The 81894-nt window shown below is 67.4% G+C and carries 83 protein-coding genes and 1 riboswitch (1 of these 84 running past the window's edge); of the genes, 48 read left to right on the top strand and 35 right to left on the bottom strand.

What is annotated here, in order from left to right; translation table 11 throughout:
• From H7J86_RS27855 to H7J86_RS27835, 5 genes are all read left to right on the top strand, one after another.
• Positions 1-132, top strand: a 132-nt coding sequence (locus H7J86_RS27855; protein WP_267294927.1) for an aldehyde dehydrogenase family protein, incomplete at its 5' end; no start/stop codon positions are given.
• A gap of 230 nt (positions 133-362) precedes the next feature.
• Entirely contained in the window at positions 363-1784 is a 1422-nt protein-coding gene (gene eat, locus H7J86_RS27850) for an ethanolamine permease (protein ID WP_090363380.1), read from the top strand.
• Positions 1781-3196 (top strand): ethanolamine ammonia-lyase subunit EutB, encoded by a 1416-nt coding sequence (locus H7J86_RS27845; RefSeq protein WP_267294899.1) that lies wholly within the window; start codon positions 1781-1783, stop codon positions 3194-3196. Before eat ends, H7J86_RS27845 begins: the two co-directional genes overlap by 4 nt.
• Positions 3193-3966, top strand: coding sequence for an ethanolamine ammonia-lyase subunit EutC (eutC, locus tag H7J86_RS27840; RefSeq protein ID WP_267294897.1), 774 nt, complete (start codon positions 3193-3195; stop codon positions 3964-3966). Before H7J86_RS27845 ends, eutC begins: the two co-directional genes overlap by 4 nt.
• 34 nt (positions 3967-4000) lie before the next feature.
• Entirely contained in the window at positions 4001-4411 is a 411-nt protein-coding gene (locus tag H7J86_RS27835) for a VOC family protein (RefSeq protein ID WP_187096672.1), read from the top strand.
• Here the strand turns inward: H7J86_RS27835 and H7J86_RS27830 are convergent.
• The 5 genes from H7J86_RS27830 to H7J86_RS27810 all read right to left on the bottom strand — a co-directional run bounded on the left by H7J86_RS27830 (position 4395) and on the right by H7J86_RS27810 (position 7786).
• Complete coding sequence (locus tag H7J86_RS27830) at positions 4395-4982, bottom strand: DUF4232 domain-containing protein (RefSeq protein WP_267294895.1); 588 nt, start codon at positions 4980-4982, stop codon at positions 4395-4397. The genes H7J86_RS27835 and H7J86_RS27830 overlap by 17 nt on opposite strands.
• Positions 4983-5051: 69 nt before the next feature.
• On the bottom strand, positions 5052-5435 hold the full coding sequence (locus H7J86_RS27825; protein WP_267294893.1) for a hypothetical protein: 384 nt from the start codon (positions 5433-5435) through the stop codon (positions 5052-5054).
• Positions 5436-5538: 103 nt separating this feature from the next.
• Positions 5539-5952, bottom strand: a complete 414-nt coding sequence (locus H7J86_RS27820) for a hypothetical protein (protein ID WP_090363392.1) — start codon at positions 5950-5952, stop codon at positions 5539-5541.
• Between the two features lie 87 nt (positions 5953-6039).
• Complete coding sequence (locus tag H7J86_RS27815; RefSeq protein ID WP_267294891.1) at positions 6040-6966, bottom strand: Vgb family protein; 927 nt, start codon at positions 6964-6966, stop codon at positions 6040-6042.
• Between the two features lie 115 nt (positions 6967-7081).
• A complete protein-coding gene (locus H7J86_RS27810; RefSeq protein ID WP_235633080.1) occupies positions 7082-7786 on the bottom strand; it encodes a guanylate cyclase in 705 nt (234 codons plus the stop codon).
• 26 nt (positions 7787-7812) lie between these two features.
• Between H7J86_RS27810 and H7J86_RS27805 the strand changes: the two genes are divergently transcribed.
• On the top strand, positions 7813-7968 hold the full coding sequence (locus H7J86_RS27805; RefSeq protein WP_090363617.1) for a hypothetical protein: 156 nt from the start codon (positions 7813-7815) through the stop codon (positions 7966-7968).
• A 3-nt stretch (positions 7969-7971) separates the two neighbouring features.
• On the opposite strand, the gene H7J86_RS27800 is transcribed toward H7J86_RS27805, so the two are convergent.
• Together H7J86_RS27800 and H7J86_RS27795 are read right to left on the bottom strand one after the other, a co-directional pair.
• Positions 7972-10917 (bottom strand): aminotransferase, encoded by a 2946-nt coding sequence (locus H7J86_RS27800; protein WP_372517343.1) that lies wholly within the window; start codon positions 10915-10917, stop codon positions 7972-7974.
• Positions 10874-11731, bottom strand: coding sequence for an alpha/beta fold hydrolase (locus H7J86_RS27795; RefSeq protein WP_090363398.1), 858 nt, complete (start codon positions 11729-11731; stop codon positions 10874-10876). The genes H7J86_RS27800 and H7J86_RS27795 overlap by 44 nt, the downstream gene beginning before the upstream one ends.
• A gap of 97 nt (positions 11732-11828) precedes the next feature.
• On the opposite strand from H7J86_RS27795, the gene H7J86_RS27790 reads away from it, so the two are divergent.
• From H7J86_RS27790 to H7J86_RS27735, 12 genes are all read left to right on the top strand, one after another.
• On the top strand, positions 11829-12428 hold the full coding sequence (locus H7J86_RS27790) for a TetR/AcrR family transcriptional regulator (RefSeq protein ID WP_235633081.1): 600 nt from the start codon (positions 11829-11831) through the stop codon (positions 12426-12428).
• Positions 12429-12702: 274 nt separating this feature from the next.
• The gene (locus H7J86_RS27785; RefSeq protein WP_090363622.1) at positions 12703-13413 is read left to right on the top strand and encodes an MlaE family ABC transporter permease; all 711 of its coding nucleotides are present in this window, start codon (positions 12703-12705) and stop codon (positions 13411-13413) included.
• A 10-nt stretch (positions 13414-13423) separates the two neighbouring features.
• Entirely contained in the window at positions 13424-14266 is an 843-nt protein-coding gene (locus H7J86_RS27780) for an ABC transporter permease (protein WP_090363399.1), read from the top strand.
• Between the two features lie 5 nt (positions 14267-14271).
• A complete protein-coding gene (locus tag H7J86_RS27775; protein WP_090363401.1) occupies positions 14272-15738 on the top strand; it encodes an MCE family protein in 1467 nt (488 codons plus the stop codon).
• A 57-nt stretch (positions 15739-15795) separates the two neighbouring features.
• Positions 15796-16827 (top strand): MCE family protein, encoded by a 1032-nt coding sequence (locus H7J86_RS27770; RefSeq protein ID WP_090363403.1) that lies wholly within the window; start codon positions 15796-15798, stop codon positions 16825-16827.
• Positions 16824-18209 (top strand): MCE family protein, encoded by a 1386-nt coding sequence (locus tag H7J86_RS27765; protein WP_090363623.1) that lies wholly within the window; start codon positions 16824-16826, stop codon positions 18207-18209. Before H7J86_RS27770 ends, H7J86_RS27765 begins: the two co-directional genes overlap by 4 nt.
• Positions 18206-19531, top strand: a complete 1326-nt coding sequence (locus H7J86_RS27760; protein ID WP_090363405.1) for an MCE family protein — start codon at positions 18206-18208, stop codon at positions 19529-19531. The genes H7J86_RS27765 and H7J86_RS27760 overlap by 4 nt, the downstream gene beginning before the upstream one ends.
• Complete coding sequence (locus tag H7J86_RS27755) at positions 19528-20715, top strand: MCE family protein (protein ID WP_372517339.1); 1188 nt, start codon at positions 19528-19530, stop codon at positions 20713-20715. Before H7J86_RS27760 ends, H7J86_RS27755 begins: the two co-directional genes overlap by 4 nt.
• A gap of 2 nt (positions 20716-20717) precedes the next feature.
• Positions 20718-22193, top strand: coding sequence for an MCE family protein (locus tag H7J86_RS27750; protein ID WP_187096667.1), 1476 nt, complete (start codon positions 20718-20720; stop codon positions 22191-22193).
• Positions 22157-22822: an Rv1363c family protein gene (locus tag H7J86_RS27745; protein WP_267294887.1), complete on the top strand. Its 666-nt coding sequence runs from the start codon at positions 22157-22159 to the stop codon at positions 22820-22822. The genes H7J86_RS27750 and H7J86_RS27745 overlap by 37 nt, the downstream gene beginning before the upstream one ends.
• The gene (locus H7J86_RS27740; protein WP_267294885.1) at positions 22819-23451 is read left to right on the top strand and encodes an Rv1363c family protein; all 633 of its coding nucleotides are present in this window, start codon (positions 22819-22821) and stop codon (positions 23449-23451) included. Before H7J86_RS27745 ends, H7J86_RS27740 begins: the two co-directional genes overlap by 4 nt.
• 16 nt (positions 23452-23467) lie before the next feature.
• Positions 23468-24733, top strand: a complete 1266-nt coding sequence (locus H7J86_RS27735; RefSeq protein ID WP_267294883.1) for a WS/DGAT domain-containing protein — start codon at positions 23468-23470, stop codon at positions 24731-24733.
• Positions 24734-24781: 48 nt separating this feature from the next.
• Here H7J86_RS27735 and H7J86_RS27730 read toward each other — a convergent pair whose 3' ends face one another.
• From H7J86_RS27730 to H7J86_RS27720, 3 genes are read right to left on the bottom strand one after another with little or no spacing between them, the layout of a single operon-like run.
• Complete coding sequence (locus H7J86_RS27730) at positions 24782-25195, bottom strand: RidA family protein (RefSeq protein ID WP_187096664.1); 414 nt, start codon at positions 25193-25195, stop codon at positions 24782-24784.
• Complete coding sequence (locus H7J86_RS27725; RefSeq protein WP_267294881.1) at positions 25192-26697, bottom strand: APC family permease; 1506 nt, start codon at positions 26695-26697, stop codon at positions 25192-25194. The genes H7J86_RS27730 and H7J86_RS27725 overlap by 4 nt, the downstream gene beginning before the upstream one ends.
• Positions 26694-27605, bottom strand: coding sequence for a phytanoyl-CoA dioxygenase family protein (locus tag H7J86_RS27720; RefSeq protein ID WP_267294879.1), 912 nt, complete (start codon positions 27603-27605; stop codon positions 26694-26696). The genes H7J86_RS27725 and H7J86_RS27720 overlap by 4 nt, the downstream gene beginning before the upstream one ends.
• Positions 27606-27717: 112 nt before the next feature.
• Here H7J86_RS27720 and H7J86_RS27715 point away from each other — a divergent pair, with 112 nt between their 5' ends.
• Positions 27718-28326 (top strand): TetR/AcrR family transcriptional regulator, encoded by a 609-nt coding sequence (locus H7J86_RS27715; protein ID WP_267294877.1) that lies wholly within the window; start codon positions 27718-27720, stop codon positions 28324-28326.
• A 26-nt stretch (positions 28327-28352) separates the two neighbouring features.
• Here the strand turns inward: H7J86_RS27715 and H7J86_RS27710 are convergent, their stop codons facing one another.
• Complete coding sequence (locus tag H7J86_RS27710) at positions 28353-28970, bottom strand: TetR/AcrR family transcriptional regulator (RefSeq protein WP_267294875.1); 618 nt, start codon at positions 28968-28970, stop codon at positions 28353-28355.
• A 24-nt stretch (positions 28971-28994) separates the two neighbouring features.
• Between H7J86_RS27710 and H7J86_RS27705 the strand changes: the two genes are divergently transcribed.
• The 5 genes from H7J86_RS27705 (at position 28995) to H7J86_RS27685 (ending at position 35359) form a co-directional block, all read left to right on the top strand.
• Positions 28995-29744: an SDR family NAD(P)-dependent oxidoreductase gene (locus tag H7J86_RS27705; RefSeq protein WP_267294874.1), complete on the top strand. Its 750-nt coding sequence runs from the start codon at positions 28995-28997 to the stop codon at positions 29742-29744.
• A 22-nt stretch (positions 29745-29766) separates the two neighbouring features.
• Positions 29767-30291 carry a DoxX family protein gene (locus H7J86_RS27700; protein WP_267294872.1) on the top strand — a complete coding sequence of 175 codons (525 nt, stop codon included), beginning with the start codon at positions 29767-29769 and terminating at the stop codon, positions 30289-30291.
• A gap of 182 nt (positions 30292-30473) precedes the next feature.
• A complete protein-coding gene (locus H7J86_RS27695) occupies positions 30474-32285 on the top strand; it encodes a fatty acyl-AMP ligase (RefSeq protein ID WP_267294870.1) in 1812 nt (603 codons plus the stop codon).
• 82 nt (positions 32286-32367) lie between these two features.
• Complete coding sequence (locus tag H7J86_RS27690) at positions 32368-34101, top strand: DUF3556 domain-containing protein (RefSeq protein ID WP_267294868.1); 1734 nt, start codon at positions 32368-32370, stop codon at positions 34099-34101.
• A 10-nt stretch (positions 34102-34111) separates the two neighbouring features.
• A complete protein-coding gene (locus H7J86_RS27685) occupies positions 34112-35359 on the top strand; it encodes an amidohydrolase (protein WP_187096659.1) in 1248 nt (415 codons plus the stop codon).
• Here H7J86_RS27685 and H7J86_RS27680 read toward each other — a convergent pair.
• Positions 35349-36146 carry a FadR/GntR family transcriptional regulator gene (locus H7J86_RS27680; RefSeq protein ID WP_090363433.1) on the bottom strand — a complete coding sequence of 266 codons (798 nt, stop codon included), beginning with the start codon at positions 36144-36146 and terminating at the stop codon, positions 35349-35351. The two genes, H7J86_RS27685 and H7J86_RS27680, sit on opposite strands and share 11 nt — an antisense overlap.
• A 197-nt stretch (positions 36147-36343) precedes the next feature.
• Here H7J86_RS27680 and H7J86_RS27675 point away from each other — a divergent pair, with 197 nt between their 5' ends.
• Genes H7J86_RS27675 through H7J86_RS27665 form a run of 3 tightly spaced genes read left to right on the top strand, consistent with a single transcriptional unit; the run spans position 36344 to position 39428 of the window.
• Entirely contained in the window at positions 36344-37492 is a 1149-nt protein-coding gene (locus tag H7J86_RS27675; RefSeq protein WP_267294866.1) for a thiolase family protein, read from the top strand.
• Positions 37489-38286, top strand: coding sequence for a crotonase/enoyl-CoA hydratase family protein (locus H7J86_RS27670; RefSeq protein WP_267294864.1), 798 nt, complete (start codon positions 37489-37491; stop codon positions 38284-38286). The genes H7J86_RS27675 and H7J86_RS27670 overlap by 4 nt, the downstream gene beginning before the upstream one ends.
• Entirely contained in the window at positions 38286-39428 is a 1143-nt protein-coding gene (locus H7J86_RS27665; protein ID WP_090363436.1) for an acyl-CoA dehydrogenase family protein, read from the top strand. The genes H7J86_RS27670 and H7J86_RS27665 overlap by 1 nt, the downstream gene beginning before the upstream one ends.
• Positions 39429-39500: 72 nt before the next feature.
• On the opposite strand, the gene H7J86_RS27660 is transcribed toward H7J86_RS27665, so the two are convergent.
• Together H7J86_RS27660 and H7J86_RS27655 are read right to left on the bottom strand one after the other, a co-directional pair.
• Positions 39501-40253: a fasciclin domain-containing protein gene (locus tag H7J86_RS27660; protein ID WP_267294862.1), complete on the bottom strand. Its 753-nt coding sequence runs from the start codon at positions 40251-40253 to the stop codon at positions 39501-39503.
• A gap of 182 nt (positions 40254-40435) precedes the next feature.
• Positions 40436-41707, bottom strand: a complete 1272-nt coding sequence (locus tag H7J86_RS27655; protein ID WP_267294860.1) for an MFS transporter — start codon at positions 41705-41707, stop codon at positions 40436-40438.
• Positions 41708-41788: 81 nt separating this feature from the next.
• On the opposite strand from H7J86_RS27655, the gene H7J86_RS27650 reads away from it, so the two are divergent.
• Positions 41789-42745 carry a GlxA family transcriptional regulator gene (locus H7J86_RS27650; RefSeq protein WP_267294858.1) on the top strand — a complete coding sequence of 319 codons (957 nt, stop codon included), beginning with the start codon at positions 41789-41791 and terminating at the stop codon, positions 42743-42745.
• A gap of 10 nt (positions 42746-42755) precedes the next feature.
• Here H7J86_RS27650 and H7J86_RS27645 read toward each other — a convergent pair whose 3' ends face one another.
• Positions 42756-44141 (bottom strand): L-serine ammonia-lyase, encoded by a 1386-nt coding sequence (locus H7J86_RS27645; protein WP_267294857.1) that lies wholly within the window; start codon positions 44139-44141, stop codon positions 42756-42758.
• Positions 44142-44342: 201 nt separating this feature from the next.
• Positions 44343-44433, bottom strand: a riboswitch (glycine riboswitch).
• 111 nt (positions 44434-44544) lie between these two features.
• Here H7J86_RS27645 and H7J86_RS27640 point away from each other — a divergent pair.
• From H7J86_RS27640 to H7J86_RS27625, 4 genes are all read left to right on the top strand, one after another.
• Positions 44545-45066, top strand: a complete 522-nt coding sequence (locus H7J86_RS27640; protein WP_090363442.1) for a gamma carbonic anhydrase family protein — start codon at positions 44545-44547, stop codon at positions 45064-45066.
• 152 nt (positions 45067-45218) lie between these two features.
• Positions 45219-45626, top strand: a complete 408-nt coding sequence (locus tag H7J86_RS27635) for a hypothetical protein (RefSeq protein ID WP_267294856.1) — start codon at positions 45219-45221, stop codon at positions 45624-45626.
• 153 nt (positions 45627-45779) lie between these two features.
• Positions 45780-46913: an NAD(P)H-binding protein gene (locus tag H7J86_RS27630; RefSeq protein ID WP_267294855.1), complete on the top strand. Its 1134-nt coding sequence runs from the start codon at positions 45780-45782 to the stop codon at positions 46911-46913.
• Entirely contained in the window at positions 46910-47584 is a 675-nt protein-coding gene (locus tag H7J86_RS27625) for a CPBP family intramembrane glutamic endopeptidase (protein ID WP_267294854.1), read from the top strand. Before H7J86_RS27630 ends, H7J86_RS27625 begins: the two co-directional genes overlap by 4 nt.
• Before the next feature lie 14 nt (positions 47585-47598).
• Here the strand turns inward: H7J86_RS27625 and tet(V) are convergent, their stop codons facing one another.
• Together tet(V) and H7J86_RS27615 are read right to left on the bottom strand one after the other, a co-directional pair.
• On the bottom strand, positions 47599-48861 hold the full coding sequence (gene tet(V) / locus H7J86_RS27620; protein WP_267294853.1) for a tetracycline efflux MFS transporter Tet(V): 1263 nt from the start codon (positions 48859-48861) through the stop codon (positions 47599-47601).
• A 59-nt stretch (positions 48862-48920) separates the two neighbouring features.
• On the bottom strand, positions 48921-49715 hold the full coding sequence (locus tag H7J86_RS27615; RefSeq protein ID WP_187096651.1) for an enoyl-CoA hydratase: 795 nt from the start codon (positions 49713-49715) through the stop codon (positions 48921-48923).
• Between the two features lie 122 nt (positions 49716-49837).
• On the opposite strand from H7J86_RS27615, the gene H7J86_RS27610 reads away from it, so the two are divergent.
• The 3 genes from H7J86_RS27610 to H7J86_RS27600 are packed head-to-tail and all read left to right on the top strand — an operon-like array spanning position 49838 to position 52730.
• Positions 49838-50920: a CaiB/BaiF CoA transferase family protein gene (locus H7J86_RS27610; RefSeq protein WP_267294852.1), complete on the top strand. Its 1083-nt coding sequence runs from the start codon at positions 49838-49840 to the stop codon at positions 50918-50920.
• 38 nt (positions 50921-50958) lie between these two features.
• Complete coding sequence (locus tag H7J86_RS27605) at positions 50959-51714, top strand: 3-hydroxyacyl-CoA dehydrogenase (protein ID WP_090363449.1); 756 nt, start codon at positions 50959-50961, stop codon at positions 51712-51714.
• A 14-nt stretch (positions 51715-51728) separates the two neighbouring features.
• A complete protein-coding gene (locus tag H7J86_RS27600; protein ID WP_187096649.1) occupies positions 51729-52730 on the top strand; it encodes an NAD(P)H-dependent flavin oxidoreductase in 1002 nt (333 codons plus the stop codon).
• A 139-nt stretch (positions 52731-52869) separates the two neighbouring features.
• Here H7J86_RS27600 and H7J86_RS27595 read toward each other — a convergent pair whose 3' ends face one another.
• Positions 52870-52992 (bottom strand): hypothetical protein, encoded by a 123-nt coding sequence (locus H7J86_RS27595; protein ID WP_090363461.1) that lies wholly within the window; start codon positions 52990-52992, stop codon positions 52870-52872.
• Positions 52993-53370: 378 nt separating this feature from the next.
• Here H7J86_RS27595 and H7J86_RS27590 point away from each other — a divergent pair, with 378 nt between their 5' ends.
• Genes H7J86_RS27590 through H7J86_RS27580 form a run of 3 tightly spaced genes read left to right on the top strand, consistent with a single transcriptional unit; the run spans position 53371 to position 57000 of the window.
• A complete protein-coding gene (locus H7J86_RS27590) occupies positions 53371-55677 on the top strand; it encodes an MMPL family transporter (protein WP_267294851.1) in 2307 nt (768 codons plus the stop codon).
• A complete protein-coding gene (locus H7J86_RS27585) occupies positions 55670-56344 on the top strand; it encodes a TetR/AcrR family transcriptional regulator (protein WP_170847472.1) in 675 nt (224 codons plus the stop codon). The genes H7J86_RS27590 and H7J86_RS27585 overlap by 8 nt, the downstream gene beginning before the upstream one ends.
• Positions 56341-57000, top strand: a complete 660-nt coding sequence (locus tag H7J86_RS27580) for a class I SAM-dependent methyltransferase (protein ID WP_267294850.1) — start codon at positions 56341-56343, stop codon at positions 56998-57000. Before H7J86_RS27585 ends, H7J86_RS27580 begins: the two co-directional genes overlap by 4 nt.
• Here the strand turns inward: H7J86_RS27580 and H7J86_RS27575 are convergent.
• Entirely contained in the window at positions 56997-57710 is a 714-nt protein-coding gene (locus tag H7J86_RS27575; protein WP_090363634.1) for an NAD-dependent deacylase, read from the bottom strand. The genes H7J86_RS27580 and H7J86_RS27575 overlap by 4 nt on opposite strands.
• Positions 57711-57746: 36 nt before the next feature.
• On the opposite strand from H7J86_RS27575, the gene H7J86_RS27570 reads away from it, so the two are divergent.
• Positions 57747-58112, top strand: a complete 366-nt coding sequence (locus H7J86_RS27570; protein ID WP_090363467.1) for an Rv1152 family transcriptional regulator — start codon at positions 57747-57749, stop codon at positions 58110-58112.
• On the opposite strand, the gene H7J86_RS27565 is transcribed toward H7J86_RS27570, so the two are convergent.
• Entirely contained in the window at positions 58088-59314 is a 1227-nt protein-coding gene (locus H7J86_RS27565; RefSeq protein WP_267294849.1) for an Rv1453 family transcriptional regulator, read from the bottom strand. The genes H7J86_RS27570 and H7J86_RS27565 overlap by 25 nt on opposite strands.
• A 100-nt stretch (positions 59315-59414) precedes the next feature.
• On the opposite strand from H7J86_RS27565, the gene H7J86_RS27560 reads away from it, so the two are divergent.
• Together H7J86_RS27560 and H7J86_RS27555 are read left to right on the top strand one after the other, a co-directional pair.
• Entirely contained in the window at positions 59415-60899 is a 1485-nt protein-coding gene (locus tag H7J86_RS27560; protein WP_267294848.1) for a flavin-containing monooxygenase, read from the top strand.
• Positions 60896-61864: an alpha/beta fold hydrolase gene (locus H7J86_RS27555; RefSeq protein ID WP_267294847.1), complete on the top strand. Its 969-nt coding sequence runs from the start codon at positions 60896-60898 to the stop codon at positions 61862-61864. Before H7J86_RS27560 ends, H7J86_RS27555 begins: the two co-directional genes overlap by 4 nt.
• Here H7J86_RS27555 and H7J86_RS27550 read toward each other — a convergent pair.
• Both H7J86_RS27550 and H7J86_RS27545 read right to left on the bottom strand, forming a co-directional pair.
• Entirely contained in the window at positions 61817-62650 is an 834-nt protein-coding gene (locus tag H7J86_RS27550) for a class I SAM-dependent methyltransferase (RefSeq protein WP_167164063.1), read from the bottom strand. The genes H7J86_RS27555 and H7J86_RS27550 overlap by 48 nt on opposite strands.
• Positions 62651-62673: 23 nt before the next feature.
• A complete protein-coding gene (locus tag H7J86_RS27545) occupies positions 62674-63189 on the bottom strand; it encodes a DUF1697 domain-containing protein (protein ID WP_267294846.1) in 516 nt (171 codons plus the stop codon).
• A 99-nt stretch (positions 63190-63288) separates the two neighbouring features.
• Between H7J86_RS27545 and H7J86_RS27540 the strand changes: the two genes are divergently transcribed.
• Positions 63289-63732, top strand: coding sequence for a PPOX class F420-dependent oxidoreductase (locus H7J86_RS27540; RefSeq protein WP_187096643.1), 444 nt, complete (start codon positions 63289-63291; stop codon positions 63730-63732).
• A gap of 29 nt (positions 63733-63761) precedes the next feature.
• On the top strand, positions 63762-63932 hold the full coding sequence (locus tag H7J86_RS27535; protein WP_090363476.1) for a DUF5302 domain-containing protein: 171 nt from the start codon (positions 63762-63764) through the stop codon (positions 63930-63932).
• On the opposite strand, the gene H7J86_RS27530 is transcribed toward H7J86_RS27535, so the two are convergent.
• Genes H7J86_RS27530 through H7J86_RS27515 form a run of 4 tightly spaced genes read right to left on the bottom strand, consistent with a single transcriptional unit; the run spans position 63929 to position 68481 of the window.
• Positions 63929-65218, bottom strand: a complete 1290-nt coding sequence (locus H7J86_RS27530) for an acyltransferase family protein (RefSeq protein ID WP_267294845.1) — start codon at positions 65216-65218, stop codon at positions 63929-63931. The genes H7J86_RS27535 and H7J86_RS27530 overlap by 4 nt on opposite strands.
• A 52-nt stretch (positions 65219-65270) precedes the next feature.
• Positions 65271-66482, bottom strand: coding sequence for an MFS transporter (locus H7J86_RS27525; RefSeq protein WP_267294844.1), 1212 nt, complete (start codon positions 66480-66482; stop codon positions 65271-65273).
• Positions 66483-66511: 29 nt separating this feature from the next.
• On the bottom strand, positions 66512-68143 hold the full coding sequence (locus H7J86_RS27520) for a monocarboxylic acid transporter (protein WP_090363481.1): 1632 nt from the start codon (positions 68141-68143) through the stop codon (positions 66512-66514).
• A complete protein-coding gene (locus tag H7J86_RS27515) occupies positions 68140-68481 on the bottom strand; it encodes a DUF485 domain-containing protein (protein ID WP_090363483.1) in 342 nt (113 codons plus the stop codon). The genes H7J86_RS27520 and H7J86_RS27515 overlap by 4 nt, the downstream gene beginning before the upstream one ends.
• A 309-nt stretch (positions 68482-68790) precedes the next feature.
• On the opposite strand from H7J86_RS27515, the gene H7J86_RS27510 reads away from it, so the two are divergent.
• Positions 68791-72222 carry a metallopeptidase domain-containing protein gene (locus tag H7J86_RS27510; RefSeq protein WP_267294843.1) on the top strand — a complete coding sequence of 1144 codons (3432 nt, stop codon included), beginning with the start codon at positions 68791-68793 and terminating at the stop codon, positions 72220-72222.
• Between the two features lie 32 nt (positions 72223-72254).
• On the opposite strand, the gene H7J86_RS27505 is transcribed toward H7J86_RS27510, so the two are convergent.
• The 5 genes from H7J86_RS27505 to H7J86_RS27485 are packed head-to-tail and all read right to left on the bottom strand — an operon-like array spanning position 72255 to position 76638.
• Positions 72255-73985, bottom strand: a complete 1731-nt coding sequence (locus tag H7J86_RS27505; protein ID WP_267294842.1) for a sodium/solute symporter — start codon at positions 73983-73985, stop codon at positions 72255-72257.
• Entirely contained in the window at positions 73982-74368 is a 387-nt protein-coding gene (locus tag H7J86_RS27500; RefSeq protein ID WP_090363487.1) for a hypothetical protein, read from the bottom strand. Before H7J86_RS27500 ends, H7J86_RS27505 begins: the two co-directional genes overlap by 4 nt.
• Positions 74361-75134 (bottom strand): LytR/AlgR family response regulator transcription factor, encoded by a 774-nt coding sequence (locus H7J86_RS27495; RefSeq protein ID WP_090363489.1) that lies wholly within the window; start codon positions 75132-75134, stop codon positions 74361-74363. The genes H7J86_RS27500 and H7J86_RS27495 overlap by 8 nt, the downstream gene beginning before the upstream one ends.
• Entirely contained in the window at positions 75131-76306 is a 1176-nt protein-coding gene (locus H7J86_RS27490; RefSeq protein WP_267294841.1) for a sensor histidine kinase, read from the bottom strand. The genes H7J86_RS27495 and H7J86_RS27490 overlap by 4 nt, the downstream gene beginning before the upstream one ends.
• Positions 76307-76332: 26 nt before the next feature.
• Complete coding sequence (locus tag H7J86_RS27485) at positions 76333-76638, bottom strand: DUF732 domain-containing protein (protein ID WP_267294840.1); 306 nt, start codon at positions 76636-76638, stop codon at positions 76333-76335.
• Between the two features lie 105 nt (positions 76639-76743).
• Here H7J86_RS27485 and H7J86_RS27480 point away from each other — a divergent pair, with 105 nt between their 5' ends.
• Together H7J86_RS27480 and H7J86_RS27475 are read left to right on the top strand one after the other, a co-directional pair.
• Positions 76744-77325: an HhH-GPD-type base excision DNA repair protein gene (locus H7J86_RS27480; RefSeq protein ID WP_267294839.1), complete on the top strand. Its 582-nt coding sequence runs from the start codon at positions 76744-76746 to the stop codon at positions 77323-77325.
• A 43-nt stretch (positions 77326-77368) separates the two neighbouring features.
• Entirely contained in the window at positions 77369-77518 is a 150-nt protein-coding gene (locus H7J86_RS27475; protein ID WP_090363493.1) for a DUF1059 domain-containing protein, read from the top strand.
• A gap of 94 nt (positions 77519-77612) precedes the next feature.
• Here the strand turns inward: H7J86_RS27475 and H7J86_RS27470 are convergent, their stop codons facing one another.
• On the bottom strand, positions 77613-78551 hold the full coding sequence (locus tag H7J86_RS27470) for an Rv1157c family protein (protein ID WP_267294838.1): 939 nt from the start codon (positions 78549-78551) through the stop codon (positions 77613-77615).
• Positions 78552-78595: 44 nt separating this feature from the next.
• Positions 78596-79213 carry a hypothetical protein gene (locus tag H7J86_RS27465; protein WP_308204875.1) on the bottom strand — a complete coding sequence of 206 codons (618 nt, stop codon included), beginning with the start codon at positions 79211-79213 and terminating at the stop codon, positions 78596-78598.
• 143 nt (positions 79214-79356) lie between these two features.
• On the opposite strand from H7J86_RS27465, the gene H7J86_RS27460 reads away from it, so the two are divergent.
• Positions 79357-80622, top strand: a complete 1266-nt coding sequence (locus tag H7J86_RS27460) for a mannosyltransferase (RefSeq protein WP_267294837.1) — start codon at positions 79357-79359, stop codon at positions 80620-80622.
• Here the strand turns inward: H7J86_RS27460 and H7J86_RS27455 are convergent.
• On the bottom strand, positions 80567-80851 hold the full coding sequence (locus tag H7J86_RS27455) for a 4a-hydroxytetrahydrobiopterin dehydratase (RefSeq protein WP_090363499.1): 285 nt from the start codon (positions 80849-80851) through the stop codon (positions 80567-80569). The genes H7J86_RS27460 and H7J86_RS27455 overlap by 56 nt on opposite strands.
• 27 nt (positions 80852-80878) lie before the next feature.
• Between H7J86_RS27455 and H7J86_RS27450 the strand changes: the two genes are divergently transcribed.
• Positions 80879-81286 carry a (deoxy)nucleoside triphosphate pyrophosphohydrolase gene (locus H7J86_RS27450; RefSeq protein ID WP_267294836.1) on the top strand — a complete coding sequence of 136 codons (408 nt, stop codon included), beginning with the start codon at positions 80879-80881 and terminating at the stop codon, positions 81284-81286.
• A 7-nt stretch (positions 81287-81293) separates the two neighbouring features.
• Here the strand turns inward: H7J86_RS27450 and H7J86_RS27445 are convergent, their stop codons facing one another.
• Positions 81294-81894, bottom strand: partial view of a PrpF domain-containing protein gene (locus H7J86_RS27445; RefSeq protein WP_276065820.1) — the 3' portion only. Its footprint extends 530 nt past the window's final position; the window shows 601 of its 1131 coding nt (coding positions 531-1131); its start codon lies beyond the right edge, outside the window — the gene reads right to left on this strand; the stop codon is at positions 81294-81296.

Here is an 81894-nt window from a genome sequence, read left to right as displayed (position 1 = left end):
GCGCATGCGGCGTTCGGTGGGTACAAGCAGTCCGGTATCGGCCGGGAGAACCACAAGATGATGCTCGATCATTACCAGCAGACCAAGAACCTGCTGGTCAGCTACAGCGAAAACGCCGCCGGGTTCTTCTGATCGCTGTACTCGCGCGAGGATCCTGACGAGGCACTGAAGGTTCGCACCCCGAGTCCCCCGGGCTCGGGGTGCAAACCGCGGCTCCGCTAGACAAGAACCGGGGCATCCGTCATTTTTATTTTAAAGGTTGGAAAAACTACCTTTCTGGGCGCGAAGTGGCGCCCGTCGGCCCGTCGGCGGTGTATCGGCTGAAATGTGGCCTCCGAGAGAGAAAACCAAGGGAGTGGGAAGTGACGACAAGTCACGGCGCGGTGGAAGAGCACCTTGAGAGCGCCAGTTATCTGCAGAAGCGGCAGCTCAAATCGGGTAGCGCCGGCTGGGTTCTGTTGGCCGGCCTGGGCGTCAGCTATGTCGTCTCGGGCGACTACTCGGGCTGGAATTTCGGTCTGGCCCAAGGGGGATTCGGCGGATTGGCCATCGCCGCAGTGGTGATCGCCGCGATGTACCTGGCGCTGGTGCTCGGCATGGCCGAGCTGTCCTCGGCGTTGCCGGCCGCCGGCGGCGGATATACCTTCGCTCGCCGCGCACTCGGACCGTGGGGCGGATTCGCCACCGGCACAGCCATTCTCATCGAATACGCGATCGCGCCCGCGGCCATCGCCACGTTCATCGGCGCCTATGTCGAATCGCTCGGGCTGTTCGGCATCACCGACGGTTGGTGGGTTTATCTGGCCGCCTATGTGCTTTTCATCGGTATCCACCTGTCCGGTGTCGGTGAGGCGCTGAAGGTGATGTTCGTCATCACCGCCATCGCGCTGGTAGGACTGGTCATCTTCGCCGTCTTCGCCGCCGGGCAGTTCGACGCCGCCAACCTGACCGATATCGCACCCTCGGATGCGGTGGGATCCTCGGCATTCCTGCCACACGGATACATGGGCATCTGGGCCGCGATCCCCTTCGCCATCTGGTTTTTCCTTGCCGTAGAAGGTGTGCCGCTGGCCGCCGAGGAGACCGCCGATCCCGAGCGCAACGTCCCGCGCGGCATCATCGCCGCGATCACGGTGCTGCTGGTCAGCTGTGCGGTGGTGCTGGTCCTGACCACCGGCGCCGGCGGCGCCGAGCAGATGTCGTCCTCGGGTAACCCGCTGGTCGAGGCACTCGGCGACGGTGCGGCCGCGAAGGTGGTCAACTACATCGGTCTGGCCGGGTTGATCGCCAGCTTCTTCTCCATCATCTACGCGTACTCCCGGCAGCTGTTCGCCCTGTCGCGCGCCGGTTATCTGCCAACTCGTTTGTCTGTCACCAACTCTCGCAAGGCGCCGACGCTGGCGCTGATCGTTCCCGGTGTCATCGGGTTCGCGCTGTCGCTGACGGGTAAGGGTGCGCTGCTGCTCAACATGGCGGTCTTCGGCGCGGCGCTGAGCTACGTGCTGATGATGGTCAGCCATATCGTGCTGCGGTGGCGCGAACCGGAGATGCGCCGGCCGTACCGCACGCCCGGTGGAGCTGTCACCACCGGATTCGCACTCGTCGTCGCGGTACTCGCGGTCATCGCGACCTTCCTGGTCGACAGTATCGCCGCCCTCTCTTGCCTCGGCGTCTTCGCCGCATTCATGGGATACTTCGCGGTGTACAGCCGGCATCGACTGGTGGCGAACTCTCCCGACGAAGAGTTCGCGATGCTGGCCAAAGCGGAGAGTGAACTCAAATGATCTACCGGCAGCAAGTTTCCGGGACCAGCTATACCTTCGACGGCCTCGTCGAGGTCATGGCGAAGGCGACGCCGCTGCGCTCCGGGGACCAGCTCGCCGGGTGCGCGGCCGAGTCCGATGCTGAGAGAGCCGCTGCCGCATGGACTTTGGCTGATCTCCCGTTGCAGACCTTCCTCGACGAGGAGGTGGTGGCCTACGACACCGACGAGGTGACCCGGCTGATCATCGACACCCACGACCGCGAGGCTTTCTCCGCCATTTCGCATCTGACCGTGGGTGGATTCCGGGACTGGCTGCTGGACAACGCCTCTCGTGACGACGGTCCGCAGCGGATTGCTTCCGTCACGGCCGGGGTCACGCCCGAGATGGCCGCAGCGGTCAGCAAGATCATGCGCAATCAGGATCTGATCGCGGTGGCCGCCGCCACGGAGGTCACCGCGGCGTTCCGGACGACCGTCGGCGCGCCCGGCACCCTGGCCACCCGGTTGCAGCCGAACCATCCGACCGACGATCCGCGTGGAATCGCCGCGGCGGTGCTCGACGGGCTGCTGCTGGGATGCGGCGACGCCGTCATCGGCATCAACCCCGCAACCGATTCACCGCATGCCACAGCGGATCTGCTGTACCTGCTGGACTCGATCCGGGCCCGCTACGACATTCCGGCGCAGTCGTGCGTGCTGTCGCACATCACCACAACCATCGGGCTGATCGAAGAGGGCGTCCCCGTCGATCTGGTGTTCCAGTCCATCGCCGGCACCGAGGGCGCCAACTCGGCATTCGGGGTGGACATCAAGCTGCTGCGGGAAGGCAATGAGGCGGCGCGGTCGCTGCATCGCGGCACTGTGGGCGACAACGTGATGTACCTGGAGACCGGGCAGGGCTCGGCGTTGAGTTCGCACACGCATCTCGGGGTGGGCGGCAAGCCCGTCGACCAGCAGACGCTGGAGGTGCGGGCCTACGCCGTCGCCCGTGACCTGCAGCCGCTGCTGGTCAATACGGTGGTCGGGTTCATCGGCCCGGAGTACCTGTACGACGGCAGGCAGATCATCCGCGCCGGTTTGGAAGATCACTTCTGCGGCAAGCTGCTCGGCCTGCCCATGGGCGTCGACGTCTGCTACACCAACCACGCCGAGGCCGATCAGAACGATATGGACAACCTGCTGACGCTGCTGGCCGCGGCCGGGTGCGCGTTCGTCATCACCGTTCCCGGAGCCGATGACGTCATGCTGGGCTACCAGAGCCTGTCATTCCACGATGTGCTGTCCACCCGGCGCACGCTCGGGCTGCGACCGGCCCGGGAATTCGAGGACTGGCTGCGCCGCATCGGCATGATCGACAGCGCGGGCCGGTTGACGTCGTTCGACGTGACCCAGTCACCCCTGCGGTCGTTGACCTCGGCGGGTGCGTCATGAGTTCCGAGGAACTGGCCCGCCAGCGATTCTGGGACGAACTGCGCACCACCACCCAGGCGCGGATCGGCCTCGGCCGGGCCGGCAATGGCCTGCCCACGCGGGAAGTGTTGGAACTGAACGCGGCTCATGCCGCGGCCCGCGATGCCGTGCATCTGCCGCTCGATGTCGAGCGGCTGGCTGCCGACGTCACCGAGATCGGCATCGGGACGCCGGCCGTGGTGACCAGCCAGGCGACATCGCGGGGCGAGTACCTGCGTCGGCCCGACCTCGGCCGCAGCCCCGCGGATCTCGCAGCCGTGCCGGCCCAGCCGGCCGATATCGGCTTCGTACTGGCCGACGGGCTGTCGCCGACGGCCCTGATGCATCACGGCGCCCCGCTGCTCAAGGAGTTGGTGGCTGTGCTGGGACAGGGCTATTCGCTGGCGCCGCCGGTGATCGCGACGCAGGCTCGGGTGGCGCTGGGCGACCATATCGCCGGCCGCGGTGGATACGGGACGCTGCTGGTCATCATCGGCGAGCGGCCCGGTCTCAGCGTCGCCGACAGTCTGGGCATCTACTTGACGCATCGGCCGCGTCCCGGCTGCACCGACGCGGATCGAAACTGCATCTCCAACATTCACCCGCCGGACGGCCTGGGCTACCAGGAAGCGGCCCGCGTGGCTGCCGGACTGGTCGCCGGGGCGCGCGAGCTGGGCCGGTCCGGGGTGGCGCTCAAGGACACGTCACGGGGTGTGGCGGTGGGTTCTGGAGCCGGCGGGGAACTGCTCTGACCGACTTGTCGGTGCCGCGGCATACCCTCGCGCCATGAGGTTTGTGTCGACGCGCATCATCACCGCAGACGTGACCCGGCTGGTGGCCTTCTACGAGGAGGTCACCGGGATCGCCGCGGTATGGGGCAACGAGTTGTTCGCCGAGATCCCGACCCCGGCCGGAACACTTGCCATCGGCAGCGAGAAGACCGTGCCCCTGTTCGGCGCGGGATCCGCCGAGCCGGCCGCCAACCGGAGCGCGATCATCGAGTTCATCGTCGATGACGTCGACGCCGAGTACGCGCGGCTGCAGCCGTATGTCGGTGAGGTCGTCACCGAACCCACCACGATGCCGTGGGGCAACCGGGCGCTGCTGTTCCGCGACCCGGACGGAAACCTGGTGAACCTGTTCACCCCGGTGACGGAGCAGGCGCGTGCCAAGTTCGGGCTCAGCCCAACGCGCTGACGCTCGCGCCGCAGATCGGCAGATCGATCGGCAACGCGTGCGCGACGAAGTGATTCGGCGGGGTGACCACCAGCTGACCCCAGCGGGCGCACGAGTTGCCGGTCTCCGTATCGATCGCGTAGGTCAGCACATCGGCGGTGCCCACCTCACCGGGCTGCAAGGTGAGCCGCGGCGCCGCATTGGCGGGGCGGCGCGGGACGTTGATGAGCACTTCGCCGGCCGGAGTCACCAGATCGGCGCCCGGGTAGCCGACCATCGTGCAGGCGTGCGACGACGAGTTCCGGAATGACACGAGGACCCGGCGCTGTGTGTCGGCGGACTCCATCGCCCCGTTGGTGACCACCAGGTCGTCGTCGGAGCACGGCCCGACCTCGACCGGTGTGGCGGGTACCGCACTCGGCGGCGGTGTCACCGTAACCGTCGCCGGCGACAGCGACGGCGCCGGCGATGCCGTGGGGGTGGGTGCCGCGGTGACCGTCACCGTCGGCGCGGGAGCAGGCGAGTGTTGCGCCGTACACCCGGCGAGCAGGGCGACGGCCAGCACGGGCAGTGATCGTGCGACGACCTTCATGCTCAGTCCTTTCGTGGTGGGGCCCGCCGCCGGCGGTTGCCTGCGGCGGGCCGAAGCGCGGTGCGGGGCTCAGTGTCCGGCGCTGGGAACGGCCACGCGGACCGAGCCGTCACCGGTCTTGGTCACACCCGGGCCCGGGTTGACCCGGACCGAGCCGTCGCCGGGCTTGGCGACCTGGCAGGCGTTGCAGGTGACCAAGGGGCCCACGTCGGAGTAGTCGACGCCGACACCCGGGCCCTGCGGTTGCGCGGCGGCGGTGCCGGCGGTCAGAGCGAATCCGGCGGTGGCGACGGCACCCGAGAGCAGGGTTCCGAGGACGATCTTCTTGAGGTGGTGGGTGGTGTTCATGGTGTGCTCCTTGTGGTGGTTGCGGTCCGGATGGGCCGCTGATGTTGTGGTGACCTCACCGTAGGACCGCGAACTTGAGAGATTCTTGGCGTCGAAGGCGATCACGCAGTCACCGAGAAATGCTGAGCCGGAACACTATTCATGAAGCGCGGGACGCCACGGCGAAGAGTGTCGGCACTCTTCGCCGTGGCGTCACGACAAGCCGGATCTACAGCCCGCCGCACCTCGACGGGGCCAGGAACGGCGACCACGGCGGGCAATCGGCGGGCAGGGGCTGTGGCGGAGCCGGCGGTGCCGGTGGCGGGGCGGGCGGGACCGGCGCCGCCTGGTGCGGCGTCCCGCGCCACGGGTAGATGGTGTTGGTGGCGATGTCCACCGTGCCCTCGGAATTCCAGTACCAGTCGTGGCAGATGTTCCAGTCCCAGCTGATGACGCCGAACTCGGCGCCGGGGATCAGCGGGTCGCCCGGGCACCAGTGCGTGCAGGTCAGCCCACCCGGACAGTTGCCGCCCTGGTAACTGGGTCCGTCGGCGTATGCGGTACCGGTGGACAGGGCGAATCCCGCCAGCCCCAGCCCGCCGGATACGGCCAGTGTGGCCGCCATCCGTGCGATTCGGTTCATCTCGGTCCCTCCGTCAGGCGCCGGCGTCCGGACGCGTTCTCGCGCCCAGCACACGCCCCGGGAATCGCTACCGATCCCAAGAACGCGTCACGCACCGTCTATCGGCGGGCGGGTGGGCAGCGTTATCCGGCCCAGCGTGTTACCCGCCTTGTTGGTGAACCACAGTGCGCCGTCGGCGGCCTCTTTGATGTCGAACGGTCCATCCACCTGCGGTGGCGCGCCGGTGAACGACCATTGGTCCGACGCGGGAAGGTAGCGGCCGATCGCGTTGGCCCCGGTATCGGCGAACCACACCGCGCCGTCGCGGCCCACCCAGACGCCGTCGGGTTCCACCACGCGGGAATCAGTGCGATGTTCCGCGCTGTTGAACGGGTCGGCGGGATCGAAGGACAACAGGCCGGCGGGCTCACGGGTGGTCAGCCACAACCGGCCATCAGTGCTCTGGGCCCAGGCTCGCGGACTGCCGATGACCGTGATGGCGGTGACCTCGCCGGTCGACGGATCGAGTGCGCCGACGGTGTTCGACGACGAGTTCACCCACCACACCCGGCCGTCGCCCGTGACCAACAACGCAGCGGGGCCGGCGATGGTGGGGGAGTCGAAAACTTGCAGGGAATCCTCGGGTGAAGACGGTTCCAGCGAGCCGATCGCGTCGATCCCGCGCAGCGAAAACCAAAGGCGGCCATCGGGGCCGGACTTCAGCGCCACCGGTCGGCTTCCGGAGGGCAGTGTCACCGTAGTGATGGTCGCGGCGGGATCCGGTGCGTCGGGGTCGATGGCACCCAGTGCATCCGACCCCAGGATGGTGAACCAGACCCTGCCATCCGAGCCGGGAAAGATGTTGGCGGGCAACCGGATGACGCCCGGAGGTCCGGCGAAGGTCTGCACCACGCCGTCGCGAACACGGCCGACAAGGTGGTTGCCGATACTGGTGAACCAGATATCGCCGAACGCCCCGATGACTCCGGAGGGTGCGTCCAGATCGGGGCTGCTGAACAGGGTGATCGAGGTCACCCCGACAGCCTACTCAAAAACACTGCCATGCAATCAGTTTCAGAGACCGAACCGTCGACCTCGGGGGTAGTATCGACGGTTCGGTCTGCCGGGTATAACGCATCGGTGGCCGCGATTATGCCTGGGGTGCACCGACATCGACGGCGATCTCTGCGCCCAGGGCATATCCCGCGGTCAGGGACAAGGTGTCGCCGCTCCAGAACTTGCCCGGATCGAAGTAGTTCTCCCGCTTCTCGGTGTGCAGCAGGCCCATCTCCTCGTAGGTGATCGCCACGGTCTCGGCGCAGTACGCGGTCTCCAGGCCGGCGCGACGTTGTGCCTTGCTCCGCTCGGCCGATTCGCGCACCCGCTTGTGCACCACCGGCAACCCGCGCGTGAAATCGCTGACGACGGGCAGCCGGCCACGCAACCACCGTCCGGTCAGGCGGGCCGTCGTCGGGAACGCCGTGCCGTTCATCCTGGCGATCACCTGCAGCAGGCGATCCTCTTGTTCCCGGGTCGCATACGGCGACAGCTGGCGCAACCAGCAGCGCTGTCCGTAGCCGTGCGCCCATTGCTCGACGACCTCACGCGCATCGTTGAGCTGCACCCCGCGGTGATGGGTGCCGGTCCAGAGATCCAGCAGCTTCTGTCCGAGTTCGGCATGCCAGATCAGCGGCGGAAGATCGTCGATCGCCACCGTCATCCCGACGTGGTTGACCGGTGCGTTGGTCAGCGCCTGGATGGCCCGATCGGGTCCGGAGCCGCCCCGGAACAGCCAGATATCGCCGGTGCGGGTTTCCTGCAGCGCCTGGTTCAGTGACACCGTGTGTGCGTTCACTCGGGCAGCTTATGCACAATCGCTACATGCGAAGCATCTGGAAGTGGGTCGGGTTGGCCGGTGTCGCCGGGGTGGTGGCCGGTGGCGTGCTGGTCGCCCGGGATCAGCGCAAGCGCGCCGCCTACACGCCCGACGACATCCGGGCCCGGCTGCACCAGCGGCTGGCGGAGGCGCAGAAGTAGCGCTCAACGCCCGCCGGTGGGGAACAGTTCGGTGAGCGCCCGATCGAGGGTGTCGACGTAGAAGTCGGCCCCCTCGATATCGATGCACAACGGCGGCTTGGTCTTGAGGATGTTCTGATGGTCGCCGGTCGGCTGGATGACCACGCCGAGGTCGAGCATCCGCTCGCAGATCGCCGTCGTCTCGGCGGTCGCCGGTTCCAGCGTCTCGAGATCGCGGATCATCTCCACCCCGAGGTACAAGCCCATCCCGTGCACCGTGCCGACGAGTGGGTGCTTGTCCCGCAGTCCGAGCAACCTGGTCTTGAGGTGCGTGCCCACCCGCAGCGCATTGTCCTGCAGGCCCTCGTCGCGCAGCACGTCGAGCACGGTGATGCCGATGGTGCTCGACAGCGGGCTTCCGCCGGTCGAGGAGAAGAAATACCCCTGGGACCGGAACGCGTCGGCGACGGCGCGGCTGGTGATCACCACACCCAGCGGATACCCGTTGCCGGTGGCCTTGGCCACCGACACGATATCGGGCACCACCTGCTGTTCGTGGAAACCCCAGAACCACCGGCCCAGCCGGCCGTATCCGACCTGCACCTCATCGGCGATGGCCAACCCGCCCGCGGCACGCACCGCGGCGTACACCTGACGCAGATAGCCCTCGGGCAGGGCCATACCGCCTGCGTTGCCGTACACCGGTTCGCAGATGAACCCGGCAGGCGGCCGGCCCGCCGCGGTCATCTGCTCGATCTGTGCGACGGCGTCGGTGGCATACCGGGACGCCTCGGCGCCGCGGTACTTTCCGCGGAAACTGTTGGGGGACTCCACGGTGTGCACCCAGTCCGGCCGGGTGGACAGCGCGTTCGGGTTGTCGGCCGTCGATGTCGACACCGCGTCGGTGGCGTAGGTCCAGCCGTGGTACGCCTCGCGGACAGCCACCATATCTCGGCGCCCCGTCGCGGCCATGGCCAGCCGGATGGCCAGATCGCTTGCCTCCGAACCTGAATTGACCATGAACACGGTATCCAGCGGGTCCGGTAGCGTGGCGGCGATCCGCTCGCTGAACTCGACGACCGCCGCGTAGTTGAACCGCGAGTTGGTGTTGAGCCGGCTCAGCTGGCGGGCCGCTGCCTCGGCCACCCGCGGATGCGCATGTCCCAGCACGGTGACGTTGTTGACCATGTCGAGATACACCCGGCCGGCCGTCGACATCAGGTAATGGCGTTGTCCGCGTTCGATATGCGGCGGGCGGCGGTAATAGTGCTCCTGGACCTTGGCGAAGCTGTCATCGCGACGAGCCAGCAGCGCCTGCGCGGACTCCGCGGCCGGCAGCGGATCCAGGCCCAGCACCGCTCGCGGATCGCGGTTCAGGGCCAGCCAGCCCGGCGCCAATTCGGCGCGGACGAATCGGGGCGCCACCGGCGCGCCGGTGGGCCGGACCGACAACGTGGCCCACTGCTGGGCCCCCAGCACACCGAGATGCTCGCCGGCATGCACATGTCCCGGAGCTGCACCGGCTTCGACACCGGTGAGGGTGAGTTCGAAATCCAGGCCGCGCACCGTGATGCGGTCGTCGGAGCGGTCGGTGACCTCGGCGTCCCAGGGGGCGAGCACGCGGGTGGTCGTTGCCGGCCACAGGCTGATCCCCGTCTCGACGACGTCGGGGCTGTCGTGGCTGAGCAGGGGAGCGCGGTTCAGCTGCGGCTGCCCGAAGCGGGTGAGCACCAGGGCTGCGCCCTCGCGCACGGCTTCTTCGGCGAGTGTGTCCGACGAGTCGCGGGTATCCGAGAGGTCCAGGGCCACCACTGAATCCGGGTCCAGCCCGGAGATCAGCCGATTCTCGACCTGTACCTCGGGCCGATCGGTCGCCAACCCCAGCTCCGTTGCGATCAGCGCCGTCATCACCTCCGGTGGGACCGAGGTGGCCTGCTCGAACATCCGCCACTCCGCCTCGGACTGTTCGGTGACGTAGGCGTTCTCGGGATCGAGCGCCGCCTGCTGCGCCCCGCTGACCAGCAGCACCGCCGTACGCAGCACCAGCAGCGGCCACAGCGCCTGCGCCTCGGCCGTCGACAGCGGTCGGATCGCGTGAAAAGCCTTGATGCCGGGCAGGATCGAGGTCGGATCGGTACCTGGATGGCCCAGGACCGACGACAGCGCGATGGCCAGTTCGGACACCGCCCAGGTGTTCGAGAGATCACCGAAATCGATGACACCGTCGGGCAGTCCGGATTCGCCGGCCACCACGTTGGCGTCGGTGAGGTCCAGGTGCACGGCCTGGCGGGGTAGATCGGCGGCGAGGGGTTCGATGCGCGCCCACGCGTCGTCGGCGGCCGCCGAGATCCGGTCGGCTTGCTCCGAGACGTGGGAGATGAGCTCTCCGACCACGGCGTGGCCGAAGCGCAGATCCCACTGCAAGGCGCGATCCAGCCCGGGATGATCGAATCCGGCCAGCGCCAGGCTCACGCGCGCGGCCAGCTCACCCATGGCGGCCACCACCGGTGGCGACAGGTAACCGGCGTCGGTCAGTGCGCCGCCGGCCAGGAATGGCAGCAGGCGCACGTATGTCGGCGCATCGCCGAGTTCCGTTGTGGTGGCGTACTTCTCACCGGCCGACGTGGCCATGGGGGTGGCAACCCGCAGCGTCGGGTACGTCGCTGCGATGCGGTCGGCCGCGGCGTCTTGGGCTTCCAGTTCGGTGGCCGAGAACGCCGGATTCGCGATCTTGAGCACCGCAACGGGTTCCCCCGCCTCGTGGACCAGGAAGTTGCAGTCCTGCTGACTGCCGAGAAGGGTCAGCGCACCGCGCATGCCGTAATGGGCGTGCAACAGCTCCTCGGCTTGGCTCGCGGAAACCTGCGGCCCGGGCAGCGCCGGTTGGTCAAGGAAATTAAAGCCCACGGATTCAGTCACTTTCGGTTCACCGGCTGACGAAGTCGACGACCACTTCGGTGAAGGCGTCATTGTCATCGCCGGCGGCGGTGTGCCCGGCGTCGGACAACTCGACGAACTCGGCCGCCGGCACCTTCTCCAGGAAATCCCGCACGCCCGCTTCGGACACCACGTCGGAGAGGCGTCCGCGGATCAGCAGGATCGGCACCGCCAGGTTCATGGCCGCCTGCTCCAACTTGTCCACCCGGGTGAAGGGGTCATCGCCGGGCTTGGTCAGGAAGGCCGGATCCCAATGCCAGTACCAGCGTCCGTTGCGCAGTCGCAGATTTTTCTTCAACCCCTCCGGGCTCCGCGGTTTCGGGCGGTGCGGCAGGTATTCGGCCACCGCCTCGGCGGCTTGCTCCAGCGAGTCGAACCCGTGCACGTGGTTGAACATGAAATCGCGGATGCGGGCGCTGCCGTCCTTCTCGAACCGCGGCACCACATCGACGAGGACCAGCTTGGAGACCAGGTCCGGTCCGGCCTCGTGGGCGGCCAGAATGCCGGTGAGACCGCCCATGCTGGCGCCGATCAGTGCCACCGGCCGGCCGATCTGATAGAGCACCTGCAGGGTGTCCGCGCACAGCGTCTCGACGGCGTAGTTGGCGGTGAGGGACCGATCGCTGTCCCCGTGACCCCGGCTGTCGAGTGCGATGACGTGCATTCCCCGGTCGGCCAGGATCTGCCCGGTGTTCTTCCACGAGTGGCGGTTCTGCCCGCCACCGTGCAGCAGCAGCACGCTGGGCAGATCGGTCTCGACGCCGCGATTCCACTCGTCGCCGACGAGGGCCAGGTCGTCGACGCCGCGGAAAGTCACCGTCTGTGGTGCGTTGTCTGCAGTGCTCACGCGCGTCCTCTCGCCGACCCCGTCGATCACGTTACCCAGCGCCCGGATTCCGCCATTCGGCGGTCCAGTGGTGTCGCGGTCCCTAGAATCTCGCGTTGTGCCGCGTGATCGTCCCGATGTCGACGAACGCGACCGCATCATCGACGCCACTTACCACTGCCTGCTGGAGCCTCACGAGGGCCCCGTTCCGGTGGCGGCGATCCTGGCCCGTGCCGGGGTCTCCAGCCGTGCTTTCTACCGACATTTCGAGTCCAAGGACGACTTGTTCCTGGCAATGCTGCAGAACTTGACCGCAACGCTGTCCGGCTGGCTCGACGAGATCGCCCGCGGGCCCGGCACGCCGGCGGAGCAGGTGCGCGCGTGGATCGAGCAAATGTTTGCGCTGGCGACCGAGCCGCTGGTGTCCAGCTACCTCGCAGTCATGGAATCGGACGAGATGCGGGCGGCCAGAGGCTACCCGCACGCCCGTGAGCTCGCGCGTGCCAACCGTGAGCGTTCGCTGGTCGATATCCTGCGCCGCGGTGTCGAGGACGGTTCATTTCCGCTGGCCGAGCCCGAGAGTGACGCCGTAGCGATCAGTGCGCTGGTGAGCCGTGAGCTCAGCGTGCCGTCCCTCATCGACCCGGTTCTCATCGAGGTTGCCAAGCATCGGGTGGTCAGCTTTGCCATGAGGGCTCTCGGCGCCGGCAAATATTGAAACCTACCGATCAGTAATTTATTTGCAGGGTGGTGATCCGGTCGTCCGCCGGCAGATGTTGCTGACGGGAAAATCGTTATGTACGTTCTCCCCCGTCCATGGTGGTGCCTGTGGTCAGATTCGTGTGACAGCGGCATCGTCGGGGCGTGGTGGAAGGGAACAAGCAGGTAATGCGAAAGAGGTGCATGTCGGGGCGGTGTCATTAGTGGCATCGACCGACGCAGTTCCCGCCGTCATTGCCAAGCCAGTCCGAGCCTTCGGTGGCTTCTTCTCGATGACACTGGACGTCTTCATCCTGATGTGGCGGCCCCCGTTCGCGTGGCGCGAGTTCATCCTGCAGTCCTGGTTCGTCGCACGGGTGTCGATCCTGCCGACGCTGATGCTCACCGTGCCCTACACGGTGCTGCTGACCTTCACGTTCAACATCCTGCTCACCGAATTCGGCGCGGCCGACTTCTCCGGCACCGGTGCTGCGCTGGGCACCGTGAGCCAGATCGGGCCCATCGTGACGGTCCTGGTGATCGCCGGCGCCGGCGCCACCGCGATGTGCGCCGACCTCGGTGCGCGGACCATCCGCGACGAACTCGACGCTTTGCGTGTCATGGGTATCAATCCCATTCAGGCCCTGGTCATTCCGCGTGTGCTGGCCGCCACCACGGTGTCGCTTGCGCTCTCGGCCACCGTGGTCCTGGTGGGTCTGACGGGCGCGTACCTGTTCTGCGTGTACGTCCAGCACGTGTCACCGGGCGCATTCGTCGCCGGCCTGACGCTGATCACCGGGCCCGCCGATGTGGTGGTCGCGCTGGCCAAGGCCGCACTCTTCGGGCTCGCAGCCGGTCTGATCGCTTGCTACAAGGGTATTTCCGTCGGTGGTGGACCGGCGGGCGTCGGCAACGCCGTGAACGAGACGGTGGTGTTCACGTTCATGACGCTGTTCGCCATCAACGTCGTGGCAACTGCCGTCGGCGTGAAGGCCACGATGTGATGGGCGCCCGATGAGTGGGGCTCTGGGCCACCGTGTCCGCCGGTCTGTGGGCGGTCTGGTCGACGGCTGGAACCAGGTCGGCGTGCAGACCAAGTTCTTCGGTCGCACGCTGCGCTCGATTCCCGATGTCTTCGTCAACTACCCCAAGGAGCTGATCCGGCTCATCGCCCAAATGGGCCTGGGCACGGGCGCGTTGGCGATCATCGGCGGCACCGTGGCCATCGTCGGATTCCTGACGGTCAGTACCGGCGCGTTGGTCGCGGTGCAGGGCTACAACCAGTTCGCCGAAATCGGTGTGGAGGCACTCACCGGCTTCGCCTCCGCCTTCTTCAACGTCCGGCTCATCGCGCCCGCGACCACCGCGGTGGCGCTGTCGGCCACCATCGGCGCCGGCGCCACCGCACAGCTGGGCGCCATGCGCATCAACGAGGAGATCGACGCGCTGGAGGTCATCGGCATTCGCAGCGTCGCCTATCTGGCGTCCACCCGCGTGATCGCCGGTGTGGTGGTGGTGATCCCGCTGTACTGCGTCGGCGTGCTGATGTCGTTCTGGGCGGCCAAACTGGGCACCACCACCATCTACGGTCAGTCCGTCGGTGTGTACGACCACTACTTCGACACGTTCCTCAATCCGATCGACCTGATTTGGTCGTTCGTGCAGTCGATCGTGATGGCCGTCGTGATCATGCTGGTGCACACCTATTACGGTTTCACCGCCAGCGGTGGCCCGGCCGGGGTCGGGGAGGCCGTTGGCCGCGCGGTGCGCACCTCGCTGGTCATCTCGGCATTCGTCGTGGTGCTGATCTCGCTCGCCGTGTACGGGCAATCGGGCAACTTCAATCTGGCCGGTTGACGCATATGGATCATTTCTCTCGCGACAAGGGTTTGGCGCCCGGCTGGTGGACGCTGATCCTGGCGGCGTTCGTGGTCGCCGCGGTGTGGCTGTCGTATGCGTTGTTCACCGGAGACCTGAAGTCCTCCGTACCGGTGACGCTCACCTCGGACCGCTCCGGTCTGGTGATGGAAACCAACGCCAAGGTGAAGATGCGCGGCGTGCAAGTGGGCAAGGTGACCGCCATCTCCGGTGGCAACACCGAGAGTTCGGCACCGGTGTCGTTGCGCCTGGACATCGATCCCGACCAGATCCGTTACATCCCGGCCAATGTGGAGGCCCGGATCCGGGCCACCACCATCTTCGGTGCCAAGTTCGTCGACCTGGTGTACCCCGACCAACCCAGCCCGCAGCGGCTGAAGTCGGGGCAGGTGCTCACATCGCTCAACGTCACCACCGAGGTGAACACCGTCTTCCAGAACCTGGTCGGCGTGCTGGACAAGATCGACACCGCCAAGCTCAACGCGGTGCTCTCGGCGCTGGCCGAAGGTGTCCGTGGGCAGGGCGAGCGCATCGGTCAGGCCACGACCGACGCCAACCAGGTACTCCTGGCGATCAACCCGCGCAGTGCGGCCATCCGTGCGGACTGGCAGTCACTGCAGGGCTTCAGCGACGCGTACAGCGGTGCGGCACAGGACATCCTGTCCACGCTCGACGCCGCCAGCACCACCGCGGTGACCGTCACCAGCCACGCCACACAGCTCGATGCGCTGCTGCTGGCCACCACCGGGTTCTCCAACAAGGGCATCGAGCTACTCGCCCCCAACCAGGCCAACCTGATCAAGGCGATCAACACACTGCAGCCGACCACCGATCTGCTCTACAAGTACAACCCCGAGTACACCTGCATGCTGATCGGCGCCCAATACCTTCTGGAACACGGCGGTTACGAGGCCACCGGCGGTAACGGCAAGTCGTTCGTCCTGGACACCGGCATCCGCCTGGGCAACGACCCGTACAAGTTCCCGCAGAACCTGCCGATAGTGGGCGCCAAGGGCGGACCCGGCGGTAAGCCGGGTTGTGGTTCGCTGCCGATGGTCGACAAGAATTGGCCGGTCCGCCAGCTCATCACCAACACCGGCTTCGGTACCGGCCTGGACTGGCGGCCAAACCCGGGCATCGCGTTCCCGATGTACGGCAACTACCTGCCGGTCACCCGCGCGGTCCCCGAACCGCCGAGCATTCGCAACACCTTCGGCGGTCCGGCACCTGGCCCGATCCCGGGCCCCGGCGCCCCGGCGTACGGTGCACCGCTGTACGCACCCGACGGCACCCCGCTGTGGCCGGGCCTGCCGCCCGCGCCGCCTCCGGGCGCTCCGCGGGATCCGGGCGCGACCCCGGGCTCGGAGCCGTTCGTGGTCGCCGCCCCGGGTGTGCAGCCGACACCGCTGCCCCCGGTGCCGCTCCCGGAGGAGGCCGCCCCCGCACCGTAGGAACCCGCGCACGCAGTGCAATCCGCACCATCAGGCAGCATCTAGAAGGAACGAGCCATGAAAGACAATCTGGTAGGCGCGATCTGGCGCCTCGCCATATTCCTGGCCGTATGCATCCTGGGCGTCTTCGGGTTGTTCGCGATCTTCGCGCAGCTGCGGTTCGGCGAGTCCTCGCACGCCTACAAGGCACTGTTCGCCAATGCCTCGGGCATGCAGGAGGGCGATTTCGTGCGGATCGCCGGTGTCGAGGTCGGCAAGGTCGGCGCCATGCGCATCCAGGATGACGGCACGGTGCTGGCCGAGTTCACCGCCGACGATTCGGTGGTGTTGACCGAGGGCAGCCGCGCGGTGATCCGCTATGACGACCTGATCGGCGGGCGCTACCTGGCCCTGCAGGAGGGCGCCGGGGATACCAAGAAGCTCAAGCCCGGTGACACCATTCCGCTGGCCCGCACCTCACCCGCGCTCGACCTCGACGCGTTGATCGGTGGTTTCCGGCCGTTGTTCCGTGCGCTGGATCCCACTCAGGTCAACGCGCTGTCGGGTCAGCTGATCGGCGCGCTGCAGGGGCAGGGCGCGACCATCGGATCGTTCCTGACCCAGACGGCCGCGCTGACCAACACGCTGGCCGACCGCGACCAGTTGATCGGTGAGGTGATCGTCAACCTGAACACGGTGATGGGCTCGCTCGGCGATCAGAACAAGCAGTTCGCCAAGGGCATCGACGGACTGGCGCAGCTGCTGGACACGCTGTCGGCGAGGCGTACCGATATCGCCAACGGCGTCGCCTACGCGAGCGCCGCCGCCGGCAGTGTGGCCGACCTGCTGTCGCAGGCGCGGCCGCCCCTGGTCAAGACGGTGCACGAAACCGACCGTGCCGCAGGCACCGTCGTCGCCGATCACGACTACTTCGACAACCTGCTCAACACCCTGCCGGACTCGTATCAGATCCTGGCCCGCCAGGGCATCTACGGTGACTTCTTCAGCTTCTACCTCTGCGACATCATCTTGAAGCTCAACGGCAAGGGCGGGCAGCCGGTGTATGTGAAGGCGGCTGGGCAGGACAGCGGGCGGTGCACGCCGCGATGAAGTCCTTCTCCGAACGTAACCAGTTCGTCGTCGGGGCCATCGGCCTGGCGGTGTTCGCCGCGATCGTGCTGGGCGCACTCAACTACGACAAGCTGCCGTTGCTCGACCGTGGCAAGAACTACTCGGCCTATTTCGCCGAGGCCGGCGGTCTGCGAAACGGTGCCGCCGTTCAGGTTTCGGGTATGCGCGTGGGGCATGTGACGGCGGTGGAACTGGACGGCCAGCAGGTGCTGGTCAAATTCAAGATCGACGACGGGGTGCGCATCGGAGACCGCAGCGAGGCCGCGGTCAAGACGAAAAGCCTGCTGGGTACCAAGATCCTGGAGGTGTCACCGCGCGGTGACGGGTCCTTGAAGTCCGCCATCCCGCTGGACCGCACCACGCCCGCCTACCAATTGCCGGATGCGCTGGGTGATCTGGCCGCGACCGTCAGTGGCCTGAACACCGACCAGCTCTCGGACTCGTTGCGGGTGCTCTCGGAGACCTTCGCCGATACGCCGCCGGAGCTCAAGGTGGCCGTCGAGGGGGTGGCCCGGTTCTCCCAGACCCTCAACGAGCGCGACGCCCAGTTGCGCGGGTTGCTGACGAACGCCAACACGGCCACCACGGTGCTGGCCCAGCGCAGCGACCAGATCGTCGGCCTGGTCCGCAACACCAACGCGCTGCTGGCCGAGCTGCAGGGGCAAAGCGCTGCGCTGGACAGTCTTTCGGGCAACATCTCGGCATTGAGCCAGCAGGTGCAGGGGCTGATCGCGGAGAACAAGACCACGCTGAGGCCGGCACTGGACAAGCTCAACGGCGTGCTGACCATCCTGGACAACCGCAAGGACCGGTTGAAGAAGGCGTTGCCGCTGCTCAACTCCTATGCGATGTCCCTCGGTGAGTCGGTCAGCTCGGGCCCGTTCTTCAAGACCTATATCGTCAACCTGCTTCCGGGGCAGTTCGTCCAGCCCTTCGTCGACGCGGCCTTCTCCGATCTGGGCCTCGACCCCCATGTGCTGCTGCCCTCGCAGCGCACCGACCCGCAGCTCGGCCAGCCCGGCACCCCGGCCATGCCGCTGCCGTTCCCGCGGACCGGCCAGGGCGGCGAGCCGCGGATGAACCTGCCCGACGCCATCACCGGTAACCCCGGCGACCAGGGTTGCGGGCCGCCCGGGCTGCCGTTGCCGGGACCCACCGGCTGCTATCCCTACCGGGAGCCCATCCCACCGGGACCGCCGGGCGGACCGCCGCCGGGACCGCCGGCGATCGCCCCGCCGGGGATCGCCTCCACGCCAACGCCGTTCCCCAGCCCGGTGCTGGTACCCGCGCCGGGTGAACCGGCACCGGGACCGTCGGACGGGGCGAGTGCAGTGACGGGACAATCGGGGGCCGGCCAATGAACGCAGTGGTCAACCCGCGCAATGCGCGGATAGGGCTGGCGGTGGCGCTGGTGATCCTGCTCGCGGCCGGGGTGTATCTGGTGACTCGCGCCAGCGACACGCTGAACCGGACGAACATCGTCGCGTACTTCGAGAACAGCAACGGCATCTATGTCGGCGACGATGTCGTCATCCTCGGCGTACCCGTGGGCCGGATCGACAAGATCGAACCGGAACCGCAGCGCGTGAAGATCTCGATGCACTACGACAACCGCTATAAGGTCCCGGCCAACGTCAACGCCGCCATCCTGTCCCCGATGCTGGTCACCTCCCGCGCGGTGCAGCTCACACCGACGTATTCGGGTGGGCCGGTGCTCGCCGACGGCGCGGTGATCCCGCGGGAACGCACGGTGGTGCCGGTCGAATACGACGATTTCCGTAAACAGTTGCAGCGGTTGACCGAAACGTTGCAGCCCACCGAGCCCGGCGGGGTCAGCACCCTGGGTGCGTTCATCAACACCACCGCCGACAACCTGCGCGGCCAGGGTGCGAGCATCCGGGACGCGCTGACCAAGCTGTCCCAGGCCTTTTCGGCGCTCGGGGATCACAGCACCGATATCTTCAGCACGGTCAAGAATCTGTCGATCCTCGTCTCGGCGCTGCAGGACAGCACCACGGTGATGCGTCAGCTAAATCAGAACCTTGCTTCGGTGACGGGTCTGCTCTCGGACAGCCCGAACGAGGTCGGCAATGCCGTGAAGGATCTGGCCGACACCGTCGGGCAGGTTCAGACTTTCGTGGCGGACAACCGCGAAGCGCTCGGTACCACCTCGGACAAGCTGGCCGGGGTGACGCAGACGCTCAACGACAGCCTCGCCGACGTCAAGCAGTTCCTGCATGTGGCACCCTCGGCATTCCAGAACTACGTGAACATCTACCAACCGGCCCTGGGTGCGGTCGCGGCCGTGCCGGCGCTGAACAACTTCGCCGACCCGATCTCGTTCCTGTGCGGCGGAATTCAGGCGGCCTCCAGGATGGGTGCAGAGGAGTCGGCCAAGCTGTGCGTGCAGTACCTGGCGCCGATTGTGAAGAACCGCCAGTACAACTTCCTGCCCCTCGGGTTGAACCAGTTCGTCGGTGCACAGGCCCGCCCCAACGAGGTCACCTACTCCGAGGACTGGATGCGGCCGGACTACATCCCGCCGCCGGGGCCCGCGCCCGCGATTCTGCCGCCACCGGTGGTTGATCCCGCCGCGCCCCCGCTGCCCGCCGAGGCGGCGGCGGTGACCGACCCGAACGCCGGGTTGCCGGGGTTGATGGTGCACAGCGGCGGTGGCTCATGACTCGGCGGGCGGGAGCAAAGCGACTGGGGAGGACGACTCGGCGGGCGGGAGCGAAGCGACTGGGGAGAAGGACTCGGCTCCTGATCGTTGCGCTGGCCTTCCTCGCGCTGAGCGGATGCTCCTGGCAGGGCTTGAATTCGATACCGCTGCCCGGTGTGCAGGGGCAGGGGGCGGGTGCCTACACGATCAAGGCCGAGATGCCCGACGTCGACAACCTGGACCGCAATTCGCGGGTTCGGGTCGACGATGTCACCGTCGGCAACGTGACCGACATCCAGCGGCAAGGCTGGCATGCCCTGGTCACCATGAAGCTCAATGCCGATGTGGTGTTGCCGGCCAACGCAACCGCCAAGATCGGCCAGACCAGTCTGCTGGGTTCCCAGCACATCGAACTGTCGCCGCCGAAGGATGCCCCGCCGCAGGGCCGGCTGCACGACGGCTCGCTGATCCCGCTGGCCAACAGCGGTGCCTTCCCGACCACCGAGCAGACGCTGGCCGCAATCTCGTTGCTGCTCAACGGAGGTGGCCTGGGCAACGTGCAGGACATCACCGCGGCGTTCAGTCAGGCGTTCACCGGCCGCGAGGCCGACCTGCGCAGCCTCATCGATCAGCTGAACATCTTCATCGCGAACACCAACGACCAGAAGACCGACATCATCAACGCGGCCTCCAGCCTCAACGATCTGGTGGGTCAGGTCGCCGCGCAGAAACCGGTGGTGGACAAGGCCCTCAAGACGGTGCCGGACGCGCTGGCGGTGCTCAAGGACCAGCGCGACCAGCTGGCCGAGGCGGTGACGCAGCTGGGCAAATTCAGTGCGCTGGCCGCGGACTCGGCCAATCAGACCAAGGATTCCCTTGTCGCCGAACTGAAGACGCTCGGACCGACCTTGGAGCAGTTGGCCAATGCGGGCCCGGCGCTGACCAGGTCGCTGAGCTTCTTCACCACGTATCCGTTCCCGAAGGAGACGCTGGCCAACTGGATGCGCGGTGACTACGCCAACCTCACCCTCGTGGTGGACCTGACGCTGAGTCGGCTCGACCAGGGCGTGTTCACCGGCACCCGGTGGGAGGGTGATCTCACCGAGCTGGAGATGCAGTGGGGCCGCACCATCGGCCAACTGCCCAGCCCCTACACCGCGGTGAATCCGCTCGTGGTGCCGTATCACTGGGATCAGGGGCCGTAATCATGGTGTTGACGAGACGCATATTGCTGCAGTTCGCGGTGTTCACGTTCATCGCGGCCGTCGCGATCGGCATCATGGTGTTCGGCTACATGAAGCTGCCGAATCTGCTGTGGGGTGCCGGGCACTACAAGGTGACGCTGCAGCTGCCCGAAACCGGTGGGCTGTACCCGCGCAGCAACGTCACCTATCGCGGCACCCAGGTGGGCCGGGTGGAGAGCGTCCATCTCGACGAGCACGGCGGGGTGAGCGCCATTCTGTCGCTCACCGACGATGTGAAGATCCCCTCGGACCTCGAAGCCCAGGTGCACAGCCAGACCGCGATCGGCGAACTGTTCGTCGAACTGTTGCCGCGCGCCGACGGCGGACCGTACCTGCGCAACGGTGACGTCATCGCATCCGACCGGACCACCGTGCCGCCGGATGTGAACAGCCTGCTCGACGCGACCAATCGAGGTCTGGACGCCATCCCGCGGGAGAACCTGCAGACCGCAGTGGATGAGGCCTACCAGGCTGTCGGCGGTCTCGGGCCGGACCTGTCCCGTCTGGTCAAGGGCTCCACCGCGCTGGCCATCGACGCGCGTGCGAACCTCGACCCGATCACCACGCTGATCGACCAGTCGAAGCCGGTGCTCGACACGCAGACCGACACCTCCGGCTCCATCCGGGCGTGGGCGTCGCACCTGGCGACCATCACCGGCCAGCTGCAATCCCAGGACCAGGCCGTACGGGGCGTGCTGACCCAGGGTCCGGGCGCCGCCGAGGAGGTCCGGGCGCTGTTCGACCGCTTGCAGCCCACCCTCCCGGTGGTGCTGGCCAGCCTGGTCAACATCAATCAGGTGGCTATCACCTACCAGCCGGCGCTGGAGCAGCTGCTGGTGCTGCTGCCGCAGGGCACGGCGACCTCACAGGCCATCGGCGCCGCGAACCGCAACACCAAACAGAGCTTCAAGGGTGCCTATCTGGACCTGAACCTGAACCTGAACCTGCCGCCGCCATGCACCACCGGATTCCTTCCGGCGCAACAGCAGCGGGTGGCCGCTGACGTCGACTATCCCGATCGACCGACCGGCGATCTGTACTGCCGTATCCCGCAGGACGCGGCGGGCAACGTGCGCGGCGCCCGTAACCTGCCGTGCGAAACCGTGCCCGGAAAACGCGCGCCGACGGTGAAGATGTGCGAGAGCACGGAGAACTACATTCCGCTCAACGACGGCTACAACTGGAAGGGCGACCCCAACGCGACATTGTCGGGGCAGGCCATCCCGCAATTGCCGCCGGGAACGCCTCCCGCACAGGCTGCGCCGCCCGTGCCTTCCGGAGCCCCGCCACCACCGCCCATCGCGGCCGCCGAATACGATCCCAGCACCGGCACGTACGTTGGACCCGACGGGCAGGTGTATACCCAGTCGAATCTGGCCCAGAGCGCGACCGAGGAGCAAACATGGCAGACGATGCTGCTACCCCCGAAGGGGCGGTAAGCGAGTCCGCGACGAAGGCAGAAGACACCACGGCGACCGAGGCCGAGCCCATTGACACCGCCGAGCCCATCGACACCGCCGAGGACATCGACGCGGCTGAGGCCGCCGAAGTCGGCGAGAGCCCTGCGGCGCCGGTCGGGTCGGAGCGTTCGCACGTGACGCTGGCGCTCATCGCGGGTCTGGTTCTCGTGCTGGCGCTCGGCGGGCTCACCGGCTGGCTGGGCTTCCGTGCCTATCAGTCCAAGCAGGTGGATGATCAGCGCAAGGTCTTCTTGCAGGTGGGCCGCCAGGGCGCGCTGAACCTCACGACGATCGACTTCGAACATGCCGATGCCGATGTGCAACGCATCCTGGACTCGGCCACCGGAACCTTCTACGACGACTTCCAGAAGCGCGCCGGCCCCTTCGTGGAGGTGGTCAAGCAGGCCAAGTCCAAGTCGGTCGGCACCGTGACCGAGGCCGGCCTGGAATCCGATACCGGTACCGAGGCCGAGGTGCTGGTGGCGGTGGCGGTGAAGACCTCCAATGCGGGGGCAGCCGAGCAGCAACCACGGTTGTGGCGGATGCGAATCACCGTGCAGAAGATGGGTGACGACGTGAAGGTGGCCAACGTGGAGTTTGTGCCGTGACCGAACCGAAGCACGACGGCCCCGAGAAGGCCGAGTTGACCGAATCGTCGGCGGTCGAGGAGACCGCAACCGATACGGCTCCGGAGGTCGAAGACACCGTCGAGGACACCCCCGAAGCTCCGGCCGTGCCGCAGCCGGCACGATCCCTGGACTGGAAGCGCGTGGTGGCCTTCGGTGTGCTGCCGGGGCTGGCCCTGGTGCTGGCGCTGACGGCGGGCTTTTTCAAGTGGCAGGACAACTCGGTGCGCGACGCCGACAAGGCCCGCGCCGAATCGGTCCAGGTGGCCAAGGACAGCACGGTCGCACTGCTGTCGTACAAGCCCGACACCGTCGAACAGCAGCTGGGTGCCGCGCGCGATCTGCTCACCGGCGACTTCCAGGAGTCCTACACCTCGCTGACCCATGATGTCGTCATCCCGGGTGCCAAGCAGAAGCAGATCTCTGCGGTGGCGACGGTTCCCGCGGCGGCATCGGTGTCCGCCGATCCCAACCACGCCGTGGTTCTGGTGTTCGTCAACCAGACCGTGGTGGTCGGGGCCGACGCGCCCACCGACACGGCCTCCAGTGTCCGGGTGACGCTGGAGAAGCACGGCGACCGCTGGCTGATCGCCAAGTTCGACCCGGTGTAGTGATGTCCTCGGGGCGATGAGCGTCGCGGCACAGCGGCTGGCCCCCGCCGACGCTCAGATGTTCTGGATGTCGGCGAAGATTCCCAACGACACCTTCCTGGTGTTCGGGTTCGACGGTGTGCCGGCCGATCTGGACCGGGCGCTCGATGACCTGATTGCGCGGGCCCGCACCAGCCCCGACCTGTCACAGCGCATCGAGGACTCCTCGCGGTGGCGTTACCCGAGTTGGGTGCCGTGCCCCGCCGACCGCTCCCGGTTCACGGTGCATGCGCCCGGCGAGCGCACCTGGGCCGGCTGCCTGGCGGCGGTGAGCGCGGTGGTCGACGATCAGCTCGATCCCCGGGTGACACCGTGGCGGTTGCACCTGTTCACCGGAATCGACGGGATCCCCGGTACCGCAGGCCCGGGCACCGTCGTGGCGCTGCAGATCACCCACGCCCTCGGCGGCGGCGGACGTACCTGCGCGCCGGCGGCGCTGATGTTCGGCCGGGTGGGCGATGTGCCACCGGTGATCCCGCCGCGCATCGCCCCGTTGTCCTTGCCCTGGCGCAGCGTGCAGGCCGCCCGAGCGTACCGAGAGTTGGTGCACGACACCGAATCCGGGTCGGTGCCGGCGGCCGCCCCGCCGCGGCCGCCGCTTCGCACGAACGCACCGCCGGCGGGGGCGCGTGCCATGCGGACCCTGGTGCGGCCGCGGTCGTCATTCTCCGGTGGCACGGTCACCGTGGTGGCGCTGGCCGGGATCGCCGAGGCTTTGGCCGCACAGTTGGGTGAGCTGGGGGAGGACGTATCCACTCTGGGTGCGGAGGTGACGATGACCAAAGCCGGTGCGCGCCAGGCCTACAACCACTTCGGCACGGTCGGGGTGGGGCTGTTTCCGGAGTTGGCGACTGCGGAGCGTCGCGCGGCCATCGCGGGTGAGCTGAAGGCGCGCCGCGCCCGGGCCGCGCACCCGGCGATGGGCGCCGCCGACCGCGCCTTCGCCGCCACGCCGGCGCCGTTGTTGCGTTGGGGGATAGGGAAATTCGACCCGGCCGTCCGGTCGGCGGCGGTCACCGGGAACACCGTGATGTCCAGCGTGAACTGCGGTGCGGCGGATTTCGGATTCGGTGGATCGCCGGTCCGGGTGGCTGCGGCGTTTCCGGGTCTGTCGCCGATGGTGGGCCTGACCCATTGCGTGACCGGGGTCGGCGACACCATCGCGATCAGTGTGTTCGCGGCCGAGTCGGCGATCGGCGACATCGACACCTACCTGCACCGCTTGGAGTCCACTTTCGCGTGATTTGTGCACGTTTACCGGCGGCGAGCACCGGTAAACGTGCACAAATCGCTAGGAGACGACGGCGGTGGCGGTGAGTTCCAGCAGCTGCTGCGGGTGGATGAAGCCCGAGCAGCCGATCCAGGTGCTCGTCGGCGGGTGCGCACCGACCCAGTCCTTGAGGATGGGCGTACATTCGGCCAGGGCCGGGACGTCGGTGGTGTAGATGGTCCACGCCACCAAGCCTTCTCGGCCCACCCCGACGGCGGCCAGCGACCGCTCCAGCACACCGAGCACATACACCAGTTGTTCGGCGAGAGTCGTACCCGCCACGTCCAGCTCGCCGGAGGCATCGGTCAGCGGCGCGATACCCGATACGTACACGGTGTCGTTGGCGACGATGCTCTGCACGATGCCCAGATCGTCGAAGAGTTTCGGGCTGAGGTAATCGATATCGGGGACGGATCGGGTGATCAGATCGGTCATGCGGGCACTGCCTCTCGGGTCTGCGGATCGGGATCTGTCTCGGGGGCCGGTTCGCGGCCGGGGTCGCTGATGATCAGGTTGGGGTCCAGGCGTTCGGGGAAGCGAATGGCGAGGTAGCCGAGGATGGCCAGTCCCACCGCCCACCAGGCTGCCACGCAATACCCCGCCATGCTCATGGGATAGGACAGCGCGGCAACGAAACTGAACGCGGTGATCCCCGCACCCGCACAGAACGTCGGGAACAGGAACAGCAGGCCCAGCACCGGGATCACCAGGTGGGTCAGCACCCGGAACTCCGAACGATGGAAGCGAAGGTAGTACACCGGACAGGCAATACAGACGGCCATATAGATCGGGAGCACGCCGACCGTCAGGACCGTGCCGGTGAACATGAAGCCCGAGACCGGGCCGAACACCAACCCGACACCGAGGGTGACCACGACGGCGAAGGTGAACACCACGGCGATGGCCGCGATCGGTGACTTGAACCGGCGATGGGTCTTCTTGAGGAAGTGGGGCAGGCTGCCGGCTCGTCCGAGGGCCCACGCTGTGCGGGTGGCCGCCATGGCGGCCCCGTTGGCGGAGGCCAGACCGGAACTGAGCAGTGTGATCAGCAGAATCACCCAGCCCGCTCCCCAGAAGGTGCGAGTGATCTCCATCCACGGGTCGCCGTCGCCATAGGCGAGGAATCCCGCGTAGCGGTCGGGCCCGAAGTACACGGCGGAGGCGTACGTGGTGATCACGAAGAAGATGCCGACCAGGACCACCGAACCGATGACCGCCCACTTGATGGTGCGGCGCGGATCGCGGGCTTCCTCGCCCAGGGGAGCGGCGGCATCAAATCCGATGAACGCCAGGAAGGCATAGACGGCGCCGGCGATGATGCCGCTGATTCCGCCGAAGCCGTCCACGTCGGCGTGGGTGGTCCAGAACACCGAGAGCGTATTGCGGTCGCCGGCGGCGACGATCATCCACACCGAGATCACCAGCATGACAATGATTTCGGCGGCGCCGAGCATCATTCCCACCCGGGTGCCGAACTGCGCGCCGAGATAGTTCATCACCAAGGCCAGACCGATACACGTCAGCGCTCCGATGATCCACCAGGCGGTGTAGCCCAGACCCATCGCACCGGTGAACGAGGTGCCCACCATGTTGCCGACCAGCAGGGCGAGGTAGGGCAACGCCGCGGCGTAGACGAGCAAGGTGCCCCAGCCCGTGAGGAATCCGGCACCGCCGTGGAATGCCGCGGCCAGGTAGGAGGACATCCCGGCGGCCGAGGTCACCCGTTTGGCCAGCTGGCCGATCGAGATGGCGACGAAAAGGCATCCCAGCAAGGCGAATACGACGGAGGCAGGCAGCGCCCCACCGGCGAATCCGGCACCGGCGATGACGGCGAACGCCGCACCCACGCCGGGTGCCATGGTCGCGATGGAGACGAATGTCGCTTCACCCAGGGTGACGCTGTTGCGGGCGAGTCCGTCGGTGTCGTCGGTGGTCATACCCGTGCGCCCGAGGTGTCGGAGATGGCGTTCATCAACGTGTTCGCCGAGTCCTGGCGGTCGGCGGCGGATCGCATATCGTCGACCGACAGGTAGCCGGTGACGTTGTCGCGCAGGACGGACAGCGGATCGGCGACATCGCCGACGTAGCCGATGGCGAAGCAGCCCAACTGATATCCCATGAGCTTGAGAAGATCGTCGTCGAGGGTCTGGGCGATCTCCGGCGGCGTGGACAGGTACTGGTTCTCCTCCTGGCGCACCCATCCGACGGCGTAGGTGATGTTGATCGCCTGCCGCACCTTGTCGGTGGTGGTGTTGGCTCCGCCGCCGTGGTAGATCTTCCCGTTGTAGAGCAGCACCGAGCCGCGCTCCATCTCGGCCGGGAGTGAATCCTCCTGGGAGAACTTCTCATTCGGTCCGAGGAGATGGCTGCCCGGGACCACCCGGGTGGCTCCCATCTCGGCGGTGTAGTCGCTCATCGCCCACAACGTGTTGCACTGGACCTGGTAGTCGGCGGGAAACGGGAAGAAATCCCACGCCAGTTCGTCGCGATGCAAGGCTTGTGCGGGTGATCCCGGGCCGATGGAGATGACCTGGGTCAGGTGCAGCTGGAACTTCGACGCATGACTGAGGTAGTCGCCGGCCACCGACAGGATGGTGGGGTGGGCGACCAGTTCGCGCGCGGCGGTCGAACGTGCGATGAGTGAACCGGTGCGCCGGGTCTTGACGCCGAGGAAGTCGTCCGCGCCGTAGTCCGTGCCCTCGATGTAGGGGGTGAGTTGATCGGCGACCAGGTCCATGTGGGACCCGGGTACCAGGTTGTCGATGATCACATAGCCGTCTTCCCGGAGGGCTCGGGTGATCTGCTCGGGGCTGGCGGTGGCGGGAAGGTGGTTGAGCTCTGGCACGTCGTGACTCCCAAGGACGAGGTAGTAATTTCAGACTCCAGTCTGAACTGGAGTCTGTTTCAGGAGTGCTTCGCGGCGTAACGAGACGGTAAATCCGACTAGAGTCACATTCATGGCCGAAACGATGCGCAGGTTGCCCGCTCAGCGGCGCAGTCGGGAGACGGTGCAGCGCATCCTCGACGCTGCCGAAAGCCTGCTCGTCACAGTCGGATACGAGCGCGCCGTGGAATCGCCGGCGCTGCTGGTGGAGAAGTCCGGTGTCAGCAAGGGCGCGTTCTACGCCTACTTCACCAGTCCCGACATGGCGATGGAGACTTTGGCGCTCGACTATATGGAGCGGTCCACTGCGATGGCGGACGATTTCGCCGCGGAGGACTACGGCAGCTGGGAAGAGGTGACGGCCCGGGCGATCTCGACCTACAGCGGCTACTACCGCAATCCTGCCGTGCGCGAACTCTGGCTCAACGGGCATCTGTCGCCCGTGGCCGTCGCCGCGGACGAGCGGGCCAACCTGTACATCGCCACCAAACTCTGGGAGACGCTGCGGCGTATCGAACCCGAACGCACCACGCGCCTGGAGGTGGTGCACTGCGCGGTGGCCATCGAGATCCTGGACTACCTGCTGCGCTTCGCGTTCCGGCACGAGCCCGACGGCAACGCGCAGTTGATCGCCGAATCGATCGTGGCGATGACCGAATATCTGCGCACCCGGATCGGATAGGTCGCGCCCGCAGATCTCCGGTGCGGCTACTGCGCCGTGCGCAACGCCTCGATCGCGACGTCGAGCGCGTGCTCAAGATAGGACAGGTCGCCGGTGGCCAACAGGATGCCGACCCCGCCCTGGATGCCGGCCAGCAGTGCCGCGGAACTCGTGCCCGCGTCGACCCGCGTGGAGATCTTGGCCTGCGCCTGCATGTTCCGGATGCCGTCGGCGATCTCGTCATGCCACTGTCGCATCAGTGTGGTCGTGACGGCCTGGGCCCCCGGGGTGGTGCGGCCGATCTCGGACATCAGCATGCTCAGCGGGCAGCTCTGCCCCTGCCGGCGGTAGCGGTCGACCACCGCATCCCGCCAGCGTTGCCATGCCGCCCACGAGTTGAGTGCACCCAGGTGCGGTTGTTGGTCGGCGAGCACCTGCTGGGCTTCGTGCTGGGCCACCGCGAGGAGCAGCTGTTCCTTGCCGCCCGGAAAGTAATGGAACAGCTGGCTCTTTGAGGTGTTGGTGCGGGCTCGGATGTCGTCCAGGGTGGTCAGTGTCACGCCGCGGTCCCGGATCTCGGCGGCCGCACCCGCCACGATCCGGTCTCGGGTGGCGGCGCCTTTCGGGGTCAGGGTGGCCGTCAGATTTTGGACTTGCGGGTCCATTTTCATCGGACTACTTGTGGACTCATGAGTCCAAACAATACGCGGTTCTCCGACCGCAGAGCATTGGTCACGGGGTCCACCGGCGGCCTCGGCGTCGCCATCGCCAAGGCACTGGCGGCGGAGGGTGCGATCGTCATCGTCAGTGGCCGCGACAAGGCCAGGGGCGACGCCGTCGTCGCCGATATCCGGGCCCGCGGCGGGTGCGCCGACTTCGTCGCCGCCGATCTCGGCGCGGGGGAGGCGGAGGTGCGCCGCCTCGCGGAGGCGGCCGGACCGGTCGACATCCTGGTGAACAACGCCGGCGTCTGGTCGTTGCCCCTGCCCACCGCGGAGGTGTCCGAGGAGGCGTTGCTGGCGTCCTATCGGACCAACGTCATCGCGCCGTTCCTGCTGACCGCCGCGCTCGCGCCGGAGATGGCGCGGCGCGGCGGGGGAGCGGTGGTGAACATCGGTTCCATCACCGGCCTGATCGGCGGGGACAAGTCGGCGCTCTACAGCTCGACGAAGGCTGCCGTGCACTCGTTGACCAAATCCTGGGCCGCCGAGTACGGGCCGGCCGGGGTGCGGATCAACGCCGTCGCGCCCGGCCCGATCGCCACCGACCGCGCGCTGGAGGCTGCCGATCACGTCGGTCCGGTGCTGGCGCGTATTCCGTCCCGCCGGATGAGCACCCCGGAGGAAGTCGCCGCGGCGGTGCTCTTCCTGGCCGGTGACGACGCTGCGAACATCCACGGCGCGGTGCTCAGTGTGGACGGGGGCTGGGCGGCCGTGTAACAGATGGCCTAGATTCTGTTACGTGGCTTCTCCCGCTTTCGACACTGCGATCCTGGTCCTGCGTGTGGTGCTCGGTCTGACGATGGCCGCCCACGGCTACAACAAGTTCTTCGGCGGCGGGCGCATCCCGGGCACCGCGGGCTGGTTCGACAGCATCGGGATGAAGCCCGGCCTGTTCCACGCCCGGGTGGCAGCGACCACCGAGATCGCCGCGGGCGTCGGGCTGGCCCTCGGGCTGCTCACGCCCGTGCCGGCCGCCGGTTTCGTCGCCCTGATGCTCGTGGCCGCATGGACGGTGCACCGGCACAACGGCTTCTTCATCGTCAAGGAGGGCTGGGAGTACAACCTCGTCCTGGCGGTGTCGGCCGTCGCCATCGCGGGTACCGGTGCGGGTCGCTACAGCCTGGACCACCTGCTGTTCTCCCGCACGGACCTCTACGCCTATCTGCACGGCTGGTGCGGCCTGGCGATCGCCGTGGTGCTCGGCCTGGCCGGCGGCGTCGGCCAGTTGGTCATTTTCTTCCGTCCGCCCGCCAAGACCGGATGAGTGTGAGGGGTTAGCTCCGCGCTTTTGTGGTATTCGCTACGGTGTGCACGGGAGTGACTGAGAGCACACCCAGCGCGGATCGAGGGAACTGCCCGGGGGGCAGTGTCGCAACCTCAGATCCGGGCCGGCGCTCTCTAGACTCCCGAAGGTATCGGCGGAAATGATACGAAGAGCGGGCTGACGTGGCACTGAAGGTTGAGGACTACCTCAGCGAGAGTGGCCAGATCGAGCTGCCGAGGGATACGACGATATGTACGTATCTCGACCGCAACTTCGAGGCTGCCTCGCCCGCGGTCGCGTATCGGTACCTGGACTACGGTCCAGACCGAAGCGTCCGGCGGATCGACCTGTCGTGGCAGCAGATGCGGTCACGCGTGTCGGCTGTGGGTGCGCGGTTACAGCAGATCACCGAGCCCGGCGACCGGGTGGCCATCCTGGCGCCCCAGGGTGTGGATTACGTGGTGGCCTTCTTCGCCGCGATCAAGGCCGGCTGCATCGCGGTGCCGCTCTTCGCGCCCGAGATGGCCGGGCAGGCCGAACGTCTCGACAACGTCATCGGTGATGCACAACCCACCGTCGTGCTGACAACCTCCAGCGCCGCCGAGATCGTCCGGGATTGTCTTCGCCGCCGGGCCGTCCGGTTGCGGCCCCGCATGATGGCTGTCGACGAGGTCCCCGAAACTCTGGCCACCGAGATCCGGCCGGTGCCGATCGGGATGGACGACATCGCCTACCTGCAGTACACCTCGGGGTCCACCCGTAAGCCGGCGGGCGTCGAGATCACCCACCGGTCGGTGTGCACGAACGTGCTGCAGATGGTGCTGTCGGTCGGACTGGACTTCGATATCCGCAGCGTCAGCTGGCTGCCGCTGTTCCACGACATGGGCCTGCTCATGATCATGTTCCCGGCGCTGTGCGGCGGGCACATCACGTTGATGTCACCGGCCGCCTTCGTGCGCAGGCCCTACCGGTGGATCAAAGAGCTCGGCTCCGATACCGAATCCGGGCGCACCTTCGCCGCGGCCCCGAATTTCGCGTTCGATCTCGCGGCGACCCGCGGTCTGCCCCCGGACGGCGAGTCGCTCGACCTCAGCAATGTCGCCGGACTGATCAACGGTTCCGAGCCGGTCAGCGCCGACTCCATCGCGCGCTTCAACGAGGCGTTCGCCCCCTACGGTCTGTCGCCGACTGCCGTCAAACCGTCGTACGGCCTGGCCGAGGCCACCCTGTTCGTCTCCACCACCGACCCGGATGCCGCACCGCGGGTGATCTACCTCGATCGCTACGAACTCGGATTCGGCCACGCGGTGAAGACGACGCCCACCTCGCCGACGGCCACCACGCACGTCTCCTGTGGGCATGTCGCCCCGAGTCAGTGGGCCGCGATCGTCGATGCGGCGACCGGTGCCGAACTGCCCGACGGCGAGGTCGGCGAGGTCTGGCTGCACGGCGACAACATGGGTGCCGCCTACTGGCGCAGGCCCCAGGAAACCGACGCGACGTTCCGCAACAAGCTGGAATCCGCGCTGCCCGAAGGCAGTCACGCCGAGGGCGCTCAGCCCGATGCGCTGTGGCTGCGCACCGGTGATCTCGGCGTCTATCTCGACGGTGAACTGTTCATCACCGGACGCGTCAAGGACGTGCTCATCGTCGACGGCCGCAACCACTACCCGCAGGACATCGAACACACGGTGGCCGAGGCGACGCCGGCCGTGCGCGCCGGATTCGTGGTGGCGTTCTCCATACCCCGCGGCACCAGCGAAGGCCTCGTCATCGTGGCCGAGCGAGCTCCCGGCCACGGGCGTGCCGACCCGGAAACGGTGACCGCGGATATCCGCGCGGCGGTGTCCCGCGGTCACGGCCTGGCGGTCGCCGACATCCGGTTGGTGAGCGCGGGTGCGGTGCCACGGACCACCAGCGGGAAGCTGGCCCGGCAGGCCGCACGCGCCGAATATCTGGCCGGTGCCTTCGGGAAGCGCGAGTCTCAGGGATAGCCGGTTTGCGCGCCTGACCTGTGCTTCGCCGTTCTGGGCGAACTGATTCCCTCGATTTAGAACACGTTCTAGTCTGTCTGGCATGGGCTTTTTGAAACAGGAAACGCCGCAGATCGACTTCGAGACCTGGAGTAAGGGCACCCGCTCGGAGAAGATCATCCCGATGGCCCGGCACTGGGCCGAGGTCGGTTTCGGCACCCCGGTGGCCCTGCACCTGTTCTACGTCGTCAAGATCCTGCTCTACATCCTGGGCGGCTGGCTGGTGGTCTTGACCACCACCGGGATCAGCGGATTCACCGATGTCGCGCACTGGTACACCGAGCCCATCGTGTATCAGAAGGTCGTCTTCTACACGATGCTGTTCGAGGTGGTCGGTCTGGGCTGTGGCTTCGGGCCGCTCAACAACCGCTTCTTCCCGCCCATGGGTTCGGTGCTGTACTGGCTGCGGCCCAAGACGATTCGGCTGCCGCCGTGGCCCGGACGGGTCCCGCTGACCGCCGGTGACACCCGCACCCCCGTCGACGTCGTTCTCTACGGGGCACTGCTGGTGGTGCTGCTCATCGCGATCTTCAGCGACGGCACCGGGCCGATCCCCGCGCTCGGCTCGACCGTCGGGGTGCTACCGGTCTGGCAGACCGCGACCGTCGTCGGCCTGCTCGCGTTGGCCGGCCTGCGCGACAAGGTGATCTTCCTGGCCGCCCGCGGTGAGGTGTACGGCTCGCTGGCGGTGTGCTTTCTGTTCGCGGGCGCCGATATCGTCATCGCCGCCAAACTGGTCTGCCTGGTCATCTGGCTGGGTGCGGCGACCTCAAAACTCAACAAGCACTTCCCGTTCGTCATCTCCACGATGATGAGCAACAACCCGGTGTTCCGGCCGCGCTGGATCAAACGGATGTTCTTCGAACGCTTCCCCGACGATCTGCGTCCGGGCCGCCCGTCCCGGTTCCTTGCGCATTTCTCCACCGCCATCGAAGGCCTGGTGCCGCTGGTGCTGTTCTTCTCGCACGGCGGTTGGCCCACCTACATCGCCGCATTCGTCATGCTGTGCTTCCACTTCGGCATCCTGAGCTCGATCCCGATGGGTGTGCCACTGGAGTGGAACGTCTTCATGATGTTCTCGGTGCTCACGCTGTTCGTCGGGCACGCCGGCGTCGGGCTCGGTGACCTGCAAAGTCCATGGCCCATCGTGCTTTTCGTGGTGGTTGCCGGCACCGTGGCCGTGGGCAACATGTTTCCGCGCAAGGTGTCGTTCCTGCCCGGTATGCGCTACTACGCCGGCAACTGGGACACCTCGCTGTGGTGCATCAAACCGTCGGCCGACGAGAAGATCGCCAAGGGCGTCGTCGCCATCGCCAGCATGCCCGCCGCCCAGCTGGAGAAGTTCTACGGCAGCAAGGAGGCCGCCCAGATCCCGCTCTACATGGGATACGCGTTCCGCTCGTTCAACACACACGGCCGTGCGTTGTTCACCCTGGCGCACCGCGCGATGGCCGGTCACAACGAGGACGACTACACGCTGACCGACGGCGAGCGCATCGTGAGCACCGCCATCGGTTGGAATTTCGGCGACGGCCACATGAGCAACGAACAACTGGTGGCCGCGCTCCAGGCGCGCTGCCACTTCGAGCCCGGCGAGGTGCGCATCGTCATGCTCGACGCACAGCCCATCCACCACCAGACGCAGCGCTACCGCCTCGTCGACGCCGCCACCGGGGAATTCGAGTCCGGCTACGTGAAGGTCGCCGACATGGTGGTCCGCCAACCGTGGGACGACGATGTGCCCGTCTACGGCGTGGCGCCCCCGGCGAACAGATAGAACTGTCGGTATGGCGATCGACACCCCACTGCTCGGCGAGCTGGCCGACCTGTATCGCGAGTTGCACCGCGACCCCGAACTGTCGGGTCAGGAACATGCCACCGCGCAGCGGGTGGTCACCGCGCTCACCGGTGTCGGAGCGGAGATCACCGCGGGTGTCGGGGGTACCGGCGTGGTGGCGGTGCTGCACAACGGCGACGGACCGGTGGTTATGCTGCGTGCCGATATGGATGCGCTCCCGGTCCGGGAGAACACCGGATTGCCTTATGCCAGTACCAAAACCGTGCCGGACGGCAGTGGTGGCCAGGTACCGGTGGCCCACGCCTGCGGGCACGATATGCACACCGCGGCCCTGGTCGGTGCGATACAGACGCTGGCGGCCACCCGCGATCAGTGGTCCGGAACCGTGCTCGCGGTGTTCCAGCCGGCCGAGGAGCTCGTCAGCGGTGCGCGCGCCATGCTCGACGACGGGCTGTTCGAGCGTTTTCCCAAGCCTTCGGTCGTGCTCGGTCAGCACGTCGGCCCGTTGCCGGCCGGCGTGATCGGTTTCGGGACCGGAGCGATCATGGCGGGTAACGATGCGGCGGAGGTGACGCTCTACGGCCGCGGCGGACACGGGTCGTCACCGGAGCACACGGTTGACCCCGTGGTGATGGCCGCCGCGGTGGTGATGCGGCTGCAGACCATCGTGGCCCGGGAGGTGCCGTCGCATGAGCAGGCGGTGGTGACGGTGGGACGCCTGCACGCCGGAACCAAAGAGAACATCATCCCCGACACCGCCGAACTCGGGATCAGCATCCGGACGTACTCACCGGAACGCCGGGCGGCGGTCCAGGCGGCGATCGAGCGGATCGTGCGGGCCGAGACGGCGGCCGCCGCGGCCCCGCGCGAGCCGGACGTGCACTGGACGGTCAGCGCGCCGGTGCTGATCAGCGATCCGGCCGCGACCGAGAAAACCGTGGGTGCCCTGCGGGCGCATTTCGGGCCGGACAAGGTGTGGCCGCTGCCGCCGCTGTCGGCCAGTGAGGACGTCGGGGTGTTCGGCAACGCCATCGGGGTGCCGACGGTGTTCTGGTTCTGGGGCGGCGTGGCCATGCAGACCTTCACCGACGCCTTCGCCAAGGGAGAGCTGCCGCCGACGAACCACTCGCCGGAGTTCGCGCCGGTGCTGGAGCCGACGCTGGCGGCCGGGGTCGAGGCGCTGACCGTCGCCGCCCGGACCTGGCTGGCTGCCCGCCCTGGAACGCCTAACCCATGACGTCGCGGACCTTGACGGTCTCCATGCCCTTCAGCAGCAGATCGCGTGCGGTATCCAGGTGCTTGCGCCAATGCGCCTCGGCGGCCGCACCGTCACCGGAACGCATCAGCGTCATGAGTCGTCGGTAGGACCGCATCAACAGGTCGTAGTCCGATTTGGACAGCGGACGGTTTTCCTTCATTGCGAACGCGGTGTGGCGCACCGTGATCTCGTGCAGCATGCCGGCGATGATGGTCAGCGTCGCATTACCGGACAGCTCCACGACGCGGCGGTGGAAGTCGCCGGTGGTCTCGGCCATCCGGCCGGTTTCGCGCCCGGACGGCACGTAGTCGGTGAGCATCGTCTCCAACTCGTCGAAAGCCGCGGTATCGCCGGCCTCGGTGAGCAGACGCACCGCCATCGGCTCGACGGCCGCACGGGCGGTCATCACATCGGCGATGGTCGCGCCGGACAACTCCAGCAGCAGCCCGGCAGGGCGGGCCACGATCTCCGGCCCGGGCACCCGCACCCGGGCGCCGGTGCGCGAACCGCGGCGCACCTCGACGAGTCGTTCGGACTCCAGTACCCGCACCGCTTCGCGCAGGGTGGGGCGACTCACCCCGAAATGGGCCATCAACTCGGCCTCGTTCGGCAGGAAGTCACCATCTTTGAGCTGCCCGTCCACCACCATGCGACGTAGTGTGCCGGCGACGAGTTCGGCGGTTTTCGGGCTGCGGATGGGGCCGCCACTCGACGATGGAACGGCATTGGGGCCGATCATCGGCGATAACGGGGTGGACTGCGCCACCGGAGCCTCCTACGCATACGTGAACCGGCTTGGCGCCAGCTGGTGAACTCAGTAAACCATGTCTGCTACAGCAGGTGGGCGATGTCAGGTCTACCAACCAGTAGGTTGACCTAGTAAACCTTCTGATCTAGGTTGCATTTTAAGTCCACCCCCATGCGACTTTTGCAAACGCCAACACACCTTCGAAGGAGAAGTTCATGGCTGAAGCGGTCATCGTCGAGGCAGTGCGGTCCCCAGTCGGGAAGCGCAACGGAGCCCTGTCCGGGGTGCACCCCGCCGAATTGTCGGCGCAGGTGCTCAACGGTCTGGTGCAGCGCGCCGGGATCGACCCGGGACTCGTCGACGACGTCATCTGGGGCTGTGTCATGCAGGCCGGTGAGCAGGCGCTCGACATCGCCCGCACTGCCGCGCTGACCGCCGGGTGGCCCGAGACGGTTCCCGGTGTCACGGTGGACCGCCAGTGTGGTTCCAGTCAGCAGTCGTTGCACTTCGCCGTCGCCGGTGTGATCGCCGGTCACTACGACGTCGTGGTGGCCGGTGGTGTCGAGGCGATGTCGCGCACCCCGATGGGCTCCTCGCTGGCCAACGGCGGTCATCCCTACCCGGAGGCCTTCCTCGCGCGCTACGACCACAAGTCCCCCAACCAGGGTGTGGGTGCCGAAATGGTCGCCGAACGGTGGGGCTTCTCGCGCACCGAGCTCGACGAGTTCTCCCTGCGGTCGCATGAGAAGGCTGCCGTTGCACAGGATTCCGGTGCTTTCAAGGATCAGATCGTCGGAATCAAGGATCAGGAAGGCAACGTCGTCTTGGAGGACGGCGGCATCCGCCGCGGCGGCACCGTCGAGTCCATGGCCGGTATCAAGCCCGCCTTCAAGGAGGACGGTGTGATCCACGCCGGTAACTCCAGCCAGATCTCCGACGGTTCGGCGGCGCTGCTGATCACCTCGGCGGAGAAGGCAAAAGAGCTGGGCCTCAAGCCCCTTGCCAAGGTGCACACCGCGGTGCTCGCCGGTGCCGACCCGGTCATCATGCTGACCGCGCCCATCCCGGCCACCCAGAAGGCGCTGGCCAAGTCCGGCCTGAGCGTCGACCAGATCGGTGTCTTCGAGGTCAACGAGGCGTTCGCCCCGGTGCCGATGGCATGGCTGAAGGATATCGGCGCCGACGAAGCCAAGCTCAACCCCAACGGCGGCGCCATCGCACTCGGCCACCCGCTCGGCGGATCCGGTGCCCGCATCCTCACCACGCTGCTGTACCACATGCGGGACAACAACATTCAGTACGGCCTGCAGACCATGTGTGAAGGTGGCGGCCAGGCCAACGCGACCATCCTCGAGCTGCTGTGAGCGACGAACAGCAGTCGGGAGCGCTTGTAGAACGGCGCGGTAACGTCCTGATCATCACGATCAACCGGCCCGAGGCGCGCAATGCGATCAACGCCTCGGTGTCCATCGGTGTCGGCGACGCGCTGCAGGCCGCGCAGGACGATCCCGAGGTACGGGTGGTCATCCTCACCGGTTCGGGCGACAAGGCGTTCTGTGCCGGTGCGGACCTCAAGGCCATCTCGCGCGGGGAGAACCTGTTCCACCCCGATCACCCGGAGTGGGGTTTCGCCGGCTACGTGCGGCATTTCATCGACAAGCCGACCATCGCCGCGGTCAACGGCACCGCCCTGGGCGGAGGCACCGAACTGGCCCTGGCCAGTGACCTGGTGGTGGCCGAGGAACGCGCGAAATTCGGTCTGCCCGAGGTGAAACGCGGCCTGATCGCCGGTGCCGGCGGCGTGTTCCGCATCGTCCAGCAGCTGCCGCAGAAGCTGGCGCTGGAGCTGGTCTACACCGGCGAGCCGCTGTCCTCGGCGGATGCGCTCAAGTGGGGCCTGATCAATAAGGTGGTGCCGGACGGCACCGTCGTGGAGGCGGCCGTGGAACTGGCCGAACGTATTGCGGTCAACGCGCCGTTGGCCGTTCGGGCCAGCAAGCGGGTGTCCTACGGCGCCATCGACGGCGTGGTCGCCGCCGATGAGCCGTTCTGGAAGCAGACCTTCGGAGAGTTCGCCACCCTGCTCAAGACCGAGGACGCACAAGAGGGTCCACTCGCCTTCGCGCAGAAGCGCGAACCCGTCTGGAAAGCGAAGTAATGAAGAGACTGGTTTTCGAAACCGAACACGAGCAGTTCCGGGAGACCGCCAAGCAGTTCCTGGAAAAGGAGTGCCTGCCCAACGTCGAGAAGTGGGAGGCCAACCGCCTGGTCGACCGCGAAGCTTATGTGGCCGCAGGCAATTACGGACTGATCGGGTTCAACATGCCCGAGGAGTACGGCGGCGGCGGTGTCGACGACTTCCGGTTCAACGCCGTCATCGTCGAAGAGTTCTCCAAGTTCGGTCTGGCCTGCCCGAGCCTGACCCTGCAGAACGACATCGTCGGTCCGTACTTCACCAACCTGGCCACCGAAGAGCAACTGAAGCGCTGGATGCCCGGCTTCGCCAGCGGCGAGCTGATCGGCGCCATCGCCATGAGTGAGCCCGGCGCGGGCAGCGACCTGGCCGGCATTCGCACCACGGCCGTCCGCGACGGTGACGACTGGATCATCAACGGCTCCAAGACGTTCATCTCCGCGGGTATCAATTCCGACCTGGTCATCGTGGTGGCCCGGACCGACCCGGAGGCCGGGCACAAGGGCTTCTCACTGCTGGTGGTCGAGCGGGACATGCCGGGCTTCACCCGGGGCCGCAAGCTCGACAAGATCGGCCAGCATGCCGCCGACACCGCCGAGCTGAACTTCGAGGACGTCCGCGTCCCGGCCACCAACTTGCTGGGTGTCGAAGGCAAGGGCTTCTATCACCTGATGGAAAACCTTCCCTCGGAACGGCTTTCGATCGCCATCGCCGGTGTTGCCGGCGCACGGGCCACCTTCAACGAGACGCTGCAGTACATCAAGGATCGCAAGGCTTTCGGTCAGCCCATCGGCAGCTTCCAGAACAGCCGCTTCGTGATGGCCGAGCTGGACACCGAACTCGATATCGCCGAGCAGTACGTCGACCGGTGCCTGCGGGCCGTCGTCGACAAGGAACTCACCGCGGTTCAGGCGTCCAAAGCCAAGTGGTGGTGCACCGAGCTCGGCAAGAAGGTCGTCGATCAGTGCCTGCAGCTGCACGGCGGCTACGGCTATATGAACGAGTACCGGGTGGCCAAGGATTACGTCGATGTCCGCATCCAGACGATCTACGGCGGCACCACCGAGATCATGAAAGAGATCATCGGCCGGGACCTGGGCCTGTAGGCCCGTCCGGACAACGAGAAGCGGCGCCCACCGTCACCGGTGGGCGCCGCTATTCGTAGCTGCGACGGCGGATTACCGCGGCGGGGCCACGGTGGTGGTCGTCGTGGTCGTCGTGGTCGTCACCGGAGTCTCGGCGGCCGGGGTGGACGTCGCGGTCGTCTCGGTCGCGGACGTGGTCTCCGTCGAAGAGGTCGACGTCGGGGTGGCGGTCACGACCTCGGGGGCCTGGGCCGGGTCCAGCACGGTGTCGAGGATGTAGACCCGCATGTTCTCGGCCTTGATGCCACCGCAGGTGACCTTGGCGTCGTTGACGGTGATATCGCCGCCCTTGCCCTTGACCACGACGGGCTTGCCCTGCTGCGTGTACATGGTGCCGTGGATGTCGTCGGGGCCCAGGATGCCGAGGACCATGTGGTAGTACACCAGCGCGGTCAGCTTCGCGGGATCGGCCTTGATCGCCTCGAGTTGGGCCGGATCCAGCTTGGCGAACGCGTCGTTGCTGGGTGCGAACACCACGTACGGACCGTTGTCCAGCACGCTGGAGACGTTCACGGCGGGATTCAGCTGTCCGGAGACGGCCTGACTGAAGGTGGAGATCTCCGGGATGGCCGCCAGCGCGGCGGACGACCCCTCCTTGGCCAGGCTTTCCAGCGAGCCGGGGCCTGAGGCGACGGACTTGATGCCCGCGTCGCAGGCGGGTCCCTGCGGCGTGGGAATCGGAGCCGTCGGGGTGGTCGTGTCGGCGTGCGCCGTCACCGCGGCGGACAGGGCGATCGCCGCGGATACGACGACGCCACCGATGAGCTTGCCTGTGCGTGCTTGCACGTGAGTTCCTCCATCTCGTGCCTGGTCCAGGTGCGTGAAGCTGGGCGGCGAGGATGGGCGGGGACCTAGGTGCGCGCAGTGCGCACTCACCATCAGCTAACCGATCCATCCATGCCTCGGCGTCCCCGCGGCGCCGATTGCATGCTATTCGTCCCGGCTGGAGGAACAAAAACGAGGACAGCTCAGCGCTGGCCGATTCGGGTGCGGCGGACCGCCCCGCAAAGTCCTGCGGCGATGAGGCACAATCCGGCTGCGAGATAAAACGCCAGGTCATAGTTGCCCTGCAGGTCCCGGATCCACCCGGCACCGGCCGCAGCGACGGCCGCGCCCAACTGATGGGATGCGAACACCCAGCCGAACACCACGGGGGTGCGGGCACCGAAGTACTCGCGGCAGAGCACGATCGTCGGCGGCACGGTGGCCACCCAGTCCAGCCCGTAGAAGATGACGAACACCCAGGTGCTCGGTTCGGCGTGGGGGGACAGCAGCGAGGGCAGCAGTACCAGCGACAACCCGCGTCCGGTGTAGTAGACGACCAGCAGCAGCCGGGGGTCGACCCGGTCGGTGAGCCAGCCGGAGAACACGGTGCCCAGCACGTCGAGCACGCCGATGGTCGCCAGCAGGCCCGCGGCCACCGTCGTGGGCATGCCGTGATCGTTGGCCGCCGGGATGAAATGCGTGCCGATCAGGCCGTTGGTGGTCATCCCGCAGATCGCGAAGCTGACGGCGAGCAGCCAGAACGCTCGGGAGCGCAGCCCGATCCGCAGCCCCTCGAACGCCGCGGCGAACGTGCCGGTGGGGAGCACCTCGGGTTTGCGTGCACCGGAATCAAAGGGGTCGGCGCCATAGGCCGTCAGCCCCAGGTCCTGCGGGTAGTTGCGCATGAACAACGCGACCAGCGGTACCACCGCGACCGCCGCCGCGGCGACGATGAGCGAAGCCCAGCGCCAGCCGTGGTGGATGGTCACCGCGGCCACCACCGGCAGGAAGACGAGCTGACCGGTGGCGCTGGCCGCTGTCAGGACACCGGTGACCAGTCCGCGCCGGGCCTCGAACCAGCGGGTGGCGATGGTCGCGACGAAACCCATCGAGATGGCGCCGGTGCCCAATCCGACGAGTACGCCCCACAGCAGCACCAGCTGCCAGCTGGCCGTCATGAGCACGCTGAGCGCCGAGCCGGCCGCGATCAAGGTGAGGGCCCCGGTGAGCACCGGGCGCACCCCGAACCGGTCCATCAGGGCCGCGGCGAACGGGGCGGTGAGGCCGTAGAGCGTCATGTTGACCGCCATCGCCGCGCCGACCGTGCCGTGGCTCCAGCCGAATTCGTGATGCAGCGGGTTCATCATCACCCCGGGCACCGACCGGAAGGCCGCCGCGCCGAGGATGGCGATGAAACTGACCGCGGCGACCACCCAGGCCCAATGCAGGCGTGTTCGCGTACCGAGAAGTGTCACCGGCTCACTGTCGCGGAAACCGGGCCGCCCGCCTAGTGGCACAAACGACACGATTCATCAAAAACATGCCAGACTGGCGTGATGCATCGTGTCGCCGTCCTGCTGCTGGCGCCCGTGGTGGGTTTCGACGCCACCATCGCGCCGACCCTGTTCGGGACCGCGGCGGGCGGCGACGGTGAGCCCTTGTACGAGGTGACGACGTGTGCCGTCGAGCCGGGGCCCGTCGCGTCCACCAACGGTTTCGCGATCGTGCCCACCGCCGGCCCGGAGGCGCTGGACACCGCCGACACCGTCGTCATCCCCGGCACGCGTTACCCGCCGGCGCGAACCGGCGGCGGCGTCGAGGACGCCGTGGCCGCCGCGTTCGCCCGGATCCGGCCCGGCGCCCGCGTGGTGTCGATCTGCACCGGCGCGTTCGTGCTGGCCGCGGTGGGCCGGCTGGACGGCCGGACCGTGACGACCCACTGGAAGTATGCCGACACCTTGCGCGAGCTCTACCCGGCGGTCCGGGTGGACGAGAACGTGCTGTTCGTCGATGACGGTGACGTGCTCACCTCGGCCGGACTGGCCGCGGGAATCGACTTGTGCCTGCACATTATTCGGTGTGATCACGGTGTGCAGGTGGCCACCGCGGTCGCCCGTCACTGCGTGGTGCCACCGTGGCGGGAAGGTGGCCAAGCGCAGTTCATCGACCGGCAGGTGCCGGCGGGGGACCACGCCTCGACGGCGGCCACCCGGGCCTGGGCGCTGGCGCACCTGACCGAAGAACTCACCGTGCAAACCCTGGCCCAGCATGCCCATATGAGCCTGCGGACGTTCAACCGCCGGTTCCGCGAGGAGACCGGCGAGGCGCCGGGCAACTGGATCCGGCAGCGCCGTATCGACCGGGCCCGGGAACTGCTGGAGTCCAGGGATATTCCGGTCGACGAGGTGGCCCGGCTGTCGGGGCTGGGTACCGGCGGCAACCTGCGCCACCATCTGCGCCGCGGGATGGGGATGTCCCCGTCGAGCTACCGCAAGGTGTACCAGGGCGCCTGAATGCGGTGGCTCAGCATTCGACGACGTTGACCCCCACGTTGATGGCCAGCCCGCCCGTCGAGGTCTCCTTGTACTTGGCGTGCATATCCGCTCCGGTGGTGCGCATGGTCTCGATGACCTGATCGAGGCTGACCCGGTGGCTGCCGTCGCCGCGCAACGCCATGCGGGCGGCGTTGATCGCCTTGCCGGCTGAGATGGCATTGCGTTCGATACAGGGGATCTGAACCAGCCCGGCGATCGGATCGCAGGTCAGTCCGAGGCTGTGTTCCATGGCGATCTCGGCCGCGTTCTCCACCTGGTGTGTGGTGCCGCCGAGGATTTCGGCCAGTCCCGCAGCGGCCATGGCTGCCGCCGACCCGACCTCGCCCTGACACCCGACCTCGGCTCCGGAGATCGACGCGCGCTCCTTGAACAGTGATCCGATGGCAGCCGCGGTGAGCAGGAACCGGACCGCGGTGTCGTCCGGGTCAGCCGTCCCGGCGCGGGTGTAGTGGGTGGCGTAGTGCAGCACGGCGGGGATGATGCCGGCCGCTCCGTTGGTCGGAGCCGTGACGATGCGCCCGCCGGAAGCGTTCTCCTCGTTGACCGCCAGCGCGATCAGATTCACCCAGTCTTCGGCGAATTCCGCTGTGCGCTCCGGATCTTCGGCGCTGAGACTGTGGTACCAGGCCTTGGCCCGCCGCCGCACCTGCAGCACTCCGGGCAGCACGCCGTCGCGGGCGATGCCGTTGCGGGCACTCTCGGCCATGACATCGCGCAGGTGCAGCAGGTTCTTCCGGACATCCCCCTCGGAGCGGCAACATCGTTCGTTGCTCATGGCGACCGCGCTGATGGTGAGTCCCTTGTGCGCGCAGAGTTCGAGCAGTTCTCGACCCGAGGCGTACGGCAGCGGGGTGGCGCAGCGGTGGTCGGTGCCGGCGTCGGGGCTGTCCTCGGTGACGACGAACCCGCCCCCGATGGAGTAATAGGTCTGGGTGGACAGCACCTCGCCGCGGGAATTGAAGGCGCTCAACGTCATTGCGTTGGGATGGCGCGGCAGGACCGTCGAGGCGCGCAGAATCATCGCGTCCTCGGTCAGGGGCACCGGAATGTCCCCGCCGATCCGGGTGGTGCCGGTGGCGGCGATCTCGGCGAGGCGGCGTTCCTTGTCCTCGGTGGTGACGTCTTCGGGCCGGCAGCCTTCGAGGCCGAGCAGGATCGCCGACTGGGTGCCGTGGCCGGCGCCGGTGGCGGCCAGGGAGCCGTACAACTGCACGCTGATCCGGGTGAGGTCGCGCATCTGGTCGCCGGCGCGCAGAGCTTCGACGAACCGGGCGGCGGCACGCATCGGACCGACGGTGTGCGAACTCGACGGGCCGATTCCGACGGAGAACAATTCGAATGCGCTGACCACCATGGCAATTACCCGATGCGGTGGGTGGGTGTAACGGACAACGGGCGACTCCATCTCGGCTGAGCCCGGAGCCAAACCGGGCCGGTGGCGCCCTCCCCACTCTGTCCTGAAACCTGAGAGTCTGCGGTTCCGCGTCGTGCCGCGGATCCTCTACACCTTCGGTAAGGCCGTTCCCATGAGGTGACGCCTTGTCTCCAGAGTTGCCTCGACGCTGCGGTACTGGTGCCTGAGAGATTCCCGGGGAGGATATTGCTCCTACGGCGCCTCGTGAACGAGGTTCTCCCACAACGTGTCGACGGCTATTCGATTGTGGTGAGCAGAGAATCTACCCACTCCCGCGCCGGATGTCACGCCGAGATCGGACACCTACCGCGCTCGCGCGGGGACACTGATTACGATGACGCCCATGCCTGAAGCGCTGATCATTCCTATCCGCGGGCGTGCCCCGCAGCTGCACGCCGAGTCCTGGGTGGCACCCAACGCCACCCTGATCGGCCCGGTGACGCTGGCCGCCCGCGTGAGTGTCTGGTACAACGCCACATTGCGCGCCGAGTTCGAGCCCATCGAGGTCGGCGAGGGCAGCAACATCCAAGACGGTGTCACCGTCCATGTCGACCCGGGTTTCCCGGCGCGTATCGGCGCGGGTGTCACGGTCGGCCACAACGCGGTGCTGCACGGCTGCACCATCGAGGACGACGTGCTCGTCGGGATGGGCGCCATCGTGCTGAACGGGGCGGTCGTGGGTGCGGGGTCGCTGGTGGCGGCCGGCGCGGTGGTGCCCCAGGGCGCGGTGATCCCGCCACGGTCGCTGGTCGCGGGTGTGCCGGGGAAGGTGCGCCGCAGTCTCGGCGACGAGGAGGTCGCCGGCAATCGCTTCAACGCCGAGGCCTATAGGGGGCTCATCGACTTGCACCGGGGGCAGGGTTAACCCGAAGGCGAACGCCGACAACGCTTCCCGCTGAGCTTTCCGTCGAAGGCGGTACGTTCCCGCGACGGTGGGGTTTGAAGGGCGGCCCACGCGGGCATCCGAACCAGCAGGCACGTCAATTTTTGATGCGCCCCTTGATCGGAGGAGTCCTCATGACCACCACCAGCTGGATCATCGTCGCCGCACTGGTGTTGGCGCTCGTCGCATTCCTGGTTCGCAACGCCACCCGCCGCCGACGCACCGCGCAGGCCGAACGCATCCGGGCAGAGGTTCAGGAGGAGAGCCAGCGGCTGAACAGGCGCGAGGCGGTGGCCGCCGAGACCGAGGCGAAGGCGCGCGCGGCCCAGGCCGAAGCCGAGGCGAAGGCCGCCGAAGCCGCCCTTCTGCAGGATCGGGCCGCCGGCCATCGCGACCAGGTCGATTCGACGCGTGAGCGCTTGGATGCCCGGCGCGAGCAGGCCGACAAGATCGACCCCCGGGTTACCCGCGACGAGGGCGATGACCAGCCCGACCGGGTGGTCGTCGACGACCCGCGCGGTGCCCGGCACTCCACCCGATGAGGCCAGGCCACCCTCTCGTCCGCCTGGTGTGACGAGCAACTCCCTGGCGTGTAGCACCGTCTCGATCAGGGTATGGACCACCGCGTGCAGTGCCAGGACTAGCGGTGGTCAGGAGGCTTCGGTGAAGATGTCGAACGCATGCGTGGGATGCGGATGACCGCGCGCGTCCTCGTCACCGGGGCCACCGGATATATCGGATCACGACTGGTCGGCGAACTGCTCTCGGCCGGCCACCACGTGGTGGTGACCAGCCGGAGGCCGGAGCGTCTGACCGCGTTCGGGTGGTACCGCGACGTCACGGCCGTATCCCTGGATGCGAACGACCCCGATTCGGTGGCAACGCTTTTCGCGCGGTGCGGACACGTGGATGTCGTCTACTACCTGGTGCACGGGATCGGTGAGACGGACTTCAGGACCGCGGACAACGAGGGTGCCCGCCGCTGTGCGCTGGCCGCTGCTCAGGCGGGCGTCGGCCGCATCATCTACCTCGGCGGTTTCGTGCCCGCCGACGACGTGTTGTCCGAACATCTGGCCGGCCGAGCCGAAGTGGCTCAGGCCCTCACGGTTGCCGGCGGTGCCGAAGTGGTGTGGCTCGGTGCGGCGCTGATCATCGGCGCGGGGTCGACGTCGTTCGAGATCCTGCGCTATGTCGCCGAACGCTTCCCGGTGCTGCCGCAACCGTCCTGGCTGTCCAACCCCATCGACCCCATCTCCATCCGCGATGTGCTGCACTACCTCATGGCCGCCGTAGACAGCGAGTTGGTGCCCGCCGGGGCATACGACATCAGTGGACCGCAGACGACCAGCTACCGGGACCTGTTGGCGGTCTACGCCCGGCTGTCCGGAACACGGCAGTGGGCCGTGCCCGCGCCGGGCGTGCCGACCGTGCTGGCGTCGAAGGTGTCGGCTGTGGCGCTTCCGGTTCCCGGCGCGCTCACCGCCGATTTGACTGCGTCACTGGATCATCCGATGACCGCGGCGGGGGAGGGGTTACGCAATCTGGTGCCCGACCCGGCCGGCGGTCTGCTGACGGTGAACAAGGCGATCACCCGCTCGCTGCATACGCCCGAGCGGGTCCCGGTCACCGATCTGGCCGATCCGCACCACCTCGCCGATACCGACCCGTCCTGGGCCGGCGGCGATATGTCGCGCATCCGTCAGCTCACCCCGACGATCGCCCGGCCCGGGCTCGCACTGCTCTCGCTGCTACCCGGTCCGGTCACCGCCGCACTGCGCACCGGGATCGATATCCTGGCCGGGCTGATCCTGCGGGGGCCTCGCCGATGATCCCGCCGCCGTGGCGCGCCGCCGCACCTGCCGTTGAGGAAGCCCGAAAAGTGGTGCTGCGCAGACGGATCACCGTCGTTGCGGTGTTGGTGATGGGGGCGGCGCTGCAGGCGTACGCACTGAGCAGGCACCCGGGGGACAGCTCCTTCTACGTCTTCACCCTCGTCATGGCCGTGGTCTGGTCGGCGGGGGCCGTCCTGTCCGGGCCGTTGCACCTGGGCCGGCTGCCTGGCAGTGAGCGCCGGCCCGTCCTGCTCGGAATCGGGGTGGGAATCGGGCTGGGCGCGGTGTTCGTCATCGGCGGTCTGATCGCACGGCTCATCCCACCGGTGCGCGAATACGTCACCGCCGTCTTGCAATTCGCCGATCAGGGCGCACTTGCGCTGGTCGTTTTCATCACCGTGATCAACGGCTTGGCCGAGGAGCTGTTCTTCCGTGGCGCGTTGTACAGCGCGCTCGGCGGCCACCGGCCCGTCCCGGTGACGACGGCGATCTATTTCGTCGCGGTGATGGCGGCGGGCAACCCGATGCTCGGGTTCGCCGCGATCGTGCTCGGCGCCGTCTGTGCGCTGCTGCGCCGCGCGACCGGCGGCGTGCTGGCGCCCATGCTCACCCATTTCTTCTGGGGTCTGGTGATGGTGCTGGCCCTGCCGCCGATCTTCGGTCTGTGACCGGCGCGGTCGCCTCAGGAGTTCAGCGGATGCGCCACCTCGTCGCGCGGCATCCGGGCTGCCAGCCAGGCGATCAGACCCAGCGCGGCCGGAATGGTGCCGGCCGCCAAGAAGATGGTCTGCACCGCGAACACTTTGGACAGCGGCCCGGCCACGGCCATCGACACCGGCATGAAGACCAGCGAGACGAAGAAGTCCAGGCTGGAAACCCGGCCCAGCATCGCCGGGGGAACCCTGCGCTGGAGCAGCGTCCCCCAGATGACGGTGGCCGCGGTGCTGGTCATGCCGACCACGAAGGCGGCCGCCGCCATCACCGCGAACGACGACGTGTAGCCGATCGCGACCAGCGGCAGATTGCCCAGTCCCCAGCACATCACCATGACCGTGAGATAACGCCGCGGCAGCCGCACCGACGAGACCGCGATCGCACCGACCGCCCCGCCGAGGCCGAACGCTGCCAACACGAAACCGAAGATCCGTTCACCGTGTGCGAAGCGCGCATTCGTGATGAACGGCAGCAGCACTTCCAGTGGACCGATGATGAGCAGGACGAAACCGCTCGCGAACAGCAAGGTCGCCAGCAGCCACGGGGTGCGCACCATGAACCGGAAGCCGTCCCGGAGGTCGGCCAGCGGATGTGTGCTCGGACGTTCGGCCGGAACTACCTGGGCCACCGGCCTGGTCGCGACGAGCAGGATCAAGCCGGTGCCGTAGAGGGCGGCGACGGCCACCGCACCCAGCGACGGGAAGGTGGCGCCGATCAGCATGCCGGCCACCGCCGGACCGACGGCCTGCTGCATGGTGGGCCGGAGCATGCCCTCGATTCCGTTGGCCGCCAGCAGTTGTTCTGGCGGGAGCAGCCGCGGCAGGTAGGCGCTGTACGCCGGGAAGAAGAATGCGGCGCCCACGCCGAGGGCGGTGGCGCCCACGGCCATGTGCCACAACCGCAACTGGCCGGTGAGGCCGAGTACCGCCACCGCCGTGGCCACGGCGGTGTTGACCGATTCGACGGCGATGATGATGCCGCGCTGCGGCAGACGGTCCGCGGCGATACCGCCGACCAGGACGAACGCGATCAAGCCAGCGCTCAAGCAGGTTGCCACCAGGGACAGCGCGGTGGGGTCGTTGTCCAGCGCGATGACCTGCAGCGCCATCACCACCGTCCACATGCCGGAGGCGAAGATGGACAGCGCGACGGCGCCGATCAACAGGCGGTATTCGCGGTGTCGCAACGGTGCGAGTACCCGCCAGCGCGGTTGCTCCAGTTGCGTGGTCACATCACCGATGGTGACCGATCGGGGTTGGTCGAAGCCACCGAATTATTCGGCGCGCGGGATCACGTATCGGTGAAGGTGGCCTTGCGGTGCTCCTGGAAGGCCTTGGTGCCCTCCCGGAAATCGTCGGAGGTCAGCAGGACCAGCTGACCCTCGCGTTCGCGCTCGAGCGCGGCCTCCAGTTCGGTGAGGGTGGCATCGTTGATGGCCTGCTTGGTCTTACGCAGTGACACGGCCGGGCCGGTGGCCAGAGTGTCGATCACCTTGGCCACGGCGGCGTCCAAGTCCTCGGCGGCGTGCACCGTGGTGACCAGACCCCAGTCGTAGGCCTCGGCCGCGGTGATGCGCTCGGCCAGCAGTGCCATCCGCTGCGCCCGGATGCGCCCGACGGCCGCGGCGATCAAGGCGGAGGCGCCGCCGTCGGGCATCAGTCCGATTTTGGTGAAGGCCAGCATGAAAAAGGCCTTCTCCGAAGCCAATACGATATCGGCGGCGAGCGCCAGCGAGACGCCGACGCCGGCGGCGGGGCCCTGCACCACGGCGACGACGGGTTTGGGCAGCGCGACGATGGACCGCACCGCGCGGTTGGCGGCGTCGAGCACCTCCTCCGGGCCGTTGACGGACTTGGCCGAGACATCCTCGGCGCTGATGCCGGCGCCGGAGCTGAAACCGCGGCCCGCGCCGGCCAACTTCACGACGCGGACCGCGGGGTCTGTGGCGGCCCGCTCGAGGGCTTCGGCGACACCGGTCAGCATGGCTTCAGACAGCGAGTTCAGGGTGTCGGGACGATTGAGGGTCACCGACAACACCCCGTCGTCGAGCGCGACGAGCAGGGAGTCGATGCTGGCATACGTCATGAGAAGCGCCCTCACGGTTGGCTGGGTGGCCCACGGCCGGTCGACTTGGTTATACAAGTAAGCTATGTCGGCGGTCAACTAACTCGTACTCGACGAGCAACTCAACGACGAAGGACGGCGGTATGACGGGACCACTGCACGGATTGCGGGTTGTCGAATTGGCCGGTATCGGCCCCGGCCCGCACGCGGCGATGATTCTGGGTGATCTGGGCGCAGACGTGGTGCGGGTGGACCGCCCGACGGCGTCGAACAGCCCCGCCAAAGATGCCATGCTGCGTAACCGGCGCAGCGTCACCGCCGACCTGAAATCCGCTGAGGGTAAACAGTTCGTGCTCGATCTGGTGGCCAAGGCCGATGTGTTGATCGAGGGTTTCCGGCCCGGCGTCACCGAGCGGCTGGGCCTCGGGCCCGAGGATTGCGCGAAGGTCAACGAGAAGCTGGTCTACGCCCGGATGACGGGGTGGGGGCAGGACGGCCCGCGGGCACTGCAGGCCGGTCACGACATCAACTACATCTCGCTCAACGGTGTGCTGCACGCGATCGGGCGTAAGGGCGAGAAGCCGGTGCCGCCGCTGAACCTGGCCGGTGATTTCGGTGGCGGGTCGATGTTCCTGCTGCTGGGCATCCTGTCGGCGCTCTTCGAACGCCAGACCTCGGGCAAGGGGCAGGTGGTCGATGCGGCCATGATCGACGGCTCCAGCGTGCTGATCCAGATGATGTGGTCGTTCCGGTCGCAGGGCCTGTGGTCGGATGAGCGTGGCACCAACATGCTCGACACCGGCGCTCCCTATTACGACACCTATGAGACCGCCGACGGCAAGCATTTCGCGATCGGTGCCATCGAACCGCAGTTCTACGCCGAGCTGCTGGCCAAGCTGGGGCTGGACCAAGCCGAGCTGCCCGGCCAGAACGACATGGCCCGCTGGGAAGAGCTGCGGACCACCTTCACCGAGGTGTTCAAGACCAAGACGCGCGACGAGTGGGCGCAGATCTTCGCGGGTTCGGATGCCTGTGCCACACCGGTGCTGGCGTTCGGCGAGGTGCTCAGTGAACCGCATGTGGCCGAGCGCGACACCTTCTATGAGACGGGTGCCGGCCTGCAGCCGATGCCCGCCCCGCGGTTCTCCCGCAGCCGGCCGGGGCAGCCGACGCCGCCCCCGGTGGTCGGCGCCGACAACGACACGATTCTCTCCGACTGGGCCTAGAGCCCGGTAACGACCCCGATAGGAAGGAAGCACGGCACGTGGAAATCAAGGATTCGGTAGCGGTTGTCACCGGCGGGGCCTCGGGCCTCGGCCTGGCGACCACCAAGCGACTGCTCGACGCCGGCGCGTCGGTCGTCGTCATCGACCTCAAGGGCGAGGAAGCGGTCGCCGAACTGGGTGAGCGCGCCAGGTTCGTCGCCGCCAACGTCACCGACGAGGACGCGGTCAGCAAGGCCCTGGATGTGGCCGAGTCGCTCGGTCCGGTGCGCATCAACGTCAACTGCGCGGGTATCGGCAACGCCATCAAGACCCTCGGCAAGGAAGGCCCGTTCCCGCTGGACGGCTTCCGCAAGGTCGTGGAGGTCAACCTGATCGGCACGTTCAACGTGCTGCGGCTGGCCGCCGAGCGCATCGCCAAGACGGAGCCGCTCAAGAACGAGGAGCGCGGCGTCATCATCAACACCGCCTCGGTCGCGGCGTTCGACGGGCAGATCGGCCAGGCCGCCTACTCGGCGTCCAAGGGCGGCGTGGTCGGGTTGACCCTGCCCGTGGCACGTGACCTGTCGCGCAGCCTGATCCGTGTCTGCACCATCGCCCCGGGACTGTTCAAGACCCCGCTGCTGGGCTCATTGCCGGAGGAGGCGCAGCGCTCCCTCGGCCAGCAGGTGCCGCACCCCGCCCGGCTGGGCGATCCGGATGAGTACGGCGCGCTGGCGGTGCACATCGTCGAGAACCCGATGCTCAACGGCGAGGTCATCCGCCTCGACGGCGCGATCCGCATGGCCCCGCGGTAGATCGAGGAGAAGCAATGACTCTGGTTACGAAATTCACCGAGGCCTTCGGTGTCGAACACCCCATCGCCCAGGGCGGTATGCAGTGGGTCGGCCGCGCCGAGCTGGTGGCGGCCGTCGCGAATGCGGGTGGGTTGGGATTCCTCACCGCGCTGACCCAGCCGACCCCGGCGGATCTGGCCAATGAGATCGCCAAGACCCGCGATCTGACCGACAAGCCGTTCGGGGTGAACCTGACGATCCTGCCGTCGATCACCCCGCCTCCGTATGACGAGTACCGCCAGGTGATCGTCGATGCCGGTATCAAGATCGTGGAGACGGCGGGTTCCAACCCCGGCCCGCATCTGCCGATGTTTCACGACAACGGGATCAAGGTGCTGCACAAGTGCACTTCGGTGCGGCACGCGGTCAAGGCGCAGACCCTCGGGGTGGATGGCATCAGCATCGACGGGTTCGAGTGCGCGGGCCATCCCGGTGAGGATGATGTGCCGGGCTTGGTGCTGATTCCGGCGGCGGCCAAGGAGATCGAGATCCCGATGATCGCCTCGGGTGGTTTCGGTGATGCACGTGGTCTGGTGGCGGCGCTGGCCTTGGGCGCCGATGGGATCAACATGGGCACCCGGTTCATGTGCACCGTGGAGTCCTGTATCCACCAGAACGTCAAGGAGGCCATCGTCGCGGGTGACGAGCGTGGCACCGAGCTGATCTTCCGCAGCCTGCACAACACGGCGCGGGTGGCGTCCAACGCGGTCTCGCGTGAGGTGGTGCAGATCCTCGCCGACGGCGGCCAGTTCGAGGACGTCAAGGACCTGGTGGCCGGTGTGCGTGGGCGCAAGGTGTTCGAGGACGGCGATATCGATGCCGGTATCTGGACCGCGGGCACGGTCATGGGCCTGATCCACGACATCCCGACCGTCGCCGATCTCATCACCCGCATCGTCGACGAAGCCGAGGACATCATCATCGGCCGGCTGGCCGACATGGTCGTCCTCGACGAGGAAGAGAAAGCCAGCGCCTGAGCTGCGCTACGAGCTGACCGCGCGGTCGAACAATGACGTTCGGCCGCGCGGTTTTCGTTGGCGAGAAGGCCCTGAGACGCCACAACGCCGCCGAGGCATGGCTCAGCGGCGTCGTGGTGCTAGGAGGGAGCTGCTGCGGTCAGACCGCTGCAGCGAGGTCGGGGAACTGCTCGGAGGTGTCACCCTCGACGAGGACATCCCCGTGGTACAGGGCGTCAAAGTCGACTTTGATGACATCGGCACTGGTGTCGTCGATCCACATGACACTGAGCGTATGGGTCACATTTAAGGAATCTTTGAGTCACGATTCTGAATATCGTGGCAATTCTTACCGCCGGGTAGGTTCGGGATGTTTGCGGGCGTTGCGCCGGATCGCCTTACTCAAGAGTCAGGATGACTCTGACCTGCGCCTGAGCTTCAAGATCGACAATTTCACGACCCTGCGATGTGTGTGCCGACACACGAAGGCGTCGATGTGACTCCAGCAAATGTTACTTCCGAGTTCTACTCCGGAGTAGGGCCTGCCGGCCAGTGAACCGTCCGTAACGCTGCTTCGTGATCGGGGCAGACGGATTGACGGTGTGACTTATCGTTGTTAACTTAACGGCGGTATCCAAGCCTGCTCTGGAGGGGAAGCTGCATGCTGAATCGAATCGCGCTACTCGCGATGGCCGCGCCCCGACGCGTGCTGGCGCTCGCGGCCCTGATCATGGTCGCGGCCGCGATCTTCGGCATCCCGGTCGCCAAGAGCCTGTCCGCCGGGGGTTTCCAGGACCCGACATCGGAATCGGCGCACGCGACCCAGCTGCTCACCGACAAGTTCCACCAGGGCGATATGCAGTTGATCATCACCGTCAGCTCGCCCGACGGTGTCAACGGCGCCGCGGCGACCACGGTCGGGAAGGAGATCGCCACCGCCCTCGGCAAGTCGCCTCATGTGGCCCAGGTGACCTCGGCGTGGACGGTGCCGCCCGGTTCTGGGGCGAGCGAAGCGACGGGGAATGGTCCCGCCGCAGACCTGATCAGCAAGGACAAGATGTCCGGGCTCATCGTCGCCGGCATCAACGGGGGTGAGAATGACGCTCAGAAGTACGCCAAGGAACTGTCCGACCGGCTCGTGCACGACCGCGATGGGGTGACGGTCCGCTCCGGTGGGGTGTCCATGGTCTACGCCCAGATCAACGCCCAGACCGAGCGGGACCTGCTGCTCATGGAGTCCATCGCGATCCCGCTGAGCTTCCTGGTGCTGGTCTGGGTGTTCGGCGGGCTGGTCGCCGCCGCGCTGCCGATGCTGGTCGGCGGGATGGCGATCCTGGGCACGATGTCGGTGCTGCGGCTCATCACCTTCTCCACCGATGTGTCGATCTTCGCGCTCAACCTGTCCACCGCGATGGGCCTGGCCCTGGCCATCGACTACACCCTGCTGATCATCAGCCGGTACCGCGATGAACTCGCCGAGGGGCAGCCGCGCGACCGCGCGCTGCTCCGCACCATGGCGACGGCGGGGCGGACGGTGCTGTTCTCGGCGACGACGCTGGCGCTGTCGATGGCGGCCATGCTGCTGTTCCCGATGTACTTCCTGAAGTCCTTCGCCTACGCCGGCGTCGCGACCGTGGGTTTCGCCGCGTTGGCGGCCATCATCGTCACGCCGGCCGCGATCTGGTTCCTCGGTGACCGCCTCGACGCGCTCAACGTGCGTTGGGTGTTCCGTCGCGTCGTGGACCCGTCGCCCAAGCCGGTCGAACAGACCTTCTGGTACCGGTGGGCGGGTGTCGTGATGCGCCGCGCCATCCCGATCGGCCTCGCCGTCACGGCGCTGCTGGTGCTGCTCGGTGCACCGTTCCTCGGCGTCAAATGGGGCTTCCCCGACGACCGGGTGCTGCCCAGCTCCGCCTCGGCGCACGAGGTCGGCGACCAACTGCGCAATGACTTCACCGACAACTCCGCGACGGCGGTGACCGCCGTCATCCCCGACGCCGACGGCCTGACCCCGGCCGAATTCGACCGCTACGCAGCGCAGCTGTCGAAAGTCGCCGCGGTGACCTCGGTCTCCAGCCCGACCGGCACCTTCGTCGGGGGTGACAAGGTGGGCCCCGCCGGGCCCACCGCCGGTCTCGCCGAGGGCAGCGCGTTCCTCACCGTCGCCAGCACCGCACCGCTGTTCTCCGATGGCTCCGAGCAGCAGCTCGACGCACTGCACGCCGTCAGCGGACCGGACGGCCGTGCCGTCGAGTTCGCCGGGATCGCGCAGATCAACCGCGACAGCGTCACCGCCATCACCACCCGGCTGCCCTGGGTACTCGGCGTGATCGCGGTGATCACCTTCGGTTTGCTCTTCCTGCTCACCGGCAGTGTGGTGCTTCCGATGAAAGCCCTTGTGCTCAACGTGCTTTCGCTCACCGCAGCGTTCGGGGCCCTGGTGTGGATCTTCCAGGACGGACATCTGTCGGCGCTGGGAACGACGGCCACCGGCACGCTGGTGGCCAATATGCCGGTGTTGTTGTTCTGCATCGCGTTCGGGTTGTCGATGGACTACGAGGTGTTCCTGGCGGCGCGCATCCGGGAGTACTGGCTGTCGCTGGACGGGCCGACCCGGCAGCGCAACGACAGGGCGGTGGCGCTCGGTCTGGCCCGCACCGGCCGGGTCATCACCGCCGCCGCGCTGGTCATGTCGATCTCGTTCGCCGCGCTGATCGCCGCACAGGTGTCGTTCATGCGGATGTTCGGCGTCGGCCTGACGCTGGCGGTGCTGGTCGATGCCACCCTGGTGCGGATGGTGCTGGTGCCGGCGTTCATGCATGTGGCGGGCGGCTGGAACTGGTGGGCGCCGAAGCCGCTGGCGTGGCTGCACGAGCGGATCGGCATCAGTGAGAACGGTCCGGAGCGCGACACGGAGAGCCGCGAGCCCGTGGCCGCCGGTGTGACGGACACTGGTCAGCGTGGTTGAAGCTCTCAAACGCCGGCGGGCTGCCCGCGGCTCGGGTGAACAGTTACGCGAGGAGATCCTCGACGCGACCACCGAACTCCTGCTGGAAACGGGTCACGCGAAAGCGGTGTCGATCCGGGCGGTAGCGCAGCGCGTCGGTGTCACCTCCCCGTCGATCTACCTGCATTTCGCCGATAAGGACGCACTGCTGGACGCCGTGTGCGCCCGGTACTTCGAGAGGCTCGACGAGGAGATGCAGCGGGTCGCGGTGGGCAAGAGCTCCACCATCGAGGTGCTGCGCGCCCAGGGGCTGGCCTACGTGCGGTTCGCCCGCGAGACCCCGCAGCTGTACCGGATCGCGACGATGGGCGAAGGCAGTCCCGGCAGTGACGTCGATATGACCCTGGCCAGTTCGGCGTTCGTACACATGCGTGACTCGATCGAAACGCTGATGGCCGAAGGGATTTACCCACAAGGGGATTCGACGGCCGCGGCGCTGGAACTGTGGACCGCCGTGCACGGTGTGGCGGCCCTGTTGATCGCCAAGCCGTACCTGCCGTGGGGTGATGCCGAGCAGTTCGCCGACCGCGTGTTGAGCGCCGTGTGCTGTGGCCGCATCGTCTACGGCATCGTGGGTCAGGATGCCACCCCGGAAGAGACCATCGCGAAATTGCAGGAGCTCAGATGACGACCATCGAGAATCCGTTCTTCGCCCGGGTGTGGACCGTGATGTCCGGCCACGAACCCGAATCGCTGCGGCGGCTGCGGGTGGAGAACCTCGCGGGACTGACCGGCCGGGTGCTGGAGGTCGGTGCGGGCACCGGCACCAATTTCGCCCATTATCCGACCGGTGTCACCGAGGTCGTCGCGGTCGAACCCGAACCCCGGCTTGCCGACGTGGCAGCCCGTGCCGCGCAATCGGCGCCCGTGCCGGTGACCGTCACCACCGACACCGTCGAGACGTACGCCGCCCAGCAGCCCTCCTGGGGCGAGCGGAGCGACGGGGAAATGTTCGACGCCGTGGTGTGCTCGCTGGTGCTGTGCTCGGTAGATGAACCCGATGCCGTTCTGCGGCAACTATTTTCGATGATCTCACCGGGTGGCCAGTTGCGCTATCTGGAACATGTCGCAAGCTCGGGCCCGCGCGCCTCGCTGCAGCGGCTGGCCGACGCGACGGTGTGGCCGCGACTGCTCGGCAACTGCCACACCCACCGCGATACCGAAGCCTCGATCGTGGCCGCCGGATTCGAGGTGAGCAGGTCGCGGCGCCAGCTGACGTTCCCGGCGTGGGCGCCGGTGCCGGTCGCCGAGTTCGCGATCGGCCAGGCGGTGCGGCCCGGTTAACCCAGCAGGGCGGGCAGGCGCTGCAGCAACCCGGGCAGTGCCGTGGCCGCGGTCTCCCGCACCACCACCGTCGCGGCCGCCGACAAGGGCGTGGCCTGCGGGTTCACCTCGATGACGGGGATACCGTTGGCCAGCGCGGCCTCCGGCAGGCCCGCGGCCGGATAGACGATCGACGACGTCCCCACCACGATCACCACATCGGCCCCGGCCACCGCAGCCACCGCGCCGTTCCAGGCGGCGTCGGGCAGGCCTTCGCCGAACCACACCACGTCGGGCCGGATCAGGCCGCCACACGCGCACCGGGGCGGGTCGATGGCCTCGACCGGCGCCGGCATCGCCGGCAGTGCTCCGGTGAACGGCAAATGGCAACGATCGCAACGGAATTCGAACAGGCTGCCGTGCAGGTGGTGAACCTGGCTGCTACCGGCGCGTTCGTGCAGATTGTCGACGTTCTGGGTGGCGATGTGGACATCGGCGTAGTCTTCCCACGCCGCGACGGCGCGGTGGCCGTTGTTCGGTTGGACGGCGTCCATCATGTAGTGGCGCCACAGGTACCACGCCCAGACCTTCTCCGGATGCCGCTGCCAACCCTCGCTGCTGGAGATCTCGTAGGGGTCGACGTTCGCCCATAAACCCGTCTCCACGTCGCGAAACGTCGGCACACCGCTCTCGGCGGACATGCCGGCCCCGCTGAGCACCGTCACCTGCACACCACCAAAGTAGCGGGTGTGGGCGATACTGGGCACATGGCCGGGTTGGGGGAGTGGGTCCGGCTGGACGCGCAGGCGGCAAGCCCTTTGTTCGACCAGTTACGGACCCAGATCATTGATGTGGTGCGGGACGGCCGGCTGGAGCCGGGCACTCGGTTGCCGACGGTGCGCGATCTGGCCGGTCAAGTGGGACTGGCGGTCAACACCGTCGCCCGTGCGTATCGGGAGTTGGAAGCCGCGGGGATTCTCGAAACCCGTGGGCGGTTCGGCACATTCGTGGCGCGGGTGGATCCGGCCGATACGGCGATGGCGGCCGCCGCGCATGCCTTCGCCGAAACGGCACGCCAACTCGGTATCGGAAAAGCCGAAGCGCTGCGCTATCTGGACGCGGTCCTGGACTGAGCGCTCCAGCGCACGACGTCCAGTGCCACAGCGACGTCCACGCTGCGTTCGGCCAGTGGGCGGGGCAACAGCTCGTCGGCGCGTGCCAGCCGCCGCAACAGGGTGTTGCGATGGGTGTACAGCCGTGCAGCCGCCCGCGAGGCGTTGCACTGTTCGCCGACGAATGTTCGTACCGTGTGCTGAAGTTCGGGACTCGCGGTCTCGAAGTCGCCGAGCGTGCGGTGCACGAACTCGGCGACCCGGGCGGCGTCGGCGGTGATCAGGGCGACCAGCTGGATGTCGGTGAACAAGGCGAGCCGCTGCGGTGAATGCAGCCTCGCCATCATCTGCTGGGTGGTGATCGCGTCGAAATGGCTGCGCCGGAAGCCGTCGATTCCCTCGGCTGTCGAGCCGATCGCCACCCGGATATCTGGCGACTGTGCGACGAGTGCTTCCAGTGCACAGGTCTCGATGTGGCCGGGTGCCCACACCCAGCGGGTCGCCACACTGGGCAGCACGCTCAGCGGGCGCCGTCCGCCGGCCGCCAGCCCGATGGCCTCTGCGGCCCGCTCGAGTTGGGCCAGGTCCCCGTCGGGGTGCTCGCACCAGATCACCACGGCGGTGTGGGTGCCGGTCAACGCGTAGCCGAGGCGGCTTTCGGCGCGCTGCCGGGGGATGGGTGCGCCGTCGAGAATGAGCGCGACGGTCTCGCGCCGTTCGGCGTGGGTGCCGTGGGTGATCTCGTCGCGTTCGAGTTCGATCTGGGTGGCGATGCCGGTCAGGGTCGCGTCGATGAACGTGCTGATCGACCGCGAGCAGATCTGCAACATCTCGTGCAGCTCGGCGGGATCGGAGGACAGGTCGAAGGCGATGTCCATGAGGCGCCGCCACGCCACCCCTTCGCCGACCCGATAGGCATCCAGGGGAAAGGCGTCGATGCCGCGGCGCACCAGCTCGCGGGCGATGGACAGGGGCTCGGGTCCGGTGTTGGGAGGGACGGGTGCGCCGGGGTCCCGTACATTGGCGGTGCCCCAGAAGAACAGGTTGGCCCGGTTGCTGCGACTGACGGCGGCGGCGAGTTCGGGATCGGAGCCGATCGCGGGATTGGCGTTGAGCACCGCGTCATCGAGCTCCTGGAGCCACTCGGGCCGGGCATTGACGACGATCTGCGCGCACCGCCGGATCAGCTCCCGCACCGGCGGTGATGGTTTCGCCCACTCCACCCGGTCAGCCTAGGAGAATGGTGCAAAGTGCACATCGTGATGGACAGAATGGGTTATTTCGACCTTGGGTTCGGGGTGGTCGGACGGCGACCATAGAGACATGACTCACACCGAACACGTCGACGTGTTGATCGTCGGCGCAGGTATCTCGGGCATCGGCGCCGCCTACTACCTGCAGCAGGAGCATCCGGGGCGCAGCTACGCGATCCTGGAGGCCCGCGGCGCGACCGGTGGGACCTGGGACCTGTTCCGTTATCCGGGTATCCGGTCGGACTCCGATCTGCACACCTTCGGCTACGAGTTCAAGCCGTGGCGCGACGAGTACGCCATCGCGACCGCCGACAAGATCCTGGCCTACCTGCGTGAGACCGTCGACGAGAACGGTATCGAGCGCCGGATCCGGTTCCACCACAAGGTGCTCGGCGCGGCATGGAGCTCCGCCGAATCCCGTTGGAGGGTCGATGTCGAGCGCGACGGGGAGATGATCCAGATCAGCGCGGACTGGCTGTTCTGTGCCGGTGGCTACTACCGCTACGACCAGGGTTACACCCCGGAATTCCCAGGGCGCGAACGGTTCACCGGGCAGATCGTGCATCCCCAGCACTGGCCCGAGGACCTCGACTACACCGGTAAGAAGGTGGTCGTCATCGGCAGCGGCGCCACCGCGGTGACCCTGATCCCGGCGATGGCCCCCACCGCCGGACACGTCACGATGCTGCAGCGCTCACCGACCTACGTCATGCCGGTGCCCGCGAAGGACGGCTTCGCCAACGCCGCCAAGAAGCTGCTGGGTGACAAGCGCGGTTACGCCCTGACCCGGCGCAAGAACATCCTCAAGCAGCGGTCGGTCTACGTGCTGTGCCAGAAGTACCCGGCGGCCGCCCGCAGGCTGATCCGCTCAATCAACGCCAAGCAGCTGCCCGCCGGATATCCGGTCGACGAGCATTTCAACCCGACCTACAACCCGTGGGACCAGCGGCTGTGCGCGGTACCCGACGCCGACCTGTTCAAGGCGCTCAGCGACGGCAGCGCATCGGTGGTCACCGATCGGATCGCCACCTTCACCGAGAACGGCATCCTGCTGGAGTCCGGCCGCGAGCTGGAAGCCGACATCATCGTCACCGCGACGGGATTGCAGATCCAGTTGTTCGGCGGGATGGGGCTGACGGTGGACGGCGAGCCGGTGAACCCGGCGGAAACCGTTGCCTACAAAGGCATCATGTTGTCCGGTGTACCCAACTTCGCCTTCGCGTTCGGCTATACCAACTCGTCGTGGACGCTGAAGGTAGGGCTGTTGTGCGAGCACTTCTGCCGGCTGCTGTCCTATATGGATGCCCACGGTTTCGACGCGGTCCGGCCGGAGGTCCTCGACACGGCCATGCCGACGCTGCCGCTGATCGATTTCGGTGCCGGGTACGTCAGCCGCAGCGCGGCGGAGCTGCCCCGTCAGGGTGTCGACGGCCCGTGGCAGATGACGATGAACTACACCGCCGACGTCGAGACACTGCGGCACGGGCCCGTGACCGATTCGCATCTGCGATTCAGCGCGAGGGTCGCCGCTGCGGAACCGGTGGCCGCTCGATGACCGACCGGTACTGCCTGCTGTCTGACGGCAACCGGGTGTGCTACCGCACCGACGGTGATCCCGCGGGTCAGCCGCTGGTATTGATCGCGGGCCTCACCCTGGACCTCACCAGCTGGCCGAGGGAGATGGTCGACGGGTTGACCGAGCGCGGATTCCACGTGATCCGGCTGGACAACCGCGACGTCGGGCGCTCCACCTGGGCCACCACCACACCGCCCGGGAGGCTGCGCCAGCTCACCCACCGGCCCCGGCGTGACGGCTACGACCTCGCGGATATGGCCGCCGACATCGTCGGACTGCTCGACCACCTCGGTATCGAGCGGGCACACCTGGTGGGGATGTCGATGGGCGGCATGATCGCCCAGACGGTGGCCGCGCGGTACCCGGACCGGGCGCTGTCGTTGACGTCCATCTTCTCGACCACCGGCGCGCCCCAGGTCGGACAGCCCGCCGTCGCCACATTGATGCTGATGGCCGCGCGGCCACCACGGACCAGGCGGGCGTTCATCGAGCGCCATGTGAAGATGATGAAACATCTTGCCGGCAAAAGCTTTCCGATGGACGTCGCCGGCGCGGTGGAATACGCCGCCGGCGCCTGGGAACGCGGACCGGGTCCCTGCGCTGCTGCCGGCGTGGCACGGCAGATCAACGCGATCTACAAATCCGGGGACCGCACGGCGGAGTTGGCCCGCATCACCGCCCCGACCCAGGTCGTGCACGGGGACCGGGACCTCATCGTGCATCCCAGCGGCGGTATGGCCACCGCGGCGGCCATACCCGCTGCTCGGCATCTGACCATCCCCGGGATGGGCCACGACCTTGCCCCCGGTGTGACGGGCCGGCTGGTGAGGGTCATCAGCGAGAACGCGGCCCGCGCAACCGAGTCGCGCGAGCGCAGCGACGGGGAGATCGTCGGCTCAGCCGAACTCCAGCAAGGTGGTCACCCCGCGCAGCGAATCCAGTAGCGGAATCCGGTAGGCCGCCCAGATCAGGGTGTTGACCACCCGGCCGCGGCCCGGCGGCAGCGGGACGTCATGGACGGCACGGACACCGGGCACGGTGTTGATCAGGTCGGCGGCACCGGCCACCGAGAGGCTGAACGGCATCGGCGGCACCCGGTAGCGCAGCGAGGGACGCAGCAGACCGTTGCGCGCCCACCACGCGAACCAGTGCGGCGGCAGGTCGAACATCATCTGCCCGCCGGGGAACCGCTTCGCGCATTCGGCGATCAGGCTCATCGCCTCCGCGGGCTGCAGATACATCAGCAGACCCTCGGCCGTGATGAACACCCCGTTGGCGTCCTCGACTTTGTCCATCCAGCTGTAGTCCAGTGCGGATTGTGCGCAGGTGTGGATCCGGTCCGACGGCGGCAGCAGTTTCTCGCGAAGCGCCACGATCGGGGGGAGATCGACGGTGAGCCAGGTGAATTCGTTGCTCACACCGGAGGCGTCGATGCGGTAGAAGCTGGTCTGCAGGCCCTCGGCGAGAGCGACGACGGTGGCGGCCGGATGGTCGCGCAGATAGGCGCGGGTGGCCGTATCGAAGGTCAGCGCCCGCAGCGCCATGTCCTGGCGGTTCGCGGACCCGAACTTCGCGAAGTCGAACTCGATGGAGTCAGCCAGGCTGACGGCGACCGGATCATCGAGGATGGCATCCGGTCGGCGGGCTTCGTTGGCCCGGACCTGCAGGGTCAGCAGTGCGGTCTCGGAGACACCGGTCAGCGCCGAGGCGTCGATCTTCTGGGAGCTCACCGCGCCGAATGTACCCGTTCGGGTCAGCGCAGCACCTTGTCCAGGGTGCGTAGATTGCGGGTGGTGGTCGACGACTTGTAGCGCTTCTTGCCCATCGTCTTGCCGATCGCCGAGTCCAGCGTCGCCGCGCGGGCGACCTGCCAGTACAGGACACCGTCGCCCTGGGCCGCGGTTTCGCCGGCCTCGGTGGCCAGCGCGGCCAACTCCTGGAGAAGGTCGTCGTCGCTGACGAAGGTGACATAGGAGTGGTGCTCGGGAACATCGCGCTCGAACGGGTACCGCTGAACAATCTCGCGGAGCTCGTCCAATCCGTAGACCAGTACCCAGGCGTCGTAACCGAACGCCTCCCGCAACGCCGCCTCCGCGGTGCGTCGCACCGACGCAGCTCCGGAAGTGCTGTCCAGCAACACGTTTCCACTGGCCAGCACGGTCTTGACGTCGCCGAAGCCGGCCTCGGTGAACACCTTGGCGACGTCGGCCATCTTCAGGTTCACCCCGCCGACGTTGACACCGCGCAGAAACGCGGCGTAGCGGGTCACGCGGACTCCGACATCGTCACCGGCACGCCGGCCAAAGTCGTGCCACCAATCCTGGGCAGAGCGGTCATCGTTGCGATCCTATCGACGTACGCTCGCTACATGGGTCGCCTGGTTTTCGATGACAAGTTGCTGGCATTGATCAGCGGGAATTCGCTGGGGGTGCTGGCGACGATCAAATCCGACGGCCGGCCGCAGCTGTCCAACGTGTCGTACTACTTCGATCCACGCGAGGTGGCGGTGCAGGTGTCGATCACCGAGCCGCGGGCCAAGACGCGCAATCTGCGGCGGGACCCGCGGGCGTCGCTGCTCGTCAGCTCGGACGACGGTTGGTCCTATGCGGTGGCCGAGGGCGGTGCCATCCTCACGCCGCCGGCGGCAGAACCACACGATGACACCGTCGAGGGGCTGATTGCCTTGTACCGCAACATTGCCGGTGAGCACCCGGACTGGGATGACTATCGCCGGGCGATGGTCGAGGATCGGCGGGTGCTGCTCACCATCCCGATCGCCCATCTGTACGGGATGCCGCCCGGTCTGCGCTGATCGGGCCGGTTCTCGGATAGGCTCATGCGATGGCCGAGAAACCGGAAGAAGACGACACCAAGCGCAAGTTCCGGGAGGCGCTGGAACGGAAGAAGGCGCAGTCATCCGGCGCCAACTCGCACGCAGACGGCCGGGCGAATAAATCGAAGGCCCACGGCGTGGTGGAGAATCGCAGGGAGTTCCGCCGCAAGAGCGGTTAGTCCGGTGTGCGGGCCAGGCTCCGGGCGGCCGCCAGTGCGGTGAGCAGCACCGCGACGCACAGCAGTCCCGGGCCTTTGAGTCCCCAGCTCACCGAGGCGAGGGTGGCGGCGCCGGCGAGGCAGAGCAGCGTTCCGACCGCGGTCCCGCGGGCGGCGGTGACGGCGCCGCCGTCCCAGTAGGGCAGCGGATTGTTCTCCAGCGGTCGCAGCGCCATGAACAGCGCGGCGACCAGCGCCACCATGAGCGCCAGCTGCACGATGCTCAGTGCGAGCAGATGGGGCTGCCCGGGGTAACGGGGCAGCCCCAGATAGTCGAACGCCAGGTGCAGGCCCAGCAGCGCCGGCATATGCCACAGGTACAGCGTCATCGCGCCGCTGTTGCCGATGACCGTCAGCCACCACACCCGCGGCCGGGTGGCCCAGCGACTGATGGCCGGCGCGGCGGCAATGGCGAAGGCGCACATCATGATTGCGTGCCCGGCCAGCAACAGCGATGGTGGCGTCATATTCTTCAGACGCTGGCTTTCGATGCCGACGAGGCTCAGTTCGTACGGGCCGAAGCGCAGTAGCGCCAGGTTGACCGCCAGCATCATGACACCGAGCGCGGCAGCTGTGGACGGGCGCAGCAGACCGCGGCGGTAGGCCACGCCGAACATGCCGGGCAACAGCCAGACCGACAGGTTCGCATAGCCCAGCCAACCCAGGCTCGGGTCGTTGACGCGAGCCGCGTCCACCACGGCGATGAGCCCGTAGCCGACGGCCACCGCCCCGGCCAGGCGCGCGGTGGTGGTGATCCGGGCCAGCAGCGGAACCGACGCCAGCACAAGGACATACGCGCCGAGGAACCAGAGCAGCTGCGTCGAGATCCCGGCGATCGGCTCGTAGACGTGCACCGGTGCCACCCGGTGTAGCACCATCAGCGCCACCGCCCAGAACGCCAGGTAGGAGAACACCGGCCGGTAGAGGCGGGTGCAGCGTTTGAATAGCCAGGCGCCCCAGTCGCCGGCCGAATTGTTGTGGTAGGACGTGACCGAACTCGCCACGCCGGCGAAGAAGAACAGCGGCATGATCTGGAAGATCCAGGTCAGTGCCTGCAGGACGGCCGAGGTGGTGAGCAGGTTGTCCCAGTGGAACACCTGGTCGGTGATGATGCTGGTGGCCATCAGCGTATGGCCGGTGACCACGCCGAGCAGGGACACGATGCGGATGACGTCGAGGGCGCGGTCCCGGTCGGCCGGGGTGGCCCGGGCCACCTCGGCGACGCTGGGAAACGTGGTCGCGGGCATGGCTCGACGCTAAATCAGCGACGCGCGATGCACCTGAGTAGAACCACTCAACTCACGCCGAGGCAGGGGTGCCGCGGCGCTCCTGGACCAGGATCGCGGCCAGGCAGACCATGGCCAGCGCCGCGACCACCACCGCGAACACCTCGCCGGCGGTGCGCAATCCCCATGCGTGCGCGGCCAGTCCGGCGCCCACCACCGGCAGCGAGATGGCCACATAGGCGACCACGAAGTACGTCGAGCTGACCTCGGCGCGGCGTTCGGTGGGCACCTGTTCGACGACGGCGGCCAGACCGCGGCTGAAGCTGATGCCCTGGCCGGTGCCGGCCACCAGAGCCGCGACCAGGATGCCCGTCAGTGAGGAGAAGTGCAGCGCGGCAGCCAGTATCACCATGCCGATCACGAGGACGGCACTGCCCGCCGCGACCGCGCGGGCCGGTGCGATCCGCCGTCCCGCCAGTTGGGCCACGGCCGAGGCCAGGAAGATCGACGAGGCCACGGCACCGCCGACGGCGTGGTTGTCGTTGCCGACCACGTTCGCGACGAACGCCGGCGCCACCGACGTGAACAAGCCCATCACGGCGAAGCCGGCGAAAGCCGCGGTGGCGGCGGTGATGAAAACGGCGCGGGCCTCGACGGGTACCGACAGCCGCTGCATGCCGATCCGGCCGGTGCGGTCGGAGGTCTCCGGGGCGATCAGAACCGCTGCGATGGCCAGGACCACGAGCACGATGTGCACCACGAACGGCAGGGTCAGCGCATGCGGTTCGTACTGCACCAGCAGGCCGGCCAGAATGGGCCCGGCACCCAGGCCGCCGATATTGGCGACCGTCGCGACCACGGCGCCGCGCTCACGTTGCGCGGCGGGCAGGGCCTCCACCACGGCGGCCGTCGCCGTTCCGGTGAAGATACCTGCTGACAGGCCGGACAGCAGTCGTCCCACCAGGAGCACGGCCACACTGTCGGCGAAGAGGAAGACCACCGCACTGGCCAGCGCGAACACCAGACCGCCGAGCAGCACCGGGCGCCGCCCGATCGCATCGGACCAGCCGCCGACGACGAGGAGGGCGCCGAGCACGCCGATGGCGTAGGCGGCGAAGACGATCGTGGTGGTGAGCACCGCGAAATGCATCTGCGCCGCATAGAGCGCGTACATCGGTGTCGGCAGGGTGGTGCCGAGCATCACGGCGGCGAACGCGAAGGCCAGGAGTGGGAATGCCAGGCGGCGGCGGGTGTTCACTCCGCTGAACAACGCCGCCGCCGCCATGGGTAATCCATACCCCGCTGTGATGCTCGCTAATGCACGATGGCCTTCTCGGCACCGACGCCGGTCAGCGACCGCACCTCCATCTCGGCATTGAGTTCCGCGTCGCCCTCGTCCGAGGACGTCAGCGTCCCGATGATGCCCAGCAGGAAGGCCAGCGGGATCGACACGATACCCGGGTTGGCCAGTGGGAACCACGCGAAATCCGCGCCCGGGATCATCGCGGTCTTCGACCCGGAAACGGCGGGAGAGAAGACGATGAGCACGATGGTCGAGATCAGCCCGCCGTACATGCTCCACAGCGCGCCGCGGGTGTTGAACCGGCGCCAGTACAGCGAGTAGACGATGGTGGGCAGATTCGCCGCCGCGGCCACCGCGAACGCCAGAGCGACCAGGAAGGCGATGTTCTGACCGTTGGCCAGGATCCCCAGCCCGATGGCCACCAGCCCGAGTACGACCGCGGTGATCCGGGAGACCCTGACCTGCTCCTCCTCGGTGACCTTGTGTCCCTTGAGGACACTGGCATAGACGTCATGCGCGAACGACGCCGACGCGGTGATGGTCAGGCCGGCGACCACCGCGAGGATGGTGGCGAACGCGACGGCGGAGATGATGCCGAGCAGCACCACGCCACCCAGTTCCAGGGCCAGCAACGGAGCCGCCGAATTCTGGCCGCCCGCGGCGGACAGGATGCGGTCCGGCCCCACGATGGCGGCGGCGCCGTAACCGAGCACCAGAGTGAACAGGTAGAAGGCACCGATCAGGGCGATGGCCCACACCACCGATCGGCGGGCCTCCTTGGCAGTGGGCACGGTGTAGAAGCGCATCAGCACATGCGGCAGACCCGCGGTGCCCAAGACCAGCGCCAGCCCCAGTGACAGGAAGTTGATCTTCGAGGTGGTCGATCCGCCGTACTGTGCACCCGGGGCGAGCACATCGCGGCTGGCCACCCCCTTGGTGGTGGCATCGGAGACGGCCGACTGGGCGGCCCCGAGGATCTCGGAGAAGTTCAGGCCGAACTTGGCCAGCACCATGACCGTCATCAGCGCGGCACCGGTGATCAGCAGGACGGCCTTGATGATCTGCACCCACGTGGTGCCCTTCATGCCACCGACCAGCACGTAGACGATCATCAGGATGCCGACGACGGCGATCACCAGCGACTGGCCGGTCTTGCTGTGGACGTTGAGCAGCAGGGCCACCAGACCGCCGGCCCCGGCCATCTGTGCCAGGAGGTAGAACAGCGACACCGTCAACGTCGTGGTGGCCGCGGCCAGCCGGACCGGGCGTTGCTTGAGCCGGAAACTCAACACGTCGGCCATCGTGAATCTGCCGGTGTTGCGCAGCAATTCGGCCACCAGCAGCAGTGCCACCAGCCAGGCGACCAGGAAGCCGATGGAGTAGAGGAAGCCGTCATAGCCGTAGACGGCGATGGCGCCGGCGATGCCGAGGAAGCTGGCCGCCGACAGGTAGTCACCGGCGATGGCGATGCCGTTCTGGGGGCCGGAGAAGGCGCGGCCGCCGGTGAAGAATTCGTCGGCGGATTTGTTGTTGCCGCTCGCCCGGATCACCACGTACATGGTGACGGCCACGAAGACGCCGAAGATCGCGATATTGGCGACCGGATTGCCCACCGAATCCGATGCTGCGAGAAGGGTGGTCACTTCGCGGGCCCTTCCAGCTCGGCGCGGATGGCGGCCGCGCGTGGGTCCAGCTCGCGGTTGGCGAACCGGACGTAGATGCCGGTGATGAGGAAGGTGGTGACGAACTGCCCCAGCCCGAGCAGCAGGCCGGCGTTCACGTTGCCGAACACCTTGGTGGCCATGAAATCGTGGGCGAAGGCGCCCAGCAGGACGTACAGCCCGTACCAGATGAGGAAGAACGCCGTCATCGGGAAGACGAAACGGCGCAGTCTGCTGCGCAACTCCTGGAACTCGGGGCTGTTCTGAACTTCGACGAACTCGGCGCCGGTGGGCGCGGAGCGACTGTCGGTGGTGGGCACGTGGGACTCCTTGACGTCGACTGTGAACCAGCTGGTAACCGAACCTAAGTGAGATGCGGGTCACATGGGTGGAGTTGACGCCGAAGCCGGGCACCGATGCGCTGAACGGTCGATGCGTGGCGGTGAGCGGCGCGGACCGCGCCATTGCTTGCACGAGAATCGAGTACTTCACTACGCGCGTGACGGGAACACGTGAGTGCCAGCCTTTGGAGTGCAGGCCGATGTTCAGGCATTCGCTAGGGGGTTGCTCGTGTTCAATCGCATTGTTTCAGAAGTATCTTCGGAATCCGGATACCAGGCGGGTGCCAAGTGATCACGCCCTTGGTGGCTCTGGACGGGGCCGTTGCGGCTGTCGAGGATGTCGGCCGGGGATTGATCTGGATCGTCGAAGGCGGCCAGCCGAGTCTGGCCTCGTATGATGTGGCGGCCGGCGCGCTCAGCCGACACCTCGCCTTCGATGAAGTCCCCAGCGGCGTGGCGCTCAGCGGTGACCGCAAAGAAGTGCTGGTCGCCCTCGCCGACGGACGCGTGCTGACCATCGACGCCGATGGTCCGATAGCGGCCAGCCCGGTCGTCACCGTGGCCTCATCACTTGGGCAGGCCGCTGCCACAACGCCGTTGGCTGGGCGCGGGCACGCTCTGGTCGTGTCCGCGCCGGCTGAAGAGGTACTCGCCCTTCGGCTCAGCGACGGCCAGCGACGAGTGCTCGCCGACCTGCCTGGTTTGACGGGCGTTTGCGCCAGCGCAAGCGATGTATGGGCCGCCGCGACCTCCGCAGGAGAAGGCCGACTGGTGAAGCTCATCACCGGGGCGACCCAGGGCGTCGTCGCGAGTCTGTTGCCTACCGGCCATGTGACGGTGAGCGCCGACTCCGAGTTGTTGCTCGTCGCACATCCCGGCGCTGACCGGGTCTCGGTTTTCCGGTTTGCAGACGGATCGGTGACCACGTGCGCGACCGATGTACCGGTTCTGGACGGGGGAATCGTCGAGATGCACGGCCTGGACGACGGTCGCTTCCTTCTGCTCACGGAGAGGGGTCTGGCGGTCGCAGACGATCTCGCCTCCCTGGAGAGCCGGCCGCGTCTGGTCCCGCCGAGCGCGCCGTTGTTCGTCGGATCCTGGGTCCAATTGCAGTACGACCTGTCCGGTTCGATGCTGACCGACGATGACATCTCCTTCGTCGTGGACGGCGATCCGGATGCCGCGCTGGTCTCCCACACCGCGTCGGTTCCCGGGGGCAAGAAGATCCCCATGTTGGTCGCGGGTGGCCTGCTCGGCCGCTTCGAAGTCGCCATGGTGGAGACCAGCTCTGGCAACGAACTCGACCGGGCCGGTTTCGAGGTCACCGATAAGTGGCACGATCCTGACCACGGACCCTCGCGAATGCTGCAGGGCGACAGTCAGCCGACTCCGGCAGGCGACTGGGGTGGCGGCCCCGGCACACCGCAGAATCTGGGAGCGCAAGCGCACAGCGGTCGTTGGCGCGTCCTGATCCTCATGGTCAATACTGCAGACGGGTCCTACCCGACGGGGCCCGGCCAGCTCGACAGCGCGCGCAAAGCGATCCTGGACGAGATCCAGGACGGTGTGTCATTCAACGGCAAGACACGGTCGGCGCGGCACTACTACGAGGAGTTGTCGGGCTGGAACCCCGGAACGGGGCGGGGTCTGACGATTCAGGCGTACAACAACCGCGTCTACGGCCCTGTCGCCCTGCCCGATGGGTGGACCAACTACTTCGCGCAGAAGAAGGACAGCGCCGGAACCGTCATCGACGCCCGCTGGTCGTCGATGGGGGCCACCGTGCAGACGATCATCACGCGGACCATCAACGACGGACTTCTGACCACCGCCGACTACGGCAACATCGACGTCCTGTTGATGGTCCCGTTCTCGCCGGACGCCCCCGGCGTCGGCGACAAACGGTTCGTCTGGCCGCATGCGAGCATCGGGCCCGAATCCTTCCTGGCCGGAACAAATGTCGCCGACCAGAAGCTGTTCGGCTATCTGTTCGCGCCTCCCGACTTCGCCACACAGGACGGTCGTCAGCTGCACAGCACCGTCTCTCACGAGCTGGGACACACACTCGGACTGCCCGACCTTTACAACTTCCCTTCTTATGCGCCCAACATCACCTCGCGGCTGGTTCCGGACTGGGACATGATGGGCGGCAGCCGGGACACGTTGCCGCACTATTCGCTGTCCAACCGTATGCGGCAGGGTTGGATCGATGCCAGTCACCTGAAGCTGTACAACTTCATCGGGCAGGGTGCGGTCAACGACCCGATCACTCTGCACGCCGCGGAACTCGGCGCTCCACCGGCTGGAAGGGTGCGTGGTATCGAGATCCGGCTGGCGGACGGCTGGAACACCTATGTCGAATACCGCGCCACCCAGCCCGCCCAGATTGCGGACGGACTGCCGGCCAATCGCCGCGTCGTCATCACCGACGTCACCTCCGACTCATTTGTCACACCTAACTCGCGACCGCCAATCATCTTCGTCGCCAACGATTCCGACGGTGATGGGCCGATTCTGGACACCAATCGCGACTATGATGACGTCGACCCCGCTACCCAGAAGTCGTTGCAGATCCGGGTGACATCCACGGCGGCCGACAATGCCGTGATCAACGTCAAGTACGGATCGAATGGCCGACCCGACCCTGGCATCCGGCCATGGACAGGAGGCCCGAATTGGCAGAGTCCCGACATTGAGGTGCGCAACGCCAAATCCGCTGCCGATCCGGGGCGCTGGTTCAACACGCCGTGGGTGGGAAACCCGAATACCATTGTCGCCAAAGTCCGTAACAGCGGCGATCTCTTGTGCAAAGGCGTGGTCGTCGACTTCTTCGTTGTCGAATTCACCACGGGCGACGGACCGATGATTCCGTTGGGAAGCGACACCCACGATATCGCCCCCACCTCCACCGTCGAATTCTCCACCGGCTGGTCGCCGCCAGCAGACTCCGGCCACTACTGCATCATCGTGCGGATCAGGCTCTACCAGGATCCGGCGATCGCCGGCGTGGTCGAGACCAACATCTACAACAACGAAGCACGATCCAACTACACGCGTTTCGTGTCGGCGTCGGCATCGCCATCATCGCGGCCGAGTGTCGAGGTCGCCCTGGCCAATCCGTTCGAGGAGTCGACATTGGTGCGGGCGGTGGTGCGACAGACACACCCCTACCACCGCGTGTACGTCGATCACACCTGGCTGCGCGTCCCGGCCGGCTCAAGTCGGCGGGTGCGCGTCTTCGACGAAGCGCTGCACGGGTTTCCGGAGGAGGACCGCATCGGTCACGACATCACCGAGGAGTTGTGGGGCCGCGACAACCAGGTCAGTATCGAGGGCTGGGCTGAGCGTCCGTTCGCGGCCGATTGCGGTGCCTCGACGCTGACCGGCGGTGCCGGCATCCGAGTGGGTTCCGGGCGTGCCACGGATACGACCATCGAGCGCGCAGGGTTCACCCAAGCTGCGGGAGAGGTCCGTTGGGTCGGCGAAGGAGGCGGCCACCCGAACGGATCCGTTGTGGTGGTCGCCCGTGAAACCGACGAGAACGGTGTGGTGGACCCGATCGGTGACCGCGTCACGGCCCAGGCAACACTTCACAACGGCCACTTCCAGGTCGAGTTCCGCCGTCGCCTCGACTCCGAATTCGGGGTGCTACAAGCGTATTTCCTGGGTGGAGTCGGTGCTGCCCCGTCGGAAAGTGACTTGCGCCGTGCTGAGGGCTAAGTCATCCCATCGCCTGGTGTTCGCGCCAGCGCTCATCCCCTCGGGACGCGCTCGACACCCATACCCAACCGTTCCGGTAGATGCATGCGGGCGAAGATCTGCGCGACATCTGGTGTGGCGCGGGTGAATCGGCTGACCACGATCATCGTCGTGAACGCCAGTGGGACACTGACGGCGGCGGGGTAGCCCACCATCACCGCGGGCCAGCCGCCGAGCACATCGTCGTCGACGCCACCGGCGATGGCCACCGCAACCGCGCTGCCGCACACGCCGCCGCCGATGATCAAACCGCACGCGGCGCCCGCGGCGGTGAGACCCCGCCACCAGATGCCAAGGACCAGAAGCGGACACAATGTCGACGCCGCGACCGCGAAGGCCAGTCCGACACTGCGGGACAGTTCCAGGCCCGACACCACCAGTGACAGCGGAATCGGGATGAGCCCGCCGATCACCGCGGCGACCCGGAAATCGCGCACACGCCCGCGCAGCACATCGGTGGCCAACGCCCCGGCGATGCTGACCAGCAGCCCCGACGAGGTGGCCAGGAACGCGGCGATCGCGCCGGCGGCCACCAGCGCCCCCAGGAGTTGTCCCGCCACGCCGCCGATGGTCGATCCCGGGGCCAGAAGCACCGCGGCGTCGGCGGTTCCGGTGATGAGCAACTGCGGTACGTACAGCCGGGAGAACACGCCGAGGAGTACGGGGAACAGATAGAACACCGAGACCATGGCGATGACGGCAAGCGCGGTGCGCCGGGCCGCGCGGCCGTCAGGATTGGTGTAGAAGCGGACCAACACATGCGGCAGGCCCATGGTGCCGAGGAAGGTCGCCACGATGATGGACAGCACCTGATAGAGCGGATGGCCGCCACCCAGCCCGCCGCCGGAGGTGATCCATTCGCCGCCGGTGCTCGGGGTGCCGGCCACCACCGGGGTGGCCGCGCCGGCGGCCAGGGTCAGTGTGCTGCCCGCGCCCAGGGTGTGGTCGCCGGGCACGCCGAGGGTGGCGGCCTCGACGTGCCGGCCGTCCAGGGTTCCGGTGATGGTGATGCCGGCGGGATCGACCACCTGCACCACCACGTCGGTATCGATCGCGACGGTGGTCTGCTGCTGCACGCTCGGCGGCAACGGTCCGCCCAATTCGGCACGGTCGCTGAGGAACAACCCGAGCAGCGCCAGTGCGGGAATCGCGATGGCGGTCAGTTTCAACCAATACTGGAAGGCCTGCACAAAGGTGATCGACCGCATCCCGCCGCCCACCACATTGCTGATCACGATCGCGCCGACAAGCAGAGGCCCGGTCCATACCGGCATTCCCAGAAGGGTTTTCAGTGTCAACCCGGCCCCCTGGTATTGCGGAGCCAGGTAGAACACGCAGATCACCACCACGACGAGCATCGCCACCTTACGCAGCCGTGCCGAGCCGAGCCGGAATTCGGCGAAGTCGGGAACGGTGTAGGCGCCCGACCGGCGCAGGGGAGCGGCGACGAACAGCAGCAGCCCCAGGTAGCCCGCGGTGAACCCCACCGGGTACCACAGTGCGTCGGCGCCGTACTTGGCGATGAGGCCCGCCACACCGAGAAACGATGCCGCCGAAAGGTATTCACCCGAGATCGCGGCCGCGTTCCAGCGTGGACCGACACTGCGAGACGCGACCAGGAAGTCGGACGTGGTACGCGACAACCGGACCCCGTAGGCGCCGATGGCGACGGTGGCCACCGCCGCGGCCAGGAGGGCGACCGCCGTGAGTGGGGCGCCGGTCATGGTTCGCTGTCGACGACCCGCACGAAATCGCGCTCGGCCTGTTCGGCGAGGCGGACGTACAGCCGGCCTATCCCGTAGAGCAGCGGGTAGCACAGCACGGCGAGGACCAACCAGTTCAGCCGCATGCCGAGCACCGTCAGCGCGCTCAGATGCGGTGCCAGTATCACGGTCGCGACCACCCCGGCGATGACGACCAGCGTCAGCCGCAGCGCCAGGCCCAGTTGGGCGCGCATCAGACCACGTACCAGTGCGTCGCCGACCTGGGTCTGCTCCTGCACCTCCACCCGGGTGCGCACCATCCGGGCGCCGCGCCGGTGCGCCAGGACGACCCGTTGCCGCCCCGCGGCGGGCCGCGGCGTGGACCCCTGCGGTGGCTCACTCATCGGCGGGTTTCAGATTGCGCATCGGATCCCGGACCAACCGGTCCCGCAGTTCGCGGGCCTGGCGTCGGCTCACCGGTAGCTCGACGGCGGGTGAGGTGCCGTTGGCGCGCAGCCGCACCAGCACCGCGCCGTCGTGCGTGCGCAGCCCGGTGACCAGACGCAGGGACACCAGATAGGACCGGTGGATACGCTGGAAGCCGTGGTCGGCCCAGCGAGTTTCCAACACGCTCAACGGGATTCGGACCAGGTGGGCTCCGGTGGCCGAGTGCAGGCGGGCGTAGTCGCCCTCGGCCTCCACCCAGCCGATGCTGTCCCGGGGCACCAGTTGGGTGATGCCACCGAGTTCGGCCGGCACCACGTCGGAGTCCTGGTCTCCGTCTCCGAGTGCGGCACCGGTCTGGATGGTGGCGGCCCGGCGCACCGCCTCGTCGAGCCGGTCCTGCCGGATCGGTTTGAGCAGATAATCGGTGGCGCCGACATCGAAGGCCGCCACCGCCTTGTCGTCATGGGCGGTCACGAACACCACGGCGGGCCGGTGCGCGAAGTTGGTGAGGACGCCGGCGAGTTCGATTCCGGACAGGCCCGGCATGTTGATGTCGAGGAACACCGCATCGATGGTGTGCCGGTTGAGTTCCCGCAACGCCGAGGTGGCGTCACCGGCGGTGAACACCTCGGCGACACCGGGATGGCGGCCCAGCAGATACGCGAGTTCGTCGAGTGCGGGTGCCTCGTCGTCGACGGCGAGCACCGTCAGCTTGGAACTCACGTGTACGCACCTCCGCTGGCCCGCACCCCGGAACGGAACTTCGGCACCCGCATGATGACCTTGGTGCCCGCTCCGAGAGCCGTCTCGACCACCAGACCGTAATCGTTGCCGAACGCCGCCCGCAGCCGATGGTCCACATTCGTCAGGCCCACGTGCGCGGACTCGTCGGCGCCGGCGCGCAGCATCTCGGGGTCCATTCCGGCGCCGTCGTCCTCGACGGTGATGACGCAATCGGTGCCGGCGTCACGGGCGATGATCTCCACCGATCCGCCGCCCTGGGCGGCCAAGCCGTGTCGGACGGCGTTCTCCACCAACGGTTGCAGCGCCAGGAACGGCACGACGACGTTGAGCACCTCGGGGGCCACCTGCAGTCGCACCGTGAGCGCCGCGCCGAAGCGGGCGCGCTCCAGGGTCAGATAGCGGTCGATGTTGCGCAGCTCCTCGGCGAGCGTGGTGTACTGCCCGGCCGCCCGGAACGAATAGCGGGTGAAATCGGCGAATTCCAGAATCAATTCGCGGGCGCGGTCGGGGTCGGTGCGCACGAAGGACGCGACGGTGTTGAGGGCGTTGTAGATGAAGTGCGGGCTGATCTGGGCGCGCAGTGCCAGCACCTCGGCCCGGTCCAGCCGGGCCCGTGAGGCGTCGAGCTCGGCCAGTTCGAGCTGGCTGGCCGCGTAGCGGGCCACCTCGCCGATGGCGCCCAGCATGCCCGGCCCGGGATTGCCGGTCGCCACCGACACCAGCGCGCCGAGCACGTCACCGCCCTCGGCGAGCAGGGGCTGGGCTACCACGGCGGTGGTCCCGTTGGTGGTCAGCACCCGGCGTGCCGCGGATACGGAGTCGCGGGCGGTCGACGCGCAGGCCTCGACGATCTCCGGTGTCCAGATCGCGTCGTCGGCGGAGTCGCGGGCCAGCAGATCACCGTCACCGTCGAAGAGGGCGACGCCTTCGGTGCCGGTCAGTCCGCGCAGGAACGGCGCCGCGGTCTGCGCGGATTCGGTGTCCAGGCCACGGCGCAGGGCGCGCGCCGCGAGCGATGCGGTGTGCAGCGCGGTGTGTACGGCTCGTTCGGTGGGGGTGGCGACGACGCGCCGGGTGCGCACGATCAGCACTGCGGCCACCGCCGCCAACGCCACGGCGACGGCCAGCGCGAGAGCAACTTGGCCGGACATCTTGCGGCCACCCTAAACCGGTCCGGCTACTGAACCGGGCAGGCGTACTTCCTGGCCACGTCCATGACCCGCTCCTGCGCCCCGGGGCCGATGACGCCCTGGGCGGCCAACTCCAAACCGATGTAGCCAGGTATCCCGCCGATGCATGCCTGGTGCGCGACCCGCCATGCGGTGTCGGGATTCAGGTTGTAGCCGTTGCGTTGCAGGCCTTGCATGTAGTCGTCGAACGCCGGGGTGCCCTGGTCGGGGATCGCGCCGGCGGGAGCGGCCAGGGCGATCGTCGCGGCTAGACCGGCAAGACCGGCAAAAAGAGGTGCAACCACACGTTTCATGTCCGTCTCCCCACGGGCGTACCACCGGTTTGTCGTCTACACGTTCGCACACAGGACGGACACAGACTTCGGGAATGCCCACCGGGCTCGCTTTAAACTGGCCAGATGCCCACCTTGCAGTTGGTCCAAGACCCCGAGGCCGACGCTCTGCTCGAGTCCAATCCGTTCGCACTGCTTGTCGGGATGCTTCTCGATCAGCAGATCCCCATGGAGACGGCGTTCGCCGGGCCGAAGAAGATCGCGGACCGGATCGGTGGCGTCGATGCGCGCCAGATCGCCGAGTACAACCCGGACGAGTTCGTCGCGCTGTGCTCGCAAACCCCGGCCATCCACCGCTTTCCGGGATCGATGTCGAAGCGGGTGCAGACCCTGGCACAGGCGATCGTCGACGACTACGACGGTGACGTGACTGCGCTGTGGACCGCCGGTGACCCCGACGGTGCCGAGGTGCTGCGCCGGCTCAAGCGGCTGCCCGGCTTCGGTGAGCAGAAAGCCAAGATCTTCCTGGCTCTGCTGGGCAAGCAGTACGGCGTGACACCGGCCGGCTGGCGGGCCGCGGCAGGGGATTACGGCAAGGCGGGCACACACATGTCGGTGGCCGACGTGATGGATCCCGGGTCACTGCAGGAAGTCCGGGCCTACAAGAAGAAGATGAAAGCGGCGGCCAAGGCCGCGAAGCAGGCCTGACACGCACTCGATGGCGCTCTCATACGTATGAGATGGTGATCACATGGCGAAGACGCATCTGAATTGCCCCTGCGGCGAAGCGATTACCGGCACCGACGAGAACGATCTGGTGGAAAAGGCTCAGGAACATCTGGCGCAGGCTCATCCCGGTCGTGAGTACGACCGGGACATGATCCTGTTCATGGCGTACTGAGCGGGACGCTTACCCGACGACGGTGCACCCAGATCGCTTATCGGGCCGGATTTGCGATTTGAATGCACCGTCGCGGTTCGGGTGAGCTACGGGCTTAGGGCACCACCGTCGAGCCGATGGTGGGCATGAACTGGCACTGCTTCTCTGTCGTGGTCACCTGACCGAAGATCGTCGACATGATGCTGCCCGACCCGGTGTCGGCGACGACGGTCAGTGTGGTGGGCCCCTCGGGGTTCATATCCGGGCGGGGCTTGAGCGTTGCGGTGCCGGACTTCCCGGTGGACAGATTGACCCACGTGACGTTCAGCGGCAGTTTCTGCTCGGCTGCGGGACCGGGAGTGCCGACCGCGGTGAAGACGTACGCGGTCTGACCCGGGCCGGGCCCGGGCGTCGGGATCGCCGCCGGACCGGCCACCGAGATCGCGGTGGCGAGCACGTTGCCGCCGTTGGCGAGGCATCCGTTGCTGATCGACGGGTACATGAAGTCCTGCTTGGTGGCGGCGTCCGGGCTCAGCAGACCCGTCGGCGCCGGTGCGGGTGCCGCCGCGGGGCCAGGGGCCGGTGCCGGCACGGCGTCCGGTGCTGGTGCCGCGGCGGCCAGCGGGGCGGCATCGGGAGCCGGTGCGGGTGCGGGCAGCGCGGCGGCCTCGGGTGCGGGTCCGACGGCATGCGCCGGGTCTACCCCCGCGGGCAGGTGAGCTTCCGGTCCGGCGCCCGCCGCGGGCACGTGTGCCTGCGGGTCGGAGGCGAACTGGTTGACCGCGGTGGCCATGTTCTTCGAATCGTCAGGTGCCGCCGCGTTTCCTGCGAACGCGGCGGCCGCGGCCATGAGCATCGATGCGGCACCCTGCGGATCGGCGGCAGCTTGCTGGATCGCCGGTCCGAGCGTCTCCATCGCAGGCAACCCGGGCGCCTGCAGATTGTTGATCGGCAATGGTGCGGGCACCGCGGGATCCGCTGAGGCGACGCCGCTGCCCAGCACCACCAGCGTTGTCGCGGCGGTACTGCTCAGCAGTGTCCGGATCGATGTCATGACTTCCCCCTGGATATGTGTGGTGACGGCTGGTCAGCTCCCGATCACGGCAACGCGGACAATGCCGTCGTCGGCAGCAGCATCGGCATGAGGCCGGCGGCCCCCGGCAGTGCGGAGGCCGCGGCAGGTGCCGCGGCGGCAGCCGGCGCGCCGAGTGCGGCGGGCGCTGCGGTCGCGGCCTTGGGCAGCAGACCGGCCAACGGCGACCCGGCGGGCAGCAGCGAGGCGAGATCACCCGGGAAGGCCAACTGCTTGGGCAGTTCAAGCCCGCCCACCTGCGGCAGATTCACATCAGCCTGGGGCAACAGCACGTTGCCGGTGGGCGCGGGTGCTGCCGCTGCCGCGAGGGGCGCGGCGGCGGTGGCCGCCGAGGCCGGGCTGACGGCCGGCAACTGCGGCAGGGTGAGGTTGGCGCTCGCTGCCGGCGCCGCTGCGGGAGCGGCGGCCGGTGCGGCCGCGGCGGGCACGGCGGATGCCGCACCGCCCCCGGACAACGCCGAGGCCAGACCCTGGATCAGCTGGGGAGCCATCGCGAGCTGGTTGGCGAACGGCAACGCCGGTGCGGCCGGGGCGGCCGGTGCGACCGGGGCCGGTAGCACCGGGTCGGCGCCGGCAACCGGGCTGAGCGCGAGCGCGGTCACCGCACCCGCGCCAGCGATCATGCTGGTAATAAACAGTTTTCTGGTAGCTGGCATGGTTCTCCCCAATTCGTTGGCGGCGGGTCTGAATCCGAAAGTAGCCCGTTACTGGTGTTACTCAAGTGACACGTGTGGCGGTTATTCAACCGTTACGGAGGTGTGTGCCGATGGTGACCGCAATCGCCCATCTGAATCGGGCTGGCTACAGTCGAGCCGTAGACACCACCTCTTCGCGCGCCCCGAGTGCGCCACGCACCCGTCTGGCGCCGGTCTTGTTCGCGCTCAGCATCGCGGCGCGACTGGCGTGGACCTACCTGGTGCCGAACGGCGCGAACTTCGTCGACCTGCACGTCTACGTGGGCGGCGCCGGTGCGCTCGACCACCCCGGCACGCTGTACTCCTACGTCTACGCAGACCAGACACCGGACTTCCCACTGCCGTTCACCTATCCGCCGTTCGCCGCGGTGGTGTTCTATCCGCTGCATCTGCTGCCGTTCGGCCTGGTGGCCTTCTTCTGGCAGGTCGGCATCGTCGCCGCGCTGTACGGCGTGGTGTCGCTGAGCCTGCGGTTGCTGGGCCGCGCGAATGCCCGCACGGCGATGCTGTGGACGGCCGCCGGGATCTGGACGGAGCCGCTGCGCAGCACCTTCGACTACGGGCAGATCAATGTGCTGCTGGTCCTGGCGGTGCTCTACGCGGTGTACAGCTCGCGCTGGTGGGTGTCGGGTCTACTCGTCGGACTGGCCGCCGGGGTGAAGCTGACCCCGGCCGTATCGGGCCTGTACTTCCTGGGCGTGCGACGCTTCGGGGCGGCGGCCTTCTCCGCGGTGGTATTCGCCGCGACGGTCGCGGTGTCGATTGTGGTGGTGGGCGCGCAGGGGCGGTACTACTTCACCGACCTGCTCGGCGATGCCGGCCGGATCGGCCCGATCGGTACCTCGTTCAACCAATCGGTGCGGGGCGCGATCTCCCGGATCCTCGGGCACGACGCCGGGTATGGACCGGTGGTGGTCGCGATCCTGTTGGTGGCCGCGGTCCTGGCGGTGCTGGCCTGGCGGGCGGTGGACGGCGGCACCGACCGGCTCGCCGGGATCGTGATCGTGCAGCTGTTCGGCCTGCTGCTGTCACCGATTTCGTGGACCCACCACTGGGTGTGGCTGATCCCGCTGATGATCTGGCTGCTGCACGGCCCGCTGCGCGAGCGCCGTGGCGCGCGCATCCTGGGTTGGGGCTGGCTGGTCTTGACGCTGATCGGGCTGCCCTGGCTGCTCAGCTTCGCGCAGCCGACCATCTGGGAGATCAGCCGGCCGTGGTACCTGGCCTGGGCGGGCCTGATCTACCCCGTGGCCACCCTGGCCACGCTGACGTGGATGGCCGCTACTGGCCGAGGATCCGGTCGATATCGGCCGCCATCGCCAGATCCTTCTCGGTGATCCCGCCGGCGGAATGCGTTACTAGAGCGAAAGTCACTGTCCGCCAACGAATGTCGATATCAGGATGATGGTCGGCCTGTTCGGCGAATTCGGCCACCCGCCGGACCGCCTCGATTCCGTCGAGAAACGCGCCGAACTTGACCGACCGATGTAGCGCGCCCGACGCCCGTTCCCAGCCGGGCAGGTCGGCCAGCGCGGCATCAACTTGCTCGTTCGTCAACACAGCCATGCCACTGACGGTATACCGTCAGTGGCGATGCATGAGCAGATTGTCGTTGCGGGGGCACTCATTTCGGAGGACGGCCTGCTGGTCGCGCAACGTGCCCGCCCGGCCGAGCTGGCCGGGTTGTGGGAACTGCCCGGCGGTAAGGTCGCGCCGGGCGAGTCCGACGCCGAGGCGCTGTCTCGCGAACTGCGCGAAGAACTCGGGATCCGGGTGAGCGTCGGGGCGCGCATCGGTCCCGATGTCGCGCTGACCAACGGTATGACGCTGCGGGCCTACCGGGTCACCCAGACCGACGGTAGCCCGCAACCACACGACCACCGAGCGCTGCGCTGGGTGCGCGCCACCGATCTCGACGATCTGCCCTGGGTGCCGGCCGACCGGGCCTGGGTGCCGGATCTGCTGGCGGCGCTGCGGAGTACTCGGGCCCGTCCGTGCTGATGCGGTGTCACACGCCTGCGCCGACGAGCGCCGGCGCGGTGACGAAAAGCTCTGCCGTGGCGATCTTTCGGGCTGCACGGTGCAGGGTCACTGCTGTCAACGCGCCGTCTGCGGCTCTGGTGAGGTCGACGTGTAGCACCCCGGCGGCGGTGCCCAGCCGAAGTGAATCGGCCACCGGCATGCGCATACTTTGTGAAACGGTGCTACCGGGGATCGTCGACGCCGCGGCGACGGCGACGGCGGAAGTGAGCCCGATGGCGGGGTGCGGGGCGAGCATGGACACCATGCGCACAGCGATGTCGTACTCGTCCGCGCACACCTCGGTGCCGGCACTCGTGCGGTAGTTCCTCGGTGGGCCCACCACACCGACTTTCGGGATGGCGTGACTGATCGGCTCGCCGACCCTGCTCAATCCCATCAGCAGCGAGGCCTTTTGGCGAAGCGCCACCAACAGATCCATCCGAGCGGCGATGGCGTCGTTGTCCTCGGTGCCGGTCAAGCCGAGGTCGGCCGCGTCGAACAGAGCCGCCGGGGCGCCGGCCACCAGCATCGTTGCGGTGTACCTACCGCCGGCGACCTGGACGTCGTCGACGGCGTGCCCGGTGCGC

Source organism: Mycobacterium hackensackense, assembly GCF_025822555.1.
GTDB classification, from domain to species: domain Bacteria; phylum Actinomycetota; class Actinomycetes; order Mycobacteriales; family Mycobacteriaceae; genus Mycobacterium; species Mycobacterium fluoranthenivorans.
This window is presented reverse-complemented; position numbering and strand designations above follow the sequence as displayed.

Bases quoted from the DNA above. Each gene is read 5' to 3' on its own strand.
- H7J86_RS27845 (WP_267294899.1), top strand. From the start codon at position 1,781: ATGATCTACCGGCAGCAAGTTTCCGGGACCAGCTATACCTTCGACGGC.
- eutC (WP_267294897.1), top strand. From the start codon at position 3,193: ATGAGTTCCGAGGAACTGGCCCGCCAGCGATTCTGGGACGAACTGCGC.
- H7J86_RS27835 (WP_187096672.1), top strand. From the start codon at position 4,001: ATGAGGTTTGTGTCGACGCGCATCATCACCGCAGACGTGACCCGGCTG.
- H7J86_RS27830 (WP_267294895.1), bottom strand. From the start codon at position 4,982: ATGAAGGTCGTCGCACGATCACTGCCCGTGCTGGCCGTCGCCCTGCTC.
- H7J86_RS27820 (WP_090363392.1), bottom strand. From the start codon at position 5,952: ATGAACCGAATCGCACGGATGGCGGCCACACTGGCCGTATCCGGCGGG.
- H7J86_RS27805 (WP_090363617.1), top strand. From the start codon at position 7,813: ATGCGAAGCATCTGGAAGTGGGTCGGGTTGGCCGGTGTCGCCGGGGTG.
- H7J86_RS27800 (WP_372517343.1), bottom strand. From the start codon at position 10,917: ATGACGCCTTCACCGAAGTGGTCGTCGACTTCGTCAGCCGGTGAACCG.
- H7J86_RS27785 (WP_090363622.1), top strand. From the start codon at position 12,703: ATGACACTGGACGTCTTCATCCTGATGTGGCGGCCCCCGTTCGCGTGG.
- H7J86_RS27780 (WP_090363399.1), top strand. From the start codon at position 13,424: ATGAGTGGGGCTCTGGGCCACCGTGTCCGCCGGTCTGTGGGCGGTCTG.
- H7J86_RS27775 (WP_090363401.1), top strand. From the start codon at position 14,272: ATGGATCATTTCTCTCGCGACAAGGGTTTGGCGCCCGGCTGGTGGACG.
- H7J86_RS27770 (WP_090363403.1), top strand. From the start codon at position 15,796: ATGAAAGACAATCTGGTAGGCGCGATCTGGCGCCTCGCCATATTCCTG.
- H7J86_RS27765 (WP_090363623.1), top strand. From the start codon at position 16,824: ATGAAGTCCTTCTCCGAACGTAACCAGTTCGTCGTCGGGGCCATCGGC.
- H7J86_RS27760 (WP_090363405.1), top strand. From the start codon at position 18,206: ATGAACGCAGTGGTCAACCCGCGCAATGCGCGGATAGGGCTGGCGGTG.
- H7J86_RS27755 (WP_372517339.1), top strand. From the start codon at position 19,528: ATGACTCGGCGGGCGGGAGCAAAGCGACTGGGGAGGACGACTCGGCGG.
- H7J86_RS27750 (WP_187096667.1), top strand. From the start codon at position 20,718: ATGGTGTTGACGAGACGCATATTGCTGCAGTTCGCGGTGTTCACGTTC.
- H7J86_RS27745 (WP_267294887.1), top strand. From the start codon at position 22,157: ATGGCAGACGATGCTGCTACCCCCGAAGGGGCGGTAAGCGAGTCCGCG.
- H7J86_RS27735 (WP_267294883.1), top strand. From the start codon at position 23,468: ATGAGCGTCGCGGCACAGCGGCTGGCCCCCGCCGACGCTCAGATGTTC.
- H7J86_RS27730 (WP_187096664.1), bottom strand. From the start codon at position 25,195: ATGACCGATCTGATCACCCGATCCGTCCCCGATATCGATTACCTCAGC.
- H7J86_RS27725 (WP_267294881.1), bottom strand. From the start codon at position 26,697: ATGACCACCGACGACACCGACGGACTCGCCCGCAACAGCGTCACCCTG.
- H7J86_RS27715 (WP_267294877.1), top strand. From the start codon at position 27,718: ATGGCCGAAACGATGCGCAGGTTGCCCGCTCAGCGGCGCAGTCGGGAG.
- H7J86_RS27710 (WP_267294875.1), bottom strand. From the start codon at position 28,970: ATGGACCCGCAAGTCCAAAATCTGACGGCCACCCTGACCCCGAAAGGC.
- H7J86_RS27705 (WP_267294874.1), top strand. From the start codon at position 28,995: ATGAGTCCAAACAATACGCGGTTCTCCGACCGCAGAGCATTGGTCACG.
- H7J86_RS27690 (WP_267294868.1), top strand. From the start codon at position 32,368: ATGGGCTTTTTGAAACAGGAAACGCCGCAGATCGACTTCGAGACCTGG.
- H7J86_RS27685 (WP_187096659.1), top strand. From the start codon at position 34,112: ATGGCGATCGACACCCCACTGCTCGGCGAGCTGGCCGACCTGTATCGC.
- H7J86_RS27675 (WP_267294866.1), top strand. From the start codon at position 36,344: ATGGCTGAAGCGGTCATCGTCGAGGCAGTGCGGTCCCCAGTCGGGAAG.
- H7J86_RS27665 (WP_090363436.1), top strand. From the start codon at position 38,286: ATGAAGAGACTGGTTTTCGAAACCGAACACGAGCAGTTCCGGGAGACC.
- H7J86_RS27650 (WP_267294858.1), top strand. From the start codon at position 41,789: ATGCATCGTGTCGCCGTCCTGCTGCTGGCGCCCGTGGTGGGTTTCGAC.
- H7J86_RS27645 (WP_267294857.1), bottom strand. From the start codon at position 44,141: ATGGTGGTCAGCGCATTCGAATTGTTCTCCGTCGGAATCGGCCCGTCG.
- H7J86_RS27640 (WP_090363442.1), top strand. From the start codon at position 44,545: ATGCCTGAAGCGCTGATCATTCCTATCCGCGGGCGTGCCCCGCAGCTG.
- H7J86_RS27635 (WP_267294856.1), top strand. From the start codon at position 45,219: ATGACCACCACCAGCTGGATCATCGTCGCCGCACTGGTGTTGGCGCTC.
- H7J86_RS27630 (WP_267294855.1), top strand. From the start codon at position 45,780: ATGACCGCGCGCGTCCTCGTCACCGGGGCCACCGGATATATCGGATCA.
- H7J86_RS27625 (WP_267294854.1), top strand. From the start codon at position 46,910: ATGATCCCGCCGCCGTGGCGCGCCGCCGCACCTGCCGTTGAGGAAGCC.
- H7J86_RS27615 (WP_187096651.1), bottom strand. From the start codon at position 49,715: ATGACGTATGCCAGCATCGACTCCCTGCTCGTCGCGCTCGACGACGGG.
- H7J86_RS27610 (WP_267294852.1), top strand. From the start codon at position 49,838: ATGACGGGACCACTGCACGGATTGCGGGTTGTCGAATTGGCCGGTATC.
- H7J86_RS27600 (WP_187096649.1), top strand. From the start codon at position 51,729: ATGACTCTGGTTACGAAATTCACCGAGGCCTTCGGTGTCGAACACCCC.
- H7J86_RS27595 (WP_090363461.1), bottom strand. From the start codon at position 52,992: ATGTGGATCGACGACACCAGTGCCGATGTCATCAAAGTCGACTTTGAC.
- H7J86_RS27590 (WP_267294851.1), top strand. From the start codon at position 53,371: ATGCTGAATCGAATCGCGCTACTCGCGATGGCCGCGCCCCGACGCGTG.
- H7J86_RS27580 (WP_267294850.1), top strand. From the start codon at position 56,341: ATGACGACCATCGAGAATCCGTTCTTCGCCCGGGTGTGGACCGTGATG.
- H7J86_RS27570 (WP_090363467.1), top strand. From the start codon at position 57,747: ATGGCCGGGTTGGGGGAGTGGGTCCGGCTGGACGCGCAGGCGGCAAGC.
- H7J86_RS27560 (WP_267294848.1), top strand. From the start codon at position 59,415: ATGACTCACACCGAACACGTCGACGTGTTGATCGTCGGCGCAGGTATC.
- H7J86_RS27555 (WP_267294847.1), top strand. From the start codon at position 60,896: ATGACCGACCGGTACTGCCTGCTGTCTGACGGCAACCGGGTGTGCTAC.
- H7J86_RS27540 (WP_187096643.1), top strand. From the start codon at position 63,289: ATGGGTCGCCTGGTTTTCGATGACAAGTTGCTGGCATTGATCAGCGGG.
- H7J86_RS27535 (WP_090363476.1), top strand. From the start codon at position 63,762: ATGGCCGAGAAACCGGAAGAAGACGACACCAAGCGCAAGTTCCGGGAG.
- H7J86_RS27530 (WP_267294845.1), bottom strand. From the start codon at position 65,218: ATGCCCGCGACCACGTTTCCCAGCGTCGCCGAGGTGGCCCGGGCCACC.
- H7J86_RS27525 (WP_267294844.1), bottom strand. From the start codon at position 66,482: ATGGCGGCGGCGGCGTTGTTCAGCGGAGTGAACACCCGCCGCCGCCTG.
- H7J86_RS27505 (WP_267294842.1), bottom strand. From the start codon at position 73,985: ATGACCGGCGCCCCACTCACGGCGGTCGCCCTCCTGGCCGCGGCGGTG.
- H7J86_RS27500 (WP_090363487.1), bottom strand. From the start codon at position 74,368: ATGAGTGAGCCACCGCAGGGGTCCACGCCGCGGCCCGCCGCGGGGCGG.
- H7J86_RS27490 (WP_267294841.1), bottom strand. From the start codon at position 76,306: ATGTCCGGCCAAGTTGCTCTCGCGCTGGCCGTCGCCGTGGCGTTGGCG.
- H7J86_RS27485 (WP_267294840.1), bottom strand. From the start codon at position 76,638: ATGAAACGTGTGGTTGCACCTCTTTTTGCCGGTCTTGCCGGTCTAGCC.
- H7J86_RS27480 (WP_267294839.1), top strand. From the start codon at position 76,744: ATGCCCACCTTGCAGTTGGTCCAAGACCCCGAGGCCGACGCTCTGCTC.
- H7J86_RS27475 (WP_090363493.1), top strand. From the start codon at position 77,369: ATGGCGAAGACGCATCTGAATTGCCCCTGCGGCGAAGCGATTACCGGC.
- H7J86_RS27470 (WP_267294838.1), bottom strand. From the start codon at position 78,551: ATGACATCGATCCGGACACTGCTGAGCAGTACCGCCGCGACAACGCTG.
- H7J86_RS27465 (WP_308204875.1), bottom strand. From the start codon at position 79,213: ATGATCGCTGGCGCGGGTGCGGTGACCGCGCTCGCGCTCAGCCCGGTT.
- H7J86_RS27460 (WP_267294837.1), top strand. From the start codon at position 79,357: ATGGTGACCGCAATCGCCCATCTGAATCGGGCTGGCTACAGTCGAGCC.
- H7J86_RS27455 (WP_090363499.1), bottom strand. From the start codon at position 80,851: ATGGCTGTGTTGACGAACGAGCAAGTTGATGCCGCGCTGGCCGACCTG.
- H7J86_RS27450 (WP_267294836.1), top strand. From the start codon at position 80,879: ATGCATGAGCAGATTGTCGTTGCGGGGGCACTCATTTCGGAGGACGGC.